The 112807-nt window shown below is 59.4% G+C and carries 112 protein-coding genes and 1 tRNA gene; 78 read left to right on the forward strand and 35 right to left on the reverse strand.

What is annotated here, in order from left to right:
• Positions 1-23: 23 nt before the first annotated feature.
• From ACR1XY_RS10620 to ACR1XY_RS10700, 17 genes are all read left to right on the forward strand, one after another.
• Entirely contained in the window at positions 24-236 is a 213-nt protein-coding gene (locus ACR1XY_RS10620; RefSeq protein ID WP_480593270.1) for a hypothetical protein, read from the forward strand.
• A 167-nt stretch (positions 237-403) separates the two neighbouring features.
• Entirely contained in the window at positions 404-1567 is a 1164-nt protein-coding gene (gene ftsW / locus ACR1XY_RS10625) for a putative lipid II flippase FtsW (protein WP_480592951.1), read from the forward strand.
• Positions 1567-2664, forward strand: coding sequence for a UDP-N-acetylglucosamine--N-acetylmuramyl-(pentapeptide) pyrophosphoryl-undecaprenol N-acetylglucosamine transferase (locus ACR1XY_RS10630; protein WP_480592953.1), 1098 nt, complete (start codon positions 1567-1569; stop codon positions 2662-2664). Before ftsW ends, ACR1XY_RS10630 begins: the two co-directional genes overlap by 1 nt.
• Entirely contained in the window at positions 2661-4070 is a 1410-nt protein-coding gene (murC, locus tag ACR1XY_RS10635; protein ID WP_480592955.1) for a UDP-N-acetylmuramate--L-alanine ligase, read from the forward strand. Before ACR1XY_RS10630 ends, murC begins: the two co-directional genes overlap by 4 nt.
• A gap of 66 nt (positions 4071-4136) precedes the next feature.
• Positions 4137-4382 carry a DUF2484 family protein gene (locus ACR1XY_RS10640; RefSeq protein WP_480592957.1) on the forward strand — a complete coding sequence of 82 codons (246 nt, stop codon included), beginning with the start codon at positions 4137-4139 and terminating at the stop codon, positions 4380-4382.
• Entirely contained in the window at positions 4379-4645 is a 267-nt protein-coding gene (locus ACR1XY_RS10645; RefSeq protein WP_480592959.1) for a DUF2484 family protein, read from the forward strand. The genes ACR1XY_RS10640 and ACR1XY_RS10645 overlap by 4 nt, the downstream gene beginning before the upstream one ends.
• 22 nt (positions 4646-4667) lie before the next feature.
• The gene (locus ACR1XY_RS10650; protein ID WP_480592961.1) at positions 4668-4961 is read left to right on the forward strand and encodes a hypothetical protein; all 294 of its coding nucleotides are present in this window, start codon (positions 4668-4670) and stop codon (positions 4959-4961) included.
• The gene (gene murB / locus ACR1XY_RS10655) at positions 4958-5884 is read left to right on the forward strand and encodes a UDP-N-acetylmuramate dehydrogenase (protein ID WP_480592962.1); all 927 of its coding nucleotides are present in this window, start codon (positions 4958-4960) and stop codon (positions 5882-5884) included. Before ACR1XY_RS10650 ends, murB begins: the two co-directional genes overlap by 4 nt.
• A gap of 103 nt (positions 5885-5987) precedes the next feature.
• Positions 5988-6911, forward strand: coding sequence for a D-alanine--D-alanine ligase (locus tag ACR1XY_RS10660; protein WP_480592964.1), 924 nt, complete (start codon positions 5988-5990; stop codon positions 6909-6911).
• Entirely contained in the window at positions 6899-7900 is a 1002-nt protein-coding gene (locus ACR1XY_RS10665) for a cell division protein FtsQ/DivIB (RefSeq protein WP_480592965.1), read from the forward strand. The genes ACR1XY_RS10660 and ACR1XY_RS10665 overlap by 13 nt, the downstream gene beginning before the upstream one ends.
• Before the next feature lie 8 nt (positions 7901-7908).
• Positions 7909-9243 carry a cell division protein FtsA gene (gene ftsA, locus ACR1XY_RS10670; RefSeq protein ID WP_480593272.1) on the forward strand — a complete coding sequence of 445 codons (1335 nt, stop codon included), beginning with the start codon at positions 7909-7911 and terminating at the stop codon, positions 9241-9243.
• On the forward strand, positions 9230-9646 hold the full coding sequence (locus tag ACR1XY_RS10675; RefSeq protein ID WP_480592967.1) for a hypothetical protein: 417 nt from the start codon (positions 9230-9232) through the stop codon (positions 9644-9646). The genes ftsA and ACR1XY_RS10675 overlap by 14 nt, the downstream gene beginning before the upstream one ends.
• Before the next feature lie 349 nt (positions 9647-9995).
• A complete protein-coding gene (gene ftsZ, locus ACR1XY_RS10680; protein WP_480592969.1) occupies positions 9996-11618 on the forward strand; it encodes a cell division protein FtsZ in 1623 nt (540 codons plus the stop codon).
• Between the two features lie 213 nt (positions 11619-11831).
• On the forward strand, positions 11832-12752 hold the full coding sequence (gene lpxC, locus ACR1XY_RS10685; RefSeq protein WP_480592971.1) for a UDP-3-O-acyl-N-acetylglucosamine deacetylase: 921 nt from the start codon (positions 11832-11834) through the stop codon (positions 12750-12752).
• Positions 12753-12879: 127 nt separating this feature from the next.
• Positions 12880-13722, forward strand: a complete 843-nt coding sequence (locus ACR1XY_RS10690; protein ID WP_480592973.1) for an outer membrane protein assembly factor BamD — start codon at positions 12880-12882, stop codon at positions 13720-13722.
• 35 nt (positions 13723-13757) lie between these two features.
• Positions 13758-15407, forward strand: a complete 1650-nt coding sequence (recN, locus tag ACR1XY_RS10695) for a DNA repair protein RecN (RefSeq protein ID WP_480592975.1) — start codon at positions 13758-13760, stop codon at positions 15405-15407.
• 100 nt (positions 15408-15507) lie between these two features.
• The gene (locus ACR1XY_RS10700) at positions 15508-17193 is read left to right on the forward strand and encodes a chloride channel protein (RefSeq protein ID WP_480592977.1); all 1686 of its coding nucleotides are present in this window, start codon (positions 15508-15510) and stop codon (positions 17191-17193) included.
• Here the strand turns inward: ACR1XY_RS10700 and ACR1XY_RS10705 are convergent.
• Positions 17190-18554, reverse strand: coding sequence for a DUF3179 domain-containing protein (locus ACR1XY_RS10705; RefSeq protein WP_480592979.1), 1365 nt, complete (start codon positions 18552-18554; stop codon positions 17190-17192). The two genes, ACR1XY_RS10700 and ACR1XY_RS10705, sit on opposite strands and share 4 nt — an antisense overlap.
• Before the next feature lie 248 nt (positions 18555-18802).
• Here ACR1XY_RS10705 and ACR1XY_RS10710 point away from each other — a divergent pair, with 248 nt between their 5' ends.
• The gene (locus ACR1XY_RS10710; protein WP_480592981.1) at positions 18803-20428 is read left to right on the forward strand and encodes a PQQ-dependent sugar dehydrogenase; all 1626 of its coding nucleotides are present in this window, start codon (positions 18803-18805) and stop codon (positions 20426-20428) included.
• 109 nt (positions 20429-20537) lie between these two features.
• On the opposite strand, the gene ACR1XY_RS10715 is transcribed toward ACR1XY_RS10710, so the two are convergent.
• The 6 genes from ACR1XY_RS10715 to ACR1XY_RS10740 all read right to left on the reverse strand — a co-directional run bounded on the left by ACR1XY_RS10715 (position 20538) and on the right by ACR1XY_RS10740 (position 27776).
• Positions 20538-20879, reverse strand: coding sequence for a DUF427 domain-containing protein (locus ACR1XY_RS10715; RefSeq protein WP_480592983.1), 342 nt, complete (start codon positions 20877-20879; stop codon positions 20538-20540).
• 59 nt (positions 20880-20938) lie between these two features.
• Complete coding sequence (locus ACR1XY_RS10720; protein ID WP_480592985.1) at positions 20939-22720, reverse strand: aminopeptidase P family protein; 1782 nt, start codon at positions 22718-22720, stop codon at positions 20939-20941.
• A 69-nt stretch (positions 22721-22789) separates the two neighbouring features.
• On the reverse strand, positions 22790-24667 hold the full coding sequence (gene cobT, locus ACR1XY_RS10725) for a cobaltochelatase subunit CobT (RefSeq protein ID WP_480592987.1): 1878 nt from the start codon (positions 24665-24667) through the stop codon (positions 22790-22792).
• A 626-nt stretch (positions 24668-25293) separates the two neighbouring features.
• Positions 25294-25998 (reverse strand): sulfotransferase family 2 domain-containing protein, encoded by a 705-nt coding sequence (locus tag ACR1XY_RS10730; RefSeq protein ID WP_480592989.1) that lies wholly within the window; start codon positions 25996-25998, stop codon positions 25294-25296.
• 27 nt (positions 25999-26025) lie between these two features.
• Complete coding sequence (gene cobS / locus ACR1XY_RS10735) at positions 26026-27012, reverse strand: cobaltochelatase subunit CobS (RefSeq protein WP_480592991.1); 987 nt, start codon at positions 27010-27012, stop codon at positions 26026-26028.
• Positions 27013-27158: 146 nt separating this feature from the next.
• A complete protein-coding gene (locus ACR1XY_RS10740; protein WP_480592993.1) occupies positions 27159-27776 on the reverse strand; it encodes a methyltransferase family protein in 618 nt (205 codons plus the stop codon).
• Positions 27777-27997: 221 nt separating this feature from the next.
• Between ACR1XY_RS10740 and ACR1XY_RS10745 the strand changes: the two genes are divergently transcribed.
• Positions 27998-29095: a hypothetical protein gene (locus tag ACR1XY_RS10745; protein ID WP_480592995.1), complete on the forward strand. Its 1098-nt coding sequence runs from the start codon at positions 27998-28000 to the stop codon at positions 29093-29095.
• A gap of 15 nt (positions 29096-29110) precedes the next feature.
• Here ACR1XY_RS10745 and ACR1XY_RS10750 read toward each other — a convergent pair whose 3' ends face one another.
• Complete coding sequence (locus ACR1XY_RS10750) at positions 29111-29737, reverse strand: J domain-containing protein (protein ID WP_480592997.1); 627 nt, start codon at positions 29735-29737, stop codon at positions 29111-29113.
• 107 nt (positions 29738-29844) lie between these two features.
• Between ACR1XY_RS10750 and ACR1XY_RS10755 the strand changes: the two genes are divergently transcribed.
• Complete coding sequence (locus ACR1XY_RS10755) at positions 29845-30099, forward strand: BolA family protein (RefSeq protein ID WP_480592999.1); 255 nt, start codon at positions 29845-29847, stop codon at positions 30097-30099.
• A 57-nt stretch (positions 30100-30156) separates the two neighbouring features.
• On the opposite strand, the gene ACR1XY_RS10760 is transcribed toward ACR1XY_RS10755, so the two are convergent.
• The 6 genes from ACR1XY_RS10760 to pepN all read right to left on the reverse strand — a co-directional run bounded on the left by ACR1XY_RS10760 (position 30157) and on the right by pepN (position 38012).
• Positions 30157-30918, reverse strand: coding sequence for a hypothetical protein (locus ACR1XY_RS10760; RefSeq protein ID WP_480593001.1), 762 nt, complete (start codon positions 30916-30918; stop codon positions 30157-30159).
• Between the two features lie 593 nt (positions 30919-31511).
• A complete protein-coding gene (locus tag ACR1XY_RS10765; protein ID WP_480593003.1) occupies positions 31512-31919 on the reverse strand; it encodes a DUF4177 domain-containing protein in 408 nt (135 codons plus the stop codon).
• 142 nt (positions 31920-32061) lie between these two features.
• Positions 32062-33573: an Asp-tRNA(Asn)/Glu-tRNA(Gln) amidotransferase subunit GatB gene (gene gatB, locus ACR1XY_RS10770; protein WP_480593005.1), complete on the reverse strand. Its 1512-nt coding sequence runs from the start codon at positions 33571-33573 to the stop codon at positions 32062-32064.
• 70 nt (positions 33574-33643) lie between these two features.
• Positions 33644-34903: a hypothetical protein gene (locus ACR1XY_RS10775; RefSeq protein WP_480593008.1), complete on the reverse strand. Its 1260-nt coding sequence runs from the start codon at positions 34901-34903 to the stop codon at positions 33644-33646.
• 131 nt (positions 34904-35034) lie between these two features.
• Positions 35035-35463 (reverse strand): hypothetical protein, encoded by a 429-nt coding sequence (locus tag ACR1XY_RS10780; protein ID WP_480593010.1) that lies wholly within the window; start codon positions 35461-35463, stop codon positions 35035-35037.
• Positions 35460-38012 (reverse strand): aminopeptidase N, encoded by a 2553-nt coding sequence (gene pepN / locus ACR1XY_RS10785; RefSeq protein WP_480593013.1) that lies wholly within the window; start codon positions 38010-38012, stop codon positions 35460-35462. Before pepN ends, ACR1XY_RS10780 begins: the two co-directional genes overlap by 4 nt.
• 220 nt (positions 38013-38232) lie before the next feature.
• On the opposite strand from pepN, the gene ACR1XY_RS10790 reads away from it, so the two are divergent.
• The 3 genes from ACR1XY_RS10790 to ACR1XY_RS10800 all read left to right on the forward strand — a co-directional run bounded on the left by ACR1XY_RS10790 (position 38233) and on the right by ACR1XY_RS10800 (position 41852).
• Positions 38233-40404, forward strand: coding sequence for a malate synthase G (locus ACR1XY_RS10790; RefSeq protein ID WP_480593016.1), 2172 nt, complete (start codon positions 38233-38235; stop codon positions 40402-40404).
• 22 nt (positions 40405-40426) lie between these two features.
• Entirely contained in the window at positions 40427-40852 is a 426-nt protein-coding gene (locus tag ACR1XY_RS10795) for a GlcG/HbpS family heme-binding protein (RefSeq protein ID WP_480593019.1), read from the forward strand.
• 220 nt (positions 40853-41072) lie between these two features.
• The gene (locus ACR1XY_RS10800; RefSeq protein ID WP_480593021.1) at positions 41073-41852 is read left to right on the forward strand and encodes a gamma-glutamyl-gamma-aminobutyrate hydrolase family protein; all 780 of its coding nucleotides are present in this window, start codon (positions 41073-41075) and stop codon (positions 41850-41852) included.
• A gap of 46 nt (positions 41853-41898) precedes the next feature.
• On the opposite strand, the gene ACR1XY_RS10805 is transcribed toward ACR1XY_RS10800, so the two are convergent.
• Together ACR1XY_RS10805 and ACR1XY_RS10810 are read right to left on the reverse strand one after the other, a co-directional pair.
• Complete coding sequence (locus tag ACR1XY_RS10805) at positions 41899-44139, reverse strand: xanthine dehydrogenase family protein molybdopterin-binding subunit (RefSeq protein WP_480593023.1); 2241 nt, start codon at positions 44137-44139, stop codon at positions 41899-41901.
• 3 nt (positions 44140-44142) lie between these two features.
• Complete coding sequence (locus ACR1XY_RS10810) at positions 44143-44607, reverse strand: (2Fe-2S)-binding protein (RefSeq protein WP_480593026.1); 465 nt, start codon at positions 44605-44607, stop codon at positions 44143-44145.
• Positions 44608-44706: 99 nt separating this feature from the next.
• On the opposite strand from ACR1XY_RS10810, the gene ACR1XY_RS10815 reads away from it, so the two are divergent.
• Positions 44707-45285, forward strand: coding sequence for a TetR/AcrR family transcriptional regulator (locus tag ACR1XY_RS10815; protein WP_480593028.1), 579 nt, complete (start codon positions 44707-44709; stop codon positions 45283-45285).
• Here the strand turns inward: ACR1XY_RS10815 and kynU are convergent.
• The gene (gene kynU, locus ACR1XY_RS10820; RefSeq protein ID WP_480593031.1) at positions 45278-46471 is read right to left on the reverse strand and encodes a kynureninase; all 1194 of its coding nucleotides are present in this window, start codon (positions 46469-46471) and stop codon (positions 45278-45280) included. The two genes, ACR1XY_RS10815 and kynU, sit on opposite strands and share 8 nt — an antisense overlap.
• Before the next feature lie 172 nt (positions 46472-46643).
• Here kynU and ACR1XY_RS10825 point away from each other — a divergent pair, with 172 nt between their 5' ends.
• The 7 genes from ACR1XY_RS10825 (at position 46644) to ACR1XY_RS10855 (ending at position 54588) form a co-directional block, all read left to right on the forward strand.
• Positions 46644-47093 carry a methyltransferase family protein gene (locus ACR1XY_RS10825; RefSeq protein WP_480593033.1) on the forward strand — a complete coding sequence of 150 codons (450 nt, stop codon included), beginning with the start codon at positions 46644-46646 and terminating at the stop codon, positions 47091-47093.
• Positions 47094-47222: 129 nt separating this feature from the next.
• The gene (locus ACR1XY_RS10830; protein ID WP_480593037.1) at positions 47223-48794 is read left to right on the forward strand and encodes a Re/Si-specific NAD(P)(+) transhydrogenase subunit alpha; all 1572 of its coding nucleotides are present in this window, start codon (positions 47223-47225) and stop codon (positions 48792-48794) included.
• A 13-nt stretch (positions 48795-48807) separates the two neighbouring features.
• Positions 48808-50262 carry an NAD(P)(+) transhydrogenase (Re/Si-specific) subunit beta gene (locus ACR1XY_RS10835; RefSeq protein ID WP_170400356.1) on the forward strand — a complete coding sequence of 485 codons (1455 nt, stop codon included), beginning with the start codon at positions 48808-48810 and terminating at the stop codon, positions 50260-50262.
• A gap of 289 nt (positions 50263-50551) precedes the next feature.
• Positions 50552-50773, forward strand: coding sequence for a VOC family protein (locus tag ACR1XY_RS10840; RefSeq protein ID WP_480593041.1), 222 nt, complete (start codon positions 50552-50554; stop codon positions 50771-50773).
• 106 nt (positions 50774-50879) lie between these two features.
• Entirely contained in the window at positions 50880-52157 is a 1278-nt protein-coding gene (locus ACR1XY_RS10845; RefSeq protein WP_480593044.1) for a DUF3422 family protein, read from the forward strand.
• 69 nt (positions 52158-52226) lie between these two features.
• Positions 52227-53369: an MFS transporter gene (locus ACR1XY_RS10850; protein ID WP_480593047.1), complete on the forward strand. Its 1143-nt coding sequence runs from the start codon at positions 52227-52229 to the stop codon at positions 53367-53369.
• Positions 53370-53424: 55 nt separating this feature from the next.
• The gene (locus ACR1XY_RS10855) at positions 53425-54588 is read left to right on the forward strand and encodes a M20 aminoacylase family protein (protein WP_480593050.1); all 1164 of its coding nucleotides are present in this window, start codon (positions 53425-53427) and stop codon (positions 54586-54588) included.
• Positions 54589-54627: 39 nt separating this feature from the next.
• Here ACR1XY_RS10855 and ACR1XY_RS10860 read toward each other — a convergent pair whose 3' ends face one another.
• Positions 54628-55953, reverse strand: coding sequence for a 3-deoxy-D-manno-octulosonic acid transferase (locus ACR1XY_RS10860; protein ID WP_480593053.1), 1326 nt, complete (start codon positions 55951-55953; stop codon positions 54628-54630).
• Position 55954: 1 nt separating this feature from the next.
• Complete coding sequence (gene moaA, locus ACR1XY_RS10865; protein WP_480593057.1) at positions 55955-56962, reverse strand: GTP 3',8-cyclase MoaA; 1008 nt, start codon at positions 56960-56962, stop codon at positions 55955-55957.
• A gap of 90 nt (positions 56963-57052) precedes the next feature.
• On the opposite strand from moaA, the gene ACR1XY_RS10870 reads away from it, so the two are divergent.
• Positions 57053-57469: a hypothetical protein gene (locus ACR1XY_RS10870; protein WP_480593062.1), complete on the forward strand. Its 417-nt coding sequence runs from the start codon at positions 57053-57055 to the stop codon at positions 57467-57469.
• Here ACR1XY_RS10870 and ACR1XY_RS10875 read toward each other — a convergent pair.
• Genes ACR1XY_RS10875 through glmU form a run of 4 tightly spaced genes read right to left on the reverse strand, consistent with a single transcriptional unit; the run spans position 57457 to position 61867 of the window.
• Positions 57457-58143, reverse strand: a complete 687-nt coding sequence (locus ACR1XY_RS10875) for a DNA alkylation repair protein (RefSeq protein ID WP_480593067.1) — start codon at positions 58141-58143, stop codon at positions 57457-57459. The genes ACR1XY_RS10870 and ACR1XY_RS10875 overlap by 13 nt on opposite strands.
• 4 nt (positions 58144-58147) lie before the next feature.
• A complete protein-coding gene (locus ACR1XY_RS10880; protein ID WP_480593070.1) occupies positions 58148-58687 on the reverse strand; it encodes a pyridoxamine 5'-phosphate oxidase family protein in 540 nt (179 codons plus the stop codon).
• A 3-nt stretch (positions 58688-58690) separates the two neighbouring features.
• Positions 58691-60511, reverse strand: coding sequence for a glutamine--fructose-6-phosphate transaminase (isomerizing) (gene glmS / locus ACR1XY_RS10885; RefSeq protein ID WP_480593074.1), 1821 nt, complete (start codon positions 60509-60511; stop codon positions 58691-58693).
• 3 nt (positions 60512-60514) lie between these two features.
• Complete coding sequence (gene glmU / locus ACR1XY_RS10890; RefSeq protein WP_480593076.1) at positions 60515-61867, reverse strand: bifunctional UDP-N-acetylglucosamine diphosphorylase/glucosamine-1-phosphate N-acetyltransferase GlmU; 1353 nt, start codon at positions 61865-61867, stop codon at positions 60515-60517.
• A 134-nt stretch (positions 61868-62001) separates the two neighbouring features.
• Here glmU and ACR1XY_RS10895 point away from each other — a divergent pair, with 134 nt between their 5' ends.
• The 3 genes from ACR1XY_RS10895 to ACR1XY_RS10905 all read left to right on the forward strand — a co-directional run bounded on the left by ACR1XY_RS10895 (position 62002) and on the right by ACR1XY_RS10905 (position 65233).
• Positions 62002-62673, forward strand: coding sequence for an HAD-IA family hydrolase (locus tag ACR1XY_RS10895; protein WP_480593080.1), 672 nt, complete (start codon positions 62002-62004; stop codon positions 62671-62673).
• A gap of 39 nt (positions 62674-62712) precedes the next feature.
• Positions 62713-63903 carry a DegT/DnrJ/EryC1/StrS family aminotransferase gene (locus ACR1XY_RS10900; protein ID WP_480593083.1) on the forward strand — a complete coding sequence of 397 codons (1191 nt, stop codon included), beginning with the start codon at positions 62713-62715 and terminating at the stop codon, positions 63901-63903.
• A 166-nt stretch (positions 63904-64069) separates the two neighbouring features.
• Positions 64070-65233, forward strand: coding sequence for an isovaleryl-CoA dehydrogenase (locus tag ACR1XY_RS10905; protein WP_480593087.1), 1164 nt, complete (start codon positions 64070-64072; stop codon positions 65231-65233).
• A 50-nt stretch (positions 65234-65283) separates the two neighbouring features.
• On the opposite strand, the gene ACR1XY_RS10910 is transcribed toward ACR1XY_RS10905, so the two are convergent.
• A complete protein-coding gene (locus ACR1XY_RS10910; RefSeq protein ID WP_480593090.1) occupies positions 65284-65889 on the reverse strand; it encodes an OmpW/AlkL family protein in 606 nt (201 codons plus the stop codon).
• Between the two features lie 136 nt (positions 65890-66025).
• Between ACR1XY_RS10910 and ACR1XY_RS10915 the strand changes: the two genes are divergently transcribed.
• The 33 genes from ACR1XY_RS10915 (at position 66026) to ACR1XY_RS11075 (ending at position 95559) form a co-directional block, all read left to right on the forward strand.
• Positions 66026-67555, forward strand: coding sequence for an AMP-binding protein (locus ACR1XY_RS10915; protein WP_480593092.1), 1530 nt, complete (start codon positions 66026-66028; stop codon positions 67553-67555).
• On the forward strand, positions 67549-68124 hold the full coding sequence (locus ACR1XY_RS10920) for a lysozyme inhibitor LprI family protein (RefSeq protein WP_480593095.1): 576 nt from the start codon (positions 67549-67551) through the stop codon (positions 68122-68124). Before ACR1XY_RS10915 ends, ACR1XY_RS10920 begins: the two co-directional genes overlap by 7 nt.
• A gap of 46 nt (positions 68125-68170) precedes the next feature.
• A complete protein-coding gene (locus ACR1XY_RS10925; protein WP_480593097.1) occupies positions 68171-69775 on the forward strand; it encodes a carboxyl transferase domain-containing protein in 1605 nt (534 codons plus the stop codon).
• Positions 69775-70200, forward strand: a complete 426-nt coding sequence (locus tag ACR1XY_RS10930; RefSeq protein ID WP_480593100.1) for an ASCH domain-containing protein — start codon at positions 69775-69777, stop codon at positions 70198-70200. Before ACR1XY_RS10925 ends, ACR1XY_RS10930 begins: the two co-directional genes overlap by 1 nt.
• A 3-nt stretch (positions 70201-70203) precedes the next feature.
• Positions 70204-72132, forward strand: a complete 1929-nt coding sequence (locus ACR1XY_RS10935; protein WP_480593103.1) for an acetyl/propionyl/methylcrotonyl-CoA carboxylase subunit alpha — start codon at positions 70204-70206, stop codon at positions 72130-72132.
• A 72-nt stretch (positions 72133-72204) separates the two neighbouring features.
• A complete protein-coding gene (locus ACR1XY_RS10940; protein WP_480593106.1) occupies positions 72205-73059 on the forward strand; it encodes a hydroxymethylglutaryl-CoA lyase in 855 nt (284 codons plus the stop codon).
• Positions 73060-73065: 6 nt separating this feature from the next.
• On the forward strand, positions 73066-73854 hold the full coding sequence (locus ACR1XY_RS10945) for a crotonase/enoyl-CoA hydratase family protein (protein ID WP_480593109.1): 789 nt from the start codon (positions 73066-73068) through the stop codon (positions 73852-73854).
• 187 nt (positions 73855-74041) lie between these two features.
• The gene (locus tag ACR1XY_RS10950; RefSeq protein ID WP_480593112.1) at positions 74042-74407 is read left to right on the forward strand and encodes an NADH-quinone oxidoreductase subunit A; all 366 of its coding nucleotides are present in this window, start codon (positions 74042-74044) and stop codon (positions 74405-74407) included.
• Positions 74398-74931, forward strand: coding sequence for a NuoB/complex I 20 kDa subunit family protein (locus ACR1XY_RS10955; RefSeq protein ID WP_010442777.1), 534 nt, complete (start codon positions 74398-74400; stop codon positions 74929-74931). The genes ACR1XY_RS10950 and ACR1XY_RS10955 overlap by 10 nt, the downstream gene beginning before the upstream one ends.
• Before the next feature lie 11 nt (positions 74932-74942).
• Positions 74943-75548: an NADH-quinone oxidoreductase subunit C gene (locus ACR1XY_RS10960; protein ID WP_480593114.1), complete on the forward strand. Its 606-nt coding sequence runs from the start codon at positions 74943-74945 to the stop codon at positions 75546-75548.
• On the forward strand, positions 75548-75721 hold the full coding sequence (locus ACR1XY_RS10965; protein WP_170433422.1) for a hypothetical protein: 174 nt from the start codon (positions 75548-75550) through the stop codon (positions 75719-75721). Before ACR1XY_RS10960 ends, ACR1XY_RS10965 begins: the two co-directional genes overlap by 1 nt.
• Before the next feature lies 1 nt (position 75722).
• On the forward strand, positions 75723-75851 hold the full coding sequence (locus tag ACR1XY_RS10970; protein WP_480442603.1) for a hypothetical protein: 129 nt from the start codon (positions 75723-75725) through the stop codon (positions 75849-75851).
• The gene (locus tag ACR1XY_RS10975) at positions 75851-77074 is read left to right on the forward strand and encodes an NADH-quinone oxidoreductase subunit D (RefSeq protein WP_480593116.1); all 1224 of its coding nucleotides are present in this window, start codon (positions 75851-75853) and stop codon (positions 77072-77074) included. The genes ACR1XY_RS10970 and ACR1XY_RS10975 overlap by 1 nt, the downstream gene beginning before the upstream one ends.
• Positions 77071-77487 (forward strand): hypothetical protein, encoded by a 417-nt coding sequence (locus ACR1XY_RS10980; protein ID WP_480593119.1) that lies wholly within the window; start codon positions 77071-77073, stop codon positions 77485-77487. Before ACR1XY_RS10975 ends, ACR1XY_RS10980 begins: the two co-directional genes overlap by 4 nt.
• Positions 77487-78605, forward strand: a complete 1119-nt coding sequence (gene nuoE / locus ACR1XY_RS10985; protein ID WP_480593122.1) for an NADH-quinone oxidoreductase subunit NuoE — start codon at positions 77487-77489, stop codon at positions 78603-78605. Before ACR1XY_RS10980 ends, nuoE begins: the two co-directional genes overlap by 1 nt.
• A 33-nt stretch (positions 78606-78638) precedes the next feature.
• Entirely contained in the window at positions 78639-78860 is a 222-nt protein-coding gene (locus ACR1XY_RS10990) for a DUF5337 domain-containing protein (protein WP_480593274.1), read from the forward strand.
• Between the two features lie 12 nt (positions 78861-78872).
• Entirely contained in the window at positions 78873-80171 is a 1299-nt protein-coding gene (nuoF, locus tag ACR1XY_RS10995) for an NADH-quinone oxidoreductase subunit NuoF (RefSeq protein ID WP_321254057.1), read from the forward strand.
• A 5-nt stretch (positions 80172-80176) separates the two neighbouring features.
• On the forward strand, positions 80177-80593 hold the full coding sequence (locus ACR1XY_RS11000) for an MAPEG family protein (RefSeq protein ID WP_480593124.1): 417 nt from the start codon (positions 80177-80179) through the stop codon (positions 80591-80593).
• A 23-nt stretch (positions 80594-80616) separates the two neighbouring features.
• Positions 80617-80988, forward strand: a complete 372-nt coding sequence (locus ACR1XY_RS11005; protein WP_480593127.1) for a hypothetical protein — start codon at positions 80617-80619, stop codon at positions 80986-80988.
• Between the two features lie 107 nt (positions 80989-81095).
• Positions 81096-81491 (forward strand): DUF5333 domain-containing protein, encoded by a 396-nt coding sequence (locus ACR1XY_RS11010; RefSeq protein ID WP_480593276.1) that lies wholly within the window; start codon positions 81096-81098, stop codon positions 81489-81491.
• 3 nt (positions 81492-81494) lie between these two features.
• Entirely contained in the window at positions 81495-83516 is a 2022-nt protein-coding gene (gene nuoG, locus ACR1XY_RS11015; protein ID WP_480593129.1) for an NADH-quinone oxidoreductase subunit NuoG, read from the forward strand.
• Positions 83517-83720: 204 nt separating this feature from the next.
• A complete protein-coding gene (gene nuoH / locus ACR1XY_RS11020) occupies positions 83721-84758 on the forward strand; it encodes an NADH-quinone oxidoreductase subunit NuoH (protein WP_480593132.1) in 1038 nt (345 codons plus the stop codon).
• Between the two features lie 2 nt (positions 84759-84760).
• Positions 84761-85255 carry an NADH-quinone oxidoreductase subunit NuoI gene (gene nuoI / locus ACR1XY_RS11025; protein ID WP_480593135.1) on the forward strand — a complete coding sequence of 165 codons (495 nt, stop codon included), beginning with the start codon at positions 84761-84763 and terminating at the stop codon, positions 85253-85255.
• Positions 85252-85662 carry a carboxymuconolactone decarboxylase family protein gene (locus ACR1XY_RS11030; protein WP_010442761.1) on the forward strand — a complete coding sequence of 137 codons (411 nt, stop codon included), beginning with the start codon at positions 85252-85254 and terminating at the stop codon, positions 85660-85662. The genes nuoI and ACR1XY_RS11030 overlap by 4 nt, the downstream gene beginning before the upstream one ends.
• Complete coding sequence (locus tag ACR1XY_RS11035; protein WP_480593138.1) at positions 85659-86261, forward strand: NADH-quinone oxidoreductase subunit J; 603 nt, start codon at positions 85659-85661, stop codon at positions 86259-86261. The genes ACR1XY_RS11030 and ACR1XY_RS11035 overlap by 4 nt, the downstream gene beginning before the upstream one ends.
• Positions 86262-86371: 110 nt before the next feature.
• The gene (locus tag ACR1XY_RS11040) at positions 86372-86809 is read left to right on the forward strand and encodes a hypothetical protein (RefSeq protein ID WP_480593142.1); all 438 of its coding nucleotides are present in this window, start codon (positions 86372-86374) and stop codon (positions 86807-86809) included.
• Positions 86806-87111: an NADH-quinone oxidoreductase subunit NuoK gene (gene nuoK, locus ACR1XY_RS11045; RefSeq protein ID WP_005984024.1), complete on the forward strand. Its 306-nt coding sequence runs from the start codon at positions 86806-86808 to the stop codon at positions 87109-87111. Before ACR1XY_RS11040 ends, nuoK begins: the two co-directional genes overlap by 4 nt.
• A 6-nt stretch (positions 87112-87117) precedes the next feature.
• The gene (gene nuoL / locus ACR1XY_RS11050; protein ID WP_480593145.1) at positions 87118-89298 is read left to right on the forward strand and encodes an NADH-quinone oxidoreductase subunit L; all 2181 of its coding nucleotides are present in this window, start codon (positions 87118-87120) and stop codon (positions 89296-89298) included.
• Positions 89298-90842 (forward strand): NADH-quinone oxidoreductase subunit M, encoded by a 1545-nt coding sequence (locus ACR1XY_RS11055; RefSeq protein WP_480593148.1) that lies wholly within the window; start codon positions 89298-89300, stop codon positions 90840-90842. The genes nuoL and ACR1XY_RS11055 overlap by 1 nt, the downstream gene beginning before the upstream one ends.
• Positions 90843-90857: 15 nt before the next feature.
• The gene (gene nuoN, locus ACR1XY_RS11060) at positions 90858-92300 is read left to right on the forward strand and encodes an NADH-quinone oxidoreductase subunit NuoN (protein ID WP_480593149.1); all 1443 of its coding nucleotides are present in this window, start codon (positions 90858-90860) and stop codon (positions 92298-92300) included.
• A 54-nt stretch (positions 92301-92354) separates the two neighbouring features.
• A complete protein-coding gene (locus ACR1XY_RS11065) occupies positions 92355-93104 on the forward strand; it encodes a biotin--[acetyl-CoA-carboxylase] ligase (RefSeq protein ID WP_480593152.1) in 750 nt (249 codons plus the stop codon).
• Positions 93105-93115: 11 nt separating this feature from the next.
• Positions 93116-93895, forward strand: a complete 780-nt coding sequence (locus ACR1XY_RS11070) for a type III pantothenate kinase (RefSeq protein ID WP_480593155.1) — start codon at positions 93116-93118, stop codon at positions 93893-93895.
• Positions 93892-95559, forward strand: a complete 1668-nt coding sequence (locus tag ACR1XY_RS11075; protein WP_480593157.1) for a ribonuclease J — start codon at positions 93892-93894, stop codon at positions 95557-95559. The genes ACR1XY_RS11070 and ACR1XY_RS11075 overlap by 4 nt, the downstream gene beginning before the upstream one ends.
• A gap of 3 nt (positions 95560-95562) precedes the next feature.
• Here the strand turns inward: ACR1XY_RS11075 and ACR1XY_RS11080 are convergent, their stop codons facing one another.
• Both ACR1XY_RS11080 and ACR1XY_RS11085 read right to left on the reverse strand, forming a co-directional pair.
• Complete coding sequence (locus ACR1XY_RS11080) at positions 95563-96264, reverse strand: NUDIX hydrolase (RefSeq protein ID WP_480593160.1); 702 nt, start codon at positions 96262-96264, stop codon at positions 95563-95565.
• A 28-nt stretch (positions 96265-96292) separates the two neighbouring features.
• Entirely contained in the window at positions 96293-96688 is a 396-nt protein-coding gene (locus ACR1XY_RS11085) for a DUF983 domain-containing protein (RefSeq protein ID WP_480593162.1), read from the reverse strand.
• Between the two features lie 200 nt (positions 96689-96888).
• On the opposite strand from ACR1XY_RS11085, the gene ACR1XY_RS11090 reads away from it, so the two are divergent.
• Genes ACR1XY_RS11090 through ACR1XY_RS11105 form a run of 4 tightly spaced genes read left to right on the forward strand, consistent with a single transcriptional unit; the run spans position 96889 to position 98787 of the window.
• On the forward strand, positions 96889-97356 hold the full coding sequence (locus ACR1XY_RS11090; RefSeq protein ID WP_480593165.1) for an EF-hand domain-containing protein: 468 nt from the start codon (positions 96889-96891) through the stop codon (positions 97354-97356).
• Positions 97357-97362: 6 nt separating this feature from the next.
• The gene (locus ACR1XY_RS11095; RefSeq protein ID WP_480593167.1) at positions 97363-97974 is read left to right on the forward strand and encodes an RNA polymerase sigma factor; all 612 of its coding nucleotides are present in this window, start codon (positions 97363-97365) and stop codon (positions 97972-97974) included.
• On the forward strand, positions 97967-98317 hold the full coding sequence (locus ACR1XY_RS11100; protein ID WP_480593169.1) for a hypothetical protein: 351 nt from the start codon (positions 97967-97969) through the stop codon (positions 98315-98317). Before ACR1XY_RS11095 ends, ACR1XY_RS11100 begins: the two co-directional genes overlap by 8 nt.
• Positions 98314-98787 carry a periplasmic heavy metal sensor gene (locus ACR1XY_RS11105; RefSeq protein ID WP_480593172.1) on the forward strand — a complete coding sequence of 158 codons (474 nt, stop codon included), beginning with the start codon at positions 98314-98316 and terminating at the stop codon, positions 98785-98787. The genes ACR1XY_RS11100 and ACR1XY_RS11105 overlap by 4 nt, the downstream gene beginning before the upstream one ends.
• Before the next feature lie 5 nt (positions 98788-98792).
• On the opposite strand, the gene ACR1XY_RS11110 is transcribed toward ACR1XY_RS11105, so the two are convergent.
• Positions 98793-100193: a diguanylate cyclase gene (locus ACR1XY_RS11110; RefSeq protein WP_480593175.1), complete on the reverse strand. Its 1401-nt coding sequence runs from the start codon at positions 100191-100193 to the stop codon at positions 98793-98795.
• Between the two features lie 87 nt (positions 100194-100280).
• Between ACR1XY_RS11110 and ACR1XY_RS11115 the strand changes: the two genes are divergently transcribed.
• The 5 genes from ACR1XY_RS11115 to ACR1XY_RS11135 all read left to right on the forward strand — a co-directional run bounded on the left by ACR1XY_RS11115 (position 100281) and on the right by ACR1XY_RS11135 (position 104657).
• Positions 100281-100565, forward strand: a complete 285-nt coding sequence (locus tag ACR1XY_RS11115) for a DUF3572 domain-containing protein (RefSeq protein ID WP_480593177.1) — start codon at positions 100281-100283, stop codon at positions 100563-100565.
• Between the two features lie 24 nt (positions 100566-100589).
• Entirely contained in the window at positions 100590-101282 is a 693-nt protein-coding gene (locus ACR1XY_RS11120) for an HAD family hydrolase (protein WP_480593180.1), read from the forward strand.
• A gap of 120 nt (positions 101283-101402) precedes the next feature.
• Positions 101403-102962: a trimethylamine methyltransferase family protein gene (locus ACR1XY_RS11125; RefSeq protein ID WP_480593183.1), complete on the forward strand. Its 1560-nt coding sequence runs from the start codon at positions 101403-101405 to the stop codon at positions 102960-102962.
• 121 nt (positions 102963-103083) lie between these two features.
• Positions 103084-103671 carry a heme NO-binding domain-containing protein gene (locus tag ACR1XY_RS11130; RefSeq protein WP_480593185.1) on the forward strand — a complete coding sequence of 196 codons (588 nt, stop codon included), beginning with the start codon at positions 103084-103086 and terminating at the stop codon, positions 103669-103671.
• Complete coding sequence (locus ACR1XY_RS11135; RefSeq protein WP_480593189.1) at positions 103668-104657, forward strand: diguanylate cyclase domain-containing protein; 990 nt, start codon at positions 103668-103670, stop codon at positions 104655-104657. The genes ACR1XY_RS11130 and ACR1XY_RS11135 overlap by 4 nt, the downstream gene beginning before the upstream one ends.
• A 66-nt stretch (positions 104658-104723) precedes the next feature.
• Here ACR1XY_RS11135 and ACR1XY_RS11140 read toward each other — a convergent pair whose 3' ends face one another.
• The 8 genes from ACR1XY_RS11140 to ACR1XY_RS11175 form a co-directional block, all read right to left on the reverse strand.
• Positions 104724-105422: a CbiX/SirB N-terminal domain-containing protein gene (locus ACR1XY_RS11140; RefSeq protein ID WP_480593192.1), complete on the reverse strand. Its 699-nt coding sequence runs from the start codon at positions 105420-105422 to the stop codon at positions 104724-104726.
• A 71-nt stretch (positions 105423-105493) separates the two neighbouring features.
• Entirely contained in the window at positions 105494-106426 is a 933-nt protein-coding gene (locus tag ACR1XY_RS11145) for an AEC family transporter (protein ID WP_480593194.1), read from the reverse strand.
• Between the two features lie 42 nt (positions 106427-106468).
• Positions 106469-107266: an MBL fold metallo-hydrolase gene (locus ACR1XY_RS11150; RefSeq protein ID WP_480593197.1), complete on the reverse strand. Its 798-nt coding sequence runs from the start codon at positions 107264-107266 to the stop codon at positions 106469-106471.
• Positions 107263-108069: a TatD family hydrolase gene (locus ACR1XY_RS11155; protein WP_480593199.1), complete on the reverse strand. Its 807-nt coding sequence runs from the start codon at positions 108067-108069 to the stop codon at positions 107263-107265. The genes ACR1XY_RS11150 and ACR1XY_RS11155 overlap by 4 nt, the downstream gene beginning before the upstream one ends.
• Positions 108066-109187, reverse strand: coding sequence for a DNA polymerase III subunit delta' (locus ACR1XY_RS11160; RefSeq protein ID WP_480593201.1), 1122 nt, complete (start codon positions 109185-109187; stop codon positions 108066-108068). The genes ACR1XY_RS11155 and ACR1XY_RS11160 overlap by 4 nt, the downstream gene beginning before the upstream one ends.
• 10 nt (positions 109188-109197) lie before the next feature.
• Positions 109198-109821 (reverse strand): dTMP kinase, encoded by a 624-nt coding sequence (tmk, locus tag ACR1XY_RS11165; protein ID WP_480593203.1) that lies wholly within the window; start codon positions 109819-109821, stop codon positions 109198-109200.
• Positions 109818-110984 (reverse strand): D-alanyl-D-alanine carboxypeptidase family protein, encoded by a 1167-nt coding sequence (locus ACR1XY_RS11170; RefSeq protein WP_480593204.1) that lies wholly within the window; start codon positions 110982-110984, stop codon positions 109818-109820. The genes tmk and ACR1XY_RS11170 overlap by 4 nt, the downstream gene beginning before the upstream one ends.
• Positions 110985-111001: 17 nt before the next feature.
• Positions 111002-112189, reverse strand: coding sequence for an SPOR domain-containing protein (locus ACR1XY_RS11175; protein ID WP_480593207.1), 1188 nt, complete (start codon positions 112187-112189; stop codon positions 111002-111004).
• A 202-nt stretch (positions 112190-112391) separates the two neighbouring features.
• Between ACR1XY_RS11175 and ACR1XY_RS11180 the strand changes: the two genes are divergently transcribed.
• Positions 112392-112481 (forward strand) — tRNA-Ser (locus ACR1XY_RS11180).
• The last annotated feature ends 326 nt before the right edge of the window (positions 112482-112807 follow it).

A 112807-nucleotide genomic window follows, 5' to 3' on the forward strand; every position in this document is an offset into this window, starting at 1 on the left:
CTGTAAGCCAGAAAAGATCAGACATGTTCACCGCTCGTTTTCGAACCGTGAATCACGCCGCTATACGGAAATCAATGGGTCCTGAGCCTAGAGAATTCAGTTTCGTGATGATTTGGGAAAGCCTAGACGCGCTTAAAGCTTTTGTCGGTGAAGACTACAACAGCCCCCACATTGATCCTGCCGAAGCTGAATTGGTCGAAGCACGATTGATCAAGCACTATGATCTGGTCGCTTAGGTAACCCGAAAGTTCAACGACCGGGCACTTTGCCGGAAGAACCGGTCCATTGTGCCGATTTCGTTGGTCGGCCCGTCATTCTGCTAGCCCAAACGCCAAAATCCCTGTAGAGTCTCAATCAGACCCCGAAAACGGGGCGTTAACGAGGCAGAGAGTGGCGGTATCTCATGACTGAGATGGTGTATGGCGCGGTCCAGGACCAGCGCGGCGAACCGATTCTACCAAAGTGGTGGCGGACAATCGATCGCTGGACGATGTCCTGCGTTTTGATCCTGTTTGTCATCGGATTGTTGCTGGGGTTGGCCTCGTCACCGCCGCTGGCCGGTCGCAATGGGTTTGATCCGTTCCACTATGTCGAGCGGCAGGCCCTGTTCGGTGGGCTGGCGCTGATTGCGATGCTGCTGACTTCGATGATGTCGCCGACGCTGGTGCGGCGTCTGGCGGTGCTGGGCTTTCTAGGCGCGTTCGTGGCGCTTGCCTTCCTGCCGGTATTCGGCACCGATTTCGGCAAGGGCGCGGTGCGCTGGTACTCGCTGGGGTTTGCCTCGCTGCAGCCCTCCGAATTTCTGAAGCCCGGCTTTGGCGTGGTGGCTGCATGGCTGCTGGCCGCGTCCCAGGAGATCAATGGCCCTCCGGGACGGTTGTGGTCCTTTGCGTTGTGCATGGCCATTGTCGGGATGCTGGTGTTGCAGCCGGATTTCGGACAAGCCTGTCTGATCCTGTTCGGCTGGGGCGTTATGTATTTCGTCGCCGGCGCGCCGATGCTGCTGCTGGTTGGCATGGCCGGCGCGGTGGTGCTGGGTGGTATGCTGGCCTATTCCAATTCGGAACACTTCGCCCGGCGGATTGATGGGTTTCTGAACCAAGAGGTCGATCCGACCACTCAGATCGGTTATGCCACCAACGCCATCCGCGAGGGTGGTCTGTTCGGCGTGGGTGTGGGCGAGGGGCAGGTGAAGTGGTCTTTGCCCGATGCGCATACGGATTTCATTATCGCCGTCGCGGCCGAGGAATTCGGCCTGATTCTGGTGTTGATCATCATCGCGCTGTATTCGATCATCGTGGTGCGCTCGTTGCTGCGGCTGATGAAGGAGCGCGACATGTTCATCCGTCTGGCGGGCACCGGTCTGGCGTGCATCTTCGGCGTGCAAGCGATGATCAACATGGGTGTTGCGGTGCGCCTGCTGCCCGCCAAGGGCATGACGTTACCGTTTGTCAGCTATGGTGGTTCGTCGCTGATTGCGGGTGGCATTGCAGTCGGGATGCTTTTGGCGTTTACCCGAACCCGCCCACAGGGCGAGCTTGGCGATATTCTGCGCGGACGAGGTTGATGACCAAACCCTATCTACTGATTGCGGCGGGCGGCACCGGAGGCCATATGTTCCCGGCGCAGGCGCTGGCCGAAGCGATGTTGCACAAAGGCTGGCGTGTTCGCCTGTCCACCGATGCACGCGGCGCGCGGTATACTAGCGGCTTTCCGCATACGACCGAGATAGTCAAGGCCTCCTCGGCCACCTTTGCCCGGGGCGGTCTGGCTGCGAAAGCTCTGGTAGGGCCCAAGGTTGCCACTGGCGTTACCAGCATGGCGTTTCAGATGATGCGCGACCGGCCGGACGTAGTGGTGGGCTTTGGCGGCTACCCCTCGATCCCGGCGCTGGGCGCGGCGATGATGTTGAAGATCCCGCGCATGATTCATGAGCAGAACGGTATTCTGGGGCGGGTGAACCAGCTGTTTGCGACCCGCGTATCTCAGGTGGCCTGCGGCATCTGGCCAACCGACCTGCCTGAGGGCGCGAAGGGCATCCATACCGGTAATCCGGTTCGTGCCGCCGTGTTGGAGCGCGCAGCGGCTGGCTATATCCCGCCGGGCGAATACCCGATGTCTGTCTTGGTAATGGGCGGCTCGCAGGGCGCGCGCATCCTCAGCGATGTGGTGCCGGGCGCGATCGCTGCTTTGCCGGACGAACTTCGCAGCCATATCCGCGTCGCTCATCAGGCGCGTGACGAGGACGGAGAGCGGGTCACCGCCTTCTACGCCGATCATGGCATCCGAGCCGAGGTTAAACCATTCTTTCAGGATGTCCCCCGGCGTATGTCCGACGCGCAGTTGGTCATCAGCCGCTCGGGCGCGTCCAGTGTCGCCGATATCTCGGTGATCGGGCGGCCTTCGATCCTGGTCCCCTATGCTGCGGCCGCAGGCGACCACCAGACCGCCAACGCACGAGGGCTGGTACAAGCGGGCGGGGCGATCATGATTCCTGAAAACCTGCTTGACGTTTCCGCGTTGACCGAGCAAATCACCGCAGTTCTGACAAACCCCGAAGCCGCACAAAAGATGGCCCATGCCGCCCTCTCGACCGGCGCGCCGGATGCGACCGAGCGTCTGGTGCACCTCGTCGAAGACCTGGCGCAGAAGGAGACCGCATGAATCCAGCAACCAAACTGCCGCAAGACGTAGGGCCGATCCACTTCGTTGGGATCGGAGGGATCGGGATGTCGGGGATTGCCGAGGTGCTGCTGAACTTGGGTTACCGGGTTCAGGGGTCAGACCTGAAAGCCTCGAAGATCACCGATCGTCTGGCAGGTTTGGGGGCCGAGATTTTCGTGGGGCAACGTGCGGAAAATCTGGAAAACGCTGCCGTTGTTGTGGTGTCGACCGCGATTAAACCCGGCAACCCGGAACTGGACGGTGCCCGCGCGCAAGGTCTGCCGGTTGTCCGCCGCGCCGACATGCTGGCCGAGCTGATGCGGCTGAGATCAAACATCGCCATCGCCGGAACCCACGGTAAGACCACCACGACCACGATGATGGCCGAGTTGATGGTGGCGGGTGACTTTGACCCGACCGTGATCAATGGCGGGATCATCCACGCCTACGGCTCGAACGCGCGGATGGGGCAGGGCGAATGGATGGTGGTCGAGGCCGACGAATCCGACGGCTCGTTCAACCGTCTGCCCGCGACTATTGCCATCGTTACCAATATCGACCCCGAGCATATGGAGCACTGGGGCGATTTCGACAAACTGCGCGACGGGTTCTATGAGTTCGTCTCGAACCTGCCTTTCTACGGTTTGGCCGTGTGCTGTACCGACCATGCCGAAGTGCAAACACTGGTGGGCCGCATCACCGACCGCCGCGTGCGCACCTATGGCTTTAACGCTCAGGCTGATGTGCGGGCGGTGAATCTGACCTATAAGGGCGGCGTTGCCCATTTCGACATCCACCTGCAATACGAAGACACGGTGATTGAAGGTTGTACCCTGCCGATGCCGGGCGATCACAACGTCTCGAACGCGCTGTCCGCGGCTGCGGTAGCCCGTCATCTGGGTATGAAAGCCTCAGAGATCCGCGATGCTTTGGCCAATTTCGGCGGTGTGAATCGCCGGTTTACCAAGGTGGGCGAAGTTGATGGTGTCACCATCATCGACGATTACGGCCATCACCCGGTTGAAATAACCGCCGTGCTGAAAGCCGCGCGTCAGGCGACCGAGGGCCGTGTCATCGCGGTGCATCAACCGCACCGCTACTCTCGGCTGTCCAACCTTTTTGACGACTTCTGCACCTGTTTCAATGATGCAGACGTGGTGGCCATCGCCGAAATCTTCGCCGCCGGAGAAGACCCGATTGAAGGCGCATCCCGCGACGATCTGGTCCAAGGTTTGATCCGTCACGGCCACCGCCACGCCCGCGCGCTGTTGGATGAAAGCGATCTGGAACGATTGGTCCGCGAGCAGGCTCGTCCCGGTGACATGGTCGTTTGTCTGGGCGCCGGGACGATCAGTACCTGGGCCCATGGGTTGCCTGCGCGGCTGCAGCAAAAACAAGCAGTTTGACGCAATGGACTTTTGGGTGACGCAACTTTAAAGTGTAGCGTCGCAACGTCCTCGGAGGGGCAGCAGGTGTATTCAGTTGTGTTCGCATCCATGTGGGTCGTGGCCGCGACAATCGTGGCCATGTTGCCGATGCGGTTGCAGTTTCCTCCGGGAATTGTGTTGCTGATCTCTGCGCCTGTCTTAATCGTTTGGCTGGGATACGACTATGGCTGGTTCCTCTCGGTACTGGCCTTCGCCGGCTTTGTGTCCATGTTCCGTAACCCAATCCGGTATTACTGGCGCCGGTGGTCGGGTAGGGAGATCGAGGAATGAACTGGTCCATCGCCCTTGCCGCGCTGTGGGGGATTGCCGCAAATGTGCTGGCGATGCTCCCAAGCAAAGACAATCACTGGACGCGCGCCTATATCCTGGTTGCGGTTGGTATCCCGATATTGGGCTATGTCACTTTGCAGAACGGCCCGTGGGTCGGGCTGCTGGTTCTGGCGATGGGCATGTCGGTGCTGCGCTGGCCGGTTATTTACCTGACCCGTTGGACAAAGGCGAAAATGCAGGGCATGAAGGCGACCAACAAGTAACGACCGCTTTCAGGAGGCCCCCATGGTCGACATCGCCACATTTGCTTATCTGCCACTGATCACGCTGGTCCTTGGGGCCGTGGCAGGCTTTGTTGCGGGGCGCTGGATCGGCCTCAGGGGTCTGTTGTTGCTGATCGGGCTGACTTCTGTCGTTTCGCTGGTTTTGATTGTAATGCTGGCAGGCGTCGGCACTGGCGAAGAGGAACAGGCCTTTGGGCCCTTCATCTGGCTGACCGGAGCGGTCCTGCCCTTCCTTTTGGCGGTCATAGTGGGCGGGGTCGGTGGGCGTAGCCTGGCTGCAAGAGCAAACACATGATCAATTTGACCGAAGTCAGGGGGCGCCTGACGCGGGCCCGATCTCTGAACGACCTGACCTGGCTGCGTGTTGGCGGGCCGGCAGACTACCTGTTTCAGCCCGCGGATATCGAGGACCTGCAGTGTTTCCTGCGTGATCTACCCGCAGAGGCCCCGGTTTTCCCGATGGGCGTCGGATCGAACCTGATCGTGCGGGATGGTGGTCTGCGCGCCGTGGTGATCCGGCTGGGGCGCGGGTTCAACGGTATCACGGTTGAGGGTAACACGGTTACCGCAGGCGCAGCCGCGCTTGATGCGCATGTAGCGCGCAAGGCGGCGGATGGGGGCGTGGACCTGACTTTCCTGCGCACCATTCCCGGCTCGATCGGCGGCGCGGTGCGGATGAACGCCGGTTGTTACGGTAGCTACACCGCTGACGTGCTGCGCAAGGCCACCATCGTCACGCGGCAGGGAGAGTTGGTTGACTTGACCCCTGACGACCTGAACTTTCGCTACCGGCAATCCGACCTGCCCGAAGGGGCGGTATTGGTTTCGGCGACGTTCGAAGGCCCCGCGGGTGACCCGCAGGACCTGCACGACCGCATGACGGCGCAGTTGCAGAAACGCGACGAGACTCAACCCACCAAGGACCGCAGCGCCGGGTCGACGTTCCGAAACCCGGCCGGGTTTTCATCGACCGGGCGGGCGGATGATGTACATGACCTCAAGGCCTGGAAGGTGATCGACGACGCGGGAATGCGCGGAGCGACGCTGGGCGGGGCTCAGATGAGCCCGAAGCACTCGAATTTCCTGATCAATACCGGCACCGCCACAGCCGCCGACCTTGAAGGTCTGGGTGAAGAGGTGCGAAAAAAGGTTTACGAAACAAGCGGCATAACGTTAGAGTGGGAAATCATGCGGGTCGGTGATCCGCTGAAAGAATAAAGCCCCAACCGTCAGACCATAACAGGCAAAATCAGGCGACGGATCAAAGGCATAACGCAGTACGGACCACCCTATAAGGTCCGGGGACATTGAGGCGCACGAAGTGGGACTGTCGAGCAGGACAAACCCCAAAGTGGCGGTATTGATGGGTGGCCCCTCGGCGGAACGCGAGGTGTCTCTCAGCTCTGGGCGCGAATGCGCGGCCGCCCTAAGGGGAGAAGGCTTTGAAGTGGTTGAGCTGGACGCAGGTCCCGATCTCCACGCGCGCCTTTTGGACATCAAGCCGGATGTAGTTTTCAACGCTCTGCATGGCCGCTGGGGTGAAGATGGCTGTGTACAGGGCCTGCTGGAATGGATGCGCATCCCGTATACGCATTCCGGTGTGCTGGCCTCGGCATTGGCAATGGACAAGCAACGCAGCAAAGAGGTGTTTCAGGTCGAAGGCCTGCCCGTTGTTCTCAGCGTGATCGTGCCCAAGGTCGAAGTAATCAAGGTCCACGTGATGGAACCGCCTTACGTGGCCAAGCCGAACAACGAAGGGTCCAGCGTTGGTATCTATATCGTTCACGAAGGCTCGAACGGTCCGCCGCAGCTGTCGGACGAGATGCCCGAGCATGTGATGGTCGAGAAGTACATTGCTGGCCGCGAGTTGACCGTGACCGTGATGGGTGACCGTGCCCTGACGGTGACCGAGATCATGACCGATGGCGGCTGGTACGACTATGACGCCAAGTACAAGCCCGGTGGCTCGTGGCATGTGCTGCCCGCTGAAATCCCACAGGACATCTTTGACCTCTGCATGGACTACGCGCTGCGCGCCCACAGGGCGCTTGGGTGCAAGGGCGTTTCCCGAACCGATTTCCGCTGGGATGACAGTATGGGGGCCGATGGGTTGTTCCTGTTGGAAACCAACACGCAGCCCGGCATGACGCCGACCTCGCTGGTGCCAGAACAAGCCGAGCATCGCGGCATGACTTTTGGTCAGCTTTGCGCCTGGATGGTGGAGGACGCCTCGTGCAACCGCTGAGAGCCACCCGCGCGCCGGTGATCCATCGCTCGAAACCGCTGGCCGGGCCGGATGCCGATTTCGCGTCAGGTGCCCATCACGATGTCGAGCCGAAACTGCGCCTGCGCGGGGCAAAGCTGTTCGGGCGTAAATCGCAGCGGTTCGATCCGGCCCCGTCGCGTTTGAGCTATCGCCTTCAACGTTGGATGCTGACGCCGGGTGTTAGGCGCGGGCTGAAGGTCGGGCTGCCGATTGCGGCGGTCTGTGCCGCCATCGGGCTGTACTTCAGCGCAGAAGACCGGCGCGAGGCCGTGGTTGCCTATGTCAACGACATCAAGACCTCGATCCAGCAGCGCCCGGAATTCATTGTCAATCTGATGGCCATCGATGGCGCAGGCACCAACCTGTCCGAAGATATCCGCGAGGTTGTGCCGCTGGATTTCCCGATGAGTTCCTGGGATCTGGATGTCGAACAGATCCGCGACACGATCACCGGGTTGGATCCGGTCAAATCCGCCTCGGTCCGCGTCCGCCCTGGCGGCATTCTTCAGGTCGATGTGGTCGAGCGGCAGCCGGTCATCGTCTGGCGTACACGCAGTGGGATCGAATTGCTGGACGAAACCGGCGCGCATGTTGAGCGGATCGCGTCGCGCAAGGATCACTCTGACCTGCCGCTGATTGCGGGCAAGGGTGCGGATGCTCATGTAGGTGAAGCGCTGCAACTGATGACAACCGCACGCAGCCTTGGCACCAGGGTGCGGGGCCTGGTGCGGATCGGCGAGCGCCGCTGGGATCTGGTTCTGGATCGCGGCCAACGCATCATGCTGCCAACCGAGCGCCCCGTGCGCGCGCTAGAGCGCGTGCTGGCGGTGAACGAAGTGCAGGATCTTTTAGAACGTGATGTGGCGGTGGTGGATATGCGCCTTGGGCAGCGTCCGACCATCAGAATGACCAAAGCCGCCAGCGAAGACTGGTGGAATACAAAAGTGACAGTGGGTAACGGGCAGTAACGACCATGATGACCGATCTTTATCAGTCCCAACGGGCCATGCGGCAGATGCGCAGACAGGCGATGCAACGCGGTGTTGTCGCCATTCTGGATGTTGGCAGTTCCAAGATCGCCTGCCTTGTGCTGCGGTTCGACGGCACCGGACGGCTGAGTGAGGATAACAGCATTGGGTCTCTGGCCGGTCAGACCGGGTTCCGGGTGATCGGCGCAGCGACTACGCGGTCGCGCGGCGTACAGTTTGGCGAAGTCACCGCCATGCAGGAGACCGAACGCGCGATCCGGACGGCTCTGCAGGCGGCTCAGAAGATGGCTGATATCCGGGTGGATCACGTGATCGCCAGTTTCTCGGGTGCAAATCCGCGTTCGTACGGTCTGGACGCGCAGGTCGATTTGGAAGGACAAGTGGTTTCCGAGGCCGAGGTCGGCCGCGTGCTGAACGCCTGCGACGTGCCGGACTACGGCGCAGGTCGTGAAGTGCTGCACGCCCAGCCGGTGAATTTCGCGCTCGATAACCGCTCGGGCCTGATCGACCCGCGTGGGCAGATGGGGCAGTCGCTGGCAGTCGACATGCACATGCTGACCGTCGACGCGGTCGCGATCCAAAATATCGTGCGCTGCATCAAACGCTGCGATCTGGAATTGGCGGGGATTGCAAACTCGGCCTATGTGTCGGGCATTTCCGCGCTGGTCGAGGATGAGCAGGAATTGGGCGCGGCCTGTATCGATATGGGTGGTGGTACGACCAGCGTTTCGATCTTCATGAAGAAACACATGATCTATGCTGATTGCGTGCGTATGGGTGGGGATCACGTGACTGCTGATATCTCGATGGGGCTGGGCGTCCCGGCGGCTGTGGCCGAACGGATCAAGACCTTCAACGGTGGCGTTCACGCAACCGGGGCCGATGATCGGGATCTTATTGATATCAGAGGCGATACCGGCGATTGGGAGCATGACCGCCGCACCGTCAGCCGGGCCGAACTGATCGGTATCATGCGTCCGCGCGTGGAAGAGATCTTGGAAGAAGTGCGCGTGCGTCTGGATGCGGCCGGGTTCGAGCATATGCCCAGCCAGCAGATCGTGCTGACCGGCGGGGGTAGTCAGATCATGGGGCTTGATGGCCTTGCGACCCGTATATTGGGCCAGCGTGTCCGTCTTGGCCGCCCGTTGCGTGTTCACGGCTTGCCGCAGTCGGCAACCGGGCCGGGGTTCTCATCGGCTGTGGGGCTAAGCCTGTTCGCCGCGCATCCGCAGGACGAATGGTGGGATTTCGAAATCCCGGTCGACACCTATGCCGCGCGACCCTTCAAGCGTGCAATGCGCTGGTTCCGTGACAATTGGTAATCGGGCAGGGGTCGCGGCGTTGATCGCCCTAGCCCCGTTCGCTGCGCATGCCCAGACCCGCATCACGCCTGAAACCTTCCTGGCTGCGGTCCAAGGCAAGACGGTCACATTCGTCGACTATCCCAGCGGTTTTCTGGTGGGTACCGAGGAATTCCTCAGCCCCACATTGTCCGTTTGGCGGATGGAGGGGCGGGGTTGCGTTTACGGGCAAATCACCACGCCGAACGGCCAGATCTGCTTTTTGTACGATGACGATCCTGATGACGTGCCGGTTTGCTGGTGGCCCTTTCTGCATCAAGACCGCCTGATGGTTCGACTGGCCAGTTTCAGCCGCCGCGAGATTCAAGAGGTGCGCAGCATCACCGAGGACGGGCTGAATTGTCCAAGTGTCCCTATTAGCTAAAGAAATGGGTTGCGGCCCTCAGTTTTATGCCGCAAGATATCCACAAGGCCCGTCAGAGGCCCCGCGGCAGGACCTGAGCAGTTTTCCGCATCTTGAAAATCGGTCGAAACCCTAAGTGACGTGCATGTTGGCTACGACGCATGTGTCGCTTGCGTTGTGGTGGGTTGAGATTATTTCGCAACATCTGGCGTTCAATGCGAAATACCGCTAATTGCCGCCATATTTCCTCCATATTTTGTGGAATTTGGCGATTTTTGGCGTGACCTTTGCGGTTTGGATCGGTAGGATTGTAAGCGGATAGGTAAGAAAAACACCGCTTTGGCGGGTCAAAAAAACAGGCGGACAGAGCATGACATTGAATCTTTCGATGCCCGGGCACGACGAACTGAAGCCTCGGATTACAGTATTTGGCGTTGGCGGTGCGGGCGGAAACGCCGTTAACAACATGATTGAAAAACAGCTGGACGGCGTCGATTTCGTTGTCGCCAACACCGACGCGCAAGCGCTGCAGCAAAGCCAGTCGTCTGCGCGGGTGCAATTGGGCGTGAAAGTCACCGAAGGTTTGGGTGCTGGTGCGCGGCCCGCCGTAGGTGCCGCAGCCGCCGAAGAAAGCATCGAACAAATCGTCGATCATCTGGCTGGTGCGCATATGTGCTTTATCACCGCCGGTATGGGCGGTGGTACCGGAACGGGAGCGGCTCCGATCATCGCGCAGGCCGCGCGGGAACTGGGCGTACTGACTGTCGGCGTTGTCACCAAACCTTTCCAGTTTGAGGGTGCCAAGCGGATGCGGCAGGCCGAAGACGGTGTTGAATCGCTGCAAAAGGTCGTTGACACTCTGATCATCATTCCGAACCAGAACCTGTTCCGTCTGGCTAACGAGAAAACCACCTTTACAGAGGCGTTCTCGATGGCGGATGACGTTCTGTATCAGGGCGTTAAGGGCGTGACCGACCTGATGGTGCGTCCCGGCCTGATCAACCTCGACTTTGCCGATGTCCGCGCCGTGATGGACGAGATGGGCAAGGCGATGATGGGTACTGGTGAGGCCACCGGCGAAGATCGCGCGGTTCAGGCGGCCGAGAAGGCGATCGCCAACCCGCTGCTGGACGAAATCAGCCTCAAGGGCGCCAAAGGCGTGTTGATCAACATCACCGGTTCCCATGACCTGACGCTGTTCGAACTGGACGAAGCCGCCAACCGCATCCGCGAGGAAGTGGACCCCGAAGCCAACATCATCGTCGGTTCAACCCTGGATACTGCGATGGAAGGCGGAATGCGTGTATCGGTTGTGGCCACCGGCATCGACGCCAGCGAGAAAAGCGAAGACGTACCGGTTGCGCGCCGCCCCATGTCGGCTCCGCTGACCCGCACCGTTTCGGCAGAAGAGTCGCGGCAGGACGAGGCCCCCGCGGCAGTGGCTGAAGTGGCCGAGCCTGCGCCGCAGCCTGAAGTCAACCGCGAACCCTCGCTGTTCGAAACTGCCGAGGAACCGGCGCAGCAGCAATTCCAGCCGCGGGCAGAGCAGGACGATGACGGTTTGCCGCCCCCGGCATATCAGCCGCGCGTGGCCGAATTTGAACCGGCCCCCGAGCCGGTTGAGCCTGCGCCCGAGAGCTTTGTTGCACCGCAGCCGCAGGCCGCGGCCGGCACACCGTCGCCCGAGGCACTGCAGCGTCTGCAGGCCGCCGTTCAGAATATCCCAGCGGCCGCGCGTGGCCATCCCGCGCCCCGTCCGCAGACCCCGCAACCGGCAGCGACGCCGCAGGCGGATGCACATGATCGTCCCCGGTTCGGCTTTAACCGCCTGATCGACCGGATGACCGGCCACGCCGCCGATACCCCGGCCCAACCGGTGCGCCAGCAGCCTCCGATGCGCCAGGCTGACGCTACGGCACCTGCGCATGACGAGGCCGACCCCGAGCAGGATCGGATCGAAATTCCCGCGTTCCTGCGCCGTCAGGCTAACTGAACCCGGTAACAATGTACCTAAAAAGGGTCGCCGTTTGGCGGCCCTTTTATTTTTAAATACATGGGCTTGTCCGTATGTAAGCAGGGATTTGCCGATCTGTTACATTCATGTTTCATTCAGTTACAAAGAGTGAGTTGAGCCTTTTCCCGACCTTCCTTAGTTGAATGTCCAACACGGGCCAGAAAGGCCGGAAACCACTCACCGAGGTTCACCTTGCAACATACGCTCAAATCTCCGATCACGTTTACAGGCGTTGGGCTGCACAGCGGCAAGCCTGCGACGATGGTCCTGAAGCCGGCAGCTGCCGGTCACGGCATCTGGTTCAAACGGACGGATATCGAGCTGGGCAATGCGTTGATCCCTGCGATCTATGACGTGGTAGAGCGCACGCCACTGTGCACCCGTCTGGTAAATGAAGCAAACGTCTCGGTGTCGACTGTCGAGCATATCATGGCCGCGCTGGCCGGATGTGGCGTTCATAACGCGCTGATCGAGATCGATGGTCCCGAGGTTCCGATCATGGACGGCTCGTCGATCGATTTCGTGCGCGGCATCATGGCCAAGGGTGTACGCCGTCAGGCCAGCCCGGTTCTGGCCTTCGAAGTTCTCAAGCCGGTAACCGCATCGCGCGAAGGCGCAAGCGCGTCGATTGCACCTGCGGACGGTTTGATCATCGACTTCCACATCGATTTCGAGGACAGCGCGATTGGCAGTCAAACCAAGCGTCTGGACATGCGCAACGGCTCTTTCGCACGTGAACTCAGCGATTGCCGCACCTTCTGCCGCCGTACGGATGTCGAAGCGATGCGTGAAAACGGCCTTGCCCTGGGTGGTACCTTGGAAAACGCCGTCGTCGTACAGGGTAACGAAGTGCTGACCCCGGGCGGTTTCCGCCACGCGGATGAGGCGGTGCGCCACAAGATGCTGGACGCTCTGGGTGACCTCTATCTGGCGGGTGGTCCGATTCTGGGCCACTTCACCGGTGACAAGTCCGGCCATGCCATGACAAACACGCTGCTTCGCAAGCTGTTCGAAACACCCGGTGCGGTACGCCCGGTGCTGTGCACCCCAGAACAGGCCGCGCGCCTGCCGGGGCAGGGCCTTGTCTGGGACGAAATTCCCGAAGTTGCCTGATTAGATCACCTCTGTCGACAATTCCGCCAGCGGGTGTACTAAGGCGTTTTGCCCCGGAATTATATGTGCTAAACCGAAGCCCAATCCGGGGCTTACCCCGATAAGCAATACGACAAGGATAGGCGGAATGGTTGGCACCAAAGCGGCAGTCAGGTTCGCGGGCGCGATTCTTCTGACAGCAGTTTTGACGGCCTGCGGCGACAGTGGCGCAGACCGCAATCAGAACCTGGAAGGCTTTACGCCAGAACAGATTTTCACACGTGGTGAGTTTGAGCTGTCGCAGAATCGCTCGGACGATGCGGCGTGGTATTTCTCGGAAGTGGAGCGTCTGTATCCTTATTCCGACTGGGCCAAACGCGCGTTGATCATGCAGGCGTTTTCGTTCCACACGGACAAGAATTACGAAGAAAGCCGCGCTGCCGCGCAGCGCTATATCGACTTTTACCCGACGGATGAAGACGCGGCATATGCGCAGTACCTTCTGGCGCTCAGCTACTATGACCAGATTGATGAGGTCGGGCGCGACCAGGGCTTGACCTTTCAGGCGTTGCAGTCGTTGCGGACGGTGATCGAGGTCTATCCGGACAGCGAATATGCTACCTCGGCCGTGCTGAAGTTCGATCTGGCCTTTGACCACCTGGCTGGCAAAGAGATGGAGATCGGGCGCTATTACCTTCGTCAGGACCATTATACTGCGGCCATCAACCGATTCCGCGTGGTGGTCGAGGATTTCCAGACCACCACCCACACCGCCGAGGCGCTCTATCGTCTGATCGAGGCGTATCTGTCGCTGGGTCTGGTAGATGAGGCGCAGTCGGCTGGGGCTATTTTGGGTTACAACTACCAGTCGTCCGAATGGTACGATGCGGGCTACAAGCTGCTGACCTCGCGCGGGTTGGAGCTGAAGAGCCGCGGCAACAACTGGCTCAGCCAGATCTACCGCCAGACGATCAAAGGTGAGTGGTTGTAATCGCCATGGCTACAGGCGTGGGACGCTGAGACCCGATGCTGCGCGCCCTTGATATCCGCGATATGCTGATCATCGACCGGCTGGAACTGACGTTTCAGTCGGGTTTAAACGCTTTGACCGGGGAAACCGGTGCGGGCAAGTCGATCCTGCTGGATTCGCTGGGTTTCGTGTTGGGCTGGCGTGGGCGGGCCGAACTTGTCCGTCAGGGGGCGGCTCAGGGCGAAGTTGTTGCCGAATTTGAACTCGGCCCAGATCACCCTGCCCATGCGGTTCTGGCCGAAGCTGGCTTCCCCGGAGGCGAGGAGCTGATCCTGCGCCGCATCAACACCGCCGAAGGTCGCAAGACCGCTTGGGTCAATGACCGGCGTTGTTCCGGTGAGGTGCTGCGGGCGCTGTCCGAGACTTTGATCGAACTGCATGGTCAGCATGATGATCGCGGGTTGCTGAACCCGCGCGGGCACCGTGCCATGCTGGATGATTATGCCGGGGCGGGGGATCATCTGACGGCTGTACGTGTCGCGTGGACCGAAATGTCCGGCATGCGAAAAGCTCTGGCAAAGACCGAGGCGACCCTCGCCGCCATGCGCGCCGAAGAGGAATTCTTACGGCACGCGGTCGCCGAACTGGACAAGCTGGATCCGCAGCCGGGTGAGGATGCCGAACTGGACGCACGTCGCCGGATGATGCAGGGGGCTGTACGTATTCGCGACGACGTGGCTCGTGCTTTTGATCTGCTGGGCGGAGACGGCGCCGAAGGGTCCATGTCCGACGCTGTTCGTTGGTTGGAAGGTGTGTCGGACAATGCGGGCGGGCAGCTTGAGGAGCCCATCGCCGCGCTTGGCCGTGCCCTGATCGAATTGGGTGAGGCGCAGGATGGCGTGAATGCCTGCCTTCAGGCGCTGGATTTCAACCCGGCAGAGCTTGAGGCCGCCGAAGAGCGCCTGTTCGCCATCCGCGCGCTGGCGCGCAAGCATAATGTGACCCCGGACGATCTGGGGGCATTTGCTGATACGCTGCGTGACCGGCTGAACCGTTTGGACGCGGGCGATGCCGATCTGGCCGAACAGCGGGCCGCGGTCGAGGGCGCTCAGGTCGCCTATGACAACGCCGCCGCGGTGCTCAGCGCCACGCGGCAGCAGGCTGCCGGACAGCTGGATGCTGCGGTGATGGCCGAACTTGCACCGCTGAAAATGGAACGCGCGGTGTTTCAGACCGAAATCACTGTCGCTGATCCTGGCCCTGAAGGCACAGATGCGGTGGCATTTACCGTCGCCACCAACCCCGGTGCACCGTCCGGGCCGCTGAACAAGATCGCCTCGGGAGGCGAACTCAGCCGTTTCCTGTTGGCGCTCAAGGTCTGTCTGACGGGTGACGACAGCGCACGCACCATGATCTTTGACGAAATTGACCGAGGCGTCGGCGGGGCGACGGCCGACGCGGTGGGACGGCGTTTGGCGTCGCTGGCGCAAGGGGGGCAGGTGCTGGTGGTGACACACTCGCCGCAGGTGGCCGCACGTGCGGCGCATCATTGGCGGGTGCAAAAACAGGTCATGGACGGGCAGACTCTGTCCACAGTCATCCCGCTGGCCGATCCCGACCGCGTGGATGAGATCGCCCGCATGGTGGCCGGAGACACCATCACCGACGAGGCCCGCGCCGCAGCCCGTGCCTTGCTGGATGCCTGAGAAATTTCTGCCGCTTTCCGGTTCTCAAACCGTCGCGATCCCACTTTTATAAGGGCGCCCCGTAGCTTAGTAAGGGATAAGACTTGATCCCCGAGGGCCAATGACCCAATCGACCCGAACCGTCTTGCGCAACCAGCTCAATCAGGCTCTGGCCGCGATGAAGGATGCTTGGCGCGTTATGCGGCGGCGCGGACCCAGCCAGATTCAGTTCTGGTTCATAGCGCTGGCCATCGGGGTCGCCGCCGGGTTCATGGCGCTGGGGTTTCGCAAGGCGATCCGAGCGCTGCAGGCCTATGTCTATGATACCGAGGACATCCTGCTGCTGCACAGCCATGCCGAGAAACTGCCATGGTTTCTGATCCTGATCACCCCCATTGTCGGCGGGCTGATCGTGGGGCTGATCCTGCACAAGTTCACCGATGACGGGCGGGTGCGCTCGGTTGCGGACGTTATCGAGGGCGCTGCGCTGACAAATGGCCGGGTTGAGGGTAAGGCGGGGATCGCGTCCTTCCTTGCCTCGCTGATCACACTCAGCACCGGCGGTTCGTCCGGGCGAGAGGGGCCGGTGGTGCACATGGCCGGGGTGATCTCGACCTGGGTAAGCGACCGAATCCACGCCGATGGAATCACCGGGCGTGATCTGCTTGGCTGCGCTGTGGCGGCGGCGGTTTCGGCCAGCTTCAATTCGCCCATCGCAGGCGCTTTGTTCGCGCTTGAGGTGGTGCTGCGCCACTTTGCCGTGCACGCCTTTGCGCCCATCGTTATCGCCTCGGTTGCAGGTACAGTGATCAACCGGCTGGAATATGGCGACGTAACTGAATTCGTTCTGGATACCCCCGGGTCATTGCAGTTTTATGTGGAGCTACCCGCTTTCCTGATCCTCGGCCTCATCTGCGGGCTGGTTTCCTTACTGCTGATGCGGTCGATCTTCTTTGCCGAGGATATCGGCACCCATATCCAAAACCGCCTGTCCTTACCGCGTTGGCTGCGGCCAGCGGTATCTGGGGCAATGCTGGGCCTTCTGGCGATTTGGTTCCCACATATCATAGGCGTCGGGTACGAGACGACGATCCGCGCCTTGGCGGGCGATCTGACTCTGACTGTCGCAATCCTGTTTGCGGTAATCAAGACAATCGCTTTGGCGATCACCATGGGTGGGCGAATGGGAGGTGGGGTTTTCTCGCCCTCGCTGATGATCGGGGCGCTGACCGGGCTGGCCTTTGGCCTCATCGCCACGGGGCTGCTGCCAGATGTATCCGGGACCCATACGCTCTATGCTTTTGCCGGAATGGGGGCCGTGGCCGCCGCCGTGTTGGGCGCACCGATTTCCACCACCATGATCGTCTTTGAGCTGACCGGTGATTGGCAGATCGGTCTCGCCGTGATGGTCTCGGTTTCGATGTCCACGGCGCTGGCCTCGCGCCTTGTGGATCGGTCTTTTTTTCTGACCCAGCTGGAACGCCGCGACGTGCATTTGGCCGCAGGACCGCAGGCCTACCTGCTGGCGATGCTGCGCGCCGGGGCGGTGATGCGGCCTATCGGAGATGCGAAGTCAATCACCAGGGACGAGGCGCTGGAACTGATCGAGCAGGGCCTTTGCGTGCAGGCCAGCGCTACGTTGGAGGCGGCGATGCCCTTTTTCGATCGCGACGAGATCCCCTGCATTCCGGTTGTGACCTTGGAGGAAGATGGCAGCGAAAGCCCTGTGGGTGCGCTCTATCACATCGATGCGCTCAAGGCCTATAACCGAGCGCTGGCGGCGACTGCCGCCGAAGAACACTCCTAGTCGCGATACACCGTCGACACATCGCCAAGATAGTTGTCCCAGGCGAACCAGTACGAGATATGACCCGCGACCCGCAGCAATCGGGTGCCGTCCGGCCCGATCAGGGCCTCTTCGGTCAGAAGCCATTTCCGGCCGGTCTGATCCACCAGCCCGCCGTCCGAGGCTTTGAACTGGTGTGATTTCCTCTCATAGGCGCGAACGGTGCGCTTGTCAGCATTACCGATCAGAACCAGAGGGTGTTTGGCAATCGCGTCATTGATCACCCGGGTTCTGCTGAACGCCTCCAGCGGCCAGGCTCGCGCCGCACCGAACTGGCGGATGGCAAAGACGTAGTCCTTTTGCCGATGCGAGGATTGATCGACCAGCGCGGGGAACATCAACTCGGGCGAGGCGAAATACTCACGATACACCACCCCCGAGCCATAGTTGCGCCGATGCCCGGTGTTCAACGAAAGAACGCGAGTGCCGGGATGCGAGGCCTTCCAGCTTTCCCACGTGGTAATCACCACTGGGCGCTGTTTCAGTTCGATCCCGCTGTCGACCAGCGGACCCACGACGGGCTTGCCGGTATACTGGTTCCACAGCGAATGCGTCTCACGGTCAAACATCAGCTTGTTCGAGCGATACAGGAACCCCGACGAACCGAAGATCAATGGCTTTCGCCGCCCCGAAACCTGCGTTTCGAACAGAATGCCCGAGCCGCACAATGTGCAATAGGCTAGCGCGACAGGCACGCCGCCGATCACCTCATTGAACATTTCGTGCCAGCCCATGATGCGCAGCGGGTAGGCGCGCTCATCTCCGTTGATTGAGATCCCAAAAACCAGATCGTCATCTTTCAGGTAATTGGCCTGCGCGGCTTGTATCAGCGTCGGGTTGTCCAGCGACGGGATACCATCCTTGCTCACGCCTCCCCAGGCGATCTCTTCCAACCGGATTTTCATCTTGTCCCGCTGCAGGTATTCGGGGCGCAGGAAATCGTCGAAGTTCTGGTCGATCCCCAGCAAAACTTCACGCTTGAACGGGATCAATGACGGGTGGGGGACAAGCTGCGGGTTCCGTTCCTGCCACAACATCCAGACGAACCAGTCGGCGCCGATACTTTCCCCGGTCAGGGTTTGTATGACCTTGGCGATCTCGGCGCTGCGCCGTCGGCCATAGCGCATTCCGGTCAGCAGGGCGGGAACTACGTCCGGGTCGCCGCGCTGCACCAGAAAGGCCATGCCCTGCTTGAATTCTGCGTTGCTGCCGTAAAGCGTGGTCCTGACGGCCTCTAGCACAGGATCCTGTTGCGCCCAAAGTGCGTTGGGCAGCGCGACTGCCCCCAACAGTCCAGCAAAACGGCGGCGAGTGATCGACATGGCATCCTCCGGTGGTGAGCACGCGTATTCTGCACGGTCTACCGCTCACATGCACTCAACAGCCGCGTGAACTCGTAAGCTCATTCGCGGTACCTGCCAGTTGCCAAAAGGACCCGTGAACCACATTTGCCGATCTCGGCCGTTGGAAACGGCTAGCCGGGTTGATACTGCCAGGAAATCCAGTTTCTATGTGCTCCAGCAGTACTTTCTCGCACGTCGGCCAACGAAAAACAACATGAGGTCAGGGAATGAATTTTGTAAAACGGGTTTTGACTAGCCCAATCGTCATGGTGGCCTTGGCTGTTGCGGTTGTTTTGCTGGTCCTTGAGATTGAAGAATTGCGCAAAAGCCATGGTGGCGTGGCGCATACCGCGCCAGTCTGGGCCGACGATCAGACCATGCAGGTTGAGACCATTTTCACCGCGCTGAACATGCGCGCGCTGGACGTCCCGGTAGAACGCGCCGGAGGCGGCGGTGCCCTGGCCAGCCTGGGCAACGATCTGCTTTTGATGACGCATGAGGGCGGGTTCTTCGAAGTAAGCGGGGATGAGGCCAGCAAATTGGACATTGCCCCCCCACCCAACGGGTGGAAGGCCATGCTGGATTTCGAGGCCGCGAATCCAAGCTACAACTTCGCCCACTTTTTCTTTCGCTATAACGATGTTGACGTTGTCGATGGTGTTCTACTCGTTTCGTTTACCGAATGGGTCGAAGGACAAAACTGCTACCGAACTTCGATCGCACGGGCGGATTTGAACGGTACTGCTGCTGCGGATCTATCGATCGGAGCAGATGACTGGAGCCTTGTATTTTCAACAGAGCCCTGCCTTGCGCCAAGCCCGAACGGCCGCGCCATTCAGGGGCACATGGCCGGGGGACGTTTTCGTGTTGACGAAACCGGAACGCTTTATCTGGCGGCCGGTGACTATGCTCAGGATGGGATATATGCGCCCGTGCCACTGTCTCAAGACCCCGAGCAGATGTATGGCAAAGTGATCGCAATCGATCTGGAAACCGGCGAAAACCATATTGTTAGCCAGGGTCATTCGAACATGCAGGGCATTGCCTTTGATGCCGAGGGCAAGTTGTGGGCGGTTGAACATGGTCGGCGCGGTGGAGATGAGCTGAACCTCATTCGTGAAGGCAATGACTACGGCTGGCCGCAGGTCTCGTTGGGGACGCGATATAACCGGTTGCCGCTGCCCGACACGCTGGATTACGGGCGCCACCCTGAATTCGAACTACCGGCTTATTCCTGGTTGCCATCCGTCGCTGTCAGCTCGCTGGCACCCATTGAGAATTTTCATCCCGCATGGGACGGCGATCTAATCGCTGGCTCACTGGCTGGCAACAGCCTTTTCCGTATCCGCACGAAAGGCGATAGCATCCTGTTTGATGAGCGCATCCCGCTGGGTTTTCGTATTCGGTATGTCCATCAACACGGTGACGCGATTGTTCTGTGGACGGATCAGAAAAAGGTGCTGCACCTTACTGTCGGCGAGTTTGATCCCAGCTATCAGTTTGCCGTTTCGAAAATCGGAAACCTCGATCTGTCCAAACACAAGGCCGAGGCTGTCGAAACCGCGTTGGAAGGCTGCGCTGAATGCCACGGTTTCGGTGTGCTGCCCAGTGCCAGCGCCCCGTCTCTGGGTGAGGTTTACGGACGCAAGGTCGCAGGCCTGGCGGATTTCGACTACTCGCAATCGCTGTCTGCAGTGGGCGGAGAGTGGGACCGGAGTCAGCTTGTAGCCTTCCTTAGCGATCCGCAATCCGTGGCTGGGGAGACTTCCATGCCGAACCCTGCCTTGGATGATCCCGAAGTGATCGACGCGATCGTGGACATTCTGATCTCCTTGCGTCGACAGGCAGAGTGAGAAAGACCGGGACCAACATCCAGAAACAAAAAAAGCACTGGCTTGCGGGCCAGTGCTTTTTTAAGAATTGACCGATCTGACCCCAAAATTCCCGGAGGGGCGGGATGATCTAGATTTGCTCAACCTTTACAGACTCGACCGGATAAAAGGCCACATAGTCCTTGATTTCGGCCATGGTAGGCGACGGATTCTCAAAGCTCCAGGCCGCGTTCTCGGTCACCGAGGATTTGTTGACGATCGAAAAATGCGTCGCGTCGCCTTTATGCGGGCAATGCGTGACCTTGTCGGTCACGTCCAGAAACGCCATCGCGATGTCCGAACGGGGGAAATAGATCACCGGAGTCAGGTCCCCTTCCGACAATTCCAGAGCGCCGGTGCTTTCACCCAGTACGGCGCCGCCCGAACGTACACTCCATTTGCCCGGTAGTTTGCGGATTGTGATCTCAACCATTCCAATTTCCTCGTCTTTCTTGGGCCACTCCTCTGCCCGGTATATGTAACAGTCCGGTGTCAGACCGGCGCGGTTGCGGCATCCAACCACACTTGGGCGTCGTCGCCCAGCCTTGGCCGGATCTTTTCCGCAACGTCGCGGTGATACGCATTCAGCCAGTCGCGCTCTGCCGTTGTCAGCATGTCGATCACAATCAACCGCCGGTCGATTGGCACATAGGTCAGCGTGCGCCAGTTTAGCATTGCGCGTTCATCGTCACCGCCGGGCAGGGCCGGAGCCTCTTGCACGACGACAAGGTTTTCGATGCGGATGCCAAACGCACCTTCGCGGTAGTATCCCGGCTCATTCGACAGGATCATGCCCGGTTGCAGCGGCACATGGCTGACCTTTGACAGGCGTTGCGGACCTTCGTGAACGCTCAGGTATGCACCGACCCCATGCCCGACTCCGTGGTTGAAATCCTGTCCTGCAGCCCAAAGCGGTGTGCGGGCGATGCATTCGATATCGCGCCCGGCCAGTCCGACGGGCCAGCGCAGCATGGACAGGTTAATCATGCCCTTTAACACGCGGGTGAAGCAGGACTTTTCCTCGTCACCGACCTTGCCAATCGCAATTGTGCGGGTGATGTCTGTCGTGCCGTCCAGATATTGTCCGCCGCTATCGAGCACCAGAATGTGCCCGTCCTCAAGGCGGCTGTCGGTCTCTTCGGTCACGCGGTAATGCATGATCGCGCCATTTGGTCCGGTGCCTGCAATCGTATCGAATGAAATATCCTGCAGCGCGTTGTCCTTGCGGCGGTTTTCCTCAAGCCGGGTGACCACCTGCGTTTCGGTCAGTGTGCCGGGCGCTTGTGCGTCCATCCAGCACAGAGTTTCGATCACGGCCACCGCGTCGCGCAGATGCGCCTCGGCGCTGCCCGCGATTTCGGCGGCATTCTTGCGGGCCTTGGGCAGGGCGCAGGGATCGCCGCCATCGAGCATTCGGCCCTTCAACACGTCCGCAACCGCCTGAGGCAAAGTACTCAGATCGACCTGAACCTTGCCTTCCAGCGCTTCGACGGCTGCCAGAAACGTGTCCGGTGCGTGGACCCGAACTTGATTACCCATAGCGACCGTCAGTTTTTCTTCGGTCATGAACAGGTCTACCATCCTGTTGGCGTGCAAAATGGCAAAACCATGCGCCACCGGGTTATATCCGATATCCGAGCCGCGAATGTTCAGCAGCCACATGATCGAATCCGGCAATGTGATTGTGGCCGCGGTGCAGTCGGCTTCGCGCAACGCCTCGGCCAGACGAGCGATCTTGTTGTCCGCTGATTCCCCGGCAAATTCGATCGGATGCGCCTTGACCGGATTTATCGGCGGTGCGGGCTGGTTTGCCCACACCCGGTCCACCAGATTGTCACAGCGCAGCAGTTCAATCCCGGTGCCTTCCAGCTCTTTCTGGACGCTGTCGATCTGACCTGCAGCGTGGAGCCAGGGATCAAAGCCCACCTTGCCGCCGTTCGGAAGTTGCTCTTTCAGCCATGCGCTCAGGCTGACTTCGGGCCAAGGTACGGGTGTATACTCCGACGCGACCTGAACCTTCACCTGCGTCCGATAACGGCCATCCACGAACACCCCTGCTATGTCCGCCAAAACGGCGCAAAATCCTGCCGATCCGGTGAACCCAGTCAGCCAGGCCAACCGTTCATCCCGCGGCGCCACGTATTCGCCTTGATGCGCATCCGAACGTGGGATCAGGAACCCGTCCAACCCTTCGCGCACGATTTCCTTGCGCAGCGCAGCCAACCGTGGCGGCCCCTGTTCCGGACGCGCGGTGACTTCAAAGGACTGAATCATTTCCTACCTCTCCCAAATCGGGCCGACCCCCTTTTTTGGAAATTACTGCCGCCGGAGGCAAGACCAGCCCTAGCTGGCCTTCTTCATTCCCATCACCCGGGCCCGTGCCCGCGGGTCGCTGTCGAACAGCGCTGCCAATTGCTCGGTCATTGCACCCGCCAGTTGCTCCACATCCGTGATCGTCACCGCTCGATCATAGTAGCGGGTCACGTCGTGGCCGATCCCGATGGCCAGAAGTTCCACCACCTTGCGTTTTTCGACCATGGCGATCACATCGCGCAGGTGTTTTTCCAGATAGTTCGCGGGGTTGACGCTGAGCGTTGAATCATCAACCGGCGCACCATCGGAAATCACCATCAGGATTTTGCGCTGCTCGCGCCTGGCCGACATTCGGCGATGTGCCCATTCGAGCGCCTCGCCGTCGATGTTTTCTTTCAGCAAGCCCTCTTTCATCATCAAACCGAGATTGGGCCGCGCCCGCCGCCACGGCGCATCGGCGCCCTTGTAGATGATGTGCCGCAGATCATTCAGACGCCCCGGCTGTTGCGGGCGACCATCGTTCAGCCATGCTTCACGCGCTTGACCGCCTTTCCATGCACGGGTGGTAAAGCCCAGAATTTCTACCTTCACGTTGCAGCGCTCCAGCGTCCGCGCGAGAACGTCGGCACAGATCGCAGCGATCGAAATCGGACGTCCGCGCATCGAACCCGAGTTGTCCAGCAACAGCGTCACCACCGTATCGCGGAACTCGGTGTCCTTCTCGACCTTGAAGCTCAGCGGCGTGGTCGGGTTCGCCACTACGCGTGCCAAACGGCCTGCATCCAGAATGCCTTCTTCGCGGTCGAACTCCCAGCTGCGGTTCTGTTGCGCCTGCAGGCGGCGCTGCAACTTGTTGGCCAGTCGGCTGACCGCGCCCTTAAGCGGCTCCAACTGTTGATCCAGATAGGCGCGCAGCCGTTCCAATTCGGCCGGCTCGGCCAGATCCTCGGCGGCGATTTCCTCGTCATAGGTGTTCAGGTACACCTTGTAATCTGGATCGGCCTCGGATGCGGGCGGCGGGGCAGGTGGCTCCAGCGGAGCCTCACCTTCGGGCATCTCCGCCTCATCGCCCATCTCATCCTCGGCCATTTCATCCATCGAGACCTGAGCCTGAGACTGGTCCTGCTGTTCTTCCTGCGTCTGCTCAGGGGTCGCGTCGGCGTCCTGTTCGTCCTGATCGTCCTGCCCGGTACTGTCGGGATCGGGTTGCTCCTCGGCGTTGTCCTCGGCCTGATCTTCCTGTTCGTCGTCCAGTTCATCCGGATCATCGCCCAGCTGGTCACCATAGCCCAGATCTTTGATCATCTGGCGAGCGAACTTGGCAAATTCGGCCTGATCCGAGAGGATATCATCAAGGTTTTCCAGCGTCCCGCCAGCCTGTTCCTCGATGAACCCGCGCCACAGGTTCATGATATTTTCGGCCGCCGGTGGCAGGTCGCGCCCGGTGGCCAGATGGCGGATCAAATAACCTGCTGCGACAGCCAGAGGCGCATCCGCAGGCTGTTTGCATTGGTCATAGCCGCGACGCAGTGCCTCGTGCCCGATCTTGACGTCGATATTGCTGGCCGTGCCGGGCATGTCCCGCGCACCCATCGCTTCGCATCGGGCAACCTCCATCGCTTCATAGAGGTCTCGCGCCATATCGCCCGGAGGTGCATAGCGCGCATGGGTCGCGTCATCGTGATACCGTCGCTGTAACGCCAAGGCATCCGCTGTCCCGCGCGCCAGTAAAACTTCTTCGCGTGTCATCCGGCGGCTGACCTGCGGCAGGCGCATCGATTCACCCGCCAGTCCCGAAGGATCGACCGTGTAAGAGACGTTCAGTTCCGGGTCGTCTGCCATCACCTTGGTGGCTTCGGCCAAGGCTTTCTTGAACGGATCGGCGGGGTTGTCGTTGGGTTTGCTCATCGGTGGCAGGTCCGGACTTGTTCTGTTCGGGCAACCTAGAGCCATTCCGGGGGCTTGGCCATAGGGCCAAGCCCGTTTTCCCATGAAACCAGAGCGGTGTTCACAGCAAAACCTTGCGGCATTCGGAAACTCGACGCGCAGGCTATCGTTCCACCCTTGCGGCAGCCCGGTCGTCAATGCTGTAGTCCATGTCGGCCAGCAGATAGGCCACCTCGACCCAGCACCGCACGGGCCAGCGCCGGGACAGATTTGCCTCAACCCCTCCGGACAGGCGCCGGGGGGGGAGGGGGAATTGTGTCCGGCAAAAGGTCGAATTTCCGCTGCGGATCGGTAACCGACGCGGCCTGTTCGTTCATCTGGGTGCATTGGCGTGTGGCCGGTGCCTCGGGCTTTCCGGACCAGATGGCAACCAACGCGACGCGATTTGATGTCCCGGCGGGAAGCGCCTGCGACGGCATTGCAATAGTCAGTGCCACGGCAGAGGCAACTAAAACTACTATGAAAATGACATGCTTCGAATGTCTAACGTGCAATGTTTGTATACAGAAACGCTTGCGTGTAATAACTCAGCCGGTTGTGAGAACACCACATAAAAGGGGTGCCGCGCCGAACAGTCGCGTTTGCGCCTATGCGTACAGGTTGAACCACCTTGAAACGCTGTCCAGCACGCCTTTCAGGCCAGTCGCAGGAAAGAATTCCTGATCTTTGCGGTGGTGCGAATCCAGAACGGTTTCCGCCAAACGGTCCATTTGACCGGCATTCAGTGCAATCGGATTGTTGACGGCGCTCGAATTCACCTTATCGGCAGGAATGTCGGATAGATCGAACCCATTTTTCCGCCCGAACCTTTTCAGCCCACTTTGCAGATTTGCAAAATTCAGCAGCGAAACACGTGCTCCGGAGGTGTGCAAGGCACTGGTATTGAGCATCAGGCGCGCCGGGATATTCTGGGTGTCGAGCAGATCCGAGATGGAATGATTGGACGACACAAGCGCTTCAAATTCCCGCAAATCGATAGGTTCGTTGCGGGCGTCGAGACCAAAGCCGCCGTCCTCCTGTTCGCGCATCCAGCGGTGGGGAGAATAATACAGTGAGATCATCCGCTCTACCGGAGGCCGGGCAAAGGCATAAGCAGTATAGCCTGAAAAGGCCGGGCCGATCAGGTCACTGTACTCTGCCAGTGTTTGGTGCTTGGACTTGGTCGCCTCGCCATTCAGTTCAAATCGGTCTGTGCCGTCCTGATGCCCACTGGTGACGATCGCGTCGTCGGAAAACCGAAGGAAGCACCGCGTAAAGAAGTTTCCCCCGGTTTTCGGGACGTGAATGAACACGCATTTTTGCTCGGCAAAATGCACGTCTTAGCCCAGGCTTGCGCTTGCGGCACTTTCGGGCAGCTCTTCGTCAAAGCAGCGCTGATAGAACTCGGCAACAGTCTGGCGTTCCAACTCGTCGCATTTGTTCAGGAAGGACAGGCGGAAGGCGTAACCTATGTCGCGGAAAATCTCGGCGTTCTGCGCCCAGTTGATCACGGTTCGAGGGCTCATCACCGTGGACAGGTCGCCGTTCATGAAGGCGGTCCGAGTCAGGTCAGCGACGGTGACCATCTGGCTGACGGTCTTGCGACCCTTCTCGGTGTTATAGTGTGGCGCCTTGGACAGAACGATCATCGTCTCTGCATCGTGGCTGAGATAGTTCAGCGTCGATACCAGCGACCAGCGGTCCATCTGTGCCTGGTTGATCTGTTGCGTGCCGTGATAGAGCCCGGTCGTATCGCCCAGACCCACGGTGTTTGCGGTGGCAAATAGGCGGAAGTTCGGGTTCGGTGTGATAATCTCATTCTGGTCCAGCAGGGTCAGCTTGCCGTCATGCTCCAACACGCGTTGGATCACGAACATCACGTCTGCACGGCCTGCGTCATATTCGTCGAACACGATGGCGACGGGGTTGCGCAGCGCCCAGGGCAAGATGCCTTCGTGGAATTCGGTGACCTGCTTGCCGTCGCGCAGCTTGATGGCGTCCTTACCGATCAGGTCGATCCGGCTGATATGGCTATCCAGGTTCACGCGCACGGCAGGCCAGTTCAGACGGGCAGCGACCTGTTCGATATGGGTCGATTTGCCGGTGCCGTGGTAGCCCTGAATCATCACCCGGCGGTTATGAGTAAAGCCTGCCAGAATCGCCAGCGTGGTCTCGGGGTCGAACTTGTAGGTATGGTCGATCACCGGCACCCGATCGCTGCGCTCGGCAAAGCCCTTAACCGCCATGTTGCTGTCAATGCCAAACACCTCACGGACCGAGATATCCTCGGTGGGTTTTGCGTTGATATCAATCGATCCGTCAGCCATGCGCGTCGTCCTTATCCTTTGGCCCGTATTGCCGGGTTTGAACCCGTGTGTGGTGCAACATATTGCGAGCAAGGGCAAGGGAAAGCCGTGCGTGCCGCGGCTTCGGCAAATCTTTCTTTGAAACTGGCCTTATCCGCGCGCTTTGATCAATCGAGAATCGCGTCCCGCACCCGGATCAGGCTGCGCTCATCGACAAAACGCGGCGTGGATTGCATGTAGTCCTGGAACGCCTGCCCATAGCCCTGCAGCAGCCAGCGTTCCTCGTTCAGGACGAACAGGAAATAGATCACGAACAGCGCAGCCGCCAGCGCCAGAGTCACCCACGATCCGCTGGAGATGCCCAGCCCCACCGTAGTCAGCACCGAGGTCACATATTGCGGGTTGCGCGAATAGGCATACATCCCGCCGGTCACCAACCCGTCGCAGTCGCAGTAGGTGTTGTCGAGGCCCAGAAAGCGATATCCCCACAGCGTGATCCCGAAAGACAGCAACATCACCGGAACACCGATCACGTACCGCAGCCAGTGACCCCAGCCATTCATCCAGACCTCGGACATGGCGAAAGCAATGGTGGCTCCGCAGAACAGCCGGAACAGACCAAAGGCCATGTGATGCCGCCAGCGGCTGGCGCTGGGCCACAGACCCAGATGCGGTAGACGCAGGTTCAGGGCGAGGTATCCGCTAAGTAGTAGGGCCGGAGTGATGGCAACCAACAGAGCATTCGCATGTACGAGGGAAATGAATTGTTTTATATCGCGTTCCATTGGGGAAAGATCACAAGTTGGATGTGGGCAAAAGAGCCCACTCATGGAACATGGCGAAACGGGGATTTGTAACAGTTTAAGGATGGGTCCTCGCCTCAGACAAGACCTGCCTGAATTGTTTGAGAAATGCCGTACAGTCAATCAATATGCGCTCGCAGACCAATTCTTCCGGCGCTAAACTGACCGGGCGGATCTGACTATTAGTTGCGAGAATTAGAGTATTGAAACAGTTGTCGACCGATCAGGAAAAGTTTGAAAACCTGCAATACCTGTCCGTCCTTGTTCAAACCCGCTCCGACTCCGACCGGGAGTTCCGGCGAGCCGCTGGAAATCTCGGCAGCGATCTGGAGTATCTGGCAAATACTCTGGACGCCGAGCCACAGGATTGGCGGCTTAACAGAGCGTTTCACATCGTTCATGTGCCCAGTTTTGTGGCGATCATGTTGATGCTGCAAGAAATTGACCAGATGGACACCGTCTCTGACGAAGAAAAGCACCAGATTCTTACTTCAATCCACAGGTCCGCGCAGCTTGCGAAAGTGGCTCGCGATCGCGTCGAACGTACCAAGCTGACCGCAGCAAGAGTTGAATTGGAGGTGCTTTCGGAATATGCACTGCCACCCACTCAGCCGTACGAAAAGGCGTCTCGTTTCGTGCGGGCCTTAGACAGTATAGCTGCAGCTTCAGAAAGCGCGTGGATTAATGCTAAGTCGAGGTCAAACGCGATACCCGATGTAATGGGCGGTCTGCAAAACGGTGTATCCGGCACGCTGACCCGCGCGGCATCAGCGTCGGCACTGATTGGGAACCTACGCAAATCCATAGCGGGAACGCTGTCTGATACCATATCGGCTCCGATTTCCATGCGTTTGAATGCCGGTGGGCAGGCGTTGAAACACGGGTTAGGTGCGGGGGTCGGCCTGGGTGTGGTCGTCGGTGTGCTGTGCCCACCGCTACTGCCGATTACGGCCGGTGGGGCAGTTCTGGCCGCCATGCGCGCATGGCGAAAGGAAATGGATGCTGCTTACGCTTTGAACGAAGCCGAGCGTGGTGCCCGCATTGCAGAATTGCAGGCGGAAAGGACCGAAGCACTGCGCCAGTTAACTCACGGTGCTTCCGCGTTGCAGATGGAAACCGAAGAACTGAGCATGACGCTGGACGTCGAAACCGGCGATGCTGACGCTGTTATCCTGAAGGGCGAGTATTCCGGGCGCACTTGGTCCAGCCTGTCTCTGGCGGAAAAGGCAGATACCGGTTTTGCGGTGCTGGAAGGTACGGCAAGTCTTCTACGGATCATTGAGATCGCTGAAAAAGACTAACCCACTAAGGCAGACTTACTTGAAATTCCGGCTGTCCTTGATCTGATCCCAGGCCCAGACGACCTCCTGCAGCTGTTCTTCCTGCGACCGGTCACCACCGTTCATGTCAGGGTGCAGCACCTTGATCAGCTTCTTGTAAGCCTTGCGCACCTCGGCCTTGGTCCAGCTGTCCTTGGCCTCAAGGATCTCGATCGCGCGGCGCTCGGTTGGGGGCAGACGACGGCCACCACCGCCCGCGGTACGGCCAGGATTCTTGGTGGCGTTTGCACCTAGTACCTGATGCGGGTCCTCGATGCCCAGACGTGCCCAGGCGCGCGCCTCGGGATCGCCCATGGGCTTGGTCTCACGCTCCCACACCTTGTCCTTGGATCGCTGCGCGTTCAGCTCGGCTTCGGTGGTGCCGTCGAAGAAATTCCATTTCTGGTTATACTCGCGCACGTGCTGCTGGCAGAACCAATAGAAATCATCCAGGACATCCGGCGCTTTGGGCGCGCGAAACTTGCCCGCCTCATTACAGTCGGGATGGTCGCAGATGCGCACCGAGGTCTCAGACGCGCCCGACATCCCCCGACGCCCGCGCGGGTTCTTTTTCTTGGCGCTGGAAACGGACATATCGAATCCGAAAGGGTCTGATTTCGTCATGCTGTGATCCTTAAGAACGCATCTTCTCGACTCGGAGGCAGCAGTTTAATCTAAGCAGCCGAAAGTAGAAGAGGGGGGCGGTAAAATTTTTACCGCTGAGCGAAAAAATGACTGTGACTGACGAAATCCGAACTCGCCTGCAGGCGGCCTTTGATCCGCATGAGCTTGAAGTCATCGACGACAGCGAAAGCCACCGCGGTCACGCGGGTTATCAGGATGGTGGTGAAAGCCATTTCAACGTCCGTATCCGCTCCAGCGCTTTCGAGGGACAATCGCGTGTCGTTAGCCATCGCGCAGTCCACAAGGCGCTGGGCGATATCGTGCCGCGCATCCATGCGCTGGCGCTGGATATCGGGGTCTGAACGGCCAATCGGCCTAGCTACCTGCAGGCTTGCCCGGGATCAAATCCAGGGTCGGGTTCAAAGGCGGTCAGCAATGCTTTGGTTCTTAGGGTGAACATCTTTGCCGCAAATCGGGAAAAATATGCGGCACCGGCGTTTCTCGCACGCAAACGTGTCCGTATCGCCACGTGGTGGTTGATCCAGCGGAGGGATGTAATTTGGCACCCCTCTGCTTTCCCGCAGGCCTCGGTCCAGTCGTCTGAAAGAAAATCCTGAATGGTATTGGTTTTCTTGAACGGCGGGCATGGGAAGGTTTTGGTGATCCTGCAATCGCTGTTCACGTTTTTTTTGTCGTTCGAACTCTGGCTGTGGTTCAAAATAGAACACCAGCTCATTCACGCCTTCGACGATCTGCGCATCTGAAGTGCTTTGCCAATCGGCTTCTGGTGTTTTTGACCACGAGCGTACGTCGATTACCGAAATGCTTTTCGCGTCGCGCTGCCGTATATCTACCTTCTCGCCGAAAAGGCGAAAGTTCCGCGTCGCGACGTCGAGGTTCTCCGCAGCCCAGATGTCTGCTTTCTGCTCGGTTGTTGCAACAACGCTTGCATGAGCCGCCGAGGCATTCTGCATAGCGATACCGGGATGGCCCTTCGCTTTTTCTAGGCTTCGCAAGATGTACTCTATGTGTTGCACGTTCCCGATCCGGGTCCGCATCTCTCCGAGATAAAGCGCTCCGGCCAGATCATCCGCGACTTCCGGGATTTGAAACGAGGCTGGCGTCCAGACGAGGTTGGCGGTCAATCCCCACCTGTTTTGCAAAGGAAGTGTATTTGCCAACAAATCGCCTATCGAAACGGTCTCTTCCGAATCTGTCTTTGTAGACACAGAGTTTTCGGGTTCGGGATGAATCGTTATGTCGATGCCCGCAGCCTCAAGTTCCTCAAGTGTTTCTGCAAACCTCTGCGCAAAGTCCGCGGTTGCTGTTCACGCAGCACTTATGAACTCCGGGTTTGAAATGCTGTATATCGCGCCCAGAATCATCAATCCGGATCGGGCAGCATCGCGCTGTTCTTTGTCAGGTAATTGAAAATTCAGTGTCGTAGTCAGACTGGATTGACCGTTGAGGCAGGTCCAGGAGTACTCGGGCAATGTAAGCCAGTCAGGGTTTGCATTGACAAATTCTTCGTCGCTGCATTCAACCTGATCGGGTCTGTTGATAATGCGGTGCAACCATTGCCAGACCGTCGCGCGATTTTCCTGCAGTTTGGTTGTGCTTTCAGACCATTCAGCTTCAAGGCATTGCAAGTCTGTGACGGGGTTGGCGACGGCTGCGTGCGCCATCAAGGTGAACGTCAACAGTGACGTTGAAAAGAAAAGGACAGATCTCACGATAACTAATAAATTCTTGTAAAATGAGGTTTGAGAAACGGCTAGGGCGTGTTTTCGTCTTTGGGCGGTTCTGTCACCTTTTCAGTCCCTTTCAAAGAGAGAGGAGGCTCTTTTACTTCTTCCGAAATGGGGGCCAGGGCCTGAACTGTCTGGGGGCCGGGAATGGGCTTTGCCTGTGCGATGCTCTCATCCATCCGCGCCGAAACATGATCAGTTTCGATCTCACGCCGGAACACCAAAACATTACGCCAGTTCACTGTCGAACTTGTCAGGCCCGCGCGTTCCTCACTGGGCAGCAACTCGGCACGCTGATACTCCCAACCATCTTGGCCCATCTGGTTCAACACTTGTTCAACTGAAGCGGCAAACCGGCCCTCTGCGGTTTTCTGGCCCTTGGCCTTGATGCCTTTTTGAGGGGCGGGGACAACTTTGTATTCGTAGCGCTGCATCGGATCTTCCTGGTGGTCGGTTCCCGGCAATCTAACATGCTGGAGATTTTGGGAAAGTCATCTTCACGCGGAAACAGGCGGAAAAGAAAAACGGCGGGGTTTTGAGCAAACCCCGCCGTCGGTATTTCGTACCCTAATCGGTTTACGAACCCAGCTTTTGGCTGACCAGTTCGTTGACCGCCTTTGGGTTGGCCTTGCCGCCGGTGGCTTTCATCACCTGACCGACGAACCAGCCGGCCAGTTTCGGGTTTACTTTGGCCTTTTCGACCTGCGCAGGGTTGGCGGCGATAATCTCATCCAATGCAGCCTCGATTGCGCCGGTGTCGGTCACCTGCTTCATACCGCGCTCTTCGACGATCTGCGCTGGGTCACCGCCTTCGGTATAAACGATTTCGAACAGGTCCTTGGCGATCTTGCCCGAGATGGCATCCGAGGAAATCAGGTCGATGATCCCGCCCAACTGTGCCGGAGACACGGGTGAGTCGGTGATGTCGTGGTCTTCTTTTTTCAGACGACCAAACAGTTCGTTGATCACCCAGTTCGCAGCCAGCTTGCCGCTGCGCCCCTTGGCAACTTCTTCGAAATAAGCAGCCGATTCCACTTCGGCGGTTAGAACCGATGCGTCATAGTCGGTCAGCCCGAATTCACTGATAAACCGTGCCTTTTTGTCGTCGGGAAGTTCCGGGAGCTTGGCGGCAATGTCGTCGACCCATGCCTGTTCAATCTCCAGCGGCAGCAGGTCGGGGTCGGGGAAATAGCGATAGTCGTGCGCCTCTTCCTTCGACCGCATTGAGCGAGTCTCACCCTTGTCCGGGTCGTACAGGCGGGTTTCCTGATCGACCTTGCCTCCGGCTTCGACAATGGCAATCTGGCGGCGGGCTTCAACCTCGATCGCCTGTTGGATGAAGCGCATGGAGTTCATGTTCTTGATCTCGCAGCGGGTGCCCAGATGCGAAAAGTCCTGCGTTTCCTGGTACTTTTCGTACGCGCCCGGCAAACAGATCGAGACATTCACGTCCGCCCGCAGGTTGCCGTTTTGCATGTTGCCGTCGCAGGTGCCCAGATAGCGCATAATCTGACGCAGTTTGACAATATATGCAGCCGCTTCTTCGGGGCCGCGAATATCCGGGCGCGAGACGATCTCCATCAGGCAGACACCCGTCCGGTTCAGGTCGACAAAGGACATATGCGGGTCCATGTCGTGGATCGATTTACCTGCGTCCTGCTCCATGTGGATGCGCTCGATCCGCACCATACGTGCAGTGCCATCCCCCATCTCAACCAGCACTTCACCTTCGCCCACGATGGGGTGGTAGAGCTGCGAGATCTGATAGCCCTGCGGGAGGTCAGGGTAGAAATAGTTCTTGCGGTCAAAGGCAGATTTCAGGTTGATATCCGCTTTCAAACCCAGGCCGGTACGAACCGCCTGTTCAACGCAGAACTCGTTGATAACCGGCAGCATGCCCGGCATCGCGGCGTCCACAAAGGCCACGTTCGAGTTCGGCTCGGCTCCGAATTGAGTCGATGCGCCCGAGAACAGTTTGGCATTGGATGAGACCTGAGCGTGCACCTCCATCCCGATCACCAGTTCCCAATCGTGCCTGGCCCCGGCGATGGTTTTGGGTTTGGGCATTTCGTATGTCAGGTCGAGCATGGCGCGCCTCATTTCCGCAGAAGTCTAAGCCTGCGTATTAGGCCCGGTGCGGTCTAGGGGCAAGGGGGAATCAGTTCTCAGACAGGCGCAGGCCCGATGGTGTGAACGTCACATCCATGCCGCTTCGCAACTCGTCGCGGAACAGATCGCCGATGGCGCGCAAGGCTTGGCGTTGACCGCGTGCCGCAAACCGTTCGGCCGAGTTGATGCGAACTGAATTGTTGAAACCGCTCGCAGCATGCGCCCAGATCAGCGGGTGCAATTCGGTCATGTGGTCGCGGATCAGCCAGTTTGCGGCGTCGTGAATTTGCGAACGCACCAGATCGGCCTGTTCGTTCAGGCCCAACCCGTTCTGAATCGTGGTGGCGCAATAGGCCGACAGCATGTTGACTGTCTGCTGATCCGGACGGCGGTGCAGAATGTCATTCAAACCTTCCAGAAAGTACTCGACATCCAGGCGTGCGCAGGCCTCTTCATCCAAGGCGATGGCGTCAAACTGGACCCAGGTATAACCGCCGGCCCCCCAGACGTCGCGGGTGCGGGCCGCATTACGAAGTGCCTGAACCTCAAGCTCTTCGTAGCTGCCGAACCAGCGCGGCAGAAGATGGGTGCCCATTGCCCGCATATGACGCTGGTTATTCGGATCCAGCGTGATCAGACGTTCGTATTCTTCCGCCACGCGAAGGTCGGTTTTCCGCTGACCGGCCAGCAGGGCGCAACGGGCTGCGGCAACCACTGGGCTGTCCGGCGCGGCCGCGCGGCATTTCGGCAATAGCGCTGCGGCCCGGTCGAAATGCGCCGCACAGCGCGACCGGTGCAGCGGAGGCAACGTGGCATCCGTTGCAGTCCCGCGCCACGCCCAAGCCAAGTCAATATGCGTTAGCGCGACCACAAGTGCGATCATCGGATCTTCGGGATGCGCGCGCATTTCGTCTTCCAGCTCGGAGATGCCGCCAAGAAGGTCATATTCGGACAGAGCGGCGCCGTCAGACAGGGCGTGTTCCACCGCCAGAACAACGTCGGAGCGGGCGCCAAAGGCCAGCAAATCCGCAATGGGCATCCCGTCGGGTGCCGTTTTGCGGGTTTCGTCTGCAGCGCGTATTTGTCGGGACAACTCGGCCCAGCGGTCCTGTCTGGCCAGCTTGCGCCCAAGTCTAATGGTTTCATGGCCTATCAGGTCCCCAGCACAGGTCCGTGCCAGCGGAATGTTCAATTGCCCTTTGTCCGGCAGACCAGCTGCCACGGCGCAATCCGCTGCGCGCATGTCCTGCGTGAACTGACGGGAAGGTAAAGAAGAACGGGCCTTACGTGCCCTTAGAAACCGAAACATGGCAAAACTCGAAACCGAAACAAACAGGTAAGCTGACTAGGGATTTTGACTGAAATTCACCTCAAATTCAAGCTTTTTGCAGGATGTGAGGGGCAGTGCCGGTGGAATGGTCTCCTTTGGGGCACATTGTTTCAGAAAACGTTGAAATGATGCCGCTCAACCCGGAAACCGGCCTTTTGCAGGGCGGTTTCAAGCTCTTTGTGGGGTGGTGTGGATTCGTCTGGCAGCCGAATTCGCTTGCCCGACGCCAGAACCAGCGAGACGCGCACCGAAAAGTCCCAGCGGGTATCGAAGCGGATGTAGTCGATATCAGTCAAAGGTACCTCGGCTTCGCGATTGCCCGAGAACCACCCTATCCGGTCGTTATCCAGCGTCATGCCCGCACATGTTCCATGCACGATGTCCCACAGGGCGGGCAGAGTAGACAGGGCCAGTAGTCCGACCAGCCACCACGCCGCATCGAAAAGGATCCGCAGAACCGCAAGCGCCGCGTAGACACAGGTCAGGATCAGGACCGTGCGCGGTGTCCGGTTGTGGCGCGTGAAGGTGAACGGGGTCATGCGCCGAGGATTCGCGTCACCATTTCCGTGGTATCCCGCGACAGGTCCGGCGTGTCGCCGATGCGGGTCAGCTGAGTTCGGATCAGGGCCTGACGGTCAGTGTCATAGCGTTTCCAAGTCTGGAAAGCCGTACACATCCGCGCCGTTGTCTGCGGGTTTACCGGATCCAGCCGGATCAGCCAGTCCGCCAGCAAGGCATACCCGGCCCCGTCCGCATGATGGAAACCGGCGTGGTTCATGGCCAGCGCCCCCATGACCGCGCGGAAGCGGTTGGGGTTCTTCCAGTTGAAATCTGCGTGCTCGGTCAGTGCCTGAGCGATGCCCGCTGCGGCCTCAGGGTCGGCTGTGGTCACCTGAAGGCCGAACCACTTGTCCATCACCAGCCGATCATGCTGCCACTGATCATAGAATGCAGCCAATTCCTGCTGCCCTGTCCCCGCGCGCAACAGGCACGAGAGGGCGGTCAACTGGTGGGTCATGTTGTTGGCGGACGCGTACTCATCGATGGCCTTGGCGCCACCATCCAGCCGCGATGTCAGATACAACACCGCGCCGGCAAGCGCGCGTTTGCCCGCCTGCTCGGCATTGGGCAGGAATGGCGCGTCGACCACGGTCTCACTGTGCAGCCGTGGCAACAGGTCCTGCACATGTTGCGCTGTCGCCTGCCGCAGCGTTTCCACTGCCCTCCAGATCGCCATCGGATCGGGGGTCTCTCCGGCTTCGAACAGCGCGGCGGCCAGTTCGGATTGCGTCGGCAGGCCCAGCATCAGCGAGCGATAGGCCGGGTCCAGATCGCCGTCGCGCAGTACGGCCAGTATGCCGTCCAGATAGTCGGTCCCGGGTACGTTATCGTCGCGGATCATGCGCAGCAGCGTGTCCTCTGCCAGCGACCGTCCGGCCTGCCAGCGGTTGAACGGGTCGGTGTCGTGGGCCAGCAGAAAGGCGCGCTCGGCATCCGTGTGGTCGTGCTCCAGAATGACCGGCGCCGAAAAACCGCGAAGGATCGAGGCCACCGGCTTGGCGGCCAACCCGGGGAACTGAAAGCTCTGTTCGGACTCGGTCAGTTCCAGAATTTCGGTCGCGCGGACCTCATCCCCGTTGGGGCCTAGCAGGCCAACAGCAACCGGGATCACCTGAGGCAGTTTTTCGGCCTGGCCGGGGGTCGGCTCGGTGCGCTGTGACAGGGTCAGGGTGTAGGTGCCGTCCGCGTACTCCTCGGCCACGGCCACGCGCGGCGTACCGGATTGGCTATACCAGCGTTTGAACTGGGACAGATCGCGGCCCGTCGTATCCTCGAACACCTTGATCCAGTCTTCGATGGTGCAGGCCTGCCCGTCATGACGGTCGAAGTATAGGTCCAGCGCCTGCGCGTAGGCCTCATCCCCCACCAGCCGTTTCAGCATCCCGATCACTTCGGCGCCTTTTTCATAAACGGTGGCAGTGTAGAAGTTGTTGATTTCCTGAAAGCTTTCGGGGCGTACTGGGTGCGAAAGCGGTCCGTTATCCTCGGGGAATTGCCGGGCTCGCAGGTCGATGGCGTCTTGGATGCGTTTCACCGGGGCCGAGCGCATGTCAGAGGTGAACTGCGCGTCGCGGAACACCGTCAGGCCCTCTTTCAGGCACAGCTGGAACCAGTCGCGGCAGGTTATGCGGTTGCCGGTCCAGTTGTGGAAATACTCATGCGCGATGATCGCCTCAATCCGTTCGAAATTGGCATCGGTTGACGTTTCGGGGCTGGCCAGAACAGCGGACGAGTTGAATATGTTCAACCCCTTGTTTTCCATCGCGCCCATGTTGAAGTCATCCACAGCCACGATGTTGAACACGTCCAGATCGTATTCGCGGCCGTAGACGTCCTCATCCCATTTCATCGACTTCTTCAGCGCCTCCATGCCGAAGGCGCATTTGCCCTCGTCGCCCGGGCGCACCCACAGGTTCAATTCCACGTCGCGGCCCGACATGGTGGTGAACTGGTCGGGATGAGCGGTGAGGTCTCCGGCAACCAGCGCAAACAGGTAGGCGGGTTTGGGCCACGGATCCGTCCATTCGGCCCAGCCTTCGCCCTGGCCCATGGGGTTGCCGTTGGACAGCAGCACCGGCAGGTCGCCGTTTATGCGCACAGTGAAGGTGGACATCACATCGGGACGGTCGGGGTAATAGGTGATCTTGCGGAAGCCCTCAGCCTCACATTGAGTGCAGTACATGCCGTTCGACATATACAACCCCTCAAGCGCGGTATTGTTGCCAGGGTCGATCTCGACGACAGCCTCCCAGATGAAGGGCGCATCGGGGACATCAGCGGTCAGGCCCTTGTCTGTCACCTCGGGGGTGATCTCGACCCCATCGATGACAGCCCGGATCAGGGCCAAGTCTTCACCATGCAGAAAGAAAGCCCGGTCCGTCGCATCGGGGTTCGGCGTAAATGCGATGCGAGAAGTCACTCGGGTTGCGTGATCGGCCAGATCAAAGGTCAGATGTACACTGTCCACCAGAAACCCAAAGGGCGTGTAATCTTTTAGGTAGATCGTGGTAGGGGCGGCGTCACGCATCGGGGGCCTCGCATCGGTTCGTGTCTGGCGCGACGTTATGGGCTGCGACGACGGGCTGCAAGCGGTGTGAAGCGGCTTGTTCAATCGTCCATCAAATACGTGATGGTTCACACGTGACCCAACGGATCACCTCCGCAACGGGTCAAGACGTGTTGCCTATCGGAAACATCCGACCTAATTGAGGCGCGTATACAGTGGCGTACAAACGAGGATTAGAGGCATGAGCAGCAGGCAAACATGGAGTGGACTTAAGGTCGATACGGTTTTGGCCGAGTTCATAGAGGGGCAGGTGTTGCCGGGAACGGGCGTTTCGTCCGAAGCTTTTTGGAACGGTCTTGCGCAGATGGTCGCCGAATTGGGCCCAAAGAACCGTGCGCTGCTGGCAAAACGGGAAAAGATGCAGGGACAGATCGATGCCTGGCATCTGGACCGCAAAGGGCAGACGCATGACGCCATCGCCTACCGGGACTTTCTGCGCGAGATTGGCTATCTGGTCGAGGAAGGCGATGCCTTCCAGATCGAAACCGCTGATGTTGATCCCGAGATTGCCCTGACCCCCGGTCCGCAACTGGTCGTGCCGATCACCAACGCGCGCTTTGCCTTGAACGCCGCCAATGCCCGCTGGGGCAGCCTGTATGATGCGCTTTACGGTACCGACGCGATGGGCGATTTACCAGCAGGCGGAGGCTATGACGCGGAGCGCGGTGCACGCGTGATTGCCTGGGCAAAGTATCATCTGGGCTTCTTTTGCACGCCAGCAATCGATGATTGGACAAGTGTCGTTGGCATTGCTGTTGAAGACGGAAACCTCGTTGCAACACTGGACGACGGTGAAAGAGCGTACATGTATGGATCGCAAATGCACGGAACGGGCCGCTTTGTGGGTTACAAAGGTGACCCGGCTTCACCAACTTCTGTCTTCTTAGAAAAGAATGGCCTTCATGCTGAAATTGTGATCGACAGATCGACACCCATCGGTGCGACCGACCCGGCGGGAATCGCGGATGTCAGACTGGAGTCGGCCCTGTCCACAATTATGGATTGCGAGGATTCGGTTGCCTGTGTCGATGCCGAAGACAAGGTGGTGGCCTATAGCAACTGGCTGGGCCTGATGAAAGGCGACCTGACCGAAGAGGTCACCAAGGGCGGCAACACCTTCACCAGAAAACTGGCAGGCGACGTGGACTACATCACCGCCAGCGGCAATCAAGCCACGCTGAAAGGCCGTTCGTTGATGCTGGTGCGCAATGTCGGCCACCTGATGACTAACCCCGCCGTTCTGGACGCCGATGGCAATGAGATCGGTGAGGGCCTGATGGATGCGCTCTGCACCACTCTGATCGCCATGCACGATTTGGCTCGCGAAGGCGGAAACTCGGTCACCGGGTCGGTCTACGTGGTAAAGCCCAAGATGCACGGGCCGGAAGAAGTGGCGTTCTCGGTCGAGATATTCGACATGGTCGAAGACATCCTCGGCCTGCCGCGCAACACCGTTAAGCTGGGCATCATGGATGAGGAACGCCGCACCTCGGCCAACCTCAAGGAATGTATCCGCGCCGCAAAATCGCGCGTGGCCTTCATCAATACCGGTTTCCTGGATCGGACGGGGGATGAGATTCATACCTCGATGGAAGCAGGCCCGATGTTGCCCAAGGGTGACATCAAGAACACGCCGTGGATTGCGTCTTATGAGGATCGCAACGTCGATATCGGTCTGGCCTGCGGTCTGAAGGGCAAGGCGCAGATCGGCAAAGGGATGTGGGCGATGCCCGACCGGATGGGCGACATGCTGGACGCCAAGATCGGCCACCCGCAATCGGGCGCCACCTGCGCTTGGGTGCCTTCACCGACCGCCGCGACCCTGCACGCGACGCATTACCACAAGATCGATGTTCTGGCCCGTCAGGGCGAATTGGCTGCTGACGGCGCGCGGGGTTCGCTTGATGACCTGCTGACCATACCGTTGCTGGGCGGTCGCAACCTTGGTGATGACGAGATCACAAGGGAAATCGAAAACAACGCGCAGGGTATTCTGGGCTATGTGGTGCGCTGGGTCGATCAGGGCGTGGGGTGCTCGAAAGTGCCGGACATCAACGATATCGGTTTGATGGAGGATCGCGCGACCTGCCGGATTTCCAGCCAGGCGCTGGCCAACTGGCTGCATCACGACATTGTCTCGGAGGAACAAGTGATGGCGGCGATGCGCAAGATGGCCACCGTGGTGGATCGTCAGAATGAAAACGACCCGTCGTATTCACCGATGGCACCGGGCTTCGACGGTATCGCCTTTCAGGCAGCGTGCGATCTGGTATTCAAGGGGTGCATCCAGCCCTCGGGTTATACCGAGCCGGTCCTGCACGCGCGTCGTCTTGAGCTGAAAGCCAGCCTTTAATCCCACACAGAGAGGACAGAACATGGCAATTACTTTGCGCAAAGCCCGCACAATCATTCGCAAAACACTGGAAAAAGGCCGCGAGATGGAGCTGAAGCCTCTGTCCGTCGTCGTTCTGGACGCAGGCGGTCACGTGATTTCTTTTGAGCGTGAGGACGGCGCGGCCCCCGGTCGTTTTGCGATTGCTCATGGTAAAGCCTATGGCTCGGTAATGCTGGGCATGGCAGGCACCGCGCAGATGCAGCGGGCCGAGGCACAAGCCTATTTTATGGCCGCTGTGAACGGCGTCTATGGAGGGCAGGTCGTTCCGGTTCCGGGGGGCATTCTTCTGCGTGACCGCAAAGGAGAGATTGTCGGTGCGGTTGGCGTGACTGGTGATACCTCGGACAATGATGCGACTGCGGGACTGACCGGAATTGAGGCAGCAGGCCTGACCGGGGAAATCTGATTTCAATTGGTCTTTGCTGGAGAGTAGTGGTGGTTTTGGGGAGATAATTCCGAGTCGCCAACTGATTTCGCAACAGCGTCCTGAGATTTTGTTTAAAATCAGAACGCTGTGTGCATGATTGAACACGTCCTTGCGCTGTTTTGCAGGGCGTGTTCTGTTGCACGTTTTCATTGCTGCGGATAGCTTCCCTGTTAATCAATCAAGCAGCAAGGAATGCGGAATGTCTCGGCCTGTCGTCGGTATCATCGGCAACTCTTACCTCATGAACGATGAATATCCGACGCACGCGGGTGGAACGATGAATTCCGACGCCGTGGCCAATGTATCGCACTGTCTGCCGCTGCTGATCCCCTCCGATCCTCGCTATGTCACGGTCGAGGAATTGCTGGAGGTTTGTGACGGCTTTCTGCTGACCGGCGGGCGCCCGAACGTCCACCCCGAGGAATATGGTGAGGACGCCACCGAAGCACATGGTGAGTTCGATCGGGCGCGGGATGCGATCACCCTGCCTCTGGTCCGAGCCTGCGTGGAACGCGGCCAGCCGTTCATGGGAATTTGCCGAGGATTCCAAGAGGTCAACGTGGCGATGGGCGGGACGCTTTATCCGGAAATTCGCGATCTGCCGGGCCGGATGAATCACCGGATGCCGCCGGACGGGACGCTTGAGGAAAAGTTCGCCCTGCGCCATGTGGTGTCATTGAATGAAGGTGGCGTGTTTCACCAACTGTTCGGCGCGCCCGAGGTCATGACCAATACGCTGCACGGTCAGGGCATCAAAAGAGTCGGACAGCGCGTGGTGATCGACGGACATGCGCCTGACGGTACTCCCGAGGCGATCTATGTCAAGGATGCGCCCGGATTTACCCTGTCGGTGCAATGGCACCCCGAGTGGGATGCGATCAACGATCCTGTCTCCCGCCCCCTGTTCGAGGCGTTCGGTGCAGCCGTGCGTGCCTGGGCGACGGGATCGGACGCCGGCCTGATACAGCAAATGGCGTGAATTTTGCGCCGGTCCGAAAGAGAGGGACCGGACCGGCGCGGCGCGATCAGACCAGCAGGTTGAACTGATTGATCAGCGGTAGGGTGCGGGCGCGTTTTCCGGTCAGGTCGAACAGCGCATTTCCGAGTGCGGGCATCGAGGGGGGCGTGCCGGGCTCACCTGCGCCACCCATATGGCGGTTGGTTTCCAGCACGCGCACTTCGACCTGCGGCGCGGTGTGCATCCGCAGCGCGTCATAGTCGGGGAAGTTGAATTGCTCGACCTCGCCTTCGGCAAAGGTGATCTCGCCGTAGCAGGCCGCGGACAGGCCATACATCATGCCGCCGAACATCTGCGCCTTGACGTTTTCGGGGTCCAGAGCCAGCCCCATGTCGCAGGCGATCCACGCTTTGTTGATGCGGATGGTGCCATCTTCGTCGAGCACTTCGATCACCTGAGCGACCGGAGTGCCGAAGCTGTAGGTAAAGGCAACTCCGCGCCCAACGCCATCCGGTGTTTGGCCCGTCCAGCCTGACATTTCTTTCACTGCTTCCAGGCAACCCGCCGAAGGCGCGTGCTCGGATTTCATCAGTTCCAGCCGGAATTCCAGCGGATCCTGACCGGCGGCATGGGCCATCTCATCCATGAAAGTTTCGTGGAAAAATCCATTGTGGCTGTTGCCGACCGAGCGCCAGAATCCGACGGGGACGTCCAGCTTGGCGATGTGGCCGCTCATCCGGTAATTCGGCACCGCGTAGGGCTGGTTGAAAAAGCCCTCGACCAACACCTTATCCGGTCCTGCGCCGGGCATACCGGTGTAACGCGTCACCGCCTGTTGCGTGCAGGACTGCGCCGCGACCTTGCCGTCGATCAGGACCGCCTTGCCGTCCTGCACCGCTCCGCGCATCCGGGCGATGGCGCCGGGGCGGAAATAGTCGTGGCGCATATCTTCTTCGCGGCTCCACGTGGTCTGAACCGGCGTGCCGGGCATAGCCATGGCAACCTTGGTGGCGATATCGCCAAAGTCGAGTTCACCCCGACGACCAAAGCCGCCGCCCAGATAGGTGGTGTGGATCTGCACGGCCTCGGTATCGAGGCCCGCAGTGTTCGCGACACGAAAACGGATCAGGGTCGGGGCCTGATTGCCGCACCACAGTTCCAACGCATCGACGGTATAAAGCGCAGTCGCGTTCATCGGCTCCATCGTGGCGTGAGCCAGATAGGGCAGGCGATACTCTGCTGTGATCTCTGTCGCGCCCTCGGGCGTCACGCTGACATCGCCGTCATCGCGCATGGTCGAGTTCGGGGCATCGTCAAATGCTTCGGCAATCTTGGCAAAGATACCGTCCGTGTCGGGCGGATAGGGGGCGTCACCCCAATCCACGTCGATGGCCTCGACCGCCTGATTGGCCAGCCATGTGTTAGTGGCAATCACCGCGACTCCGTTGCCCAGATCGACAATCTTCTCGACCCCCGGCATGGATTTCGCGGCGCTGTCGTCGAAACCGTTCATCGCTCCGCCCAGCTTGGGGTTCATGCGGACGGCGGCAAATTTCATGCCGGGAAGGCGGACGTCGATGCCGAACTCAGCCGTCCCGGTCACCTTTTCGACCATGTCCAGACGTGGTTGGGCCTGACCCAGATAGCGCCATTCGGACGGGTCACGCAGAGGTGCCTCGATCGGATCAAGCTTGGCAACGTCGACGGCAAGCTCGGTATAAGCGATCTTGTCTCCGTTTGGGGCAATGACGTGACCCGAGGCCGTTTTCAGTTCGCTGCGATCAACGCCCAACCGGTCCGCCGCGGCCTGTTTCAGCGTCTCGCGGGCGGAGGCTCCGGCCTGACGCATCCGCTCGAACCCGTCTTTCATCGAGGTCGAGCCGCCGGTGACCTGCAGGCTCAGCGCTTTGCCAAGCACGCCCAACGCATCGCCCAGATTGTGCTGGAAGTCCGAGATATCATAGCCCTTGTTGGGCAGGCTTTCCCCCATCAGGGCCGAGTTGTAATAGGCCGCTGCCGCAGGGCCGTGCAGGACATTGATCTGGTCCAGATCTACGTCCAACTCTTCGGCGATCAACGCAGCCCATGTGGTTCTGACGCCCTGTCCCATCTCAGCACGAGGGGCAAAAAGGGTCACCCCGTTCTGGTCAATCAGAACAAACGGGCTCAGCGCTGCCTGACCCTGACCGGGTTTCAGCGGATTTGTGGCGGGGCGGCTCACGTAATAGGCGCCAAACGCCACGCCGCCGACAATCGCGGCGGAGCCGATCAGGAAAGTGCGACGCAGGATTTTTCCAACAGAAGCCATCGGTTACGCTTCCTTCAATTTGCCGGCCGCGTCATGGATCGCGGCGCGGATACGGGGGTAGGTGCCACAACGACAGAGATTACCCTGCATCGCCTCGTCAATCTCGGCGTCCGAGGGGGCGGGATTTTCCGCCAGCAATGCGGCGGCCTGCATGATCTGGCCCGACTGGCAGTAGCCGCACTGAGCCACCTGATGATCGACCCAGGCCTGTTGGAGTGTGGTCATCGCGTCGGGCGATTCCATCCCCTCGATTGTCGTCACATCGCCCCAGACATCCGACAGCGTCACTTGGCAGGACCGAACGGCCTCGCCATCGATATGCACGGTGCAAGCACCGCAGGCGGCCACGCCGCAGCCAAACTTGGTTCCGGTCAGTCCGGCTTCATCCCGCAGCACCCAAAGCAGGGGGACGTCATCGGGCAGGTCAATCTGATGTTGCTTTCCGTTGATTTTAAGAGCGGTCGCCATGGCGCACCTCATCTAGCTGTGGCTGGTTCCGTGACATAATTGGCTTAAAGTGTCAGTATGTCAATTGACAAAATGAACAAAAAATGTCACGAGTTCAGCATGACGGAAATAATTGACGATTCACGGCAAAAGGCGATCCTGAATTCCGCATTTCAGGCCTTTGCCAGTTATGGATTTCGAAAAACCTCGATGGATGACATAGCGCGCGGGGCGGGAATGTCCCGGCCAGCCGTCTATCTGCATTTCAGGAATAAAGAGGCGATCGTCAGCAAGCTGACCGAGATATACTATGCCGAGAAAAGCGCGGCAGTCGCCGGAGCTCTGGCCTCTTCAGGGTCGGTGCCCGACGTTCTGACCCGCGCGATAAAGGCCCAGACCGAGGGGATGGCGGCGATACTGGCCTCACCTCATGGGCTCGAGATGCTGGACAATACCAAGTCCATGGCGACCGAGATCATCTCGGAAGGTGAGGCCAGACTGGCCGGCCTCTATGCCGATTGGTTGACGCAACAAGCGCAAGCCGGGCGGGTGCGCCTGTTGGCCGATGCGGCCGAGACCGGGCGAACGATCACGGCCACGCTCAAGGGGCTCAAGCTGATTGGGGCCGGGTCCGAAGTCTATGAACAGCAGGTGGCGCAGGTCGCCGCATTGATCGGCACGGGGCTTGAGTTCAGGTAACCCGCTGACGCACCTTGAATTCCGGTGCATCCCACAAACGGTTATTCATGATGTCGGTCAGGATTTCGACCGCGTGCTCCACATCCTGCTCGTCGATATAAAGCGGTGTGAAGCCAAAGCGCATAATGTCCGGGGCCCGGAAATCTCCGATCACGCCGCAGGAGATCAGGGCCTGCATCGCTGCGTACCCGTCATCAAACCGGAAGGAGACCTGACTGCCGCGCTGGTTCGGATCGCGCGGGCTGGCCAGTTCCAACTCGGGACAGGAGGCTTCGACGCGGGCTATGAACAGCTCGGTAAGTTCGATGGATTTGGCGCGCACGTCTGCTATGTCTGCCATGTCCCAGATATCCATCGCAGCCGACAGCGCAGTCATCTGGATGATCGGAGGGGTGCCCACCCGCATCCGCTCGATCCCGCTGCCGGGGCGGTAGTCCAGATCAAAGGAAAAGGGCGCTTCGTGCCCCAGCCAGCCGGACAGGGCGGGGCGCGCACTTTCGGCAAGGCGTGGGGCGACATAGATGAATGCAGGCGCGCCGGGGCCTCCGTTCAGGTATTTGTACGTGCAACCCACCGCGAAATCGGCATTGCAGCCGGACAGGTCCACCGGGATCGCCCCGGCGGAATGGGCCAGATCCCACACGGTCACGATCCCGTTGGCGTGGGCGAGTTCGGTCAACGCCTTCATGTCGTGCATCCGACCGCTGCGGTAATCGACCTCTGTCAGCATCAGGACGGCGACGTCTTCAGTGATGTGGGTGGCCACGTCCTCAGGCGCGACAATCCGCAATTTGTAATCCGGCCCCAGCGACCGCAACAGGCCATCCACCATATAGAGGTCGGACGGGAAGTTGCCGCTGTCCGACAATACAACCTTGCGATCCGGGCATAATTCAAGGGCCGAGGCCACGGCCTGATACACTTTGATCGACAATGTGTCGCCGGTCACCACCGTGCCGGGCGCCGCGCCGATCAGCCGACCAATGCGGTCGCCCAGCCCGGTCGGCAAAGCCATCCACCCGGCCTTGTTCCAGCCAGTGATCAGCATCTGACCCCATTCTCTGCCCATCATGCCGCTCACTCGGTCTACGGCGGTAAGCGGCAGAGGACCCAGTGAGTTGCCGTCAAGGTAAATAACACCCTCGGGCAGATCGAACATGGCTTTGGTCGCGGAGAAATCGGTCATCAGGGGCTCACCAGTTTGTGTTACGGCTCGGTGGTCTTCTTCGGCCTATCCGATCCGCACATGCCTGTCCATTGATGCGACATACTGAGCTTTTGCCAATCTGTTCCGAAAGCGATAGGAAAGCGCCCAGAAACGACACGCCTTTACGTTTCGTCAATTGTGGGGAATGAACATGCGCCGGATCGACTTACCGCCTGTCTGGCTTGTTGGGTTTGCTTTGCTGGCCTGGCTCCAAGCGCGCCATTTTTCGCTGGGGCTGTCCCTGGACAGCGGACTTACCGACCTGCTGAGCGGCATCCTGATCGGCGGCGGTGTCCTTTTTGCATTGCTGGCAGTAGTCGAGTTCCGGCGCCACAAGACAACGGTTATACCGCACGAAACGCCTTCGTCGCTGGTGCAATCAGGCATCTATACCCGCAGCCGCAATCCGATCTATGTGGGTGATGTTCTGATCCTGGCCGGGCTAGTTCTGCGGTTTGATGCAGTGTTGTCCCTGATTTTGATTCCAGTTTTCGTGTGGGTGCTGGAACGCCGCTTCATACTGCCCGAAGAAGACCGCCTGCGTCGTACGTTTCGCGCGGATTTCGCCCGGTATGAGCGAAAGACTCGCCGGTGGATTTAGAATGGCCGACGTCATGACATCACGTAACGATTGCTGCGCTTGCGAAATAATGTTGCGCAAGATACATGTGTGCTGAACAAACATAACCGACCACACACTCGAAACGAGCGAGAATTAGGGGGACTGCCAGTGAAGATAGGCACACCAAAGGAAATACTGGACGGTGAGAACCGGGTCGCGATGACCCCGGATTCGGCTGTGCAGTTGCAGAAACTGGGCTATGAATGCGCCATTGAAAAAGGGGCGGGTGCTGCTGCTGGCTTTTCGGATGCGGCGTACGAGGCCGTAGGCGTCGAGATTGTCAAAACCGCCGCTTCGCTGTGGAAATCCTCGGACATCATTGCCAAGGTTCGGGTCCCGACCGAGGCCGAGCTGAAGCGACTGACCAAGGGCAAGACGTTGATTTCCTTCTTCAACCCTGCTGGGAACGAAGAGGGCATGGAACTGGCCAAGTCCAAGGGCGCAAACGTCATAGCCATGGAGATGGTGCCTCGGATCAGCCGCGCGCAGAAGATGGACGCGCTGTCCTCGATGGCGAATATCGCAGGCTACCGTGCCGTGATCGAAGCTGGTAACAACTTCGGCCGCTTCTTCACCGGTCAGGTGACGGCAGCTGGCAAGGTGCCGCCTGCCAAGGTTCTGATCGTCGGGGCGGGTGTGGCCGGTCTGGCAGCCATCGGAACCTCGACCTCGCTGGGTGCGATCACCTATGCGTTCGACGTGCGCCCCGAAGTGGCTGAGCAGGTCGAATCCATGGGGGCCGAGTTCGTCTATCTGGATTTTGAAGAAGAACAACAGGACGGTGCGGCCACCGGCGGTTATGCCTCGGTCCAGTCCGAGGAATTCCGCAACGCGCAGCTGGCCAAATTCCGTGAGCTGGCGCCGGAGGTGGACATTGTTATCACAACGGCGCTGATCCCCAACCGCCCGGCGCCCAAGCTGTGGTTGGAGGATATGGTCAAGGCGATGAAGCCGGGCTCGGTCATCGTTGACCTTGCGGCCGAACGTGGCGGCAACGTCGAAGGCACTGTGCCGGATGAGAAGATCGTGACCGACAATGGCGTGACCATCATCGGCTATACCGACTTCCCCAGCCGGATGGCGGCGCAGTCCTCGTCTCTGTACGCGACCAATATCCGTCACATGATGACGGACCTGACGCCCGAGAAGGACGGTCAGATCAACCATGACATGGAAGATGACGTGATCCGCGGCTCGACCGTGACCCATGAGGGCGAGATCACCTTCCCGCCGCCTCCACCCAAGGTGCAGGCGATTGCGGCGCAGAAAAAACCCGAGATCAAAGAGCTGACCCCGGAAGAGAAAAAGGCGCAGGAGATTGCGGCCTTCAAGGCGCAGACCAAGCAGCAGTTCACCCTGCTGGGTGTAGGTGGCGCGCTGATGCTGCTGGTGGGGCTGATCGCTCCGGCCAGCTTCATGCAGCACTTCATCGTCTTCGTGCTGGCGATCTTCGTGGGCTTCCAGGTCATCTGGAATGTCTCGCACAGCCTGCACACTCCGCTGATGGCGATCACCAACGCGATCTCGTCGATCATCATCGTCGGTGCCTTGATGCAGATCGGATCGGGCTCGTTCCTGGTCATTCTGCTGGCGGCGCTGTCCGTCTTCATGGCCGGGATCAACATCTTCGGCGGCTTCCTCGTAACCCGGCGCATGCTCGCCATGTTCCAGAAATCTTAAGGAGGCCGGGCACATGGAATTTGGCTTCACTACTGCCGCCTATGTCGTTGCGGCTGTCCTTTTCATTCTTTCGCTCGGCGGTCTGTCGAACCAGGAAAGCGCCAAGCGTGCGGTCTGGTACGGCATCGTCGGTATGGCGCTGGCGGTCTTTGCTACGCTGGTTGGTCCCGGTTCGGGCCTGTGGCTGCTGTCGCTGCTGTTGATCGCTGGTGGCGGTTTCATTGGCCAGTATGTTGCACAGCGCGTGCAGATGACCGAGATGCCGCAGCTGGTGGCCGCGATGCACTCGCTGGTCGGTCTGGCGGCTGTGTTCGTGGGCTTCAACGCGCATTTTGAAGTTCTGAACGTCGCCGAAGTGATGGCGGTTGCGGATGCCTCGAAAGAGGTGCTGTACACCGGTCTCGGAGGGTTCGGGCAGCTGATCGCCAAGAAAACCCCGGCGGAACTGTCGATCCTGCATGTCGAACTGTTCCTGGGCGTCTTCATCGGTGCAATCACGTTCACCGGGTCGGTCGTGGCCTATGGCAAGCTGGCGGGCAAGGTAACGTCTGCAGCGACCAAGCTGCCCGGCGGTCATGCGCTGAACGCGGCGGCGGCGGGGCTCTCGCTGATCTGCCTTATCTGGTACACCGCCTCGGGCGGTTTCTTCCCGCTGTTCCTGATGACTCTGGCGGCGCTGTTCATCGGCTATCACCTGATCATGGGCATCGGCGGCGCCGACATGCCGGTTGTTGTATCGATGCTGAACAGCTACTCGGGCTGGGCGGCGGCGGCTATCGGCTTCTCGCTGGGCAACGACCTGCTGATCGTGGTTGGTGCGTTGGTGGGCTCGTCCGGTGCGATCCTGTCCTACATCATGTGCAAGGCGATGAACCGTCACTTTGTCAGTGTGATCCTGGGCGGCTTTGGTGGCCCGCAGGGCGAGCAGATGGCAGTAGAAGGCGAACAGGTGGCGATCGATGCCGATGGTGTCGCAGCCGCGCTGAATGACGCCGACAGCGTGATCATTATCCCCGGCTACGGTATGGCGGTAGCGCAGGCGCAGCAATCGGTCTCGGAACTTGTCCGCAAGCTGCGTGCCAAGGGTAAGGAAGTGCGGTTTGCGATCCACCCTGTTGCGGGTCGTCTGCCGGGCCACATGAACGTGCTTCTGGCTGAGGCGAAGGTGCCTTACGACATCGTGCTGGAGATGGACGAGATCAACGACGACTTCCCGGATACGGATGTGGCCATCGTCATCGGTTCGAACGACATCGTGAACCCTGCGGCGCAGGAAGATCCCAACAGCCCCATCGCCGGCATGCCGGTTTTGGAATGCTGGAAGGCCAAGCAAGTGTTTGTGTCGAAACGTGGTCAGGGCACCGGGTATTCGGGCATCGAAAACCCGCTGTTCTTCAAAGAGAACACCCGCATGTTCTATGGCGATGCCAAGCAGTCGCTGGACAAGCTGCTGCCGATGATCGATTGATCAACAGGCTTAACCAAATTGCAAAGGGCGCCTGCGGGCGCCCTTTTCTTTTTCTTATGAATGGAGGGCATTGCCCCTCAAAGCCCCCCAAGAAATTTTGGCCAGATTAAGCAGACGGGTACCCTGGGGAAACGCAAATCAGGGAGATCGGTGATGCAAAAAAGTGAATGGTATAGGCGGGGTGTTCTCTCTCGCGCGTGATCCCGAAGCCCTGAGTGCTTGGTATGAAAAGCACCTTGTCGTCAATCACTACGAGCCGGTGCCATGAAAGCAGCGCGAAGGCTACACGGTGTTTGCCCCATTCGCGCAGGACACCGAGTTTTCTGGACGGGCCGAGCAACAATGGATGATCCATTTCCGTGTCGATGATCTGGCTACGATGATCTCACAGTTGCAGGCCGCTAGGATTGAGGTTGAAACCCGTGCCGAGTGGGACAGTGAGGTTGGAAAACTCGCCCGTATAAACGACCCCGAGGGCAATCCGATCGAGCTGTGGCAGCCAAATCAATGACATAGCCTATAGTGTATACTGTTGTATCCATGTAAGTATATGAAATAAAAGAGAATTGATGTATTTTTGATGTCCCCTATAGTGCCCGAATGAATCGGAGCCCCAAATGACGCCCATCGACGACCATCCTCTGCGCTATGTTTTGGCGAATGAGCTGCACGCACGCCCTTTTCCGGTCGCGAGTACCCCGTGCACCGTGGTTTTTCTGGCGATTAAAAAGCCGGAAGCCGCTGCAGCGCGGGATCGGGATGAGGATCTGACCCATCTGATCAACCTGTTGGATCGACACGGGGCGCAGCATCCTCAACCTCAGGCCACCCACTATGCAGGGCGGATCGGCCGTCATTGGTTGAAATGGGAACAGCATACCGAATTCGTCACCTACACTGCGATTACACAAAACGTCAGTGACCGTCCCTTCAACCCGGCTGATTTCGAAGTCTTCCCACCCGACTGGTTGATGGCGAGCCCGGGCCAACGGGTTACCTCGGCGATGATCCGGGTGGTCGAGCGGCAAGAGGATGAAGCGGTTCAGGCGGCGCTGGCTGATTGGTTTGAGCCCGAAAGTCTGGCCGTCGCGCGGGTGCTGGACGACGCTGCCATTTGCGCCTGCGATTTCCGTATCGATCCGGCCGGTCACATGCGTTTTGCCCTGTTTGTCGCCGAGGGCACCGGGCGGCGCAGGACTGGTCGAATCATTCAGCGCTTGTGTGAGATCGAGACTTACAAGGCGATGTCGATGCTGGGTTTTGCCCGGGTCAAACAACTGACGTCCCGCATAGGTGAGCTGGACAGCAGACTGACCGGGTTGATGGGGCAGATGACCGACAATTCGGCCCATCCCGACGCATTGCTGCCCGATCTCTTGTCTACCTCGACCGAGCTTGAAACCCTCTCGGCCCAGTGCTCCTTCCGGTTCGGGGCCACGGGTGCATATGAGGCAATCGTGAACCAGCGGATCGAAGTGTTGCGGGAAGAGCGTTTCGATGGTCGCCAGAGTTTCGCCGATTTCATGATGCGCCGTTACGATCCTGCCATGCGCACTGTGAAAGCCGCCGAGCGTCGCCTGCAGGCGCTTTCAGACAGGGCCATTCGGGCCGGAGAATTGTTGCGCACGCGGGTGGACGTGGAGCGCAGCGCGCAGAACCAGGCACTGCTGGAAAGCATGGATCGCCGTGCCGATCTGGCCCTGCGTCTGCAGCACACTGTCGAAGGGCTCTCGGTGGTGGCCATCAGCTATTATGCCGTCTCGCTTGTCAGTTATGTGCTGTACCCGCTGACCAAGGCCGGAATGAGCAAGGGAATGCTGACGGCGGCGGTGACGATCCCGGTGGTGCTGGCGGTGTGGTTCTTTATCCGGCAGGTCCGCAAGCGGCTGGAATGAACGGCGTTTGCCAATCCGTCGCGAGCCTGTAGAACGGGGGCGAGTGACGCTGTTTGCGAAGGAAACCCGGTGATCGGACTTGTGGCCGCGTGGCGGGCCGTGGCTGCCATGTTCATCCTGAACGGTGCGCTTTTCGGAATTTGGGCGTCGCGTATCCCCGCTGTGCGCGACCAACTGGACCTGACGCATGAGGCGTTGGGCTACGGCCTTTTGTTCATGGCGGCTGGAGCGGTGTGTTCCTTTCCCGTCACCGGGAGACTGACCGACCGGTTTGGCGCCGTAGCGCTGACGCGGGTCATTGCGGTTCTCTACACGCTGTCTCTGATCCTGCTGGCCATGGCGGGAGGGTTCTGGACGCTGGCAGCGTTCCTGTTCGTATTTGGGGCCTTTCATGGCTCGATGGACGTGGCGATGAACGCCTGGGCGGCCGAAGTGGAACAGGCCTATCGCAAGCCGGTCATGTCCTCGTTTCACGCGATGTGGAGCCTTGGGGCCGGACTGGGTGCGCTCAGTGGGTTTGGCGCGGTACAGATGGGACTGACGGTGATGCAGCATTTTTTGCTGGCTGGTGGCGCGGTCGTGGCCTTGGCGTTGGCATTGTCCTGGGTGCGCTGGTCGTCCCGCAAGGCCGTGTCGCCAGGGGGCGCGGTTTTTGCACTACCCTCCGGTGCGCTGATCCTTGTGGGTTTCACCGCCCTGTGCGGCGCATTGGGTGAAGGTGCCGTGGCGGATTGGAGCGCGATATTCCTGCGCGATGTAACCGGAGCAGCGGAAAGCATCGCGGCCCTTGGGTACGCTGTGTTTTCGGTGACCATGGTGGCCTTCCGGCTGGCCGGGGGCTTCGTGATCGCCCGCTTTGGCCCCGTTGCCATTGCCCGTTTCGGCGGCGTTTGCGCGGCGTTGGGCGTGTTAATTGTGGTCTCGGCAGCAGAGGCAGGGCTGGCGCTGGCAGGCTTTGCGCTGATGGGCGTTGGCTATGCCGTAATCATGCCGCTGGCCTTCAGCCGGGCCGCGAATGATCCGCACGTGCCGCCGGGGCAGGCCATCGCCAGTGTGGCGACGCTGGGGTACGGAGGGTTGTTGATCGGCCCACCGCTTATTGGGTTTCTGGCAGAGATGCTTACATTACGACTGGCGTTCACGGCTTTGCTGCCTTTGGCCATTCTGATTGTCCTGTTATCTGGCGCGCTGCGGCCTGCGCCTTTGGACTGACGCCGCGACTACGCTGGGATGTACCCCGGTCAAAAGAACAAGTTGGGAGATGACTATGCCGATCAAGAACCGCTTCGCCGAACTGCAGAGTGAAATCACCGAGTGGCGCCGCGATATTCATGAAAACCCCGAGATTCTGTTCGAGACTCATCGCACCAGCGCATTGGTCGCGGACAAGCTAAAGGAGTTCGGCTGCGATGAGGTGGTGACCGGCATCGGCCGCACCGGTGTCGTTGGTGTTATCAAGGGCAAGGTTGATACGGGCGGCAAGGTGATTGGCCTGCGGGCGGACATGGATGCGTTGCCAATCCACGAGGCAACGGGGTTGGACTATGCCTCCAAGACCGAAGGGGCGATGCACGCGTGTGGCCATGATGGGCACACGGCGATGTTGCTGGGAGCGGCGAAATACCTGTCGGAAACACGGAACTTCGACGGCACTGTTGTTGTGATCTTTCAGCCGGCGGAAGAGGGCGGCGGAGGCGGCCGCGAGATGTGCGAAGACGGGATGATGGACCGCTGGGGCATTCAGGAGGTTTACGGGATGCACAATTGGCCCGGCCGCCCCGTGGGCAGCTTTGCCATTCGTCCGGGCGCTTTCTTTGCCGCCACCGATCAGTTCGACATCACATTCGAAGGCAAAGGCGGGCACGCAGCCAAGCCGCATGAGACCGTAGATACCACCGTGATGGCCGCGCAAGCGGTGCTGGCCTTGCAGACAGTCGCCGCGCGCAATGCCGATCCGGTGGATCAGGTTGTGATCTCGGTAACATCATTTGAGACCTCGACTACGGCATTCAACGTGATCCCGCAGACGGTGCAATTGAAAGGGACCGTCCGTACGATGAGCCCGCAAATGCGGGATCTGGCAGAAAAGCGCATCAAGGAGATCTGCAACGGTGTGGCCGCAACCTTTGGCGGGACCGTCGAGGTGACCTATTACCGGGGTTATCCGGTGATGGTGAACAGCGACGAGCAGACCGATTTCGCCGCAGATGTCGCGCGATCCATTTCCGGCAGTTGTGATGAGGCGCCGTTGATCATGGGCGGTGAGGATTTTGCCTTTATGCTCGAGGAACGGCCGGGGGCGTATATTCTGGTCGGCAATGGCGATACAGCAGCGGTGCATCATCCCGAATACAATTTCAACGATGAAGCGATTCCTGCCGGATGCAGTTGGTGGGCCGGGATCGTTGAGCAGCGGATGCCTGCGGCTTGATGGGCAGGGCGGGGGCTCGGTCCCCGCACAGCCGGGAAATTAATAGCCCGATGAAGCTGGATCCCGGTCATACAAGCTGAGCTGGGTACAGAGCGTTTCGACGATGGAATCCAGTGCGGATTTTTGGGTGTTCACGCAGGATTTTGCAGCGCTGCGCGCCGTCTCCAGAGCGTCTTGATCCGACAGCAAGGTTGCTACGGCGGCGGCCAGATCGGGGGCGGATTGGACTTGCAGGGCTCCCCCTGTTTCGATCAACGGGGCATAGGTTTCGGCGAAGTTGAAGTAGCCCGGTCCTGTGATCACTGCGGCTCCGGCCTGTGCGGGTTCGAACGGGTTGTGGCCGCCGATTTCTTTCAGTGATCCGCCCAGAAACACAACGGGGCAAAGGGCGTACCATGTGCCGGTCTCACCCAGAGTGTCAGCCACGTAGACCTGCGTTTCTCCGGTGATCTGATCCCCGGCAGACCGGAATGCTGCGGTTTGTCCGGCCTGCTCAATCAGCGCGGCCACGTCATTGCGGCGTTCAGGGTGGCGGGGGATCAGCAACAAAAGCAGATCGGGCCATCGATTGAGCAAATCCGCATGAGCCTCCAGCACGGTTTCCTCTTCGCCCGCATGGGTCGAGCTGGCGATCCAGACGGGGCGATCTCCGACCTGCGCGCGAGTGTCGGACAGTGTGGTTTGCTCCACCGGCAGAGGATCGGACATCGCCTTGAGGTTCGTGCCGGGCTGAACACGGTCTGCGCGCGCGCCCATGCCGATCAGGTTTGCCGCCGTCTTGTCATTCTGAGTCAGGAACAGGCGAAAATGGTCCAGAATGAAGCGCGCCGTGTCGGGGCGTTTCTTCCAACCCTCTACGGATTTGTCCGACAGGCGCGCATTGAGCAGCGCAAGCGGGATACCACGGGTCGCGCCTTCGACAATCAGGCGCGGCCAGATTTCGCTTTCGACAAAGATACCGGCGTCCGGGCGCCAGTGATCCAGAAAGCGCTGGACGGGGCCGGGCATGTCGAGGGGCGGGAATTGGTGGCGCGCGCGCGGCGGCATGCGTTTTTCAATCAGCGCTGCTGAGGTCGGTGTGCCAGAGGTGATCAGAAACTCGGCATCGGGCAGGCGCTCTCCCAACCGCTTAATTAGGCTGATCACCGACAAGGTTTCCCCGACACTGGCCGCGTGGAACCATATAAGGCGGCCGCTGGGGCGGGGCAGGCTGGCGTGGCCCAGTCGTTCTTGTTGTCGTGTTTCGGGAACGTCGGCGGCCCGCAGTTTTTTCCGCACCGTGCGCCAGACCAGCGGGCCTGCAACGGCGGTCAGGCCGCAATACAAGTTGTAGAGCAGCGTCGGCTGGCTCTGCTGATCCGGCATGTCAGCCGCCTGTGTGGCTCATGTGACGGCTCATTTGGCCGTCGACCGCTTGGCGGGAATAGTCGAAATCATGGCCTTTGGGCTTGAGGTTGATCGCGGCGCGGATCGCATCCTCAAGCGGTTGCTCGGTGTCGGGATGGTCACGCAAAGCGCCACGCAGATCGGCCATGTCCTCTTGGCCGAGGCACATGTACAATTCGCCGGTGCAGGTCAGGCGCACGCGGTTACAGCTTTCGCAGAAATTATGCGATAGCGGCGTGATGAAGCCGATCTTTTGCCCGGTTTCTTCAAGCCGGACATAGCGCGCGGGTCCGCCGGTGCGTTCGGTCAGATCGGTGACCGAATAGTGGTTTTCGTATTCCTTGCGCACGTCCTTCAGCGACCAATACTGATCCAGCCGATCCTCGTTGCCGATGTCGCCCATCGGCATGACCTCAATCCAGGTCAGGTCCATGTCGCGCTCGGCGCACCATTTCGTGATCGTGGGCAATTCTACTTCGTTGAATCCCTTCAGGGCCACCGCGTTTATCTTGATCCGCAGTCCAGCCTTTTGCGCTGCGTCGATTCCGTTGAGCACCTGTTTCAGGCGGCCCCATCGCGTGATCTGCGCGAATTTGTCCTCGTCGAGCGTGTCCAGCGAGATATTTACGCGCCGCACGCCCGCTGCATAGAGATCATCTGCAAAGCGATGCAGCTGCGAACCGTTGGTGGTCAGCGTCAGCTCTTTCAACGCGCCGCTGTCCAGATGGCGAGTCATGCTGTTGAAAAACGTCATGATATTACGGCGCACCAGCGGCTCGCCACCGGTGATGCGCAGCTTTTCCACACCCAACTTCACAAAGGTGGTGCACATGCGGTCCAGCTCTTCCAGCGTCAGCAGGTCTTTCTTCGGCAGGAACTTCATATCCTCGGACATGCAGTACACGCAGCGGAAATCGCAGCGGTCCGTGACGGAGACGCGGAGATAGGTAATCGCACGTGCGAACGGGTCGATAAGCGGAGCAGTCATGCGACATAGGTAAAGCCGGGACCCATCTCCGACAAGGGCGAAATTTCCTTTGCGCTGGTACAGATGCGCACAGGGCGGTAAGCTGGCGGCATGAGATATACGCTTTTGACTTTGTGCGTTCTGGTTGCGGGATGCGACACCGTGCGGTCGACAACAGATCGTGTATTGGGGGCGGGTAGCGCACCCGCCGAGGCGGAAGAGGTCGTGACTGAGGAAACGGTCGAACCGGAACCGGTTGCGGTCGCGCCTGCAAGCTGGGTTGGTGCAAAGACCACCATTGCCGGATTGGGGGACCCGACGACGCCAGGACGGTGGTTGGAAACACCGCTGGTCGATACTGAATTCACCGGTCGCGTGGTAGTGCCGAAAACCGGGTCGCAAGCCTATATCACTCTGGTCCCGGCCCCGGGGCCGGAGAGTGGCGGCAGCCGGTTGTCGCTGGACGCGATGCGGGCTTTATTGTTGCCGTTTGACGAGTTGGTCGAACTTGAGGTCTATTCCAACTGATTTTTCAGGTACTTTCCGGCTTCGCGATGGGCAAAGGGCTTCATTGCCTCGCCATGTGATGCCAGAAAGGCAATCACTCGGTCCGGGTCATGTTTCGATAGCTCGCGCAGCCACCATGCAATGGCTTTCTGGATGAACCAGTTGCGGTCAGGGACAAAGCCCGACGCCCAGCCAAGGATGCGGTCGCGACGCGCCAGATCCTCGGGTTTCGGGTGGTTCTGTTTCGTCCAGGGCAGCGTGGCCACCAGCGCTGCGCGCCGCGTCCACATATGATCCGACGTTGTCCAACATTCGACCTGATCCAGCCGGGACGGGTCGGTTGACAGACGTTTCTGCATCGCCATGCAGGCGTGATCGGCCACAGCCCAAGCGTCGAAATCGGACAGCCAGCTTTGCAGAAGTTCCCAGACAGCCTCGTCAGGGCGAATGCGGGCCTGTGTCAGCAGTTTGGCTGCAGCCAGGCGACCTTCGTGGACGTTGGTTTGCCAGAGCGCATCTGCCAGTTCGACGCGCGCAGGCACGTCCAGTTCCTGACGCCATGCCTTGGTCAGGTCATTCAGTACCGGGTTGCCGACGCCAAGATAAGGACGGTCGGCCTTGTGATAGGCCGCCATCTGCTCAGCACGCTCGGCGTCCGCATGGGCTTTGATCTGATCCAGATAGGTGTCCAGCATCGAATTAGTCGGCGCGGGTCGGTTTGCCGTCGATGGTCTGTTGGTTTTTTTCCATCCAATAGGCGCGGATGTCGTCGTCCGACTTTCCGTCCACCCATTTCTGCATGGTGTCCCGATCGGACTGATACTCCATGAACGGCACCGCATAGCCGCAGGAGGTCTGAACCAGATCGATATGCAGATCATAGATCTGCCGCGCGCTGCGGTGGTCCGGAAACAGATCGGCCAGCTCGTCCCAGCCAGCGTCGCCTACATGCGACGTGCGCGCAGTCCCATAAGTGCGCAGGATCAGTGGGCGCGTGGTGAAGGAACACCACATCAGTGTCATGCGATTGGTTTCCAGCAAATGCCCAGCGGTTTCATTGCCGCTGCCGGTCAGGTTCATCCAGACAATCCGGTTGGGCCCCAGAATACGCAGCGAGTCCATCCCCTTGGGCGAGATGTTCACCCGCCCGTCAGGTGCCGCCGTGCCGACGAAAAAGATGTGCTGATCTGTGATGAACTTTTGCTGGGCGTCATCCAGTTCCGGGAATTGCTTGGCCATTCTTCACTCCACCGTGACAGATTTCGCCAGGTTGCGCGGTTGGTCCACATCCGTGCCTTTCGCCACGGCCGTATGATAGGCCAGCAGCTGCGCCGGGACGGAATACAGGATCGGGGCTAGGCTGGGGTGTACACGAGGCATACGGATGGTTCTCCAGACGCCGTCTTCCGCCTCGGCAACACCGTCATCGTCCGAGACCAGAATGACTTTACCCTTGCGCGCCATCACTTCTTGCATGTTCGAAACGGTCTTGTCGAACACTGCATCGCGCGGGGCCATGACGACCACCGGCATATGCTTGTCAATAAGGGCGATGGGGCCGTGTTTCAGTTCACCTGATGCATAACCTTCTGCGTGGATATAGCTGATTTCCTTGAGCTTCAACGCACCTTCCAGTGCCAGCGGATACATCAGGCCGCGCCCCAGAAACAACACGTCGCGCGCTTCGGACAAGCGCTGAGCGGATTTCTTGATGGCCTGGTTCTGGTCCAGCGCGGCGTTGAGTACCGTCGGCAGAGAGCGCAACGCTGCGGCGTGATCGGCTAGTTCTTCGTCGCTCAGCGTTCCCCGATCCGCAGCGGCTTTAAGCGCCAGCATCAGCAATACGCTCAATTGACAGGTAAACGCCTTGGTCGAGGCGACGCCGATCTCGACACCCGCATGGATGGGCAGGGCAATGTCGCTTTCCCGCGCAATCGAGCTTTCGCGGACATTGACCACCGACACGACTTTGTCGGCCTTGCCCTCGCAATAGCGCAGCGCGGCCAGCGTGTCGGCTGTTTCGCCCGACTGGCTGACGAACAGCGCCGCCGTCCGGCCCGGTATCGGCGGCTCGCGATACCGGAACTCGCTGGCGATATCGACCTCGACTGGCATCTTGGCCAATTGTTCGAACCAGTATTTCGCCGTCAGGCAGGCATAGAAAGCGGTGCCGCAGGCGACCATGGTCAGGCGGTCAAGCTTGGTGAAATCCAGATCATCGGGCAGGACGACCTTGTCCCCGCCGGTAGGCATGTACGACCGGATCGCCTCGGCCACCACCACGGGCTGTTCGGCAATCTCCTTGGCCATGAAGTGTTTGTGGCCCGCCTTGTCAGCCCGCGTCTGGTCCAACTTAATGCGGCGGGTTTCGCGGTTGGCCAGTTCTCCGGCCTCGTTGCGGATATCAAGCGAGGTGCGGGTCACCACCGCTCGGTCACCTTCTTCCAGATAGGTGATGCGGTCGGTCAATGGAGCCAGCGCAATTGCGTCAGAGCCCACGTACATCTCGCCGTTTCCATGCCCGATAGCCAGGGGCGAGCCTTTTCGGGCCGCGACGATCAGGTCATCCTGACCGTCGAACAGAAAGGCCAGCGCAAAGGCGCCCTGCAGCTTGTCGATGGTCTGGAAAGCCGCCTCAACCGGGGACAGGCCGGTTTTCAGGAAGTGCTCAGCCATCAGGGCTACGGTTTCGGTGTCGGTTTCGGTGGCGAAACCTACACCGTGCTCGGCCAATTCGGCTCGCAACTCGCGATAGTTTTCGACGATACCGTTGTGCACAACAGCAACAGGGCCTGCCCTGTGTGGGTGGGCGTTTGTGACCGAAGGCGCGCCATGGGTCGCCCAACGGGTGTGTCCAATTCCGGATTTGCCGGGTAGTGGATCATGCACCAACAGATCGCTTAGATTCACGAGCTTTCCGACCGCCCGACGACGCCCCAAGGCGCCGTTGTCAACAGTCGCGATGCCAGCACTGTCATATCCGCGATATTCCAGCCGCTTCAAAGCTTCAACAAGAATTGGGGCGGCTTCGTGCTGACCCAAAACACCTACAATACCACACATGAATCAAACTCCTTTATCGCGACGAGCCTTCTTCGCCTTTAACATATCAAATATTTTGCGAGCGTAGCCGGGTTTGTTGTCTTGCCGAGCACGGGCCACGGCCAGAGCGTCGGGTTCAACATCCCGGGCTACCACAGTACCTGCGGCGGTCATTGCACCATTGCCCAGCGTTACAGGCGCCACGAGCATGGTGTTCGATCCGATAAAGACATTCTCACCTATCGTCGTGCGATGCTTCAAAACTCCGTCGTAGTTACACGTTATCGTGCCCGCGCCAATATTCGAGGTTGCCCCCACCGTGGCGTCTCCGATGTAACTAAGATGATTGACTTTGGTACCTTCAGCGATTTCAGAATTCTTGATTTCAACGAAATTGCCGATGCGGGTGTTTTCAGCCAGTTCTGTACCCGGGCGTAGGCGGGCAAAGGGACCTATGATGGCTCCACGGCTGACATGGCAGCCTTCGAGATGCGAAAACGCACGGATTGTCGCGCCGCTTTCGACAGTTACGCCGGGGCCGAAAACTACGTTTGGCTCAATAACCGCATCTCTGCCAATGATCGTATCGGCGGCCAGATAGACAGTTTCCGGAGCCATCAGAGTTACACCGAGGTCCAGTAGTTCGGCGCGCGCATTGGATTGAAACACGGCATCCGCCGCGGCCAGATCGGCGCGAGAGTTCACACCCAGCGTCTGTGCTTCGCTACAGGCAACGGCCGTAACCTTCAGCCCACGCTCACGGGCTATTTCGACAACGTCGGTCAGATAGAATTCACCCGCGACATTGTCGTTGCCCACTGCTTCGATCAGGTCGAACAACGTCTGCGCGTCACAAGCCAATAGTCCCGAGTTACAAAAGGTTATCGCACGTTCTTCGTCAGATGCGTCCCTGAATTCGACGATCCTCTCCAGACTTTGCCCTTTCATCACCAGGCGGCCATAGCGCCCGGGATCGGCAGCCTCGAATCCCAGAATAACCAGATCGTTTTCCGCCCGCGCTGCAACCATGCGTTCTAGTGTGTCGGGTCTCAGAAACGGAGTGTCTCCGTACAGGACAACGACATCGCCCGAGAACCCTTCTAGTGCGGGGCGCGCTTGGGCAACGGCATGGGCAGTGCCCAATTGCTCTTCTTGAACCGTGATCTGGGCAGTGTCGTCCTCGGCTGTAGCAACCTTGGCCACGGCTTCGGAGTCGTGCCCTGCGACAATCACGGTGCGCTCGGGTGACAAAATTGCCCCGGCGCGCATGGCGTGGACCAGCAAGGGAGTCTGGGCGATTGGATGTAGAACTTTAGGAAGATCCGATTTCATCCTGGTACCTTTTCCGGCGGCAAGGATGACAAGGGCAGTACTCATGAAAATGATTTCTCTTTGTGTTTTGTTGCCTTCCGTTTTATCCGCTGGGGTCAAAGGCGCAAGCGGTTCAGCCATCAAACAAGATTGCCGTTTGCAATACTACACGGCAAAAAACCGCCGAAACAGGAGGCACAATGCGCACCGTTATCTTCGATCTGGACGGAACCCTGGCCGATACGTCCGGCGATCTGCTGGCCGCAGCGAACCACTGTTTTCGCGAGATGGGGCACGGGGATGTGCTGGTGCACGGACAGGACGCAGCGGTTGCATTGCGGGGCGGGCGGATGATGCTGACGCATGGGCTCAAGCGTGTCGGTGCTTATGACGAGGATATGGTTCACGCCTATTACCCAACGCTGCTCGAGGCGTATTCGCGGGCCATCGACACTCACACACAGTTCTATCCCGGCGCACTGGAAGCGGTCGAGGTTTTGCGGTCTGCCGGTTACGGCGTGGGCATCTGCACCAACAAGCCAGAGGCATTGGCGCATCAATTGCTGACCCAGATGGGCGTACGGGATACCTTTGCCTCTCTTGTCGGCGCGGACACGTTGCCAGTGCGCAAACCGGACCCGGAACCTCTGCGCGAGGCTGCGCGCCGGGCAGGCGGGCATCCAGATCTGTGTGTGCTGATCGGAGATTCAGATACTGACCGCAATACGGCCCGAGCCGCCGGTGTGCCGTCGGTTCTGGTCACGTTCGGCCCGTCTGGTGATGACATGGCTGCACTCGAACCCGAGGCTTTGCTACATCACTTCGACGATCTGCATTCGGTGGTCGAAGGGCTGATCGGTGCGGCGGCGTGATCTCTTGACCTGCGACACGTACAGCATCAGAACAAACCCATGACCGAGACATTCACTGGCAGCTTCACCCAGCAGGAACCCATCCCCGAAAAGGCGATCGAGGCCGCGATGGCCGTCCTGCGCCACGGGCGCCTGCACCGTTACAACGTTGTCCCCGGAGAGCTGGGCGAAACTGCGTTGCTGGAGCAGGAATTCGCGGCGCAGATGGGGGCGAAATACTGTCTGGCGGTGTCCTCCGGCGGCTATGCATTGGCGACGGCGCTGCGTGCGGTAGGAGTGCAGCCGGACGATCCGGTTCTTACCAATGCCTTTACGCTGGCTCCGGTGCCGGGGGCGATTGCCTCGGTCGGGGCGCGGCCGATTTTTGTGGGGGTGACTGAGGGCCTGACCATTGATCTGGATGACCTTGAGGCAAAGCTTGATCAGGCGAAGGTCCTGATGCTCAGCCATATGCGCGGGCACTTGTGCGACATGGATCGGCTGATGCAGATGTGCGATGCGGCAGGCGTTATCGTGATCGAGGATTGCGCCCACACGATGGGCGCGGCGTGGCGCGGGCAGCTTTCGGGGCGGCAGGGGGCGATCGGGTGCTATTCCTGTCAGACCTACAAGCATGTCAATTCTGGTGAAGGCGGGCTGCTGATCACCGATGACGAAGAACTGGCAGCCAAGGCGACGATGCTGTCGGGGTCCTATATGCTTTATGAACGCCACCTTGCTGCGCCGGGACCCGAGGTGTTCGAGCGGATCAAATACACAACGCCGAACGTATCCGGCCGTATGGACAACCTGCGCGCCGCCATTCTGCGCCCGCAACTGCGCGATCTGGACCGGCAGGTGCAGCGTTGGAACGAACGCTACGATGAGATTGCGGCGGGGCTGCGCGGAACGCCGGGTCTGACCATCGTCGAGCGCCCTGAGGAGGAGACCTATGTCGGGTCGTCGATCCAGTTCCTGTTGCTCGACTGGTCGCCGGAGCGCATTGCCGAGGTAATCCGGCGCTGTGCCGCGCGCGGGGTGGAGCTCAAGTGGTTTGGCGGCGCGGAGCCGACCGGGTTTACCTCCCGCTATGACAGTTGGCGTTACGCGGACAGCACGCCTTTGCCCACCAGTGATCGCATTCTGGCCGGTATCATGGATATGCGTGTGCCTCTGACCTTTTCGCTGGAGGATTGCCGTTTGATCGCGCGTATCATCCGATCCGAGGTTGGCGCGGTCTATCAATCCTGATCCAATTGAGTGCACCTGCGGTGCACGCTCTTTTTGACAGCCGCCCTTTGGGGCGGCTGTCTGTGTTTTTGGGGGATCGTGCCGATCAGGGTCGTTGACCAGATGCAATCCGGCTGTTATCAGTTTATTGAACATGTGTTCATTTATGCGAAGGAGGAGATCGCGTATGTTCTCGGCCACAATGCAATTTGATCTGGGCGAAGACGTGAATGCCCTGCGCGAGATGGTGCACCGCTGGGCGCAGGATCGGGTCAAGCCGATCGCGGCTGAAGTCGACAAGTCCAACGCTTTTCCCAACGAGTTGTGGAAAGAGATGGGCGATCTCGGGATGCTTGGGATCACGGTGCCCGAGGAATACGGAGGGGCGGGGATGTCGTACCTGGCCCATACCGTCGCAGTGGAGGAGGTGGCGCGGGCCTCGGCCTCGGTTTCGCTGTCTTACGGGGCGCATTCGAATCTGTGCGTCAACCAGATCAAGCTGAATGGAACCGACGAACAGAAGGCGAAGTATCTGCCGCGTCTGATCTCAGGCGAGCATGTGGGCGCATTGGCGATGTCCGAGGCCTCGGCTGGATCTGATGTGGTTTCGATGAAACTGCGCGCGGAAAAGCGCAACGAACATTTTCGGCTGAACGGCAGCAAGTACTGGATCACCAACGGGCCGGATGCGGACACTCTGGTTGTCTATGCCAAGACAGACCCGGAGGCGGGCTCAAAGGGGATCACGGCTTTTCTGATCGAAAAAGAGATGAAGGGATTTTCGACCTCGCCCCATTTCGACAAGCTGGGGATGCGCGGGTCGAACACGGCCGAGCTGATTTTCGAAGACGTCGAAGTGCCGTTCGAAAACGTTCTGGGTGAAGAGGGTAAGGGCGTCGCGGTACTGATGTCCGGTTTGGACTATGAGCGCGTGGTTCTGGCCGGGATCGGGACGGGCATCATGGCGGCCTGTCTGGACGAGATCATGCCCTATCTGGCTGAGCGCAAGCAGTTCGGCAAACCCATCGGCAACTTTCAACTGATGCAGGGCAAGATCGCCGACATGTACACCGCGATGAATTCCGCGCGGGCTTATGTGTATGAGGTTGCCAAGGCCTGTGACCGGGGGGACGTGACTCGTCAGGACGCGGCGGCTTGCTGTCTTTACGCCTCGGAACAGGCGATGGTGCAGGCGCATCAGGCGGTGCAGGCGATGGGTGGGGCCGGGTTCCTGTCGGATTCGGCGGTCAGCCGAATTTTCCGTGATGCCAAGCTGATGGAGATCGGTGCGGGGACCAGCGAAATCCGCCGGATGCTGATCGGGCGGGAATTGATGAGCGAAGTGCTGTGACAGAAAAACGCCCCGCAGTCGAGGGAACAGCGGGGCGTTCTTTCAAAGGATCAGAAGCGATGTACGTAGGATACGCCGACCAGCCAAGGATCGATTTCGGCGGTGCCGATATCGGCGCCGTTCAGTTTGACGTCCGAGTCGATGTCGAACCAGCGGACGTTCAGTCGTACAGCACCGTTATCGGTGACCATGTAGTCCAGACCGGCCTGCAGCGCGACACCGACCGAGTTGTCCAGTTCCAGATCACCCAGAGCCGATTTCTCGTCGAAGAAGATGGTATAGTTGATACCGGCGCCGACATAGGGTTTCCAGGCGCTGTTGGTTGGGAAGTGGTAGTTCAGCGACAGGGTGGGCGGCAGGTGCTTGACCGAACCTGCATCAACGCTGCCACCCAGGGTAACAGTGTGGCTGAACGGGGTCGCGGCCAGCAGTTCGATACCAAGGTTGTCGCGGACGAAGTATTCAGCGGTAAAGATCGGGCGGGTGTCCGAATCCACTTCGGCATCGAAGCCAGCCAGAGTACCGTTGTCGGATTTCGGGTCGAGGTAGCCAATACCAACACCGACGGTCCAGTCACCTTGGTTCTGGGCCATTGCAGGGGCGGCAAGCGCGACAAGCGCAGTGGAAAGTGTCAAAGCGGCGAGTGTTTTGATCATTTTAAGGCCTTTGAATTTGATGATGGGACGGTTTTGCCGAACAGGGGCAAGGTAAACTCTGATCTGCATCAAGTTCCCGCGAGTTCGAAAGCGTGCGTTCGACCTGAGACTGTCATGAAAACAAGGGGTTTTGCGTATGCGTCCCAATAAATGCATACCGGGTATGCGGGACGTGGGGGGCTGGAACATTCCTGCCCGGCTTAACATGGCGCGACAGTGTCTTTCGCGCCCCACCGGCAGCATAGCCATTATCGATCTGACCGCGGGGGGGCATGATGCCATCTCTTACGGTCAGCTCGGGCGTATGACCGACGGAATTGCGCGGGCGTTGCTGAAGCAGGTTCAACCCGGTGACCGTGTGGGAGTGCTGCTCAGCCAGTCGCCGTGGTGTGCGGCGGCCCATCTGGCGATCTGGAAGATCGGCGCGATTTCGGTGCCGCTGTTCAAGCTGTTCAAGCATGACGCACTGGCCTCTCGGGTTGGGGACGCCGGGGCGAAGCTGGTGCTGACAGATGAAGACGGCGCAGGGTTGCTGGGTGATCTGGCGCGCTCGGTGCGCGTTGATCAGATCGCGCCGTCCGATGATCCGCTGCCCTTTGCTGATACCGGCCCCGAGGACCCGGCGGTGTTGATCTATACCTCGGGCACTACCGGCACCGCGAAGGGGGCGCTGCACGGACATCGGGTTCTGACCGGTCACCTGCCGGGTGTTTCGATCAGCCATAACCATTTGCGTGACGGTGATTGCCTGTGGACGCCTGCCGACTGGGCCTGGATCGGCGGCCTGTTCGACGTGCTGATGCCCGGGCTGGCGCTGGGCATCCCGGTGGTTGCGGCGCGACTTGAAAAATTCACGCCTGAAGCCTGCGCCGACGTGATCGCGCGCGGTGAGGTGCGGAACGTGTTCTTTCCACCGACCGCCCTGCGGATGCTGAAGGCAGCGGATCAGAGCATCCCCGGCCTGCGTTCCGTTGCATCTGGCGGTGAACCATTGGGCGCTGAAATGCTGGCCTGGGGGCAAAAGGCGTTTGGCCTGACGATCAACGAGTTTTACGGCCAGACCGAATGCAACATGGTCGTGTCCTCCTGCGCCGAGGATTTCCCGGTGCGCCCGGGCTGCATTGGAAAGCCTGTACCGGGGCATGAGGTGGCGGTGATCGACGAGACTGGCCACCCGACCGATGAGGAGGGCGACGTAGCCATCCGGCGCGGATCGGCCTCGATGCTGTTGGAATACTGGAATCGGCCTAAGGTGACGGGGGAGAAGTTCCGCGGCGACTGGCTGATCACCGGCGACCGAGGCGTTTGGGAGGGCGACTACCTGCGTTTTGTCGGGCGAGATGATGACGTGATTACCTCGGCCGGCTACCGCATCGGCCCGGCCGAGATCGAGGATTGCCTGCTGACCCACCCTGCGGTGGCGACGGTCGGCGTAGTCGGCAAACCCGATCCGCTGAGGACCGAGATTGTGAAGGCCTATGTGGTGCTGAAGCCGGGGGCCGAAGCCACGGGGCAGGAATTGCAGGACTGGGTCAAAGACCGTTTGGCGCAGTATTCCTATCCGCGTGAGGTGGCTTTTTTGGAGGAACTGCCGATGACGGTGACAGGGAAAGTGATCCGCAAGGAGCTGAAGGCGCTGGCAGGGAAGGAAAGCAAGCAATGCTGAGCAAGCTGCAGAGCTTTGATTTGCTCGCTCTAAGCACTGTTTTGGCCATCACATTAGTGCTGCCCCAAGACGTTGGAGCTCAAAACTATCAAGTACAAGATGAGCATGGTCAAACTATTGTGGACCAAGCCTACATGGACACTCAAGTTCGTGCGTGTGTAGAAAGTGTCGCTAAGCCAACAAACCTTTCCGACTGTGTTAGCACTTTTTCAGGCGATTGCATGGATGAAGACATTTCTTGGGGACAAAGCACCCTTGGAATGTACTTTTGCGCCGAAGCTGAAACAGCTGTTTGGGACGCGCTGGTGGACGAAAGTGCCGCAGACCTACTTAGCCATTACAGAGCGCTTGATGATGGAGACGCTGACAGCGTTTCGTCTCTGCCTCTGAGAGCGCCGAGCTTGACCGAAGCACAAAACCGCTGGGAAGAGGCTCGGGATGCTGATTGCTTGGTGGAATATCTTCAGTGGAGAGGCGGATCAGGTGCAAAACTCCTTGGTGCAAGCTGCCGCTTGGAGCGAACGAGCCAAAGGGTGATTTGGTTAAAGACGTTGTTGGAGGAAAAATGATGCTGCTTTTTTCGGCTGGTTTTCTGATGGTTGAGGAAAACAAATAATGAAACTCACATCCAAAGCCATGCCCGCCTCCGAGGGCTTCAAAGCAAACCGCGCGGCCCATCTCGACGCGCTGGCGCAAATCTCGAACGCCGCCGAAGCGGCCCGCATGGGCGGAGGCGAGAAATCTCGCGCGCGGCATGAATCGCGGGGCAAGATGCTGCCGCGTCGCCGAGTGGCGAACTTGCTCGATCCGGGGTCTCCGTTCCTCGAAATCGGCGCGACAGCGGCGCATGGGATGTATGGCGATGCTGCGCCTTGTGCCGGGGTCATCGCCGGCATTGGCCGGGTGCAAGGGCGCGGGGTCATGGTGGTCTGCAACGACGCCACCGTGAAGGGCGGCACCTATTACCCGATGACGGTTAAGAAACACCTGCGGGCGCAGGAGATTGCCGAGGAAAACCATTTGCCTTGCATCTACCTAGTCGATAGTGGCGGCGCGAACCTGCCCAATCAGGATGAAGTGTTCCCCGACCGCGACCACTTTGGCCGCATCTTTTATAACCAAGCGCGGATGAGCGCGAAGGGGATCGCTCAGATTGCCGTGGTGATGGGCTCGTGCACGGCGGGAGGGGCCTATGTCCCCGCAATGTCCGACGTGACCATTATCGTGAAGGAACAGGGCACGATCTTTCTGGCCGGGCCGCCTCTGGTCAAGGCCGCGACGGGAGAGGTTGTCAGCGCCGAGGACTTGGGTGGCGGCGATGTACACACTCGTCTGTCAGGTGTGGCGGACTATCTGGCCGAGGACGACGCCCACGCGCTGGCCCTTGCACGGCGGGCGGTTGGATCGTTGAACCGGTGCAAACCGCAGACCGTGGACTGGGCCAGCCCCGAAGACCCCGCCTACGATCCCGAAGAAATCCTCGGTGTCGTTCCCGCCGATTTGCGCACGCCGTATGATATCCGCGAAGTGATCGCGCGTCTGGTCGATGGCTCTCGGTTTGATGAATTCAAGCCTCGGTTCGGTGAGACACTGGTGACCGGGTTTGCCCATGTGAAAGGCTGTCCGGTTGGCATCATCGCCAACAACGGTGTGCTGTTTTCCGAGGCCGCGCAGAAGGGCGCGCATTTCGTTGAGCTGTGTTCGCAGCGCAAAATCCCGCTGGTCTTCCTGCAGAACATCACCGGCTTCATGGTCGGTCGCAAGTACGAAAACGAGGGTATCGCGCGGCATGGAGCGAAGATGGTGACCGCTGTTGCGACGACGAACGTGCCGAAAGTTACCATGCTGGTCGGCGGGTCCTTTGGGGCTGGCAACTATGGCATGGCCGGTCGTGCCTATCAGCCGCGGTTCCTGTGGACTTGGCCGAACTCGCGCATTTCCGTGATGGGAGGAGAGCAAGCCGCCGGCGTTCTGGCCACCGTCAAGCGCGACGGGATCGAACGGCAGGGCGGATCGTGGTCGGCCGAGGAAGAAGCCGAATTCAAGCGCCCGACGCTTGAGATGTTCGAGGAGCAATCGCACCCGCTTTATGCCTCGGCCCGCCTTTGGGATGACGGCATCATCGACCCGCGCAAAAGCCGCGATGTGCTCGCGCTGTCGCTGAATGCCGCGCTGAACGCCCCGATCGAAGAGACACGTTTCGGCGTGTTCAGGATGTGATGAACATGACAATGCAAGATGTATTGACCCGGTATCCCGGCGCACAAACTTTCAAATTTGGCGACAGCGCAAATATGAGTGCCGAGTTGCTTTCACTGGTGCGAGCAGGCCGGAAAACGGCAACCTGTGGCGCGCTGAGGGACTATCCAGATGGCAGCCCCGAAACACCGGTTGTTGGGCGCCGCGACATCGCTTTGGAGTGGGATGGAAGCCCTGCTTTGGTGATCGAGACCGTCGATGTTTCGATCTGTCGCTTCTGCGATATGACCGAGGATTTCGCGTTGGCCGAGGGTGAGAATGAAACGCTTGAGGGATGGCGCGAAGATCATCGCCGGTACTTTGAGCGTAATGGTGGTTTCGATCCAGAGATGGAACTGTTGTGCGAACGGTTCCACCTAATCGAAGACCTGGCGGTTGAGGGGTAAGAGATGTTTAACAAAATCCTGATTGCCAACCGTGGCGAAATTGCCTGCCGGGTTATGGCAACGGCTCAGAAGATGGGAGTCGCCTGCGTTGCTGTATTTTCAGACGCTGATGCCTCGGCAAAGCATGTGCATATGGCGGATGAGTCGGTCCATATTGGCGGTGCGGCCCCAGCAGAAAGTTACCTCAAGGGCGACGTGATCATTCAGGCGGCGCTGGAGACGGGCGCGCAGGCGATTCACCCGGGCTACGGCTTTCTCTCCGAGAACCCTGATTTCGTGGATGCGGTCGAAGCTGCGGGCCTGACCTTCATCGGGCCTTCGGCGGATGCGATCCGCAAAATGGGCCTCAAGGACGCCGCCAAGGTGCTGATGGAACAGGCAGGTGTGCCTGTTGTCCCCGGCTACCACGGCGACAATCAGGACCCCGAGCATCTGGCAGGTGCCGCTGACACCATCGGCTATCCGGTTCTGATCAAGGCCGTGGCCGGTGGCGGCGGCAAGGGGATGCGTCTGGTCGAACGCCCAATTGAATTCGCCTCAGCTTTGGACAGTGCTCGCAGCGAAGCCCGCACCGCCTTTGGTAATGACGCTGTTCTGGTCGAGAAATTCGTCGCCAAACCCCGTCATATCGAGGTGCAGGTGTTTGGCGATGGCACCCACGCGGTGCATCTGTTCGAACGGGATTGTTCGCTGCAGCGTCGGCACCAGAAGGTGATCGAGGAAGCCCCGGCCCCTGGCATGACGCCTGAGATGCGGGAGGCCATGGGGCAGGCGGGCGTCCGCGCGGCTGAGGCAATTGGCTACAAGGGTGCGGGGACGGTTGAGTTCATCGTCGACGCGTCGGACGGGCTGCGCCCGGATCGGTTCTGGTTCATGGAGATGAACACACGCCTGCAGGTGGAACATCCGGTGACCGAGGCAATTACCGGCGTCGATCTGGTCGAATGGCAATTGCGGGTTGCCTCAGGTGAGGCTCTGCCCAAGCGGCAGGGCGACTTGTCGATTAATGGCCACGCGTTCGAAGCCCGGCTGTATGCCGAAGACGTGCCCAAAGGGTTCTTACCTGCAACCGGCACTCTGACGCATCTGCAGTTCCCGTCTGCTTGCCGCGCCGACAGCGGTGTGCGCACGGGCGACACGATCAGCCCGTGGTATGACCCGATGATTGCAAAGGTCACCGTACACGGGCCAACCCGCGCAGTTGCGTTGGAGCAGCTTCACCGCGCCCTGCAGCAGACAGAAGTGGCGGGTACGGTCACTAATCTGGCCTTTCTTGGCGCGCTGACCCGACATCAGGGATTTGCGGCGGGCGACGTGGATACCGGCCTGATCGGTCGGGATCTGGAAGCGCTGACACAGGATGGGCCTGCCTCTGCCGCGACGTGCGTGGCCGCCGCCTTGACCGCGCTGGGTCTGGGTGAGACCTCTGATGAGACCGGGTTCTCTCTGTGGGCACCTTTGCATCGTGCTGTTCAGTTGATGGCCGACGAGTTGATTGATCTGGATGTGCAGGTCGAAGGTCCAAACCGGCAGATCTGGCAAGTTGGCGCAGAAACCCTCATCGCAGAACGTAGCGGTCAGGGATGGTCGATCGGTGGTGCGCCTATGCCGCGTGTTGCGGTGTCGGGGTCACGGATCACCGTGTTTGAAAACTATGGGCAGGCCTTCGATTTCGTCGACCCTCTGGATCGGGATACCAGCGCCGCCGGTGATACAAATGTGATTGAAGCTCCCATGCCCGGATTGGTGAAGGCAGTGTTTGCCTCGGTCGGGCAGGTGGTGAAAGAGGGGGATCGGCTGGCCATTCTGGAGGCAATGAAGATGGAGCATTCGCTGCTTGCCGCCCGTGACGGTATCGTGGCCGAAGTTCTTGCCGAAGACGGTGCGCAGGTTGAGGCCGGAGCTGCCCTGGTCCGGTTGGAAGAGGAGTAGCCTGTTCCTGTGACGCATCGCGTGGCACAGTCGGGTCAACATGTTGAAAACTAAACCGGGAGGAGCGCTGCAATGGATGAGCGGGTCGAGATTTTCGAGGTAGGTCCACGGGATGGCCTGCAAAATGAACAGCGTGAAATTCCTGTGAACGAGAAGGTTGCGCTGATCGACTGTCTCAGCCGCGCCGGGTTCAACCGGATCGAAGTGGCCAGTTTTGTCTCACCTAAATGGGTGCCGCAGATGGCGGGCAGCGCAGAGGTGCTGGCCGAAATCGAAAGGCCGGACGGGGTGCGTTTCGCCGCGCTGACACCAAACATGCGCGGTTATGAGGACGCTCTGGCGGCCAAGGCGGATGAGATCGCGGTGTTTGCTGCGGCCTCCGAGGGGTTTTCGAAGGCCAACATCAACGCCACGATCGAGGAATCCATTGAACGGTTCACTCCGATCCTTGAAGCTGCGCGTCACATTGATCTGCCGGTGCGGGGCTATGTCTCGTGCGTGACCGACTGCCCTTATGATGGCCCGACCCCACCCGAGAAGGTGGCCGAGGTTGCGGACCGTCTGTTTGCACTGGGCTGCTATGAGGTTTCCTTGGGTGACACGATCGGGCAGGGAACGCCTGACACTGTCGCGCATATGTTGCTGGCAGTGCGAGAGCGAATGCCGGTGACCCGGTTGGCAGGCCATTTCCATGACACCAACGGCCGTGCCATCGACAATATCGACGCGGCGCTGGCGCTGGGCGTCCGGACATTCGACGCGGCTGTTGGTGGGTTAGGCGGTTGTCCCTATGCACCCGGCGCTTCCGGCAATGTTGCAACCGAAGCCGTTGTCGCGCATCTGGAGCGGCTTGGATATGAGACTGGGATTGATCAGGCGATTGTCGAAGAGGCCGCCCAGATAGCCCGAGCAATGCTAGCGGAGTGAGGGGCGATGTTCGAAACGATCTCGGTTACGCAGGACGCGCGCGGTGTGGCGACTCTGACGCTCGACCGTCCGGAAAAGCACAATGCAATGTCGGCGGAGATGATTTCCGAGCTGACGCAGGCGGCGGCGCAGTTGGGGACGGATGACACGGTTCGGGTCGTGGTTCTGACCGGCGCGGGTAAAAGCTTTTGTGCCGGTGGCGACCTCGGCTGGATGCAGGACCAGATGGCCGCCGACCCCGAAACCCGGTTCGCCGAAGCGCGCAAGCTGGCCGAAATGCTGCAGGCGTTGAACACGATGCCCAAACCGCTGATCGGAGCGCTTCAGGGCAACGCTTTTGGTGGTGGTGTCGGACTGACCGCGGTTTGCGATGTGGCCGTTGGTGTGGATGGCGTGAAGATGGCGCTGACTGAAACCCGGCTGGGTCTGATCCCGGCAACCATTGGCCCCTATGTTATCGCCCGCATGGGTGCGGCCCGGGCGCGGCGCGTGTTCATGTCGGCCCGGGTGTTCGACGCGGCAGAGGCCGTGGATCTTGGCCTGTTGGCCAAAGCTGTTCCTGTCGCAAATCTGGACGAAGCAATTGAGACCGAAATCCAACCCTACCTGTCCTGCGCGCCGGGGGCCGTGGCCTCGGCCAAGGATCTTGTGCAAACGCTGGGCCCGCGCATTGACGACACCGTGATTGACCAGACCATCCGGTCTCTGGTCGAGCGGTGGGAAACCGACGAGGCGCGTGAAGGCATCAACGCCTTCTTTGAAAAGAGAAAACCTGCATGGAACAGTCATGTTTAGCACCTGTCAGCGCGAAATCAGATTCGCGAAAATGCCAGGTTTTCCATTTGTGGAAGCAAGTGGAATATTAAGCCCCTGCGCGTTTGTGTTCGGTTGACCCTCTGACCCCGCGCGGATAGAGAATGTCCAGTCAACACGCCAATTGACGGCGCGTCCCTGGGGGGTATGCGCAGGAAAGGAGCTATTCGTGGAAGACCTGCTGCGGGAGTACCTCCCGATTCTGGTGTTTCTGGCCGTTGCCGTGGGCCTTGGAATCGTACTGATTCTAGCTGCTGTGGTACTGGCCGTCCGCAATCCCGACCCTGAAAAGGTCAGCGCATATGAGTGCGGTTTCAACGCCTTCGATGATGCGCGGATGAAATTCGACGTCCGATTCTATCTGGTTTCGATTCTCTTCATCATCTTTGATCTGGAAATCGCCTTCCTGTTCCCGTGGGCCGTCGGCTTCAAGGATATCAGCGATGTGGGTTTCTGGTCCATGATGGTGTTCCTGGCGGTGCTGACTGTCGGCTTTGCCTATGAATGGAAGAAAGGGGCCCTGGAATGGGAGTGATGACGGGTGCAAACACCGCTGGCGTCGACAAGGAAGTCGCCACCCAGGCCCTGAATGCCGAACTGCAGGACAAAGGGTTTCTGCTGACCTCAACCGAGGATATTATCAACTGGGCGCGCACCGGCTCGCTGCACTGGATGACATTCGGTCTGGCCTGCTGTGCGGTTGAGATGATGCACACCTCGATGCCGCGTTATGATGCGGAACGGTTTGGCATTGCCCCGCGCGCCTCGCCGCGTCAGTCGGACGTGATGATCGTGGCTGGAACCCTGACCAACAAGATGGCCCCTGCGCTGCGTAAGGTTTACGACCAGATGCCCGAGCCGCGCTATGTGATCTCGATGGGATCCTGCGCGAATGGCGGTGGCTATTACCACTATTCCTATTCTGTTGTTCGCGGCTGTGACCGGGTTGTTCCGGTGGACATCTATGTGCCCGGTTGCCCTCCGACGGCTGAGGCGTTGCTGTACGGCCTGATGCAGCTGCAACGCAAAATCCGCCGCACCGGCACCATCGTACGCTGAGGAGAGAGCTGATGAGCGAAGCACTCAAAGAACTCGGCGCACAGCTTGAGCTGAAGCGAGCCGATTGCGTTCTGTCCTGGGACGTGACCCATGGCGAGTTGAACGTCGATGTAGCTCCGTCGAACATTTTGGAGTTTGTCGAATTCCTGCGGTCTGACCAGAACTGCAAGTTCTCGACCCTCGTTGACATCACCGGTGTGGACTATCCCGAACGGGCCAAGCGGTTCGACGTGGTTTACCACTTCCTGTCAATGTACCAGAACCAGCGTATCCGCCTGCGGGTGTCGATCCGCGAGGAAGACATGGTGCCCTCGATCGTGGACGTTCACCCCTCGGCCAACTGGTTCGAGCGTGAGGTGTTCGACATGTTCGGCATCCTGTTCTCGGGCCACCCGGACCTGCGGCGCATCCTGACCGACTATGGTTTCCGAGGCCATCCGCTGCGCAAGGATTTCCCGACCACCGGTTACACCGAAGTGCGCTATGACGAGGCGCAGAAGCGCGTGGTCTACGAGCCCGTCAGTCTGGTGCAGGAATACCGGCAATTCGATTTCATGTCCCCATGGGAAGGCGCGAATTACATTCTGCCGGGGGACGAGAAACAGGAGAGTGAATAATGGGTGGCATCTGGTGGTTGATCCTTTCGGCACTGACCATCATCCCGATGGTGAAGATTTTGCCGTTTTTCGGGATCAACAAATACTGGTGCCTTCTTTGTCTGATCCCATTCGGCACGATTGCGTTGCTTTGGTGGGTTGGGCTGAAATTACAGGAACTGGAGCGCCGCTGAGATGATGCTGCTGGGGGAACTGATCGCGTTGGGCGCGCTGGGGGTCCTGCTGGCGGGGGCCGCAGTTAAGGCGGCCGAGGCGGAAAAGGTCCGGGTTCGGGCCGAAGCGAAGAAGAAACGAGGGCGTTGATGGACGGCTCAAGATACGATGACGGCAGCACGGACGCGCTGAGCGGAGAACAGAAGATCCGCAACTTTAACATTAACTTCGGTCCGCAACACCCCGCGGCGCACGGAGTTTTGCGTCTAGTGCTTGAGCTGGACGGTGAAATTGTCGAACGCTGTGATCCGCATATCGGCCTGCTGCACCGTGGCACCGAAAAACTGATGGAAAGCCGGACGTATCTGCAGAATCTGCCGTATTTTGACCGTCTGGATTACGTGGCACCAATGAACCAGGAACATGCCTGGTGTCTGGCCATTGAAAAGCTGACCGGGGTCGAGGTCCCGCGTCGTGGCTCGCTGATCCGGGTTCTGTACTCAGAAATCGGGCGCATCCTGAACCACTTGCTGAACGTGACCACACAGGCGATGGACGTAGGTGCGCTTACCCCGCCGCTGTGGGGCTTTGAAGAGCGTGAAAAGCTGATGGTGTTCTATGAGCGCGCCTGTGGTGCCCGTCTGCACGCCGCTTATTTCCGCCCTGGTGGTGTGCATCAGGACCTGCCGCCGGAACTGCTGGACGATATCGAGGCGTGGAGCCACGAATTTCCCACCGTTTTGGACGACATTGATGGTTTGCTGACCGAAAACCGCATCTTCAAACAGCGTAACGCCGATATTGGTGTTGTGACCGAGGATGACATCCAGAAATACGGCTTCTCTGGTGTGATGGTGCGCGGATCGGGCCTTGCATGGGACCTGCGCCGTGCGCAGCCCTATGAATGCTATGACGAGTTCGAATTCCAGATCCCCGTTGGCAAAAACGGCGACTGCTATGACCGCTACCTTGTCCGCATGGAAGAGATGCGCCAGTCCCTGCTGATCATCCGTCAGGCCATTGCAAAAATCCGCGATTGCCCCGGTGATGTTCTGGCCCGAGGCAAGATCACGCCGCCGAAACGGTCCGACATGAAGACCTCGATGGAGAGCCTGATCCATCACTTCAAACTTTACACCGAAGGCTTCCACGTCCCCGCAGGCGAAGTCTATGCCGCCGTCGAAGCGCCCAAGGGCGAGTTCGGCGTCTATCTCGTCGCCGACGGCACCAACAAGCCGTACCGCGCCAAGCTGCGTGCGCCCGGTTTCCTGCACCTGCAAGCCATGGACCACGTCGCCGGAGGACACCAACTGGCCGACGTCGCCGCCATCATCGGCACCATGGACGTTGTGTTTGGGGAGATTGATCGGTGACTAAGTTACTCGCTTCTGCGTTGGCGCTCCTACCAATAACACACTCAGCTTCCGCTGCGCCTTTGAGCGATCTCTGCAACTTTTTTTCGTCTGACGTAGTGCGGGAAGCATCCAATTGCTGGTTGGCTACCGATTGCGATCCATTCGAAAAGTTTCCTGAGGTTTATGAGCGCTACGAAACCTTCGAGACACGTGCTGCGAACTATGTGTTGAGTAAACTAAGCTCATCTAGAAACTGCATGGCGTATCCCAAACTGCTGGCGGGATCGGGCGTAGAGAACTGTTCCGCCGGACAAGAGCCATTTGTGTGGGCCATTTTCGACCTCGTGGAGGCCGAAGTTATTTCGTCCAATAATTCAAATGATCCCGAGTCGTGGAAACTTGGAATGGCAGAAAATGGGGAATGTGCTTAATGCTCCGCCGTCTTCACCCCGAACAACCCGAAAATTTCGCCTTCACCGCGGCCAACCGGCAGTGGGCAGAAGCGCAAATCACCAAATACCCCGAGGGCCGTCAGGCCAGTGCGGTTATCCCTCTGCTGTGGCGCGCGCAGGAGCAGGAGGGATGGCTGAGCCGCCCGGCGATCGAATCCGTGGCCGACATGTTGGGCATGGCCTATATCCGTGTGCTCGAGGTTGCGTCCTTCTACTTCATGTTCCAACTGCAACCGGTTGGCTCTGTCGCGCATATTCAGGTCTGCGGCACGACGTCGTGCATGATCTGCGGGGCCGAGGATCTGATCGCGGTCTGCAAGGAAAAGATCACCGCCAAGCCGCATGAGCTGTCCGCCGATGGCAAGCTGAGTTGGGAAGAGGTGGAATGCCTTGGCTCCTGCACCAACGCTCCGATGGCTCAGATCGGTAAGGATTACTACGAAGACCTGACTGCTGAGAGCTTTGGCAAGATCATCGATGATCTTGTGGCAGGCAAAGTGCCGACTCCGGGCCCGCAGAACGGGCGCTATGCGGCGGAACCGCTGAAGGGCCTGAGCAGTCTGGCCGAGTACGGGGCCGGGAAACCTCAGTACAACGCAAGCGTCGAACTGGCGACGGATCTGAGCGACACGGTCAAGCGGATTGACGGGACCGAGGTCCCGATCCTGACCCCTTGGCTGGGCAAGGATGGCAAGCAGGCGGATGCCTCGGCGTCGGAGAAACCTCCGAAAGCGCCCGAAACGCCGAAACCGGCTGTGAAACAGGCGCAGGAGGCGAAAGCCAAGCCCAAACCGGAAGAGGCCAAGGAAGATCAACCCGAGACGCTGACCACAGCGCGGGATGGCAGGGCGGATGACCTCAAGCTTTTGAAAGGCGTGGGTCCGAAGCTGGAAGAAACGCTGAACGAACTGGGTTTCTACCACTACGATCAGATCGCAGCCTGGACGCCGGAACATGTCGCTTGGGTAGATGCGCGTCTGAAATTCAAGGGCCGGATCGAACGCGATGGCTGGATCGAACAGGCGTCCAAGCTTGCGGCGGGTGAGGAAACCGAATTCGCCAAACGTGCCAAGGAAGACGGCACTTACGAAGACTAAACGACGGTGCCCATCCGGGGCGCCTTGGGTGAGATGGACAAGGATAAGGAACAAGCCATAGCCCGCAAGGGCCGACATATCGGCATCGTCATCGCTGTGACGATGGTGATCTGGCTTGCCATGAACATGTTCATCGGCCCCGCATTGGGACTGACAACGCGCCATGCGCTTCTGTTCGATCTCGCCGCTCTGGCAGGTTTTATCTATGCGGGCGTCAACATTTTTCAACTCTGGCGCATGCGTCAGGACAGCTGAAGGTAACACACGATGCTGAAGGATCAGGACCGGATCTTTACCAACATCTACGGGATGCATGAGCGCACGCTCAAAGGCGCGCAGGCCCGGGGGCATTGGGACGGCACTGCTGGCCTGATCGAAAAGGGCCGTGACTGGATCATCCAGACGATGAAGGACTCAGGTCTGCGCGGCCGCGGTGGCGCGGGCTTTCCGACCGGTCTGAAATGGTCGTTCATGCCCAAGGAAAGCGACGGCCGTCCGGCCTATCTGGTGGTGAACGCGGACGAGTCCGAGCCCGGCACCTGTAAAGACCGTGAGATCATGCGCCATGATCCCCACACGCTGATCGAAGGCTGCCTGATCGCCTCTTTCGCGATGAATGCGCATACCTGCTACATCTATCTGCGCGGCGAATACATCCGTGAGCGTGAAGCCCTGCAGGCCGCGATTGATGAGGCCTATGACGCGGGCCTACTGGGCAAGAACGCGGCCGGTTCGGGATGGGATTTCGATCTGTTCCTGCATCATGGGGCCGGCGCCTATATTTGCGGTGAAGAAACCGCCCTGATCGAAAGCCTTGAGGGCAAGAAGGGCATGCCGCGGATGAAACCTCCGTTCCCGGCGGGCGCGGGGCTGTATGGTTGCCCGACCACGGTGAACAACGTCGAATCCATTGCTGTTGTGCCGACGATCCTGCGCCGGGGTGCCGACTGGTTTGCAGGCTTTGGCCGTCAGAACAACGCGGGCACCAAGCTTTTTGCGATCTCGGGGCACGTGAACAACCCCTGCGTCGTCGAAGAGGCGATGTCGATCCCCTTCGAACAGTTGATCGAGACCCATTGCGGCGGAATCCGCGGCGGCTGGGATAATCTACTGGCCGTGATCCCGGGCGGATCGTCAGTGCCCTGCGTGCGCGGTGAGAACATGCGCGATGCGATCATGGATTTTGACCATCTGCGCAACGATCTGGGCTCGGGGCTGGGGACTGCGGCCGTGATCGTGATGGACAAGTCCACCGATATTATCAAGGCGATCTGGCGTCTGTCGAAGTTCTACAAGCACGAAAGCTGCGGTCAGTGCACGCCGTGCCGCGAAGGCACCGGCTGGATGATGCGCGTCATGGACCGTCTGGTGCGCGGCGAGGCCGAACTGGAAGAGATCGACATGCTGTTCGACGTGACCAAGCAGGTCGAAGGCCACACGATCTGTGCCCTTGGAGACGCAGCGGCCTGGCCTATACAGGGCCTGATCCGCAATTTCCGCGAAGAGATCGAGGATCGCATAAAGGCACAGAAGTCGGGTCGCATGGGCGCCATGGCGGCGGAGTGAGCCAGATGGAGACTTTCGCACAATACGGTCATGCAGTCGCCTCGGTAATGGTTTTCACCCTCGTCGTGCTGTTTTTGGCCCCGTTTTCCGCCTTGGCCAAACAGGGCAAGGGGCTGGCCCCAGGGGCGACGCCGGAACAGGACTATTCCGACAAGGCGTATCGGCTGAACCGCGCATATCTGAACGGAACCGAGACGCTGCCCGCGTATGTGGCGGTTACAGCTGCGGCGATCCTGATGGGGGTAAGCCCGTTTTGGGTGAACCTGCTCGCCTCGGTTGCACTGTTGGCACGTCTGTCAATGCTGTTCGTACATATCCGTGGAATCGGCAATCCTCACAGTGGTTTACGATCGGTTCTTTATGTCGTTGGCTGGGCCTGCATGTTTATCACCGGCCTCATGGCGCTGGTGGCGGCGTTCTGATGGTGGGGTTGGGGAAACATCTGATGTTCGGGCTAAGACAAGTTAAGAACCACGGCTTCATGCTGAGTGCAGTTGTCGCGCTAGCGGCGGTATCGGCTTGCGGAATCGTCTCGCCTTCCGAGAATCAGGTCCTGTTTGACGGTCACGCATTCCGGGCCAAAGCAAAGCCCGTCGACAAGAAAGTTTCACCAGCTGACTTTACGGTTGTCGTCAACGGAGTCTCTGCCTCGTTGGACGGTGCACGGGAGGCAGGTCGGTTTGAGGGAACCAAATTCTGCATCAAGCAGTTTGGTTCTTCGAAAATCGTATGGAAGGTTGGTCCGGATACCGAGCCGCAGAACCTGCGCATCAGCGATGACAAACTGACATTTGCAGGAACCTGTCAAAGACCATGATGCGTGTTCTTGCATATCAGGCCATGATGCGGCGGGTGTTATTGCATAGCGCCCCGCGTGCCGTTCGTCTTGGGTCTCCCAAGACGAAAGGAGTTGTTATGTCTGGTATGAAAACTCTCGTGTTTTTGTCTGTGCTGACCCTGCCGACCCTTGCCGAGGCAAAGCCGCCCTTGCGCGAAGTCAAAGAGATCGACAACGAACTCTACTACATCGCCATTGCAAACGAAATTTCGGAATATTGCCCATCGATCAGCGGGCGACGTCTGAAAGCGATAGGTGTGATGTGGGGGCTGAAGTCCAAAGCAAACAATCTGGGGTACTCGGACGATGAAATCCGCGCCTATGTGGATTCCGACGCCGAAAAGGACAGGATGCGCGCCAAGGGCGAAGCGTATCTGGCCCAGAACGGCGTCACGTATGAAAATCCGAATTCTTTCTGCACGCTGGGGCGGAAGGAAATCGAAAGAAACAGCGCCATTGGCGTGTATTTGAGGGCGAACTAGACCATGTCTGACCTCCGCAAAGTAAACATCGACGGGCAGGAAATCGAAGTCGATGGTGCGATGACTCTGATCCAGGCTTGTGAAGAGGCCGGGGTCGAAGTGCCGCGCTTCTGCTATCATGAACGTCTGTCGATTGCCGGGAACTGCCGGATGTGTCTGGTTGAGGTCGTGGGCGGCCCACCGAAACCGGCCGCCTCCTGCGCGATGCAGGTGCGCGACTTGCGTCCGGGGCCGGAAGGTCAGGCACCCGAGGTCAAGACGAACTCGCCCATGGTCAAAAAGGCCCGCGAAGGGGTGATGGAGTTCCTGCTCATCAACCACCCGCTGGATTGCCCGATCTGCGATCAGGGTGGTGAGTGTGACCTGCAGGATCAGGCGATGGCCTATGGTCTGTCGGGCACCCGTTTCAAGGAAGCCAAGCGCGCGGTGGATGATCTGGATCTGGGGCCGCTGGTCGGCACTGCGATGACCCGATGCATCAGCTGTACCCGTTGTGTGCGCTTTACCACCGAGGTTGCCGGGATCGCACAGATGGGCCAGACCGGGCGCGGTGAAGATGCCGAGATCACCTCGTATCTGAACCAGACGCTCGACTCGAACATGCAGGGCAACATTATCGACTTGTGTCCGGTTGGGGCGCTGACGTCGAAGCCTTACTCTTTTACCGCGCGCCCGTGGGAGTTGACCAAGACCGAGAGCATCGACGTGATGGACGCTCTGGGTTCAAACATCCGCGTCGATACCAAGGGGCGTGAAGTGATGCGCTTCCTACCGCGCAACCATGATGGCGTGAACGAAGAGTGGATCAGCGACAAGACCCGATTTGTCTGGGATGGCCTGCGTCGTCAGCGTCTGGACAAGCCCTACATCCGTGAAAGCGGCAAGTTGCGCCCTGCTTCGTGGCCCGAGGCATTGACCAAAGCGGCCGAGGCGCTGAAAGGGGCTGAGAAGCCTGCCGGGATCGTGGGCGATCTGGCCCCGGTCGAGGCTGCGTTTGCGCTGAAGCAGATGATCGAAGGGCAAGGCGGTGTTGTGGAATGCCGCACCGACGGCGCCAAACTGCCAGCTGGCAATCGAGGTGCTTATGCCGGGACCGCAGCAATTGAGGACATCGATGGCGCCGAGCGTATCCTGTTGATCGGAACCAACCCGCGTGACGAAGCACCGGTTCTGAACGCCCGCATCCGCAAGGCTTGGACACACGGTGCCGAGATCGCTCTGGTCGGTCCGTCGGTCGATCTGACCTATGAATACCATCACATGGGTGACGATCGCGCAGCACTGCAGAAAGTCGTCGACATGGGCGGCGATGATGAGATCAAGGGCAAACGCTCGCTGGTCATCATTGGGCAGGGCGCGTTGCAAGAGGCGGACGGTGCGGCCGTTCTGGCTGCCGCGCAAACCATTGCAACCAACACTGAAAGCGGTCTGATCGTTCTGCACACCGCTGCTTCGCGCGTCGGTGCGATGGATGTGGATGCCACAAACGAAGGTAGTATGGATGCGGTCGGCGCGGCGGATGTCATCTACAACCTCGGCGCGGATGAGGTCGAAATCGGCGAGGGTGCCTTTGTGATCTATCAGGGCAGCCATGGTGACCGGGGCGCTCACCGCGCCGACGTGATCCTGCCGGGAGCGGCCTATACCGAAGAAAACGGCCTGTTCGTGAACACTGAAGGCCGCCCGCAACTGGCGATGCGCGCAGGGTTTGCTCCGGGTGAAGCCAAGGAAAACTGGGCCATTCTACGCGCTCTTTCGGCTGAACTGGGCGCGACGCTGCCCTTCGATTCGCTGGCGCAACTGCGCACCACACTGATCGAGGCGGTTCCGCATCTGGCCCGCATCGACGAGGTGATAGAGAACGAAGTTCAAACGCTGGATGCAGGCCCTCTGGGCAAGGCAACCTTCCGCAATGTGATCAGGGATTTCTACCTGACTAACCCGATTGCACGGGCTTCACAGCTTATGGCCGAACTGTCGGCGCAGGCACAGGCTCGCAAATCCGAGAAGATCGCAGCGGAATGAACCAAAGCTGTTTCATATCACAGGCAAATGCGAATGCCGGGTGGCAGTACGCCGCGCCTGATTTGTGTGTGAAACCCAAGATTAAGGGTGGCGCAATGGCGGCATATGCTGTTTACACCAACGCGCCGACCCAGCCGCAGTTTGCGCAGGCACATGGCCTTTGCATCGCTCGCGGAAAACGGAATACCCACGGTGTGAGGACCAATGGCTGATTTCTTTAACACCCCAGGCGGAATAGCCATCATCATTCTGGCGCAAGTGCTTGCAGTCGTTGCCTTTGTGATGATCTCGCTGTTGTTCCTTGTTTATGGCGACCGCAAGATCTGGGCGGCAGTTCAGATGCGCCGCGGACCCAACGTGGTTGGCGTCTATGGCATTTTGCAATCGGTAGCCGACGCGCTGAAATACGTCGTGAAAGAGGTCGTGATCCCCGCCGGGGCAGATCGCGCCGTCTTTATTCTGGCCCCGATGACAAGCTTTGTTCTGTCGCTGATCGCCTGGGCGGTGATCCCGTTCAACGATGGCTGGGTTTTGTCAGACCTAAACGTGGCGGTTCTGTATGTTTTTGCCGTGTCCTCGCTTGAGGTTTATGGCGTGATTATGGGCGGTTGGGCGTCGAACTCAAAGTACCCGTTCCTTGGGTCTCTGCGGTCTGCGGCGCAAATGATCTCATACGAAGTGTCCATTGGATTGATCATCATCGGTGTGATCATCTCAACCGGATCAATGAATTTCGGCTCCATCGTGGGCGCGCAGGATACCGGCTATGGCTTCTTTGGCTGGTACTGGCTGCCGCATTTCCCGATGGTCTTCCTGTTTTTCATCTCGGCACTCGCCGAAACCAACCGCCCGCCCTTCGACCTGCCCGAGGCGGAATCGGAACTGGTGGCCGGGTATCAGGTGGAATACTCGGCCACGATGTTCCTGCTGTTCATGGCCGGTGAATATATCGCGATCTTCCTGATGTGTGCGCTGACCACGCTGCTGTTCTTCGGCGGCTGGCTGTCGCCGATCCCGGGTCTGCCCGACGGTGTTCTGTGGATGGTGGGCAAGATGGCGTTCTTCTTCTTCATTTTCTCGATGGTCAAGGCAATCACGCCCCGCTACCGCTATGACCAGTTGATGCGGCTGGGTTGGAAAGTGTTCCTGCCGTTCTCGCTGGCCTGGGTAGTGTTCGTGGCCTTTGCAGCGAAATTCGAATGGTTCTGGGGTATCTTCGCCCGGTGGAGCGTAGGAGGCTGATCATGACGCAAATCGACTATACCCGCGCCGCCAAGTACTTTCTTCTGCAGGACTTCTGGGTCGGCTTCAAACTGGGAATGAAGTATTTCTTCGCCCCCAAAGCCACCATCAACTATCCGCATGAGAAGGGCCCTCTGTCGCCACGTTTCAGGGGTGAGCACGCCCTGCGCCGTTACCCGAATGGCGAGGAACGCTGCATCGCCTGCAAACTGTGCGAGGCGATCTGCCCGGCGCAGGCCATCACCATCGACGCCGAACCTCGTGAGGACGGCAGCCGCCGCACCACACGCTATGACATCGACATGACCAAGTGCATCTATTGCGGTTTCTGCCAAGAGGCCTGCCCGGTCGATGCCATCGTCGAAGGTCCGAATTTCGAGTTCGCCACGGAAACCCGCGAAGAGCTGTTCTACGACAAGCAGAAGCTGCTCGATAACGGCGAACGCTGGGAAGCCGAAATCGCCCGAAATTTGGAAATGGATGCGCCGTACAGATGAGTGACAGCCCGACAAATCCGTTCGAGCTGATGATGAAGCAGGCTCAGGACATGGCCAAGGCGATGAACCCGGCGATGGAGAATTTCTCGCCCAAGGGGTTCGAGGCGCTGTGGCCGACCATGCCCAAAGAGGTCATGGAAATGATGTTCGGCAACACCGTCAACAAAGACGGTCTGGATGCCAAAACCCGCCTGCTGCTGACACTTGCCGGGCTGACCTGTCAGGGCGCACAGGCGGACTCGGCTGTTCGTCAGACCGTGCGCCACGCGCTGGAAGCTGGCGCAAAGAAACAAGAGATCGTGGAAACGATCGGTCAGATGTCGGTCTTTGCCGGCATCCCGGCCATGACCCGCGCGCTGGACCTGGCGCAGGAAGTCATGGGCGATAACGAGGATGAGGATCAATGACCGTCTTTGCCTTCTATCTGTTTGCCATCAGCGCCATCACCGGCGGGCTGTTCACGGTGATCAGCCGCCAGCCGGTGCACTCGGTGCTGTGGCTGATCCTGTCCTTCCTGTCCTCGGCGGGGCTTTTCGTGCTGCTGGGGGCCGAGTTCGTGGCGATGCTGCTGATCATCGTCTACGTGGGCGCGGTCGCGGTGCTGTTCTTGTTCGTCGTGATGATGCTGGATGTGGACTTTGCCGAGCTCAAGGCCGAGATGGCGCGCTATATGCCGCTGGCCCTGCTGATCGGTCTGGTCATCCTGATGCAATTCGTCATGGCCTTTGGTGCATGGGACAGCGCGCAGGGCGCGGCGGCCAATTTGGCGCAACCGGTCCCGGCAGACCGCCACAACACTGAGGCGTTGGGTGTCATCTTTTACGATCAATACTTCCTTCTGTTCCAGCTTGCGGGCCTGATCCTGCTGGTGGCCATGATCGGCGCGATTGTTCTGACGCTGCGCCACCGTCAGGACATCAAGCGTCAGGACATCGTCGGTCAGATGATGCGCGACCCGGCCAAGGCGATGGAGTTGAAGGACGTGAAACCGGGGCAGGGGTTGTGAGGTTTTTGCCCACCATAACTTGCCTCGCAGCAGTTGTTTGCGCTGGAACTACGGCGGCTGGTGAATGCACACTACCCAATTGGTTTCAAGATGCCTTGGGACGCGCCCCTATGACAATTGGGGACCGTTGCGAGTTTGAAAATGCAGGCTCGTGGAAATCGCCAGTAGAAGGTGGTCCAGTCATCGCTTTTTCGGGTTCGCTTATCGCCCAGCCAATTACTGATTTGACATGCGGAGCGATCAATGACCTCTGGATAGCGGACTGCCTAACAGGCGACGCGGTCACTTTCCATGGAAATTTGTGTGGCGGAGCTGCGCTAACAATTCCCTACACGTCTATAGGCTGCTTTGATGGCCCAGATGGCCTGTTGGAAATGACGCAGTCTTCAACACTTTCTCAATTGACCGCATCAGCTGAGAAGAATGGGATCACAGCCAAGGTTGATAAAATTGAAGATCATTTAAATGATCTTCCTCGCAGCCGACGGCCTGAACCTACCTGCGGTTGCAAACTCTACTACCCTGACTCGCCAGGAGCGAAGCTATGATCGGACTTGAACACTATCTTACGGTCGCGGCGACGCTGTTCGTCATCGGCATCTTCGGTCTCTTCCTGAACCGCAAGAACGTCATCATCCTGCTGATGAGCATCGAACTGATGCTGCTGGCGGTGAATATCAACCTCGTGGCTTTTTCCAGTTTCCTCGGCGATCTGGTCGGGCAGGTGTTTACGCTGTTCGTTCTGACAGTTGCGGCGGCCGAGGCGGCGATCGGGCTGGCCATTCTGGTCTGCTTCTTCCGCAACCGCGGCACCATCGCGGTTGAAGACGTCAATATGATGAAGGGGTAAGAGAACATGGAAACCACCATCCTCTTTGCCCCGCTGGTGGGCGCACTGATCTGCGGCTTTGGCTGGCGCTTCATCGGTGAGAAGGCCGCCATGTGGACTGCCACCGGCTTGCTGTTTCTGGCCTGTCTGCTGTCGTGGATCGTGTTCTTCGCCTTCGACGGCCACACCCAGCAGATCGAGGTTATGCGCTGGATCGAGAGCGGCTCGCTGTCGACAAGCTGGGCGGTGCGTCTGGACCGGCTGACCGCGATCATGCTGATCGTGGTAACGACCGTATCGGCGCTCGTGCACCTCTATTCCTTTGGCTACATGGATAACGATCCACAATGGCGTGAAGGCGAAAGCTACAAGCCGCGCTTCTTTGCTTATCTGTCTTTCTTTACTTTTGCCATGTTGGCGCTGGTGACGTCGGATAATCTGGTTCAGATGTTTTTTGGCTGGGAAGGCGTGGGCGTTGCTTCGTATCTGCTGATCGGGTTCTACTATCGCAAGCCATCGGCCAACGCTGCTGCGATTAAAGCATTCGTGGTGAACCGGGTCGGTGACTTTGGCTTTGCTTTGGGCATATTTGCGCTGTTCTTCCTGACGGACAGCATCAACCTCTCGGACATCTTCGCGTCGGCCCCTGAACTGGCGGAAACGCAGTTGCACTTCCTGTGGGGTGAGTGGACCGCCATCGAGGTGATCTGTGTGCTGCTGTTCATCGGTGCGATGGGCAAGTCGGCGCAGTTGATCCTGCACACATGGTTGCCGGATGCGATGGAAGGCCCGACGCCTGTGTCGGCACTGATCCACGCCGCAACCATGGTGACCGCCGGTGTCTTCCTGGTCTGCCGCATGTCGCCGCTGATGGAGTTTGCGCCGGGTGCGACCGGGTTCATCACCGTGCTGGGGGCCTCGACCGCATTCTTTGCCGCGACGGTGGGTCTGGTGCAGACCGATATCAAGCGTGTCATCGCCTATTCGACCTGTTCCCAGCTGGGCTATATGTTCGTGGCTGCCGGTGTCGGCATGTACTCGGCGGCTATGTTCCACCTGTTCACGCACGCGTTTTTCAAGGCGCTGCTGTTCCTTGGTGCCGGTTCGGTGATCCATGCGATGCATCACGAGCAGGAAATGACCGAGTACGGTGGTCTGCGGAAGAAAATCCCCTATACCTATTGGGCGATGATGATCGGCACGCTGGCCATCACCGGTGTTGGCATTCCGCTGACCACATTTGGTTTCGCCGGGTTCCTGTCCAAGGACGCGATCATCGAGAGCGCCTATGCAGGTGGGTCGGCTTATGGTTTCTGGCTGTTGGTAGTCGCGGCTGCGTTCACCTCATTCTACAGCTGGCGCCTGATCTTCCTGACTTTCTACGGCAAGCCGCGCGGCGATCAGCATACGCACGACCACGCGCATGAAAGCCCGATGAGTATGCTGGTGCCTCTGGGCGTGCTGTCGCTGGGTGCGGTCTTTGCCGGCATGATCTGGTATGGTAACTTCTTTGGTCACGCGGACAAGGTCGGCAAATTCTACGGAATTCCGGTTGCCGAGGCGTCCGAGCATGCTGACGCGGGCGATCACGGCCAGGCAGATACGCATGCTGATACGGCTCATGCGGGTGATGACAACGGGTCGGACACGCTTGCGGATGACGGCCACGGGGATGAGGCTGCGCACGCTGACGCTGGTCACGGTGACGAGGCAGCCCATGGTGGGGATCACCACTATGTCTTCACCGGCAAGCCGGGCGAGGGTGCCCTGTATATCGCGCCGGATAACCATATTCTGGACGACGCACACGCGGCTCCGAAATGGGTAAAGGTTTCGCCGTTCGTTGCGATGGTGCTGGGATTTGTCATGGCCTACTGGTTCTATATCGTGAACCCGTCGCTGCCGGGACGTCTGGCACAGAACCAGCGGCCGCTGTACCTGTTCCTGCTGAACAAGTGGTATTTTGACGAGATCTATGACGCGGTCTTCGTCAAGCCCACGGTGGCGCTTGGCCGGTTCCTGTGGAAACGCGGCGATGGCAACACCATCGACGGCTTCCTGAACGGTGTCGCCATGGGCGTTGTTCCCTTCTTCACCCGCCTCGCAGGCAAGGCGCAGACGGGCTACATCTTTACTTACGCCTTCTGGATGGTTCTGGGCATCGCCGCCCTGGTCACCTGGATGTCGATCGGCGGAGGCGCACAATAATGGATAATATCCTCTCCATCGTCACCTTCATCCCCGCAGTGGCGGCAGGCATTCTGGCCCTGTTCCTGCATGGCGATGATGTGGCCGCGCAGCGCAATGCGAAATGGGTTGCGCTGGTTGCGACAACGGTGACCTTCCTGGTCTCGATCGGCATCTATACGGGCTTTGACCCGTCCAACACCGGCTTCCAGATGGTGGAAGAGGGTGAGTGGCTGCTGGGCCTGAAGTACAAAATGGGCGTGGATGGCATCAGCGTTCTGTTCGTGCTGCTGACCACCTTCATCATGCCGCTGACCATTCTGGCCAGCTGGCAGGTCACCGACCGCGTCAAGGAATACATGATCGCCTTCCTGCTGCTGGAAACGCTGATGCTGGGCGTCTTCATGGCGCTGGATCTGGTGCTGTTCTACCTGTTCTTCGAGGCAGGTCTGATCCCGATGTTCCTGATCATCGGTATCTGGGGCGGCAAGGATCGCATCTATGCCAGCTTCAAGTTCTTCCTCTACACTTTCCTCGGTTCGGTGCTGATGCTGGTGGCGATGGTAGCGATGTACGCGGATGCAGGCACCACGGATATCGAGGCACTGATGAGCCATCAGTTCTCGTCCGAAAGCTTCAGCGTATTGGGCATCTATATCGTTGGCGGTATGCAGACGTTGATGTTCCTGGCGTTCTTTGCCTCGTTTGCGGTGAAAATGCCCATGTGGCCGGTGCACACCTGGCTGCCGGATGCGCACGTGCAGGCCCCTACGGCGGGTTCGGTCGTGCTGGCGGCGATCCTGTTGAAGATGGGCGGCTATGGTTTCCTGCGGTTCAGCCTGCCGATGTTCCCAGTGGGTTCGGCGGTGATGACCGATCTGGTTCTGTGGATGTCAGCTATTGCGGTTGTCTACACCTCGCTGGTCGCGCTGGTGCAGGAGGACATGAAAAAGCTGATAGCCTATTCCTCGGTCGCGCATATGGGTTTTGTGACCATGGGGATCTTTGCTGCAAACCAGCAGGGTATTGACGGTGCGATCTTTCAAATGCTCAGCCACGGTTTCATCTCGGCGGCGCTCTTCCTGTGTGTCGGCGTCATCTATGACCGGATGCATACCCGTGACATTGACGCTTATGGCGGTCTGGTAATCCGGATGCCTGCCTATGCGCTGGTCTTCATGCTGTTCACCATGGCCAATGTCGGCCTGCCGGGAACCTCTGGATTTATCGGCGAGTTCCTGACCCTGATGGGCACGTTCCAGGTCAACACCTGGGTCACCGCAGTGGCGGCGTCCGGTGTGATCTTCTCGGCGGCCTATGCGCTGTGGTTGTACCGCCGCGTGGTCTTTGGCGACCTGATCAAGGAAAGCCTCAAGGCGATGACCGACATGACCTCGCGCGAGCGGCTGATCTTCGCGCCGCTGATCGTGATGACCATCCTTCTGGGCGTCTACCCGTCTTTGGTGACCGATGTAATCGGTAACTCGACCGCCGCACTGATTTCGAACTATGACACGGCTCTGGCCGCGGCTGAGGCCGTGATCCAGACGGCCGCTTCGCACTAAGGAGGCTTTGGAGAAATGATCCAGGCTGATCTGACAATAATCCTGCCAGAGATCGTTCTGGCCGTATATGCGATGGCCGCTCTGATCGGAGCTGTCTATACGGCAAAGGATGCCCTGGCGCCGGTTCTCGTGTGGTCTACGGCTGGCTTGATGGCGCTGCTGGCAATCTGGATTGCAACCAATGGCGATGGCGTCAACGTGGCCTTCAACGGCATGTTCATCGACGACGGGTTCTCGCGCTTTGCCAAAGTTGCGATCCTGCTGTCTGCCGCGGCCGTTTTGGTGATGAGTCAGGACTACATGTCGCGTCGCGGGCTGCTGCGGTTTGAATATCCGCTGTTGGTGGCTCTGGCCGCTGTGGGCATGATGATGATGGTCAGCGCAGGTGACCTGATGTCCCTGTATATGGGGCTGGAACTGCAGTCTCTGTCTCTTTACGTTGTGGCCGCCTTGCGCCGTGACAGCGCGAAATCGACCGAGGCCGGTCTGAAGTACTTCGTGCTTGGCGCACTCAGCTCGGGCCTGCTGCTGTATGGCGCATCGCTGGTATATGGCTTTACCGGCACCACGCTGTTCACGGGTATCATCCAGACTGTCCATCATGGTGATATTTCGGTTGGCCTTCTGTTCGGCCTGATCTTCCTGATCTCGGGTCTTGCGTTCAAGGTTTCGGCTGTGCCGTTCCACATGTGGACACCGGACGTGTACGAGGGCTCGCCCACGCCAATCACCGCCTTCTTTGCCACCGCGCCGAAAGTGGCGGCGATGGCGCTGTTTGCCCGCCTGATGCACGACGCCTTTGGCGGAGTGGTCAAGGACTGGCAGCAAGTGATTGTTCTGCTGTCCGTTCTGTCGATGCTGCTGGGCGCGGTTGCCGCGATTGGGCAGCGCAACATCAAACGGCTGATGGCGTTTTCGTCGATAGCCCACATGGGTTATGCGCTGATCGGTCTGGCGGCGGGTACGGAAATGGGCATCAAGGCGATGCTGATGTATCTGGCGATCTACGTGACCATGAATATCGGCACCTTTGCTTTCATCCTGATGATGGAACGGGACGGCAAACCAGTCACTGATATCGACGCGTTGCGGCAGTATTCCAAGCGTGATCCTGGTAAGGCTTTGGCTGTTCTGATCCTGATGTTCAGCCTCGCGGGCGTGCCGCCGATGTTGGGCTTTTTCGCCAAGTTCGGCGTCTGGCAGGCCGGTGTCAGCGCAGGTCTGACCGGGTTGGTTATTGTCTCGGCCATCGCGTCTGTGATCGGTGCGTTCTATTACCTGCGGATCGTGTTTTACATGTATTTCGGGGATGAGAACGAAGATCCGATCGAAACGCGTTCCACGCCGGTTCTGTGGGTCGCTTTGATGGGGTCGGCCGCTCTGATGCTGGTCGGTGTATTCTATCAGTTCGGCATCGAAGGCGCTGCGGCAGCTGCAGCGGCAACACTTGTCAACTGACGTGACAGGCATCCAAATGCAGGGGGCTCGGTCAACAGACCGGGCCTTTTTGCCATGACTGCTTGGCCGCAAGGATACGGACTGCACATCGTGCAGGAGATCGACAGCACCCTGAATGAGGCCGCCCGGCTTGCCCCGACGGCGCCGGGTCCGGTCTGGATCATGGCGCACCACCAGACCGCCGCGCGGGGACGGCGAGGCCGCGCCTGGGCCAACCCAAAAGGCAATCTGGCAGCGACCCTGTTGATGCGCCCGCAGGGCAATCCCGAACAGGCGGCGTTGCGCAGCTTTGTGGCCGCGCTGGCGCTTTTTGATGCCTGTGTCGCGGTGACCGGCCGGGCGGCAGGGCTGTCTTTGAAATGGCCCAATGATGTGTTGCTGAACGGTGGCAAGCTGGCTGGTATTTTGCTGGAAAGCACCGGGCAGGGACGTGAACTGTCTCATCTGGCCATCGGGATCGGAGTGAACCTGTCTGAGGCCCCCCCGACCTATGCGGTCGAACAAAGCGCGGTGCGTCCTGTTTCTCTGCTGTCGGAAACCGGTGCGGCTGTCATCCCCGAGGATTTCCTGACTGAGTTGGCCTCGGCATACGCAGGGTATGAAACCCAGTTCGTGACCTACGGGTTCGAACCAATCCGGACGGCGTGGCTGTCCCGTGCTGCCCGGTTGGGCGAGGTAATCACCGCCCGCACCTCAACCTCCGAGACGGTGGGAACCTTTGAAACCGTGGACTCTAACGGCAACCTTGTCCTAAAGACCGCCAAGGGCCGCGTCAGCATTCCTGCGGCGGATGTGTTTTTCTGAAGGAGGCGCAGATGCTTCTGGCAATTGACTGCGGTAACACCAACACCGTTTTCTCGATCTGGGACGGTGAGGTGTTCCTGTGCACGCTGCGCACCTCGACCCATCACTCCCGCACGGCGGATGCCTATTTCACCTGGTATTCGACGCTGGTGAAACACTACGGGATCGATGCGGACATTACCGATGTGGTCATTGCCTCGACCGTACCGCGCGTGGTGTTCAACCTGCGCATCTTTGCCGACCGTTTCTTTGGTTGCCGCCCGCTGGTTGTGGGCAAGCCGGAATGTCTGCTGCCCGTGGCGCCGCGCATTGACGAGGGAACTATTCCCGGCCCTGACCGTCTGGCAAATGCGGTTGGCGCGTTTGATCGCCACGGTGGCGATGTTGTCGTGGTCGATTTCGGCACCGCCACCAATTTTGACGTGGTCGCCTCGGACGGGGCGTATGTCGGGGGTATCATCGCGCCCGGCGTGAACCTCAGCCTTGAAGCACTGCACCAAGGGGCGGCGGCCTTGCCGCATATCGACATCACCCGCCCGGAAAAGGTTATTGGCACAAACACGGTTGGCTGCATTCAATCTGGCGTGTATTGGGGCTATTCCGGCTTGATCGAAGGGCTGATTGCCCGGATCAAAGAGGAATACGGAATGCCGATGAAAGTGGTCGGCACCGGCGGGCTTGCGCCTTTGTTCGATCAGGCGGATGTCGGGTTTGATGCGATCGAAGACGATCTGACGATGCACGGGCTGACCGTGATCCATCGCTATAACAAGGAAAATGGCTCGACATGAGCAGTGAACGACTGATCTATCTGCCGCTGGGCGGTGCCGGCGAAATTGGCATGAACGCCTATGTCTATGGGTACGGCAAGCCGGGGCAAGAGCGGCTGATCCTCGTCGATCTGGGGGTGACCTTTCCGGATATGGACACGACTCCCGGTGTTGACCTGATCCACGCTGATATTTCGTGGCTACAGGAACGGGCTGACCGGCTTGATGCCGTGTTTGTCACCCACGCGCATGAAGACCACGTGGGTGCGGTTGCGCATTGCTATGAAGCGCTGGGCGTGCCGGTCTATGCTCGCGCTTTCACCGCCAATATCGCGCGCCGTAAGATGGAAGAACACGGCCACCCTGAGGACGCGGTGCAGACGGTTTCGGCCTGGCCCGAGCAGATTTCTGTCGGCCCGTTCAAGGTTGGGTTTCTGCCGGTTTCACATTCCATTCCCGAAAGCGCGGCGCTGGTGATCGACACGCCCGAAGGCCGGATCGTACATTCCGGGGATTTCAAGCTGGACACCGACCCGGTGGTGGGTGAAGCGTTTGATCCCGATCTGTGGGCCGAGGTCGCCAAACCCGGCGTCAAGGCGCTGGTCTGTGACAGCACCAACGTGTTTTCGCCCCATGCTGGCCGCTCAGAATCTGAGGTCGGCCCCGAGATTACCAAGCTGGTTGAAAGCGCCGAGGGCATGGTGGTCGCGACCACCTTTGCGTCGAACGTGGCGCGGGTGAAAACGCTGGCCGAGGCAGGAGCACGGGCCGGGCGTTCGGTTGTGCTGCTGGGCCGTGCCATGCGGCGGATGATCGAAGCCGCGACTGAAACGGGCATCCTCTCTGATTTTCCCAAGGTTGTCAGTGCCGAAGAGGCCGTGGACATGCCGCGCCAGAACCTGATGCTGATCGTAACCGGCAGCCAGGGCGAGCGCCGTGCCGCCAGCGCACAACTGGCACGCGGCAAGTATCGCGGAATTGAACTGAAAGAGGGTGATCTATTTCTGTTCTCGTCCAAAACCATCCCCGGCAACGAGCGCGGCGTAATCGTTGTCATGAACCAGCTCAGCGAAAAGGGCGTGGATGTGGTGGACGACAGCTCGGGCCTGTACCACGTGTCCGGTCACGCAAATCGTCCCGATCTTGAAAGGGTGCACGCGCTGGTCGACCCGCAAATGGTGATCCCGATGCATGGTGAACACCGGCATCTGCGCGAACATGCCAAGCTGGCCGAAGCTGGTGGACGCAAAGGCATTCTGGCGGTGAATGGCACGATGCTGGACCTGACCGGCAATGAGCCGAAGGTGGCGGATTTTATTGAAACCGGTCGCACCTATCTGGATGGCACCGTCAAGGTTGGCGCTTTGGACGGAATCGTGCGGGACCGTATCCGCATGGCCCTGAACGGGCACGTGACGGTCACGGTCATTCTGGATGAAGAAGATGAACCGCTGGGTGAACCGTGGTGCGACACGATGGGCTTGCCCGAGATCGGTACCTCCAAAGCCGCGCTGGTCGACGTGCTGGAAGAAGATCTGAACCAGTTCCTGATGCGGGCGGACGCCAAAACCCTGCGCGACGATGACAAGCTGGAAGAAGCCATGCGCCGCATCGTGCGTCAGACCGCCAAGGCCGAGATCGGCAAAAAGCCCGAAGTGACCACGGTGATCAGCCGGATGAAGTGATGCCTAGTCCGCTTCAGGCATCGGATAGCCTTTGAGCTGCAGGAACAGGCTTTGTTCCTCGGTATGCAGGTAGAGGGGCACGGTTGCAGGCGGCTCGGGGTTTGAAACCCGGGCTGCAATTTCGGCCAAAACCACCTCGGTAATAAAAGGCAAATCCAGATCGCGCGCACGGCCGAGGGGCACCCATTGCAGGTGGGACAGCTCATCCGAGGCGTGGCCGAAATCGTCCAGATCGCCCTGGATCGCGTCGGCATCGACCAGAAAGAAACGCGCGTCGAACCGGCGAGGGCGGCCTGGCGGCGTCACGGCGCGGAACACAAACTGCAGAGCATCCGCGGCTGGTCGGAACCCCATGGAGGCAAAGCTTTGCCAATCCTCTGGAACCGTGCTGTTCCAAGTTCCGGGTTCACCCAAGATCAGCCCGGTTTCTTCCCACAACTCGCGGATTGCCGCCGCGGCCAGCGCGTTCTGCAGCCCCGGTTCGGACTTCTCGTCCAGCCGTTCGCGGCAAAGTTCAGGCATGGGGGAGGCCAGAGGAATGCCTCCGTCCGCCGCATCAACTGCACCGCCGGGAAACACGAACTTATTGGGCATGAAGACGGCTTTTGCGCCGCGCTGCCCCATCAGGATTGATGGTTCGGTCAAACGGTTCCGCAGGACGATAACCGTCGCTGCATTTCGTATCGCTGTTTTGTCTTCTGTCATTCGCTGATCAATCTGTCCGCGCGGGTCATCAAGCTTTTTCAAACCCGTGCATCCGACGTGCCCATTGATAGGCGACCACAGCGCCTTTCAACCGGGGAAGCAGGAAAAGCGACAGGGCCGTGCAGCCGATGGCAAAGATCAGAAACATGGTCAAAGGCTCGGGGCGAAACTCGACATATGTCACATGCAACGCAGGGGCCAGCAGGTGACCGACCAGCAATATGGTCAAGTAGGCCGGGCCGTCATCTGCCCGGTGATGAAACAGCTCCTGCCCGCAATTGCTGCAGCTATCGTTGACCTTCAGGTAGCCGTGCAACAGCCTGCCCTCGCCGCATTTCGGGCAACGGCCGCGAAACCCTTTGATCAAAGCGGGCCGTGTCGGACGGTCATCCTCGGTCGTGGTGTCGATCGTCTGATCTGTCATTTTGAAACTCGCGCGTTCGATTGCGCAGGATAATGCGCTTGTTTTGTTCCGCAGAAAAGGGGGGTGCGGCGCATTGTGACTTAGGTCGGCTGCATTAGGTCGCCAAAAGTTTTTCAGGTTTTAGCGACGGAACCCGTGGTCCTACTCGTTTGAATAAATGTGAGCAGCGGCGATGGGGCCGCAAACAAAGGGAAAACGATATGAAAAGCGCGAAACTCATTCCGGCCATCCTGATCTCGGCCGTTGCAGTCACAGGCACCTCGGTTCTGGCGGCCGGGCCGAAAGATCGCGAACCTGTGAGCTTTCAGGAATTGGACGCAAATGGTGACGGTCAACTGACCAAGGAAGAGATGGAGGCCCACCGAACGAAGCGATTCACCGAAGCCGACACAAATGGCGATGGTCAGTTGAGCGTCGAGGAAATGCAGGCTACGGCACAAAAGAAGGCCAATGACCGCGTGACCAAAATGTTCGAAAGGAATGACGCCAACAAGGACGGATTTCTGAGCGAGGACGAGTTGCCCAAACCACGCCGCACTGGCAAGATGTTTGACCGTATCGACGCGGATAACAGCGGCACGATCTCGGAACAGGAATACACCGATGCAAAAGAGCGGATGGGCCGGAAGAACAAAAGGAACGGCAAGGCGGACTCTGACGACAGCTGATGAAGGATGGAGGACCTGACGTCCCCCCTGAACGAAGTCCGCGGTGCCTCATGCGCCGCGGACGCGTCGGACGATGCGTTGCTGCGGCAGTTCGCCAAGGGCGATGCAGCGGCGGCACGTACGTTGACGGATCGGCTGGCACCACGATGTTTTTCGGTGGCTCTACGAATGCTCAGCAATCGGGCCGAAGCGGAAGATGTGACGCAGGACGCAATGATGCGGCTGTGGCAGATGGCGCCGAACTGGGTGCCCGGCCAGGCGAAAGTGTCTACCTGGCTCTATCGTGTGACATTAAACCTGTGTGTGGACGTGCAGCGCAAGAAACGGCCGGACCGTCTGGACGATGTGCCAGAGCCCGAGGACGAAGAACTCAGCGCGGCGGATCGATTGCAGGACGCAGCGCGCAGGGACGCGCTGCAGGAGGCGTTATCGCAATTGCCGGATCGTCAACGTCAAGCGGTGATCTTGAGGCATATCGAGGAGTTGCCCAACCCCGAAATTGCAGGGATCATGGGCATTTCGACGGAAGCGGTGGAAAGCCTGACCGCGCGCGGGAAACGCGCCCTGGCGGCAATACTGGCCGGGCGACAGGATGAACTGGGGTACGAAGATGGCTGAGAACGATATGGACCTGGATCAGTTACTTGCCCAAGCACGGCAAACCCAACCCGAACTGCCCGATGATCTGGCGGTTCGCATTCTGACGGATGCCGAAGCGGTGCGTCTGGACCGGTTGAAACCCACAGCGCCCCCGCGCTCTGTTTGGGCTCGGATTCTTGATGGAATCGGCGGTTGGCAGAGCATGGGCGGACTGGTCGCGGCCAGTGCAGCAGGTATTTGGATCGGAGTGTCCGCACCAGGTTTCCTGCCTGATCCGGCGACAATTATCTACCCGCAGGAGAACAGCTTTGTGGTCGCCGACCTTGGCCTGGACACAACATTTCTGGAGGACGCCGAATGAGCGATAATACCAAGCCCAAAAGACGGTGGGTAACGGTTCTTCTGACCGTATCGCTGGCGCTGAACCTTTTGGTTGTCGGGGTCGCTCTGGGCACGGTTTACCGGGTCAAGGGCGGGGATCACGGCAAGGCGCCCCCCGGATTTGGGCCAGCGATTTATCGGGCGCTGCCCAAGGAAGATCGGAAAGTCTTGCGCGGGGAATTGTCCGAGCGGCATGTGAAAGGGGCAAAACTCCGGTCTCAGGATTTTGCCGCGCTGGAGGCCGCCTTGCGGGCGGAGCCGTTCGATCCAGCGGTTGTACAGGCTTTGCTGCAGCAGCAGGCGCAGGCCATGGCAGACTTGCAAAATGCGTTACAGGAGGAGTGGCTGAACCGGATCACAGCGATGACGGATGCCGAGCGTCAGGTTTACGCGGACCGCCTGCAAGAGGTGGTAAAACGCAAACGTCACGGTCGAAAGAACAAGGACTGACGGTCTCAGGCCGCGCTTTGCTGGACCTGAACCTGATTGCGCCCAGCGGTCTTGGCAGCGTAGAGCGCGGTGTCGGCTGATTTGATCAACCTGTCCAGCCCAGCAGGTTGATGCGATGGCGAGGCGAGATTGGGCTGGGTTGCGATCAGTCCGATGCTGATCGTGACCGGGATAGGGGCAGGGGTGTCTGGCAGGTTGAATGGCCTCTCGCGAATGCACTCACACAAGCTCCGAGCAAGTTCGAGCGCCTTGGCTTGCGTGGTTTCCGACAGGCCGATCATGAACTCTTCCCCTCCGATCCGGGCAATGAAACCTGCCGAACCGACGGTTAGCTTCAAGCGTCTGGCGGCCTCGGTCAGAACCAGATCCCCACCTGTATGGCCGAACTTGTCATTGATGGCCTTGAAGTGGTCCAGATCGGCCAACATCACAGCGAGACCTTTGCCGGTGCGGGTGGATTGATGGGCGATCTGATCCATCGCACGCATCGCATAGCGGCGATTATGCAACCCGGTCAGAGGGTCCACCCAGGACTCGACCAACCCACGCCGCAGCGACGCGCGCATCTGATCCAAGCTGGTTTTTCGCTTGATCTGGCTTTCCAGGCGCAACAGGACCTCTTCTGCGCAGAATCCGTCCATACAGATCGCGTCGGCGCCGCGGTCTAGCGCCTCTGACGCCAGCACGGCATCGTCTTCCGCAAGAACGCCGATCAGCACCGTATGCCGGGTGGTGGTGCGGGATTTCAGATCGGCCAGCAGGTTAAGGCCAGACGGATTCGTGCTGATTTCAAAGATGATGGCGTCCGGCACTGGCCCGGACAATACACCCCGCAGGTTTGTCGTGGTATGCGCAGACAGGTTGTGCCGCGTTCGCTGTGACAGGGCATTTTTCCACAACGCTCCGGTCCGCGCGGATTGCGTCAGAATAGTCACACGGGCCGCCTTGGGCGGCAAAATGGGTGCGGCACTCGACTCCGCAAAGCCCATGGGATGTGAACCGGACCCGACATGCAGGTCCTGCGCTTCTGCCCGTGCGCGCAACAGGCTACGCACCCTTGCCAGAAGGACCGTGTCTTTGAACGGATGCGCCAGAACATCATCCAGCCCATCCGAGAGTGCCTTCAACCGGGCGGCCTTGTCGTTTTGAGGCGCGATTGCCACTACCGGTACACCGATCAGGTCTGGGTCGGCCAGAACCAGCCTTTTGACATCCGCAGCCGTGCCATCCGGCAAGGCCTGAGACGTAAGCACCAGATCGGGGTTGGCGCGTCGCAACAGCCCGGTGAGACCCTGAAGCCGTTCGCCCTGTACGACGTGGTACCATGCTGCCGTCAGTTGGACCTTCAGCATGATGCGATTGGTCGAGGTCCCGTCGAGGACAAGGATGGTTCCCTGCACGGACATATCAGTCACCATTGATTGCATGCGTTGCCAAAGTGTTTATGAGTCTGGTTAATAAACCCTTTCCAAGACCTGATCCGGGGCTACTTTATGTCAATCTCCCCTCAATCTGCAGAAACTCTGGCGCTCAATGTTTTGGGCTGGCTGGTGGGCAACGAAGAATTGCTGCCGGTTTTTCTGGGTTCGACCGGGGCTTCGGCGCAGGATCTTCGTGACAGGGCGGGCGAACCGGAGTTTCTGGGATCGGTGCTGGAGTTTCTAATGCTTGACGATTCGTGGGTGATCGCTTTCTGTGACACCAACTCCGTGCCCTATGATCAGCCCGGTCAGGCTCGCGCGGTGTTGTCCGGTGGCGCCGACATCCACTGGACCTGATCAACAACCTTGCAGGAGCAATCAATGTCCATCGACGCGATCCTGTTCGACAAGGACGGAACCTTGTTTGATTTTGCCAATACCTGGGGCGCGTTTGGGCGCAACATAGTATTGCGTCTGGCCGACGGCGATCATGCACGCGCCGCCGAACTGGGTCGGCTTATCGGATTCGATCTGGAACAGGTCGCCTATTCCGAAGACAGCATCGTCATTGCTGGCACAGTCGAGGAAATCGCCGAAGTCCTCGCCCCGCATTTGCTGAATATGACACTGGATGAGTTGATTGACGTCCTGAACGTCGAGTCGGCCTCGGCCCCGCAGGCGCAGGCAGTTCCATTGGAGCCGTTTCTTGCGGGGCTTCGGCGGGCCGGGCTGAAACTGGGCGTTGCGACGAACGATGGTGAAATGCCCGCGCTTCGGCATCTGGCATCGGTCGGGATTCGCGACCATTTCGATTTTGTCGCTGGTTATGACAGTGGCCATGGGTTCAAGCCCGGTCCCGGGCAATTGCTGGCCTTTGCGGCCCATGTAGGCGTTGACCCGGAACAGGTGGCCATGGTCGGGGACAGCCTGCACGATCTTCAGGCCGGACGCGCCGCCGGGATGACTACGATCGGTGTCCTCACGGGACTGGCTCCGGCCGAAGCGCTGGCACCAATGGCGGATGTCGTGCTGCCGGATATCGGGCACATTCCGGACTGGCTGTCCAATAACTGATCGCGCGGCGGTCACTTTCGGCGTTTCGGGATAAGAAACCGACATAGACTGTCGCAGACAGAGCGGCCAGACACCCGCCTTCGGGGCTTGCATAGGGGTACGCAAGTTCCGGAGGACCAAATGGCTGATACGAAAAGGCGCGGACGTCGCAGTGGGGGACGGGCCGGTGCCGCCGAACGCAGGGGCAGCGCTGTCATCGACCAGATGCCGTTTAACCCTCCGATCAATATCGACAAACCGACCGAACCGCTGGATCAGGCGGGGATTGAGGCGATCCATGACGGGGCCATGCGTATCCTCGAAGAGATCGGGATCGAGTTCTACAACGAAGAGGCCATAGGCATCCTTCGTGAGGCCGGGTGTACCATTGATGGCGACAACGTCCGCATGGGTCGGGACTTTGTTATGGAGATGGTGGCTAAGGCGCCATCGCGCTTTACCATCACGCCGCGCAACCCCGACCGGACAATTGAAATCGGTGGCCGGACCATGGTGTTCGGCAACGTGTCGTCTCCGCCGAACTATTGGGACATGGAGATCGGCACCAAGGTCCCCGGCAATCGCGAGATGTGTCGGAACCTGCTGAAACTGACGCAGTATTTTAACTGCATCCACTTTGCGGGGGGCTATCCTGTTGAACCGGTCGATATCCACGCCAGCATCCGGCATCTGGACGTCCTGTACGACAAGCTGACCCTCACCGACAAGGCGATGCACGCCTATTCGTTGGGTCAGGAGCGCGTCGAAGATGTGATGGAGATGGTCAGGATCGCTGGTGGCCTTAGCCATGAAGAGTTCGAAACATCGCCGCGGATGTACACCAACATCAACTCGACCTCACCGTTGAAGCACGACCATCCTATGATTGACGGTTGTCTGCGGCTGGCCCGACGAGGGCAAGCGATTGTTGTGACGCCGTTCACGCTAGCCGGGGCGATGGCGCCGGTGACGATGGCCGGGGCCGTGGCGCAATCGCTGGCCGAAGCGCTGTGTGCGATTGCTTTGTTCCAATACGTTCGCCCGGGCATTCCCTGTGTCATCGGAACATTCACGTCGAATGTGGACATGAAGTCGGGGGCACCCGCCTTTGGCACGCCCGAATACATGCGTTCGACACAGATGACCGGGCAAATGGCACGGTATTACGGCCTGCCTATGCGCTCCTCTGGGGTGTGTGCGGCCAACGTGCCCGATGGGCAGTCGGTGTGGGAGACGTCGAACTCTCTGTGGGCGGCCGTTCAGTCGGGCACAAACATGGTCTATCACGCGGCGGGTTGGCTTGAGGGCGGGCTGATCGCAAGTCCCGAAAAGTTCGTCATGGATTGCGAAATCCTGCAGCAGATCCAACGCTATATGCAGCCCGAGATCACAGCGACCGGTCCGGACGAGATCGCTCTGGAGGCAATCCGCGCGGTTGGTAATGACGGCCATTTCTTTGGTGTCCAGCACACGCAGGACCGTTACACTACGGCGTTTTACCAACCTTTCCTGAGTGACTGGCGAAATTACGAAGGGTGGAACGTTGCGGGTGGTATCTGGACGGCGGAACGTGCGCATCACATGTTCAAGGAAATCGTCACCAGCTTTGAGCCTCCGCCGATGGAGGAAGGTATCCGCGAAGAATTGGCCGACTTTGTAGCCCGACGGAAAGCGGAAGGCGGAGCGCCAACGGATTTCTAATTTTCTGTCAACGGCTTCCGCCGTGATTCTTCATCAGATTGTCGGTATCTCACGAACCATCTTGGGGTTTTGTTAAGGATTGTCAGGCCAGATTGGAACAGAAACCAATCTGGGGCTTCTCATGCATGGTCTGATCAATCGGGCGGTACAGTCTTTTGTATGCGCGACTTACGGACAATCGTGCTGGCTGCGCGTGACCGAGGCGGCGAAGCTGGGCTTGGTCGAATTTGAGGCCATGCTGGTTTACGACGATGACATGACTATCCGGGTGCTGGACGCGCTGTGTGTTGACCTGAACCGCCCGCGCGCCGAAATCCTTGAGGATCTGGGAACCTATCTGGTTTCTCATCCCAATATGGAGGATTTGCGGCGCTTGCTACGCTTCGGAGGTGTCACCTATGTTGAGTTCTTGCATTCCCTGGATGATCTGTCCGACCGGGTGCGGCTGGCCGTTTCAGACCTCAGCCTGCCAGCGCTGGAGCTGAGAGAGAAGGCGCCAACGGAATACCAACTATTCTGCCATCTGGGCCTGCCCGGTTATTCCAGCGTAATGGTCGGAGTCCTGCGTGCGATGGCCGATGATTACGGCGCTCTGGCGATGCTGTCCCATGACGGGCAGGAGGGTCAGGCAGAGGTCATCTCGATCGTTCTTGTTGAAAGCGCATTTGCCGAAGGGCGTCACTTCGATCTGGGGGCGCGGAAAACATGATGGAAACCGGTGATCTTGCGGCGCTTTTGGAAACGCTATGTCCGATGTTTGTGCTGGTGGACGAAGACGGAAGCATTGTACGCGTTGGGCCGACGTTGCAAAAACTGCGCCCTGATCAGCCGATGGCCGGAAAAGACTTTCTGGAGGTTTTCGAACTGGTTCGACCACGCGCCGTGACGACGCTGTCGGCGCTGATGTCCCTCGCCGGGGCCAAGCTGCACCTTAAGCTTCATGACACGCCACGCACGGCGCTCAAGGGGCTGATCGCCCCTCTGCCGAAGGGGAAGGGTGCGGTCATCAACCTTTCCTTTGGTATCTCGATTCTGGATGCGGTGCGCGACTATGCGCTGACCAGTGCGGATTTCTCTGGCACCGATCTGGCCATTGAATTGCTATATCTGGTCGAGGCCAAATCCGCCGCGATGGAGGCCTCGCGGTCGCTGAACCTGAGGCTGCAAGGGGCAATGCTGGCCGCCGAAGAGCAAGCCTTTACCGACATGTTGACCGGGCTGAAGAACCGACGGGCGATGGATGTGTTGCTGGGTCATCTGATCTCTGGGAGTTCTCCGTTTGCCCTTATGCATCTGGATCTAGATTTCTTCAAATCTGTCAACGATCAGTACGGGCACGCCGCGGGGGACTATGTGCTGCAACAGGCTGCCCGGATCATGGTGGAAGAGACCCGCAACGATGACACGGTTGCGCGCGTTGGTGGGGATGAGTTTGTCATTATTTTTAAAGGCTTGTCGGACGAACCTGTTCTGTCAGCAATTGCGGCGCGCCTCATAGCCCGGCTGCGAAAGCCGATGGAGTTCGAAAACAATACCTGCCGGATCTCTGCCAGTATCGGAACCGCATTGTCCACTCAGTTCAAGCCCCCCAAAGCCGCCGAGATCCTGAATGCGGCGGACTTGGCACTGTATGAAGCCAAAAGAAAGGGCAGGTCTCGCCACTGCCTTTACTCGGCGCTTGTAGGGCAGCGATAGAGGGGCCCTTCCGAGATTAGCTCACGGTAGCCCCGGTTGCGCCAAAACCTGCAGTTGTCCGATCGGTTAGGTCTCGTGGAATAGACGGGACAGGGTGGTTGCTATGTGGTGTTTGATCCGGGGCAACTCTCCGACCACGGGCATCACTTGCCCCTGGAACGCTGCCGCGTTCAACTCTTGCGGGACGTCCTCAAGCACATGGCCGCCGTGGCAGGCGAAGTACGGCAGACACAGCGCATGAGCGGACAGGCCAGCTGCGGCTTCGGCAATGGAGGGCGGCTCTTCTACAAAGCCCAGACGCATCGACTTGAATGTCAGGTGTTGCGCCAAGTCAGTCGCAAAGGCGCGGGCTACCGCAGATGGGTTGCGGCTGCGGCCGGATCCGTGGGCGGCCAACACAAGATCGGTCTCCTCTGGGGGCCATTGGTATTCGTTCAACGTATCACGCAGAGCGGCCGCGACCAGGCCTGGCAGGTCGGCATCAACCCCCAGCGGATCGAGTATACGCAGGTTTCGCCCGGCAAGACGTTTGGGCAGGGCACCGGTTACGAACCACCCTTTGGCCATGAACAGCGGATAGATCACAGCATCATCCGGCAGCTGTGACACGCGCTGCTCGAATACGCCCGGAGCGGCCAGAGTGGCTGACCGAACAGTCACGCCGTCACAAAGGGCGTCCACCTCGGCAGCATAGGTGGCCAACGCCTGTTCTGCCGGGATCGGCTCAGACGGTTGGCCATGGGCAACTATGAGGGCGTATGGCATCTACTTGATCCTGTCTTCTTTCCCGATAGGTGTTCCCTGACCTGCCAAAGTCAATCCAATCCGTCCCAATATCAGCCCAAAAGTGTCAGCCAGAACCAAACCGTTAAGATGGAAGCTGCCGTCCCGACCAGTACGGACGATGCCGCGACCCTTTTGGCCCGGCCATACATGCTGGCAAAGATATAGGCGTTAAAGCCGGGAGCCATTGCTGCGTTCAGCACGCCCGAGCGGAACAGATCCTGTGGCAAGCCCACCGTCGTACCAAACAGCCACACGAGGCTGGGGTGCAGCATCAGCGAAATGGCGCAGACATAGGCAATCGCACGCAGGTCGCCCTCGGGCTTGTATTTGACCAGTACACCGCCCAAAGCAAACAAAGCTCCGGGAAGGGCGGCGCGGGTAATGAGGCCAAGCGCTTCGTCCACCACTGTGGGCACGCCAGTTCCGGACAGGTTGACGACAAAACCCAACGCGATGCCAAGGATCAGGGCGTTGCGAAACATGGCCGTCAAGACAGATCTGATCATGCGCGTGCCACCATTGCCGCGATTGCGGACCACCTCCATTACGGTGATGCCGACGGCATAACAAAACGGGGCGTGGAAGGCGATGATCGCATAGTTGCCGGACAGGTTTTCGGGGCCGTAGGCGCGTTCGGTAATCGGCAGGCCCAACAATACTGAGTTCGAGAACAGGCAGCAGAACCCAATTGCCACGCAATCCTCCCATTCGCGGTGAAAGATCAGGCGGGCGCCAAACAGGCCTGCGGTGAAACACAGCGCCGCAGCCGTATAAAAGCTGGCCAATAAGCGCGGGTCGAAGCTGGCGCTCAGGTCCAGATGTGCGATTGCCAGAAACAGCAGGCAGGGGATTGCGAAGCCTTGGGTGAATTTCATGAGGCCGTCCACATGGACCTCTTTAAAGTACCCCAATGACGTCGCGGCGTAGCCCGCACCGATCACGAGGAAAACCGGCAGAATGACGTCGATCAGGTTTTGCAGCATATTGCCACCCCGAGGGATATCGCAGGCTGCGTCCGCAGCGCTTTACAGAGCCTGGTGGATCACCATGCCATCATAGGCTGGTGTGATGTGATCGGCGGTTTCGGCTTCGACCGTGGCATAGTCCAGGTCAATATGCATGTTGGTCAGCACCGCGCGTTTGGGTTTCAACTGGTCGATCCACCCCAGCGTCTTTTCCAGATGCGCGTGGGTGGGGTGCGGTGACCGGCGCAGGGCGTCGATGACCAGACAGTCCAACCCCTCTAGCAAGGGCCATGAATCGTCGTAGAATTCAGCCACGTCCGGCAGATAAACCAGATTGCCCATCTTGACCCCCAGCGAGTCGATCGAGCCGTGGTTTACCTTGAACGGATGAAACGGGATTGTGCCACCGGGGCCGTCGATCTCGAACGGACCGGAGATGGTTTTCAGGTCCAGGATCGGCGGGTATGGAGAGCTTTCGGGTTGGACGAACGCGTACCCGAACCGCCCCAACAGGTCGTTTTGGGTGTCTCCATCCGCCCAGACGGGAACACGTGCCTTCATGTTGAAAACGATCATGCGCAGATCGTCGATGCCGTGAACATGGTCCGCGTGGCTGTGCGTATAGACCACCCCATCCAGCCGCCCGGTTCCGGTGCTGAGCAACTGGCTGCGCATGTCCGGCGTGGTGTCGATCAGGACGGATGTGGTGCCTTCAGGTCCGTCGCGCTCTACCAGCATCGAGCAGCGGCGGCGAATATTTCTAGGGTTGTTCGGGTCGCACGCGCCCCAATGTCCGCCCAGCCGGGGCACGCCGCCGGAAGAACCGCAGCCGAGGATGGTGCAGCGCAGCTCGGTCATGCGGCTGCCTTGTAGGTCGCGGCTTTGGTGAACAGCCGGTCGAAATTAGCCTGCGTCTGGGCGGCGAAATCGGCATAGTCCATGCCAAATATCTCGGCCCCTTTTCGGGCGGTGTGGGCAGTATAGGCCGGCTCATTGCGTTTGCCGCGATATGGCGGCGGGGCCAGATAGGGCGCGTCGGTTTCCACCAGTACGCGGTCAACCGGCGCGGCGGCGAAGATATCGCGCAGTTCCTGACTTTTGGGAAAGGCGGCGATGCCGGACATAGACAGGTAGAAGCCCAGATCCAGAGCGGCTTTGGCCAGTTCCGCCGAGGACGAAAAGCAGTGCATGACGCAGGAGTAAGGCGCGTTGCGGTTTTCCTCGGCCAGAATGCGCGCCATGTCTTCGTCGGCTGTGCGGGCATGGATGATCAGGGGCAGGCCGGTGCGCTGGGCAGCCTCGATATGGGTGCGCAGGGATTGTTTCTGCGCCTCGGCACTGTCTGCGGTGTAGTGGTAATCCAGCCCGGTTTCTCCGATGCCCACGAATTTTGGGTGCTGGGACAGAGTGACCAGTTCGTCGACGGTCGCCATCGGCTCATCCGCCGCGTTCATGGGGTGGGTGCCAGCGGCATAGAAGACGGGTGCGTGGGCCTCGGCAATGGCGCGGACGGTGGGCTCGTTGCGCAAGCGCGTGCAGATCGTGACCATACGGGTCACGCCTGCCTCGGCGGCGTTTGCGATGATCTGGTGCAGTTGCCCCTCGAAGTCGGGGAAGTCCAGATGGCAATGGCTGTCGGTGATCTGGGGGGTGTCGCTCATCTGTTCTGACCGGCGGTTTCCTGTATCTTGAACATCGTATCTAGGACCAGAGCGGCAGGGTCAAGGTTCACCGCCTGACCATGGCGCGCGCGGGCTGTGATGGTCGCGGCGACCTCGGCCCATTGGCGGGCTTGGTAAGGTGACTTAGACAGGCGGGCCAGCGTTTCCGCTTCGTTTGGAGCGGCTTCGGGGATAGGAGGGGCTCCGGTTACGCCGGTCAGGGCGAGGCGGGACAAGGCGACGTCGATCAGGGTCAGCAGCAGTTCGAAACGTTCCGCCGCGCCGCGCTGGGCGGCGGTCTCGGCCAGCGCCAGTGCGCGCTGGCGATTCATGCGGGGCAGGGTGCCAAGAATGGTGATCAGTTCGGCGTAGGTATCCAATCCGCCCAGATTGATCAGCCGCACTGCATCGCCGACAGACCCTGCGGCTAGTGCTGCCAGATGATCGGCTTTTGTGGGCAGTTCTGCACAGGATTGCGACAGGGCGGCTTGCACGTCTTCTGCTCCCAACTTCGACAGGCGCAGGGTGCGGCAGCGCGACCGAATCGTCGGCAACAGGCGCGACGGTTGGTGCGAGATCAGCAGCAGGATTGTTCGCGCTGGCGGTTCTTCGAGCATTTTCAGCAACGCGTTGGCTGCGCTTACATTCATCTCATCCGCCGAGTCCACGATGACGACCCGACGCCCGCCATCGGTGGATGAAAGGCCAAAGAATTTTCCAAGCTTGCGGATGTCGTCGACAACGATTTCGTTGCGCAACCGGCTCTGGTCGTTGAGTGAGCGGGTGATAGCGGCGAGACCCGGTTCCGCCCCCGCCAGAATACGGTGCGCGACGGGGTGGTCGGGATCGATCTCCAGCGACTCCGGCGGTGGTGGGGCGCCGAACAACCCATCCCCCTCGACCTGAGGTGTTGCCAGCAAGAAGCGGGCAATACGCCAGGCCAGGGTCGCCTTGCCGACCCCGCGTGGGCCGGTCAAGAGCCAGCCGTGATGCAGTCGGTCAGAGGTGTATGCGCTCAGAAACGCCTGCTCGGCCTCAGCCTGCCCGAACAGGTGCCGGGTTTCGCGCGGGTGCGGGGCGCCGGGGGCCTGATCCGGGGTTGGGGTGTCGTCGTTCATCTATCGTCTGTCACAATGATTGCAGGACGATTTCTGTCACATCCTGTGCAACGCTGTCCATGTCCCGATTGCCGTCGATCACACGGAAACGGTCCGAGAATTCGTCCGCCAGCGCCAGAAAGCCCGCGCGCATCTTTTCCTGCAGATCGATGCCGAAATCCTCGAACCGCTCTTCGGTGCCCTGGCGACCTTTGGCGCGGGTCAGGCCGGTTTGCGGATCCATGTCGATCAACAGGGTTAGGTCGGGTTCGCGCCCGATCATGAGTGCGTGCAACTGGTCGACCAACCCACGCAGGTTACCGCGCGAAAGGCCCTGATACATGCGGGTGCTGTCGGCAAACCGGTCGCAGATTACAACCTTGCTTGCGGCCAGCGCTGGTTCGATGGTGCGCTCCAGATGATCCCGGCGCGCGGCGGTGAACAACAACAGTTCCGTCTCGGCCGACCAACGGTCGGGGTCGCCCTCCAGAACCAGACGACGGATTTCCTCGGCCCCGGCTGATCCCCCGGGTTCGCGCGTCAGGACGACCTCTTGGCCCAGATTACGCAGGTGATCCGCAAGCATACGCGCCTGCGAGGATTTGCCTGATCCGTCAATGCCTTCGAAGGTCAGAAACAACCCGGGTCTCGTCACAATGCGTCCAGAGGATTGCCGATCACGTCGGTCAGAACAATACCGCCCACGGTCATCATACGCACCACAAACCCTCCGGTCGCAACGCTCTCAGCAGCCACCAGGGGGCGTCGGATTTCCGGCAGGCCCTCGGGCTTGATAACCAATTCGGCCAGTTGTTGACCCTTTTCAACCGGTGCGTTAACGGGGCCGTTATAGACCACTTCGGCCTCAATATCCTTGTCGCCCAGCACCGGGAACAACAGGGACAGATCCTCTTCAGGAACCAGATCCACGGTCTTCTTCGCCCCCATCCAGATATTGGCCTGTGCTATCGGCGTGTCCGCGCTGGCAACCGTCCTCTCGACAAAATTTCGAAACGACCAGTTAACCACGGCCTCAGCCTCCTCTGCGCGGCGGGCGGTGCTGTCGAGGCCGGTGAGAACGAAGATCACCCGGCGATCGCCTTGCTTGGCCGAGCCGACAAGGCCATATCCGGCTTCTTGCGTGTGGCCGGTCTTCAGTCCGTCTGCGCCGATCCCCAGTTTCAGCAGCGGGTTGCGGTTGCGCTTGTTCGACGGCGCGCGGCCATCGAATTCAAACACTTCCTCGGCAAACAGGGGATAGTATTCCGGGAAGTCCGAGATCAGCCGATCTGCAAGTACGGCAAGGTCGTGTACTGACATCATGTGACCCGCTGCGGGCCAGCCGTTGGAATTGGAAAAGTTCGAGCTGTCCATTCCCATCTGCTTGCCGCGCTGGGTCATGTAGCGGGCAAACCCGGCCTCGGTTCCATCGGGGCTGAGCGCTTCGGCGATCACCACGCAGGCGTCGTTACCAGACAGTACGATAATGCCGCGCAACAGGTCCTCGACCCGGACGCGGTCCTGCGTGTTCAGGAACATGGTCGAGCCGCCATAGCTCATCGCGTGTTCGGAAACCGGCAAGGTTTCATCCAGCGTCAAACGGCCATCGCGCAGCGCCTCGAAGGCTACGTAAAGCGTCATCAGCTTGGACATCGACGCTGGCGGAAGCGGCAAATCCGCCTCTTTGGACAGAAGCACTGTTCCGGTTGTCTGATCCATCACATAGGCCGCGCGGGCCTGCGTGTCGAAAGCATGGGCTGGCAGGGCAAACAGCGCCAGCCCAAGGGTCAAAACAGATGATCGCAGTGAGGACAGCACGGGGGGCCTCCTTTGTTTCAGTTTTTGACAGTGAACGCGTCGGTAAAGCCAAGATCCTTGACGTCGCGCTGTATCGCATTGCGTTCCGCGCGGGTTTTCGCCGGCCCAACCAACACGCGCCAGACCTTTTTGTCGTCGGACTTCAACTCACGAATATCGGCGGACATGCCATTTCGCTGAATCTTCGAAACCGCGCTCTTGGCGTTGGCTTCGACATTGAAGGTTCCGACCTGAACAAATGGTTTGGCCAGCGAGCGCGGGGTCTTTTGCTGAGAGTTTACAGCAGCGGTCGTGCTGACCGGGGTCGGCTCTGCCGAGTCGATGGCGGCCGCTGCGCCCGCGATGGGGTCCAGAGGTGTTTCGGTGATCGTGTCGGTTTTCTTCTTTTGCCACCATTTCCGTTTGGCGGGTTTTTTTTCGGGCGCAGTGACCTCCGGGTCCGACAGGGTGGGGGCCGGAGTCGCCTCGGCGACCGTTTCAACCGCTTGTTCTGCCGCTTCGGTTGTTGCCTCGGCTGCAGAGTCGGTCGCCGCTGCAGCAATTGCTCCGGTTGCGCCAGCGGCGGCAACCTTTTCCTTCTTTTGCCACCACTTGCGCTTGGCTGGCTTTTCCGCGTCGACCGCTGTGGATTCGGCCACATCGTCCTGAGGTTTGGTGTCATCCGTTGCAGGCGCGGTTTCTACTGTTTCGATTTCCGGGGTTTCTTCCGGTTCCGGTTCTTTTGTTTCGACCGGCTTGCGCCGCAGGGCGGTGACCTCGACCTTGGTTGGCGCCCCGGCAAGGATGCCCAGCTTCTCTGCCGCTGCCGAGGACAATTGCAACGCCGGTCCGGGCTGGCTTCTTTCCCGCCGGAACAAGGCGCCGGTAATGGATTTGTTGTTGGCCGTGTTCTTGATTACCACGCGTTCGGGCTGGGTAACGTCGGGATGGGCGACCCAGATGCCGCCCAAGGAAGGACGGCCATCCCAAAGACCGGCCTCAACCACGTTGAATACTTCCGGAGCTTCAACGGAGTCAGCCGAGGTTTTCGAATAATCTGGGAACAGCTCGAACTTATCATCGGTCTGGGCGTCATCACTTGGGGCGTCTGCTGATGAAGCGCCTTCCGGAGACAAGCCTTCCTCGCAACCAGCCAGAACTGCCAATCCCACGACAAGCACCGCCAGCGATCGCGGTTTTGCGCGTGTCTCACTCGCTCGTTTCATTTTGTCATCCCTTGCCTGAAGAGGCCTCGTTTCCTGAGCCCCGTCGCCGATCGCCGGTTCTGTCGTGCCGGTCTGCTACGGTCTTTCCCGCAAAGCATAACGTGGGCACAGTGCCATGGAAAGACCACTGCGCGCGCTTCGGCGAGATTTCCCTATTTGCTCTTGCCACCGTTTCAACTTGGCCTTAGACCCGGCTCCACGCGGGGAGGTGGCAGAGTGGTCGAATGCGGCGGTCTTGAAAACCGTTGGGCGTGAGAGCGTCCCCAGGGTTCGAATCCCTGTCTCCCCGCCACCCATACCTGTCTCACTTCAGTTGTCTTTTCTGATCCGGAATTGTGTCGCAATTCCCGCGCGTTGGCGCATGCGCTATCAATCTGAGACGGAGCAGACCGTACATTCAGAGGACAATTCAGGCCCCAGTCTCAGTGCCGCATTTTGGCGGGGTCGCTTTGGGCTGGATTTCCCTGATTACCTGCAATTTACAGGGAAATTTCGTCAAACGAGACTGAAATCCGGCACATTTCATGTCAGAACTGCATGTTTTTCAAAGGCTTATGTTTCGAATTTCCTGGAAAGTGGCACAGGGAATTTTCTCGTGCGTCCAGGGAATTGTTCCGC

Source organism: Ruegeria sp. AD11(2025), from assembly GCF_056542405.1.

Excerpts from the sequence above, each read along its gene's own strand:
- ACR1XY_RS11105 (WP_480593172.1), top strand. The coding sequence starts at position 98,314 with ATGAGCGATAATACCAAGCCCAAAAGACGGTGGGTAACGGTTCTTCTG.
- ACR1XY_RS10975 (WP_480593116.1), top strand. The coding sequence starts at position 75,851 with ATGGACGGCTCAAGATACGATGACGGCAGCACGGACGCGCTGAGCGGA.
- ACR1XY_RS10930 (WP_480593100.1), top strand. The coding sequence starts at position 69,775 with ATGAACATGACAATGCAAGATGTATTGACCCGGTATCCCGGCGCACAA.
- nuoE (WP_480593122.1), top strand. The coding sequence starts at position 77,487 with ATGCTCCGCCGTCTTCACCCCGAACAACCCGAAAATTTCGCCTTCACC.
- ACR1XY_RS10955 (WP_010442777.1), top strand. The coding sequence starts at position 74,398 with ATGGGAGTGATGACGGGTGCAAACACCGCTGGCGTCGACAAGGAAGTC.
- ACR1XY_RS10620 (WP_480593270.1), top strand. The coding sequence starts at position 24 with ATGTTCACCGCTCGTTTTCGAACCGTGAATCACGCCGCTATACGGAAA.
- ACR1XY_RS11000 (WP_480593124.1), top strand. The coding sequence starts at position 80,177 with ATGGAGACTTTCGCACAATACGGTCATGCAGTCGCCTCGGTAATGGTT.
- recN (WP_480592975.1), top strand. The coding sequence starts at position 13,758 with ATGCTGCGCGCCCTTGATATCCGCGATATGCTGATCATCGACCGGCTG.
- ACR1XY_RS10690 (WP_480592973.1), top strand. The coding sequence starts at position 12,880 with ATGGTTGGCACCAAAGCGGCAGTCAGGTTCGCGGGCGCGATTCTTCTG.
- ACR1XY_RS11065 (WP_480593152.1), top strand. The coding sequence starts at position 92,355 with ATGACTGCTTGGCCGCAAGGATACGGACTGCACATCGTGCAGGAGATC.
- ACR1XY_RS10710 (WP_480592981.1), top strand. The coding sequence starts at position 18,803 with ATGAATTTTGTAAAACGGGTTTTGACTAGCCCAATCGTCATGGTGGCC.
- ACR1XY_RS10780 (WP_480593010.1), bottom strand. The coding sequence starts at position 35,463 with ATGACCCCGTTCACCTTCACGCGCCACAACCGGACACCGCGCACGGTC.
- ACR1XY_RS11160 (WP_480593201.1), bottom strand. The coding sequence starts at position 109,187 with ATGAACGACGACACCCCAACCCCGGATCAGGCCCCCGGCGCCCCGCAC.
- glmU (WP_480593076.1), bottom strand. The coding sequence starts at position 61,867 with ATGAGTACTGCCCTTGTCATCCTTGCCGCCGGAAAAGGTACCAGGATG.
- ACR1XY_RS10805 (WP_480593023.1), bottom strand. The coding sequence starts at position 44,139 with ATGGCTTCTGTTGGAAAAATCCTGCGTCGCACTTTCCTGATCGGCTCC.
- ACR1XY_RS11115 (WP_480593177.1), top strand. The coding sequence starts at position 100,281 with ATGTCAATCTCCCCTCAATCTGCAGAAACTCTGGCGCTCAATGTTTTG.
- ACR1XY_RS10775 (WP_480593008.1), bottom strand. The coding sequence starts at position 34,903 with ATGTTTCGGTTTCTAAGGGCACGTAAGGCCCGTTCTTCTTTACCTTCC.
- ACR1XY_RS11120 (WP_480593180.1), top strand. The coding sequence starts at position 100,590 with ATGTCCATCGACGCGATCCTGTTCGACAAGGACGGAACCTTGTTTGAT.
- murC (WP_480592955.1), top strand. The coding sequence starts at position 2,661 with ATGAATCCAGCAACCAAACTGCCGCAAGACGTAGGGCCGATCCACTTC.
- ACR1XY_RS10825 (WP_480593033.1), top strand. The coding sequence starts at position 46,644 with ATGCGCCGGATCGACTTACCGCCTGTCTGGCTTGTTGGGTTTGCTTTG.
- moaA (WP_480593057.1), bottom strand. The coding sequence starts at position 56,962 with ATGACTGCTCCGCTTATCGACCCGTTCGCACGTGCGATTACCTATCTC.
- ACR1XY_RS10925 (WP_480593097.1), top strand. The coding sequence starts at position 68,171 with ATGAAACTCACATCCAAAGCCATGCCCGCCTCCGAGGGCTTCAAAGCA.
- nuoF (WP_321254057.1), top strand. The coding sequence starts at position 78,873 with ATGCTGAAGGATCAGGACCGGATCTTTACCAACATCTACGGGATGCAT.
- nuoI (WP_480593135.1), top strand. The coding sequence starts at position 84,761 with ATGACGCAAATCGACTATACCCGCGCCGCCAAGTACTTTCTTCTGCAG.
- ACR1XY_RS10845 (WP_480593044.1), top strand. The coding sequence starts at position 50,880 with ATGACGCCCATCGACGACCATCCTCTGCGCTATGTTTTGGCGAATGAG.
- ACR1XY_RS10990 (WP_480593274.1), top strand. The coding sequence starts at position 78,639 with ATGGACAAGGATAAGGAACAAGCCATAGCCCGCAAGGGCCGACATATC.
- ACR1XY_RS10970 (WP_480442603.1), top strand. The coding sequence starts at position 75,723 with ATGATGCTGCTGGGGGAACTGATCGCGTTGGGCGCGCTGGGGGTCCTG.
- ftsW (WP_480592951.1), top strand. The coding sequence starts at position 404 with ATGACTGAGATGGTGTATGGCGCGGTCCAGGACCAGCGCGGCGAACCG.
- ACR1XY_RS10920 (WP_480593095.1), top strand. The coding sequence starts at position 67,549 with ATGCTGAGCAAGCTGCAGAGCTTTGATTTGCTCGCTCTAAGCACTGTT.
- ACR1XY_RS10810 (WP_480593026.1), bottom strand. The coding sequence starts at position 44,607 with ATGGCGACCGCTCTTAAAATCAACGGAAAGCAACATCAGATTGACCTG.
- ACR1XY_RS10800 (WP_480593021.1), top strand. The coding sequence starts at position 41,073 with ATGTCTCGGCCTGTCGTCGGTATCATCGGCAACTCTTACCTCATGAAC.
- ACR1XY_RS11080 (WP_480593160.1), bottom strand. The coding sequence starts at position 96,264 with ATGACAGAAGACAAAACAGCGATACGAAATGCAGCGACGGTTATCGTC.
- ACR1XY_RS10900 (WP_480593083.1), top strand. The coding sequence starts at position 62,713 with ATGACCGAGACATTCACTGGCAGCTTCACCCAGCAGGAACCCATCCCC.
- ACR1XY_RS11055 (WP_480593148.1), top strand. The coding sequence starts at position 89,298 with ATGGATAATATCCTCTCCATCGTCACCTTCATCCCCGCAGTGGCGGCA.
- ACR1XY_RS10750 (WP_480592997.1), bottom strand. The coding sequence starts at position 29,737 with ATGACGAAATCAGACCCTTTCGGATTCGATATGTCCGTTTCCAGCGCC.
- ACR1XY_RS10645 (WP_480592959.1), top strand. The coding sequence starts at position 4,379 with ATGAACTGGTCCATCGCCCTTGCCGCGCTGTGGGGGATTGCCGCAAAT.
- ACR1XY_RS11010 (WP_480593276.1), top strand. The coding sequence starts at position 81,096 with ATGAAAACTCTCGTGTTTTTGTCTGTGCTGACCCTGCCGACCCTTGCC.
- cobT (WP_480592987.1), bottom strand. The coding sequence starts at position 24,667 with ATGAGCAAACCCAACGACAACCCCGCCGATCCGTTCAAGAAAGCCTTG.
- ACR1XY_RS11095 (WP_480593167.1), top strand. The coding sequence starts at position 97,363 with ATGGAGGACCTGACGTCCCCCCTGAACGAAGTCCGCGGTGCCTCATGC.
- nuoL (WP_480593145.1), top strand. The coding sequence starts at position 87,118 with ATGGAAACCACCATCCTCTTTGCCCCGCTGGTGGGCGCACTGATCTGC.
- glmS (WP_480593074.1), bottom strand. The coding sequence starts at position 60,511 with ATGTGTGGTATTGTAGGTGTTTTGGGTCAGCACGAAGCCGCCCCAATT.
- ACR1XY_RS11100 (WP_480593169.1), top strand. The coding sequence starts at position 97,967 with ATGGCTGAGAACGATATGGACCTGGATCAGTTACTTGCCCAAGCACGG.
- ACR1XY_RS11070 (WP_480593155.1), top strand. The coding sequence starts at position 93,116 with ATGCTTCTGGCAATTGACTGCGGTAACACCAACACCGTTTTCTCGATC.
- ftsA (WP_480593272.1), top strand. The coding sequence starts at position 7,909 with ATGACCGATCTTTATCAGTCCCAACGGGCCATGCGGCAGATGCGCAGA.
- ACR1XY_RS10705 (WP_480592979.1), bottom strand. The coding sequence starts at position 18,554 with ATGTCGATCACTCGCCGCCGTTTTGCTGGACTGTTGGGGGCAGTCGCG.
- ACR1XY_RS10935 (WP_480593103.1), top strand. The coding sequence starts at position 70,204 with ATGTTTAACAAAATCCTGATTGCCAACCGTGGCGAAATTGCCTGCCGG.
- ACR1XY_RS10910 (WP_480593090.1), bottom strand. The coding sequence starts at position 65,889 with ATGATCAAAACACTCGCCGCTTTGACACTTTCCACTGCGCTTGTCGCG.
- ACR1XY_RS10915 (WP_480593092.1), top strand. The coding sequence starts at position 66,026 with ATGCGTCCCAATAAATGCATACCGGGTATGCGGGACGTGGGGGGCTGG.
- ACR1XY_RS10960 (WP_480593114.1), top strand. The coding sequence starts at position 74,943 with ATGAGCGAAGCACTCAAAGAACTCGGCGCACAGCTTGAGCTGAAGCGA.
- ACR1XY_RS10905 (WP_480593087.1), top strand. The coding sequence starts at position 64,070 with ATGTTCTCGGCCACAATGCAATTTGATCTGGGCGAAGACGTGAATGCC.
- ACR1XY_RS10940 (WP_480593106.1), top strand. The coding sequence starts at position 72,205 with ATGGATGAGCGGGTCGAGATTTTCGAGGTAGGTCCACGGGATGGCCTG.
- murB (WP_480592962.1), top strand. The coding sequence starts at position 4,958 with ATGATCAATTTGACCGAAGTCAGGGGGCGCCTGACGCGGGCCCGATCT.
- ACR1XY_RS10880 (WP_480593070.1), bottom strand. The coding sequence starts at position 58,687 with ATGGCCAAGCAATTCCCGGAACTGGATGACGCCCAGCAAAAGTTCATC.
- ACR1XY_RS10875 (WP_480593067.1), bottom strand. The coding sequence starts at position 58,143 with ATGCTGGACACCTATCTGGATCAGATCAAAGCCCATGCGGACGCCGAG.
- ACR1XY_RS11040 (WP_480593142.1), top strand. The coding sequence starts at position 86,372 with ATGACAATTGGGGACCGTTGCGAGTTTGAAAATGCAGGCTCGTGGAAA.
- nuoK (WP_005984024.1), top strand. The coding sequence starts at position 86,806 with ATGATCGGACTTGAACACTATCTTACGGTCGCGGCGACGCTGTTCGTC.
- ACR1XY_RS10720 (WP_480592985.1), bottom strand. The coding sequence starts at position 22,720 with ATGATTCAGTCCTTTGAAGTCACCGCGCGTCCGGAACAGGGGCCGCCA.
- ACR1XY_RS10715 (WP_480592983.1), bottom strand. The coding sequence starts at position 20,879 with ATGGTTGAGATCACAATCCGCAAACTACCGGGCAAATGGAGTGTACGT.
- ACR1XY_RS11135 (WP_480593189.1), top strand. The coding sequence starts at position 103,668 with ATGATGGAAACCGGTGATCTTGCGGCGCTTTTGGAAACGCTATGTCCG.
- ACR1XY_RS10860 (WP_480593053.1), bottom strand. The coding sequence starts at position 55,953 with ATGCCGGATCAGCAGAGCCAGCCGACGCTGCTCTACAACTTGTATTGC.
- ACR1XY_RS10895 (WP_480593080.1), top strand. The coding sequence starts at position 62,002 with ATGCGCACCGTTATCTTCGATCTGGACGGAACCCTGGCCGATACGTCC.
- ACR1XY_RS11030 (WP_010442761.1), top strand. The coding sequence starts at position 85,252 with ATGAGTGACAGCCCGACAAATCCGTTCGAGCTGATGATGAAGCAGGCT.
- ACR1XY_RS11110 (WP_480593175.1), bottom strand. The coding sequence starts at position 100,193 with ATGTCCGTGCAGGGAACCATCCTTGTCCTCGACGGGACCTCGACCAAT.
- ACR1XY_RS11130 (WP_480593185.1), top strand. The coding sequence starts at position 103,084 with ATGCATGGTCTGATCAATCGGGCGGTACAGTCTTTTGTATGCGCGACT.
- ACR1XY_RS11145 (WP_480593194.1), bottom strand. The coding sequence starts at position 106,426 with ATGCTGCAAAACCTGATCGACGTCATTCTGCCGGTTTTCCTCGTGATC.
- cobS (WP_480592991.1), bottom strand. The coding sequence starts at position 27,012 with ATGGCTGACGGATCGATTGATATCAACGCAAAACCCACCGAGGATATC.
- ACR1XY_RS10700 (WP_480592977.1), top strand. The coding sequence starts at position 15,508 with ATGACCCAATCGACCCGAACCGTCTTGCGCAACCAGCTCAATCAGGCT.
- ACR1XY_RS11085 (WP_480593162.1), bottom strand. The coding sequence starts at position 96,688 with ATGACAGATCAGACGATCGACACCACGACCGAGGATGACCGTCCGACA.
- ACR1XY_RS10870 (WP_480593062.1), top strand. The coding sequence starts at position 57,053 with ATGAGATATACGCTTTTGACTTTGTGCGTTCTGGTTGCGGGATGCGAC.
- ACR1XY_RS10755 (WP_480592999.1), top strand. The coding sequence starts at position 29,845 with ATGACTGTGACTGACGAAATCCGAACTCGCCTGCAGGCGGCCTTTGAT.
- ACR1XY_RS11140 (WP_480593192.1), bottom strand. The coding sequence starts at position 105,422 with ATGCCATACGCCCTCATAGTTGCCCATGGCCAACCGTCTGAGCCGATC.
- pepN (WP_480593013.1), bottom strand. The coding sequence starts at position 38,012 with ATGCGTGACGCCGCCCCTACCACGATCTACCTAAAAGATTACACGCCC.
- ACR1XY_RS10965 (WP_170433422.1), top strand. The coding sequence starts at position 75,548 with ATGGGTGGCATCTGGTGGTTGATCCTTTCGGCACTGACCATCATCCCG.
- gatB (WP_480593005.1), bottom strand. The coding sequence starts at position 33,573 with ATGCTCGACCTGACATACGAAATGCCCAAACCCAAAACCATCGCCGGG.
- ACR1XY_RS10650 (WP_480592961.1), top strand. The coding sequence starts at position 4,668 with ATGGTCGACATCGCCACATTTGCTTATCTGCCACTGATCACGCTGGTC.
- ACR1XY_RS11090 (WP_480593165.1), top strand. The coding sequence starts at position 96,889 with ATGAAAAGCGCGAAACTCATTCCGGCCATCCTGATCTCGGCCGTTGCA.
- ACR1XY_RS11175 (WP_480593207.1), bottom strand. The coding sequence starts at position 112,189 with ATGAAACGAGCGAGTGAGACACGCGCAAAACCGCGATCGCTGGCGGTG.
- ACR1XY_RS11005 (WP_480593127.1), top strand. The coding sequence starts at position 80,617 with ATGTTCGGGCTAAGACAAGTTAAGAACCACGGCTTCATGCTGAGTGCA.
- kynU (WP_480593031.1), bottom strand. The coding sequence starts at position 46,471 with ATGACCGATTTCTCCGCGACCAAAGCCATGTTCGATCTGCCCGAGGGT.
- ACR1XY_RS10630 (WP_480592953.1), top strand. The coding sequence starts at position 1,567 with ATGACCAAACCCTATCTACTGATTGCGGCGGGCGGCACCGGAGGCCAT.
- ACR1XY_RS10795 (WP_480593019.1), top strand. The coding sequence starts at position 40,427 with ATGGCAATTACTTTGCGCAAAGCCCGCACAATCATTCGCAAAACACTG.
- nuoN (WP_480593149.1), top strand. The coding sequence starts at position 90,858 with ATGATCCAGGCTGATCTGACAATAATCCTGCCAGAGATCGTTCTGGCC.
- ACR1XY_RS10835 (WP_170400356.1), top strand. The coding sequence starts at position 48,808 with ATGGAATTTGGCTTCACTACTGCCGCCTATGTCGTTGCGGCTGTCCTT.
- ACR1XY_RS10815 (WP_480593028.1), top strand. The coding sequence starts at position 44,707 with ATGACGGAAATAATTGACGATTCACGGCAAAAGGCGATCCTGAATTCC.
- ACR1XY_RS11075 (WP_480593157.1), top strand. The coding sequence starts at position 93,892 with ATGAGCAGTGAACGACTGATCTATCTGCCGCTGGGCGGTGCCGGCGAA.
- ACR1XY_RS11035 (WP_480593138.1), top strand. The coding sequence starts at position 85,659 with ATGACCGTCTTTGCCTTCTATCTGTTTGCCATCAGCGCCATCACCGGC.
- nuoH (WP_480593132.1), top strand. The coding sequence starts at position 83,721 with ATGGCTGATTTCTTTAACACCCCAGGCGGAATAGCCATCATCATTCTG.
- ACR1XY_RS10740 (WP_480592993.1), bottom strand. The coding sequence starts at position 27,776 with ATGGAACGCGATATAAAACAATTCATTTCCCTCGTACATGCGAATGCT.
- ftsZ (WP_480592969.1), top strand. The coding sequence starts at position 9,996 with ATGACATTGAATCTTTCGATGCCCGGGCACGACGAACTGAAGCCTCGG.
- ACR1XY_RS10790 (WP_480593016.1), top strand. The coding sequence starts at position 38,233 with ATGAGCAGCAGGCAAACATGGAGTGGACTTAAGGTCGATACGGTTTTG.
- ACR1XY_RS11155 (WP_480593199.1), bottom strand. The coding sequence starts at position 108,069 with ATGAGCGACACCCCCCAGATCACCGACAGCCATTGCCATCTGGACTTC.
- ACR1XY_RS11150 (WP_480593197.1), bottom strand. The coding sequence starts at position 107,266 with ATGACCGAGCTGCGCTGCACCATCCTCGGCTGCGGTTCTTCCGGCGGC.
- ACR1XY_RS11125 (WP_480593183.1), top strand. The coding sequence starts at position 101,403 with ATGGCTGATACGAAAAGGCGCGGACGTCGCAGTGGGGGACGGGCCGGT.
- ACR1XY_RS10765 (WP_480593003.1), bottom strand. The coding sequence starts at position 31,919 with ATGCAGCGCTACGAATACAAAGTTGTCCCCGCCCCTCAAAAAGGCATC.
- nuoG (WP_480593129.1), top strand. The coding sequence starts at position 81,495 with ATGTCTGACCTCCGCAAAGTAAACATCGACGGGCAGGAAATCGAAGTC.
- ACR1XY_RS10945 (WP_480593109.1), top strand. The coding sequence starts at position 73,066 with ATGTTCGAAACGATCTCGGTTACGCAGGACGCGCGCGGTGTGGCGACT.
- ACR1XY_RS10855 (WP_480593050.1), top strand. The coding sequence starts at position 53,425 with ATGCCGATCAAGAACCGCTTCGCCGAACTGCAGAGTGAAATCACCGAG.